Consider the following 115,343-nt stretch of genomic DNA (forward strand, 5'->3'; position numbering starts at 1 on the left):
GTGGCACCGGCGGCGACCGCCGAGACGGCGGCCGTCGTGACGGCGGGCGGCGCGGTGACGCCGCCGAGAAGAGCGCGTTCGTCGAGCGCGTCGTGACGATCAACCGTGTCGCGAAGGTCGTCAAGGGCGGCCGCCGCTTCAGCTTCACCGCGCTCGTCGTGGTGGGCGACGGTGACGGCACGGTCGGCGTCGGCTACGGCAAGGCCAAGGAGGTGCCCGCGGCGATCGCCAAGGGTGTCGAGGAGGCGAAGAAGAACTTCTTCCGCGTCCCCCGCATCCAGGGCACCATCCCGCACCCCGTCCAGGGCGAGAAGGCGGCCGGCGTCGTGTTCCTGCGCCCCGCGTCCCCGGGTACCGGCGTGATCGCCGGCGGCCCGGTGCGTGCGGTGCTCGAGTGCGCCGGCATCCACGACGTGCTCAGCAAGTCGCTCGGGTCGTCCAACGCGATCAACATCGTGCACGCGACGGTCGAGGCCCTGCGCTCCCTGGAGGAGCCCGAGGCCGTCGCCGCTCGTCGTGGGCTGCCCCTCGACCACGTCGCTCCTGCCTCGCTCCTGCGTGCGCAGGCGGCGGGCCGTGCGGCCACGGCTGCGAAGGTGGGTGCGTGATGGCCCGCCTGAAGGTGACCCAGACCCGGTCCGCCATCGGCGGCAAGCAGAACCAGCGCGACACGCTGCGCACCCTGGGCCTGAAGCGGATCGGCGACGTCGTCGTCAAGGAGGACCGCCCCGAGATCCGCGGCATGGTCAAGACGGTGACGCACCTGGTCGCGGTCGAGGAGGTCGAGTGACCATGGCCGACGACAAGAAGAAGGCCGACGACACGGCCGTGGAGTCGACGGAGGAGGCCCCCAAGGCCGCCGCCAAGAAGACCCCGGCGAAGAAGGCTCCCGCGAAGGCTGCGGCGACCGAGGCTGCGGCGACCGAGGCCGCTGCGGCCGAGGAGAAGCCGAAGGCGACCCGCAAGCCGGCCACCAAGAAGGCCGACGCGGAGGAGCCCAAGGCGGCCGCCAAGGGCAGTGCGACCACCGAGGGTGCCGGCGGCACGCTCAAGGTTCACCACCTGCGTCCGGCCCCCGGCGCCAAGACCGCCAAGACCCGCGTGGGTCGTGGTGAGGCGTCGAAGGGCAAGACGGCCGGCCGTGGCACCAAGGGCTCGAAGGCCCGCTACCAGGTGCCCGAGGCCTTCGAGGGTGGGCAGATGCCGATGCACATGCGGCTGCCCAAGCTCCGCGGCTTCAAGAACCCGTTCCGCGTCGAGTACCAGGTCGTGAACCTGGACAAGATCTCGGCGCTCTACCCGCAGGGCGGCGACGTCACCGTCGCCGACCTGGTCGCCAAGGGCGCGGTCCGCAAGGGCCAGCCCGTCAAGGTGCTCGGCACCGGCGAGCTGACCGTCAAGGTCTCCCTGGCGGTGGACGCGTACTCCGCGTCTGCCAAGGAGAAGATCGAGGCGGCCGGCGGCAGCGTCGCGCAGGGCTGACGCCCCGCGCAGCAGCACGACCCTGAAGCGGGCGGTCCCGGGAGTGATTCCGGGGCCGCCCGCTTCGTCGTGCCCGTGCCCTCCGCGGTGTCATGGCGCCCGGTCACAGGGTGCGCGGACCCGCCCGGCGAAACGGCTCCGGCGGCGGATCGCGGTGGCGTAGTGTCGGCCCCGCACGCTCGTGGCGACGTCCGCCCCCGTGTGGGCCGGCCGCGACGGAGCGCCCGGCGCCCGGCGGTCGACCGCGGCTCTCAGTTGGACGAGTGTTCATGTCCGGGAGTCGGTGCGAGTCACAGACGAGCGCGACGCGTGGGCTGCCAGGGTGAAGGCGGGCCCGGCGCCTAGGTCGTAGCACCCCCCGAAGCGTCCCGAACGCCCGGAACGGCCCGCCCTGTCCGGATCGGCGCTGTTGGACGGCCGTCCGGCGCCCGGCTTACTTGAGGGGCCGCAGGAGGGGCCCCCATGGGATCGCTCCCTCACCCCGCGGCGTCCGACGGCCAGGGAGCACGACATGCAGCAGGACACGACCGGTGCACGGCGCTCGACGCGCCGCGTCTCGGCGCTCGTGGCCGTCGGCATGCTCCTGGGCGTCGTGCTGGCCCCGGTCGCGCAGACCGCGACCGCTGCGCCCGCGTCCGCGGCGCCGGTCGCCCTCCCCGCCGTCAGCGCGCAGCTGCAGAACCACCGCGGCACGACGGCCGGGGGCGCCGCCGACGGGTCCACTGCGCAGAACTGCATCCGGTTCCAGCCCGCGAGCGGGCAGTGGAGCGCGACCGAGGCGCTCGCCGCCCACGGCGGCGAGTCGTCGTTCTTCGGGATGCTCTCCTGCCCCACGAACCTGAGCACCACGTCGCAGAGCGCGATCGGGCTGGCGCCGAACCAGGCGGCACCCGAGACCGGCACGACGTTCCTGCTGGGCTCCTTCCGGCACTACAACAACCCGATCAACGCGCAGGCGGAGTACTTCCGCGGCACGTTGAACCTGCGGCTGGGGACCTCGGCGGCCTTCGTCAGCTCGTCGTACGTGCTGCGCGAGACGCCCAACAGCGCGAACCCGGCGGGGAACGTCGCCAACAACGACACGGTCACGTTCACGGACCTGGTCAGGTCGAGCGAGGTCCAGGTCAACGGCATGACCTACCGGCTCACGGTGCGTGGCTTCACGACCGCCGGCACGGGGAACGCGCAGTGCACCCGGGTGCCGACGTCGGGCTTCTCCGACGTGGTCTCGACCGTCGAGCAGACCACGACGGTGGCGTGCCTCTGGGCGCGGCTCGACCAGGTGCGCCCCGTCACCGTCGTGAAGGAGGCCCTCGCGGCCGGCGACGCGCCGGCGACGGTCCCCGGCTTCACGTTCACTGCGAGCGAGGGCACCGCGACGCAGTCCGCGACGCTGACCCCGGCGGGCACGACGGCACCCACGAACACCGCGTCGGTGCAGGCCGGCAACCGCACGCCGACGGCCGCGCCCGTCACGATCACCGAGGGCGCCGCCCCCGCGGGGTGGGAGCTCACGGGCATCGTCTGCCGCGACGGCTCCGGCAGCACCCTGACGACGGGGGTCGCGACGTCCGGACGGACGGTGGTGCTCGGTTCCGTGCCCGACGCGACCACTGTGGCGGCGCTGCCCATCGTCTGCACGTTCACCAACACGTACGTGGCGCCGACGGTGCTGACACTCGTGAGCCAGACCGTGCCCGACGGGCGGACGGCACCGCAGGGCACGGCCGGCTGGACGTTCACCGTCGACGCCGTGGCGGGCCCGCTGACCACGGCGGGCGCGGCGGGCTCGGCCGCGACGACGGTCGCCGTCCCGGCCGCGACCCGCGTGGTCCGGGTCACCGAGACCGTGCAGGCCGGCTACGTCGTCGACCTGGTCACGTGCACCGGCACCGACGGCAGCTCCGTCACCGTGAGCGCCAACCCGGTGGACCTGACCGTGCGCCGCGGCCGCAGCTACACCTGCACCGTCGTCAACCTCCGCCCCGGGGTGCAGGTGGTGAAGGAGGCGTTCCTCGCCACCGACACCGCGTTCACGAGCCCCGTCCCGGCGGGCAGGCAGCTCGTCGCGGGCACCGCGGTCGTCTGGCGGTACACCGTGCGCAACACCGGCCAGACGCGTCTGACGGGCCTCGTGCTCCGCGACTCCTGGTCCGCCACGGGCCCCGGCGTCCCCACGACGTCCGGCGCCACCACGATCACGTGCCCCGGCCTCACGCCGGCGACGACCGTGACCATCCCGTCGCTCGCCAGCGGCGCCTCGATCGCCTGCACCGCCCCCGGCGTGCTGTGACCGCCCCCGCCTCCTCTCCCTGACACCCGCACCCACCCTCGGGACGCCCGCCCGGACGCCCGACGACTCGCCTCCGGGCGGACCTCTCCAGAAAGGCATCACCATGCAGAACAAGACCAAGGGCATCCTCGCCGGCGTCGCCGGTGTCGCGCTGCTGACCTCCGGCGCCACCTTCGCGCTCTGGACCGACTCGGGCACGGCCGCCGGTGGCACCATCACCAACGGCCGCCTCGACGTGAACGCGGCAGCCGTCGCCACGTGGGCCGACGTCTCGGCCGACCGGACCGACCGTGGGCACGCCATCACGGATCTCGCCACGTGGCGCATGGTGCCGGGCGACACGATCGAGGGCACGCAGGCCCTGGACGTGGCGCTCGAGGGCGACAACCTCGTCGCGAGCCTCGTGGTCGACTCCACGGCCGCGACGCTGCCCACCGGCGTCACTGTCACGTACCAGGTGCTCGCGGGCGCCACGGGGACCACGGTCCTGGCGGAGACCAGAGAGCTGGGCACGGACTCGACGGTCCGCCTCGCGGCGCCGCGTGCCGGCCAGGCCGCCGGTGCCCCGACGAACACCGGCACCACGCTCGTCGGTGCCACGCTCGACGGGGTCGCGGACCTGCGCGTCGTCTACCGCGTCGCGTTCGACGCGACCACCGCCGGTCAGGTCTCCGCCACCGCGCAGTCGGTCATCCAGGGCCTCACCGCGACGCTCACGCAGACGCGCCAGGGCGCGGACTTCGTCGCCGCTCCCTGACGTCCCGACCGGCCGGGGTGGGGCGCCCCGCTCCACCCCGGCCGCGAACGTCGGCCCAGGCCCGCGACGTCCGCACCGCGCCACGCACCACCCGCACACCTCACCCACCGCCAGCGCACGGCCACCCAGGAGGACCCATGACCACGACGCGCCCCCCGCGCGACAGCTGGGTCGCCGGCGTCCTCTCGGTGGTGACGACCGCTCTCCTCCTGGCCGCGCTCGCGCTGGCGGTCGCCCTCGCGGTGGTGCCGCGGGCGCTCGACGGCGCGGCCCTGACCGTCCTGACCGGCTCCATGGCCCCCACCTACGACCCCGGCGACATGGTCGTCGTCCGTGGCGTCCAGGACCCGGCCACGCAGGTGCAGGAGGGTGACGTCATCACGTTCCAGCCCGTCTCCGCCGACCCGACGCTCGTCACGCACCGCGTGGTGTCCAAGGTCCTCACCGTCGACGGGGTCCGCTTCATCACACGCGGCGACGCCAACGGCGCCGACGACGACCCGATCGTCCCCGCGCAGGTGACGGGGCAGGTGGTGTACCACGTGCCGTTCGTCGGCCACGGTGCGCTGCTCCTCGGGCAGCACCGCGGGACGGTCGTCCTGGCCGTCGCGGTCGCCCTGCTCTGCTACGGCGCGTTCATGGTGCTGCGGCCGGAGCGCCGCGGCGACGCGGTGCCGACCGACGGGGCGGCTGCCGCCGCGACGCCGACCGACCCGGTGACCGACCCGGTGACCGACCCGGTCGCCGTGCCGGTTGCCGTACCCGCCGGCGCGTCCGGAGCGGGCCGATGAGCCGGCCCCGCCACCGCCGGCGCACCGCGCTCGCCGCGAGCGCCCTGGTCCTGGTCGCCGCCCTGGCCGGCGGCCTCACCCACGCGCTGTGGTCGACCGACGCGGTGGCGTCCGTGGCCGTCATCCGGTCGGGCAACCTCGACCTCGAGCTCGTCGGCCCGCCGCGCTGGGTGGAGGGCAGCCCCGACCTCGCGTCGCCGCACGCGATCGCGCTGCGCGCCGACGGTCGCACCGCCGACCACCTGGCGACGCCGGGGGACACGTTCACCGTGACCCAGCAGTTCCGCACGACCCTGGAGGGGGACAACATCCGGGCCCGCGTGACCGTCGGGTGGCAGGGGCCGACGTCCTTCCCCGCCGGGGTCACCGGGACGTACCGGGTGACGCCGCCGACCGGTGCACCGAGTGCCGCCGTCCCGCTCGGCAGCCCGGTGACCGTGCCCGGCGGCACGGCGAGCATCGCCCAGGGCGTCGGCACGTGGACCGTGACGGTGACGGTCGCGTGGACGGCGGCGAGCGACGTGGTCGTCCGGCCGTCCGCGGTCAGCGCGTCGCCGACCGCCGGCGCCGAGGGGACGATGCTCATCGACCTGCGCCAGGTCCGCGACGGCGACGGGTTCCGGCCGTGAGCGCGGCGACGACGCAGGCGCCACGGCGCTCCCGCCTCCGCGGCGCGGCGGTGGTGCTCGTGGCGCTCGCGCTCGCGCTGCTCGTCGGCACGACCGCGGGGGGCACGCTCGCCCTGTGGCGCGACACCGCCACCGTCACCACGCGGATGCCCGCCGGGGTGGTGGTCGTGGGTGCGGGTGCACCGGCGCCGACCGGCACGCTGGCCGACTACGCGAGCGGCCCGGGCGACCCGGTCGAGGTGCCGTTCGGGCCGGCGCAGGCCGCGACCCTCTACACCACGGGCGCCGTGGCGGTGCCCTTCCAGGTCGACACGCTGTCCCAGGGGCACCGGGGCCTGCGCTACCAGCTCGCTCCCCAGGTCGCCGGCGGCGTGTTCGGCCAGTCGGTCGTCCGGCTGGTGCGGGTCGCCGACGCCGGCGCCTGCACGCCCGCCGTCGCCGGGGAGGCCGCGACGACGGCGACGCCGTGGTCCGGCGCGTACAGCACGTCGACGGCGCTGCGCAGCGAGCTGTGGTGCCTGGTGGCGACGTTCGACCGGATCCGGCACACCTACACCAACACCGCGACGGTGGACGCGAGCGTCACCACGTCGACCGGTGCCGTGGTCGGGTCCGTGAGCTCGAGCGCGAGCTGGTCGGCGCAGGTGCTGAAGGCGCTCGACCCCGCGACGGAGCCGACGCACCGCGTCGCGGTGACGTGGCAGACGTTCCGGGGGGCGACGCCGTGAGGCGCCGGTGGGTCGCCGCCGCGGTCCTCGCGGCCGGATTCGTCACCTCCGGTGCCGGGGCTGCGGACGCCGCTGGGGTCGACGACGCCCTCGGTCTGGCCTGGGAGGGCCCGACGGTCGCGCTGGCGTGGGACGGCACGGCGCACGACACGGTGACGACGAGCTTCGTCGGGAGCCGGGTCGCCGTGCCCGGCGACGTCGTGGGGAGGACGCTGACGGTCCGCAACGACGGTCCCACCGACGCGACGCTGCGGGGCTGGGTGACGGACGTCGCGCTGCTCGACCCCGCCGCCCCCGACGTCGACCACGCGACGGGGGAGGAGCGGGGCGACTTCTACGCGGACCTCCGCCTGCGCTGGCGCGCCGCGTCGGGCGACGGCACGGCGTCCTTCCGGGAGCTCGCCGTGCATGGGCGCACCGAGGTGGTGAGCGTCCCGCTGGCGCGCGGCGAGACGACGCGCATCACCCTCGTCTCCGAGCTGCCCGTCGGGGCCCGGTCCGGCAACGGGGCGAACGTCGCCCCGCGCGAGGCCCGCTTCGACGTGCTGCTGCGCCTCGACGGCTCGGCGTCGCCCGTCCCCGCCGCCGGAGTGACGTCCGTGCCCGCCGCGGCGGCGGTGACCGCGCCGGGAGGTGGTGCGGGTGCCCGGACGGGCGGGGTGGGCGGCCCCCTGGCGACGACGGGCGCCGACGCCCTGCGCGCCGCGCTCGCCGCCGTGGTGGCGGTGGGCGTCGGCGGTCTCCTGCTCGGCGCCGTGCGTCGACGCCGCGAGGAGCCGTGAGCCGGCGGTGACGACGCGCGGGGCGGTGACGCCACCGCGCTGACCCCGGGCAGCGTCCCGGGGCGGGGGTTCCGACGGCCGGCTCCCGGGGCAGGGACGGCGGCACGCCCGGGACCGGCTATCCTCGGACGGCTCGCAGCGTCGCGCGCTGCGGTCTGGCCGGGTACGGGGCCGTCATGGGTGCCGCCGCCGGACGTCCGTCCCGGGCACGTGCCGGGGGGTATGGACGTTCGGGGTAGTGTGGCGCGCGGTCTTCGCCGCGGCGCGGCGGCAACGGGTCGGTCTCGCCGGCCTCATCCCAGCAGGAGGACAGGTGCTCAGCGCATTCGCACGGGCGTTCCGGACGCCCGACCTGCGGCGCAAGCTGCTCTTCACCATCGGCATCATCGTGGTGTTCCGCATCGGTTCGTTCCTGCCGACGCCGGGCGTCAGCTACCCGAACGTCCAGGCGTGCATCGACCAGACGGCCGACGCGAACGACCTGCTGGGGCTGGTGAACCTCCTGAGCGGCGGCGCGCTGCTGCAGCTGTCGGTGTTCTCGCTCGGGATCATGCCGTACATCACCGCGAGCATCATCATCCAGCTGCTCCGCGTGGTGATCCCGAAGTTCGAGGAGCTGCACAAGGAGGGGCAGTCCGGCACCGCGAAGCTGACGCAGTACACGCGGTACCTGACCATCGGCCTGGCCGTCCTGCAGTCCACGACGATCATCACCTTCGCCCGCAGCGGGAACCTGTTCCCGGGCTGCAGCGTCGACGTCATCCCGGACGACTCCCCGCTCGTCCTGCTCATCATGGTGATCGCCATGACCGCCGGTACCGGCCTCGTCATGTGGCTGGGCGAGCTCATCACCGAGCGCGGCATCGGCAACGGCATGTCGCTGCTGATCTTCGTCTCGATCGCGGCGAGCTTCCCGTCGGCCATGTGGTCGATCGCGGGCGGCGCCGGCGGCATCGGCAAGTTCATCGTCGTGCTGGCGATCATCGTCCTGGTCATCGGGCTGGTCGTGTTCGTCGAGCAGTCGCAGCGCCGCATCCCGGTGCAGTACGCCAAGCGCATGGTCGGCCGCCGCATGTACGGCGGCTCCAGCACCTACATCCCGATCAAGATCAACATGGCCGGCATCATCCCGGTGATCTTCGCGTCGTCGCTGCTGGCCATCCCCGCGCTGCTCGCGCAGTTCGGCGACGCGACGGCGGGCTGGGTGCAGTGGATCAGCCGGTACGTCGCGGACCCCGAGGCGCCGCTGCACATCGGGCTCTACATCGTGCTCATCATCTTCTTCTGCTACTTCTACACGGCGATCACGTTCAACCCGGACGAGGTCGCGGACAACATGAAGAAGTACGGCGGCTTCATCCCCGGCATCCGCGCCGGGCGTCCGACGGCCGAGTACCTCGACTACGTCATCACGCGCATCACCGCGCCCGGCTCGATCTACCTGGCGCTCGTCGCGCTCATCCCGACGATCGCCTTCATCGTCCTGGACGTCGGCTCGAACATCCCGTTCGGCGGCGCCTCGATCCTCATCGTGGTCGGCGTCGGCCTCGAGACGGTGAAGCAGATCGAGTCGCAGCTGCAGCAGCGTCACTACGAAGGGTTTCTCCGTTGAGTGCACGTCTCGTCCTGCTGGGCCCGCCCGGAGCGGGCAAGGGAACGCAGGCCGTCCGGCTCGCCGAGCAGCTCGGGGTGCCGGCCATCTCGACCGGCGACATCTTCCGGTCGAACGTCAGGAACGGCACGGAGCTGGGCCGTCAGGTGCAGGACATCACCGCCTCCGGGGCCCTGGTGCCCGACGAGCTCACGAACGAGCTGGTCAGGGACCGCCTCGCGCAGGCCGACGCCGTCGGCGGCTTCCTGCTCGACGGGTACCCGCGGAACGTCGCGCAGGTCGCGGCGCTCGACGAGATCCTCGCCGCCGCGGGGGTCGCGATCGACGCGGCCGTGGAGCTCACGGTCGACCCCCAGGTCGTCGTCGACCGGCTGACGAAGCGGGCCGCCATCGAGGGGCGCGCGGACGACAGCGAGGACGTCATCCGCCACCGCCTCGACGTCTACGCCGAGCAGACCGCGCCGATCTCCCAGGTCTACGCCGCCCGGGGGCTGCTCGTGCAGGTCGACGGGCTCGGCGAGGTCGACGAGGTCACGCAGCGCCTCATCGACGCGCTGCAGGCCGCGCAGTCCGCCTGAGCGGGGCGCCATGTTCGGCCGGGAGCGGATCGAGTACAAGACGCCCGAGCAGGTCGCGGTCATGCGGCGGGCCGGGCTCGTCGTGGCGGACGCCCTCGACGCCGTGCGCGCCCGGGTGGCGCCCGGCACGACGACCGCCGAGCTGGACGCGGTCGCCGAGCAGGTGATCGCCCGCGCGGGTGCGACGCCGTCGTTCCTCGGGTACCACGGGTACCCGGCGTCGCTGTGCGCCTCCGTCAACGAGGAGGTCGTGCACGGCATCCCGGGAGGTCGCGTCCTGCAGCCGGGGGACGTCGTGTCCGTCGACTGCGGCGCGATCGTCGACGGGTGGCACGGCGACTCCGCCTTCTCCGTCGTCGTCGGCGAGGGGGATCCCCGCGACCACGAGCTCGTCGTGACGACCGAGGACGCGCTGTGGGCCGGCATCGCGGCGCTCGCGCGCGGCGACCGCCTCGGCGTCGTGGGGGAGGCCGTCGAGGAGGTCGTCGAGGCGGCCGCGGCCGCCGGCCGCAACGGCGGCGTGCCGTTCGGCATCGTCGAGGACTACGTCGGCCACGGCATCGGGACCGCCATGCACCAGCCGCCCGACGTACCGAACTACCGCACGCGCGACCGCGGGGCGAAGGTGCGCCCCGGGCTGTGCGTGGCCGTGGAGCCCATGCTCGTGCGGGGCGCCGAGGCCAACCACACGCTCGCGGACGACTGGACCGTCGTGACCGACGACGGGTCGCGCGCCGCCCACTGGGAGCACACCGTGGCCGTCCTCGAGGACGGGGTGGTCGTGCTCACGGCGCGTGACGGCGGCGCCGCCCGCCTCGCGGCCCTCGGCGTCCAGGTCGCGCCGCTGACCTGACGCCCGCACGGCGCCGAGCAGAACGGGCCGCCGTGTCCGGAGAGCGTCTCGGATGCCGTATAGTTGCCGGTTGGTTGTGTGTGCCGTCCGGACGGACGGGCTGCGCGCGCCGCTCCACGACTCTCGCCGAGAGGCCCGGCCAGGCCGGGCCTCTCGGCGGCGCGTGGGACAAGCACGAGAAGAAGAACGACAGTTAGCGGAGGACATGGCCAAGAAGGACGGCGTCATCGAGATCGAGGGCAGCGTGATCGAGGCGCTCCCCAACGCGATGTTCCGCGTGGAGCTCGCGAACGGCCACAGGGTGCTCGCCCACATCTCGGGCAAGATGCGTCAGCACTACATCCGGATCCTCCCCGAGGACCGGGTGGTCGTCGAGCTCAGCCCGTACGACCTGTCCCGCGGGCGCATCGTCTACCGCTACAAGTAACCCACCCCATCGACACGCCGTCGGCCGAGCCCCCGGGCACCGCACGGCGGCGGAGGAACACGCGATGAAGGTCAAGCCGAGCGTCAAGAAGATCTGCGACAAGTGCAAGGTGATCCGCCGGCACGGTCGCGTCCAGGTCATCTGCGAGAACCTGCGCCACAAGCAGCGCCAGGGCTGAGCAGGCACCTGAACCACCGGCCCGTCAGGGCCAGCAAGCGCACCGCCGCTCCGTGAGCAGGGCCACCGGCCCGGCGCACGGCGAACCCCCGGCTCGGAGGCCGGGGCCCGCGACCACCACGCGGGAGGACGGTGCGGAAGACCTCCGACGCAGTACAGGAGCCACCAGGCATGGCACGTCTCATCGGTGTCGACCTCCCCCGCGACAAGCGGGTCGAGATCGCCCTCACCTACATCTTCGGGGTCGGCCGCACGCGTGCGCAGCAGACCCTCGCCGCCACGGGCATCAGCCCCGACGCCCGGGTCAAGGACCTGGGCGACGCCGAGCTGGTCGCGCTGCGCGACTACCTCGAGGGCAGCTACAAGCTCGAGGGTGACCTCCGCCGCGAGGTCGCCGCCGACATCCGCCGCAAGGTCGAGATCGGTAGCTACGAGGGCCTGCGTCACCGCCGCGGCCTCCCGGTGCGTGGTCAGCGCACCAAGACGAACGCGCGTACCCGCAAGGGCCCGAAGCGCACGGTCGCCGGCAAGAAGAAGGCCGGGCGCAAGTAAGGCGCCGGGCTGGTCGCGCCCGTCGCTGACCGCCCCGCCGTCGGCCCACCGACCCGCAGACCCCGAGAGAAGAAGAGATGCCTCCCAAGTCCCGCACCGCCGTGCGCAAGCCGCGCCGCAAGGAGAAGAAGAACGTCTCCCACGGCCAGGCGCACATCAAGAGCACGTTCAACAACACCATCGTGTCCATCACGGACCCGTCCGGTGCCGTGATCGCCTGGGCCTCGTCCGGCCAGGTCGGCTTCAAGGGCTCGCGCAAGTCGACGCCGTTCGCCGCGCAGCTCGCTGCCGAGGCGGCCGCCCGCAAGGCGCAGGAGCACGGCATGCGCAAGGTCGACGTCTTCGTCAAGGGCCCCGGCTCTGGTCGTGAGACGGCGATCCGCTCGCTGCAGGCCACCGGCCTCGAGGTCGGCTCGATCCAGGACGTGACGCCGCAGGCCCACAACGGCTGCCGTCCGCCGAAGCGCCGCCGCGTCTGACCGTCGACGGCCGGGACGGCGCCCTCGAGGCCCGTCCCGGCCCTCGCGCGTCCGTCCCGCCGTCGTCCCGCGTCTCGCGTGACGACGGACCGGGGCGGCGCACGGCACGACCGGCCCACGACCGTCGCCCAGGACGTGCGGACCGAGCCACGTCCTGGCCAGCAGTACCTGCGGAGCGTCATATGGCGGACGCCCGCGGAGAGGAAACCCCACCGTGCTCATCGCACAGCGTCCCACCCTGACCGAAGAGGTCATCTCGGAGCACCGCTCGCGGTTCTCCATCGAGCCGCTCGAGCCCGGCTTCGGCTACACCCTCGGCAACTCCCTGCGCCGCACCCTCCTGTCGTCCATCCCGGGCGCCGCCGTCACGTCCATCCGGATCGACGGTGTGCTGCACGAGTTCTCGACGATCCCGGGTGTCAAGGAGGACGTCACCGAGATCATCCTCAACATCAAGAACCTCGTCGTCTCCTCGGAGAACGACGAGCCCGTCGTGATGTACCTGCGCAAGCAGGGTGCGGGTGTCGTCACCGCTGCGGACATCGTGCCGCCGGCGGGCGTCGAGGTGCACAACCACGACCTGCACCTCGCCACGCTCAACGACAAGGGCAAGCTCGAGATCGAGCTCACCGTCGAGCGGGGCCGTGGCTACGTGTCGGCGAACCAGAACAAGTCGCTGGACGCCGAGATCGGCCGGATCCCGGTCGACTCGATCTACTCGCCGGTGCTCAAGGTGACGTACAAGGTCGAGGCGACCCGTGTCGAGCAGCGCACCGACTTCGACAAGCTCATCGTCGACGTCGAGACGAAGCCGGCGATCAACCCGCGCGACGCCCTGGCGTCCGCCGGCAAGACGCTGGTCGAGCTGTTCGGCCTGGCCCGTGAGCTGAACGTCGAGGCCGAGGGCATCGAGATCGGCCCGTCGCCGACCGACGCCGCCCTGGCCGCCGACCTCGCGCTGCCCATCGAGGACCTGCAGCTGACGATCCGCTCGTACAACTGCCTCAAGCGCGAGGGCATCCACACCGTGGGTGAGCTCGTCGCGCGGTCCGAGGCGGACCTGCTCGACATCCGCAACTTCGGTGCGAAGTCCATCACCGAGGTCAAGGAGAAGCTCGCCGAGCTGGGCCTGACGCTGAAGGACAGCCCGCTGGACTTCGACCCGACCGCGTCGGGCGCGTACTACGGGGACGACGAGACCGACTTCGTCGAGGACGAGCAGTACTGACGACCGTTGGCCCGGGCCGCCGCCGGCGGCGGCCCGGAGTCGCCCCTTTCTGATCCCAAGGAGTAGAGACCATGCCCACGCCCACCAAGGGTGCCCGGCTCGGTGGCAGCCCGGCGCACGAGCGGCTGATCCTCGCGAACCTCGCGACGGCGCTGTTCGAGCACAAGCGCATCACGACGACCGAGGCGAAGGCCAAGCGCCTGCGCCCGCTCGCGGAGCGGCTCATCACGTTCGCGAAGCGCGGGGACCTGCACGCGCGCCGTCGCGTGCTGACCGTCGTCCGTGACAAGGGTGTCGTGCACACGCTGTTCACGGAGATCGCGCCCGTCGTGGCCGACCGCCAGGGCGGCTACACCCGCATCACGAAGATCGGCCCCCGCAAGGGCGACAACGCGCCGATGGCGGTCATCGAGCTCGTGCTCGAGCCGCTCTCGCCGAAGCAGGCCGTCGTCAAGGAGGCCACGCGGGCCGCCCAGAAGGCAGCCCCGGTCGAGGAGGCTCCCGCCGAGGAGCCGACCACGGACGAGACCGCCACGGACGAGACCGCCACGGACGAGGCCGCCACGGACGAGACCGCCACGGACGAGGCGTCCGCCGACGCCCCGGCCGACGAGACGCAGGCCGACAAGGCCTGACCTCGCCCCGCAGCACCCGAGGGCCCGGACACCGCACGGTGTCCGGGCCCTCGCGCGTGCGGGGACCCGGCCTGCGTCCGTGGGTACGGTCGGAGCATGAGTGAGCGGCAGACGCCCGTGGTGCTGGTCCACGGCCTGCGTGCCTCCCGCACGATGTGGCGGGCCCAGGTCGAGGCCCTCGAGGCCTCCGGACGCACCGCGCTCGCGATCGACCTGCCCGGGCACGGCCGGCGCCTCGGTGAGCGCTTCACGATGGCCGGCGCGGTGGAGGCCGTGCGCGACGGCGTGGCGACGGTCGGCGGCAGGGCCGCGGTGGTGGGCCTGTCCCTGGGCGGCTACACGGCGATCGCGCACGCCGCGCGGTTCCCTCAGCAGGTCGCCGGCCTCGTCGCCGCGGGCTGCTGCACGCGTCCCCACCGGGTCGTCCTGCGGGCGTGGGGAGCGGCTGCGGCGGGCTTCGCGCGCCTGCCCGACCGGGGCGCGGCCGTCAACCAGCTGCTCGTCGACCGCACGATGCCGCCCGAGGCGGCGGCCGACGTGGGTGCGGGCGGGTTCGCGCTGGACGTCGTCGAGGACACGCTGCGCGAGATGAGCGCCGCCGACCCGCTCGCGGACCTGGCCCGCGTGACCGCGCCGGTGTGGCTGGTCAACGGCCGGTGGGACCACTTCCGCGGCGAGGAGGCCCGGTTCCTCGCCGCGTGCCGGGACGGGCGGCTGGTGGTCGTGCCGCAGGCGACGCACCTCGTGAGCCTCGTCCAGCCGGTGCGGTTCACCCGGGTGCTGCTGGAGGCGCTCGACGCCGTGGACGCCGCCGAGGACGCACGGGCCGTGTCGCAGGACCCGGGTGGCGGACCGGCGGACACCTGAGGGGCGTCGCCGGGTCCCGGTGAGGGCAAGGGGCGGGCCCGCGGAGCCGGTGGGGCCCGGTCGGGGCACGCGAGGAGCGGGGTCAGCCGACGAGCGCCCAGGCGCGCACGCCGCCCACGATCCCCGCCTGGTTGGGCACCACGACGACGTCGTCCCCGAGCCGCTCGAGCGTCGGCGCCGTGACGGCCCGCGCGTTGCCGCCGCCGAGGTACAGCCGGTCCCAGTGGAAGACCGGCCGGAAGCCCTCGACGACGCGCCGCACGCGCCGCGACCACAGCGCGTCCCCGAGGCGCGCACGCTCGTGCTGCCCCACGTAGGCGTCGTAGGTCGTGCCCCACCGCACGGGCGCGTGCGACAGCTCGAGGTGCGGCGCGATCCTGCCGCCGTCGAACAGCGCGGAGCCGAGGCCGGTGCCGAGCGTGAGGACGAGCTCGACCCCGGTCCCGGACACGACGCCCGCGCCGTGCACCTCCGCGTCGTTGAGGACGAGCGTCGGCACGCCCAGCCGCGCCTCGAGCAGTGCCCGCACGTCGCAGCCCTGCCAGGCGCGGACCAGCTCGGGCAGGACGGCGGTGCGCGGGCCCGCGCGGGTCACGTAGTGCGGCGTCGCCACCACGACGCCGTGGCGGATCATGCCCGGCACGCCGACGGTCGCACGGCCGGCCGCGGGCAGGCCCTCGGCGATCCGGGCGATGGTCTCGGCGAGCCGGTCGGGGGGCAGGGGGTACGGCGTCGGCACCCGCACCGCCGGCGCGTGCAGCGTGCCGGCCCCGTCGAGCACCGACGCCTTGATGCCGCCGCCGCCGCAGTCGACGGCGAGCGTGTACGGCTGGGACGCGGGCGGCACGCGGTCCACGGTAGCGCCGCGGCTAGCGTGGGCCCGTGCGCAGCGAGGACGGGACCGGGCGCGACGCCGGTCCGCAGACACAGCCCGACGGCCGGCAGGCCGGCCCCGCGACGCCTCGGCCGGGGGTGCCGTGGGACGGCGCGGCCGACGAGAGCCCGGTGCGGCTGCGGCTCGACCTCGCGTACGACGGCTCCGGCTTCGCGGGCTGGGCGCGCCAGCCCGGGCTGCGCACGGTGCAGGGCGTCCTCGAGGACGGGCTCGCCACGGTGCTGCGCACGGGCCCGCGTGGCGACGCGCCGGCCCGCGTGACGGTCGCCGGGCGCACGGACGCGGGGGTGCACGCGCGCGGGCAGGTGGCGCACGTGGACGTCGTGCCCGGCGCGCTCGCCGCGGCGCGCGGGCGCTCGGACCGGGACGCGCTCGAGGTGCTGACGAGCCGGCTGGCGGGCGTCCTGCCCGCCGACCTCGTGGTGCACCGCGTGACGCGGGCGCCGGACGGGTTCGACGCGCGGTTCGGCGCGCTGCGCCGCAGGTACGCGTACCGGGTCGTCGACGACCCGGCCGCGCGCGACCCGCTGCGCCGCGCGTGGGTGCTGTGGCACCGCCGGGCGCTCGACGTGGCGGCCATGGACGCGGCCGCGCGCCGCCTCGTCGGGCGGCACGACTTCGCGGCGTACTGCAGGCCGCGCCCCGACGCGACGACCATCCGGACGCTCGAGGAGTTCACGTGGACGCGCCCGGCCGACGGGCCCGACGCGGGGCTCGTCGTCGCCCACGTGCAGGCCGACGCGTTCTGCCACTCGATGGTCCGGGCGCTGGTCGGCGCGTGCCTGGCCGTGGGGGAGGGCCGGCGCGGCGCGGACTGGCCGCACGCGCTGCTGCTGGGTCGCCGGCGCGAGGGCGGCGCGACGGTCGTGGCCCCGCACGGCCTCACGCTGGAGGAGGTCACCTACCCCGCGGACGCCGAGCTGGCGGACCGCGCGGGGCGCACGCGCGCCCGGCGCGGCGCCCACGAGGTCGAGGGCGCCGCGCCGGGCGGTTGCTGCGGGTGATCGGCGGGTCCGGCGGGCCGGACCGCGCCGGGCGGTCGGGACGTCAGAGGCGCTCGGCGGGCGGCGTGTCCTCGTCGCCCGTGACCTCGTCGTCGTCCGCCGTCCCGGGGGCGTCGGGGTAGGCCTCCTCGTACTGCTCCTCGATGACGTGCACGGCCGCCTCCTCGGCGGTCGCGGCACCGCCGGCGATGCCGGCGTCGACGGCGAACTCGCTCGTGCCGCCGGCCTCGACGGCGTCGCCGTCCTCGATCAGGCGGCCCGCGCGCAGCTCGTCGCGGTCCGGCGGCGGTGCCGACTCGGTCTCCCACACCTCGGGCTCCTCCTGGGCGACGCGCTGGTCGAGCGTCTCGCCGCGCGCCTCCTCCCAGGGGGTCTCGCCCCAGCGGGCGGAGGCCGGGCGGTCACGCTCCGGCGGGACGATCCACTCGTCGAGCAGGTCGCCGGTGCCGCGGTCGGACAAGATGTCCTCGCCGGGCAGCTGGTTGGTGTCCCCCTCGGACCCGAGGGCGGGGTCGGTGCGGGTGGCAGGGGTGTCCTCGCTCATGGCACGACCCAAGCACCGCCGGCGGCCGCCCGCCACAGCAGACGGCCCGCGACCCGTGCGGCGTCCGCCACGAATCCGGTGGGGGTACGTGCCCGGGGCGGGGACACTGTGCGCATGGGTCACCTCGAGGTCGCCGGTGTCGGCTGGACGCTCCCGGACGGGCGCCCGCTGCTCGACGACGTGTCGTTCCGGGTCGGGGAGGGGCACCGCACGGCGCTCGTCGGCCCCAACGGCGTGGGCAAGTCGACGCTGCTGCGCGTCGTCACGGGCGAGGTCGAGCCGCACGCCGGCAGCGTGGCGCGCAGCGGCGGCCTGGGCGTGATGCGCCAGGAGGTCGGGCGCATCGACGACGACCGCACGGTGCGCGACCTGCTGGCGTCCCTCGCGCCGCCCGCGGTGCGCGACGCCGCGGCCGAGCTGACGGCCGCCGAGCTCGCCATGATGGAGCGGGACGACGAGCCGACGCAGATGCGCTACGCGCAGGCGCTCGCGGACTGGGCCGACGTCGGCGGGTACGACGCGGAGGCCGGGTGGGACCTCGTCACGGACGCCGTCCTGTCGCTGCCCTTCGAGCGGGCGCAGCACCGCGACGTCCGGACCCTGTCGGGCGGGGAGCAGAAGCGGCTCGTGCTCGAGGCGCTGCTGCGAGGCCCGGACGAGGTGCTCGTCCTCGACGAGCCCGACAACGCGCTGGACGTGCCGACCAAGCGCTGGCTCGAGGACCGCCTCGTCGCGTCGCCGAAGACGGTCCTGCTCGTGAGCCACGACCGCGAGACCCTGGCCCGCGTCGCCACGCACGTCGCGACGCTCGAGCCGACGGCCGTGGGTGCCCGCGCCTGGGTGCACGGGGGCGGCTTCGCGACGTACGCGCAGGCCCGCCGGGACCGCCGCGAGCGGCTGGAGGAGCTCGCCCGGCGGTGGGACGAGGAGCACGCGAAGCTGCGCGACCTCGTCCTGACGCTCAAGACGAAGGCGGCCTTCAACGACGGGCTGGCCTCGCGCTACCAGGCCGCGCAGACGCGCCTGCGCAAGTTCGAGCAGGAGGGCCCGCCCGTGGTCGTCTCCCGCGACGAGCGGGTCCGCGTGCGGCTGACGGGCGGGCGCACCGCCAAGCGGGCGGTCGTCGCGCGCGGGCTCGAGCTCACGGGGCTCATGCGCCCGTTCGACCTGGAGGTCTGGTACGGCGAGCGGGTCGCGGTGCTGGGCTCGAACGGGTCGGGCAAGTCGCACTTCCTGCGCCTGCTCGCGGCCGGCGGCAGCGACCCGGCCCCCGAGCACGAGCCGGCGGGGGACCTGCACCCCGCCCCGGTCGCGCACGCAGGCACGGTCACGCTGGGGTCGCGCGTGCGGCCCGGCTGGTTCGCGCAGAACCACGTGCACCCCGAGCTCGCGGGGCGCACGCTGCTCGACGTGCTGCACCGGGGCGACGGCCACCGTGCCGGCCTGGGGCGCGAGGCGGCGAGCCGGGCGCTCGACCGGTACGGCCTCGTGGCGGCCGCCGAGCAGCGCTACGACACGCTGTCCGGCGGGCAGCAGGCGCGCCTGCAGATCCTGCTCCTGGAGCTGGCGGGCGCGACGCTGCTGCTGCTCGACGAGCCGACGGACAACCTCGACCTGCAGTCCGCCGAGGCGCTGGAGGCCGGTCTCGCGGCGTTCGACGGGACGGTCCTCGCCGTGACGCACGACCGGTGGTTCACGCGGACGTTCGACCGGTTCCTGGTGTTCGGTGCCGAAGGCGACGTGGTGGAGACGCCCGAGCCGGTGTGGGACGTCGGTCGGGTCGCCCGGGCCCGCTGACGGGCGCGCTGACGGGCCCGCTGACGGGCGCGGTGGGGCGCGTGCGCGGGCGTCCGACGACGGCTTTTGCTCTGCGCCCCGCGTGCCGGTACTCTGGTTAGTCGTTGTGCGTCCCCTGTCGCGCACCGGTGGCTTCTCACCACTGCGTGCCGATGGCCGTCCTGGTGCGATCCCACTCGCCGGGGCGGGATGCTCCGACAGCCATCCTCGGCCGGTCGCCCCTGTGCGCCCGGCCATGACACGCAACACGAGACAGAGGCCCACACCCGTGCGCACGTACACCCCGAAGCCCGGCGACGTCGAGCGGAACTGGTACGTCATCGACGCGTCCGACGTCGTCCTCGGCCGCCTGGCCACCCACGTGGCCACGCTGCTGCGTGGCAAGCACAAGCCGACGTTCGCGCCGCACGTCGACGGTGGCGACTTCGTCATCGTCGTCAACGCCGAGAAGATCGCCCTGACCGGCAACAAGCGCGAGACGAAGCTCGCCTTCCGGCACTCCGGCTACCCGGGCGGCCTCCGGGCCACCCGGTACGCCGACCTCCTCGAGAAGCACCCCGAGCGTGCCATCGAGAAGGCCGTCCGCGGCATGCTGCCCCGTACGACCCTCGGTCGTCAGCAGCTGAGCAAGCTCAAGGTCTACGCAGGCCCGGAGCACCCGCACGCAGCCCAGCAGCCGAAGCCGTTCGAGCTGACCCAGGTGGCGCAGTAGGCCCCGGGCTGCTGCGGCAGTGATGAACACAGAACGCGAGGACATCGTGGCTCAGACCACCGTCGAGAACGAGTACGAGGGCGACGAGACGCCCACCAGCTACACCTCCGAGAGCTCCGCTCCGGTCGGTCGCGGTCAGTCGCTGACCGCTCCCGGCCAGGCGCTCGGCCGCCGCAAGGAGGCCGTCGCGCGCGTCCGTCTGATCCCCGGCACCGGCCGGTGGACCGTCAACGGCCGTGAGCTCGAGGAGTACTTCCCCAACAAGGTGCACCAGCAGCTGGTCAACAGCCCGCTGAAGGCCGTGGACGTCGAGGGTCGCTTCGACGTCGTCGCCCGCATCACGGGCGGCGGCACGTCGGGTCAGGCCGGGGCACTGCGCCTCGGCATCGCCCGCGCGCTCAACGCGATCGACGCGGAGCACAACCGCCCGGCGCTCAAGAAGGCCGGCTTCCTCACGCGTGACGCCCGCGTGGTGGAGCGCAAGAAGGCCGGTCTGAAGAAGGCGCGCAAGGCGCCGCAGTACTCGAAGCGCTGACACAGCGCAGCACACCGATGGCCCCGCGGGTCTTGCGACCCGCGGGGCCATCGGCGTGTGCGGCGCCGGACGGACCGGGTCGCGTGCGCGCGCCGCACGGACCCACCGCGCCGCGCGGCAGGAGGACCGAACGAAGGTCCCGACGTACCGTTGACACGGCCGTCGGGCGGGACGAGGGAGTCGTGTGATGGGTCGACTGTTCGGCACGGACGGCGTACGCGGTCTGGCGAACCGGGACGTGACGGCGGAGCTGGCGCTGGACGTGTCCGTCGCCGCGGCGCACGTGCTCGCGAGCCGCGGGGCGTTCGAGGGGCACCGCCCGCGGGCCGTGGTCGGGCGTGACCCGCGCGCGTCCGGGGAGTTCCTCTCCGCGGCGGTGGCCGCCGGGCTGGCGTCGGCGGGCGTCGACGTCGACCTCGTGGGCGTGCTGCCCACGCCGGCCGTGGCGTACCTGACCGGCGCGCGCGGGGTGGACCTCGGCGTCGTGCTGTCGGCGTCGCACAACCCGATGCCCGACAACGGCATCAAGTTCCTCGCCCGGGGCGGGCACAAGCTCGAGGACGACGTCGAGGCGGCCATCGAGGCGCGGCTCGGCGACGACTGGGACCGCCCCGTCGGCGCGGACGTCGGCCGCATCCGGGTGGACGTGGGCCTCGCGGGGCAGCAGTACGTGGACCACCTCGTCAGCACGACGAGCACGCGCCTCGAGGGGCTGCGGATCGTCGTCGACTGCGCCAACGGCGCCGCGAGCGAGGTCGGGCCCGCCGCCCTGCGCGAGGCGGGCGCGGACGTCGTCGTGATCAACGCGTCGCCCGACGGCCGCAACATCAACGAGGGTGCCGGCTCGACGCACCCGGAGCCGCTCCAGGCGGCCGTCGTCGCGGCGCACGCCGACCTCGGCGTCGCGTTCGACGGCGACGCCGACCGCTGCCTCGCGGTCGACGCGCAGGGCCGCGTGGTCGACGGCGACCAGATCATGGGCCTGCTCGCGATCGCGCTGCACGAGCGGGGCGAGCTGGCGCACGACACGCTCGTCACCACGGTCATGAGCAACCTCGGCCTCAAGCTGGCCATGCAGGCCGCCGGCATCGCCACCGTCGAGACGGGGGTCGGCGACCGCTACGTGCTCGAGGCCATGCGCGCGGGCGGCTACAGCCTCGGCGGCGAGCAGTCCGGGCACATCATCCTCGCGGAGCACGCGACCACCGGCGACGGCGTGCTCACGGCGCTGCACCTGGCCGCGCGCGTCGCGTCGAGCGGGCGCCCGCTGCACGAGCTCGCCGCCGTCGTGCGACGCCTGCCGCAGACGCTCGTCAACGTGTCGGGGGTCGACCGCACGCGCACCGACGACGACGTCCTGCGGGAGGCGGTCGCGGGCGCGCAGAAGGAGCTCGACGGGTCGGGCCGCGTGCTGCTGCGCCCGTCCGGGACCGAGGCGCTCGTGCGCGTGATGGTCGAGGCCGGCACGCAGGAGCAGGCCGACCGGGTGGCGCAGGAGCTCGCCGGCGTCGTGCGCGAGCGCCTCGCGCTGTGAGCGACGCCGTCGCTGCGGACGCCGCCGGCAGCGTCCCGGACCCGCACGCCCCGGACCCGCACGCCCCCGACCCTGACGCCCTCCGCGCCGCGGTGCGCGGGCTGGCGACGCAGCTCCTCGACCGCGCCCGCGCGGCCGGGCCGGACGCCGTGGCGCCGATCGTGCAGGCGGGACACCCCGCGCTGCGCGCCCGCGCGCTCGCGTACGACGGGCACCTGTCCGACGCCGAGCTCGCCGAGCTGGTCGCGCTCATGCACCGCACGATGCGCGCGGCACCGGGCGTCGGCCTCGCCGCCCCGCAGATCGGCCTCCCGCTCGCGATCGCGGTCGTGGAGGACCCGGGCGTGGACGACGCCGACGTGGCCGCGGCGCGCGAGCGCGTCCCGCTGCCGTTCCGCGTGCTCGTGAACCCCTCCTACGCCCCGGTCGGCGACGAGCGCGTCGCGTTCTACGAGGGCTGCCTCTCGGTGGAGGGCTACGTGGCCGTCGTCACGCGCCCCCGACGGGTGCGGCTGACGTGCCTCGACGAGCGCGGGGCCGCCGTCGACGAGGTGCTCACCGGGTGGCCCGCGCGCATCGTGCAGCACGAGACGGACCACCTGCAGGGGACCCTCTACCTGGACCGCGCCGAGACGCGATCGTTGGCGGCGTCGGACGACCTCGGCGCACACTGGGCGTCGGAGCCGGTCCCGCACGAGGCGGCGCGCACCCTCGGGTTCGCGCTGCCCCCGTCGGCCGGCTGATCCCGGACGCCCGTCCGGGCTCGTTACTGCGGAGGTGCGTGGGTGCGACCGTTCCTGTTCCTCGGAGTCCGTCCGGAGGACGCTCCCGCCGACGACGAGTACGCCGCGATGCTGCGGTGCACCGGGCTGTCGGAGAGCACGTTGCGGCGCGTGCGGCTCGAGGCGGCGCCGCTGGGCGACGTCGACCTCGACGCCTGGTCGGGCATCGTGCTCGGCGGCGGGCCGTTCTGCGTCAGCGACCCCGAGGACGCCAAGTCGCCCGTGCAGCGTCGGGTCGAGGCGGACCTCGCACGCCTGCTCGACGCGGTCGTCCCCGCGGACGTCCCCTTCTTCGGTGCGTGCTACGGCATCGGCACGCTCGGCCGCCACCAGGGCGGGGTGGTCGACCGCACGTACCCCGAGCCGGTGGGCGCCGTGACGGTCGAGCTCACGCCGGCCGGCCGCGCCGACCCGGTGCTGGGCTCCGCGCCGGCGTCGTTCGGCGCGTTCGTGGGGCACAAGGAGTCGCTGGCCGTGCCGCCGCCGCACGCCGTGGTGCTCGCGACGTCCGCCGGGGCGCCGGTGCAGGCCTTCCGCGTGGGGCGCAACGTGTACGCGACGCAGTTCCACCCCGAGCTCGACGTCGCCGGCCTGACCACGCGCGTCGAGGCCTACCGGTACGACGGGTACTTCGACCCCGCGGAGGCGGCGGAGGTCGTCGCGGCGGCGCGGGAGAGCGGCGTGCAGGTCCCCGGCGTGCTGCGCGCGTTCGTGGACCGCTATGCGGACGCGGGGCTCCACCCAGGGGACCAGTCGGGCACGTCGGCGCCGCACCCGCGGGGGGAGATCGGGGCTGCTCAGGGCTGAATCGGGGGGAAACCCCATGTCGACGTCGTCGCGCGGGCCCTAGCGTGGGACGTGCCGACCTCACCGGGGGGTGGGGACGAGGGGAGCAGGACGTGGAGCAGTGGACGCTCGAGATGGCGGGCTCACCGTGGATCTTCCCGGTGCTGTACGCGTTCGCGACGATCGACGGGTTCTTCCCGCCGATCCCGAGCGAGTCGGTGGTCATCGCCCTGACGTCCCTGTCGGTCTCCACGGGTCGGCCGCTGCTCTGGCTCGTGGTGCTCGTCGCCGCGCTGGGCGCGTTCACGGGGGACCAGATCGCGTACCAGATCGGGCGCCACGTGCGGATCCGGGACCTGCGGTGGTTCCGGGGGCGGCGCGGCCAGAGCGTGCTCGACTGGGCCGAGCGGGCGCTCGCCACCCGGGGCGCCGCCTTCGTCATCGCCGCGCGGTACATCCCGATCGGGCGCGTGGCGGTCAACATGACCGCGGGCGCCCTGGGCTTCAGCCGCCGCCGCTTCGTGCTCCTGACGGGGATCGCCGCGGTCACGTGGGCGCTGTACTCGACGGCGATCGGCATCGGCTCCGGACACGTGCTCGGCCACGACAACCCGGTGCTGGGCGTGGTGGTCGGCGTGGTCGGCGGGCTCGTCATCGGCCTGCTCGTGGACTGGGTGCTGCGGCGCCTGACCGGCATGTCGGCGCACCGCGCCGCCCGCCGGGGGAGCCGGTCGGTGGCGCCCGTCGAGGGCGTCGCGGCCGGTGGCGACGACGAGGAGGGCGTCGCGGTGGTCCGCGTCGCCCGTGGCAGCACCGCCGCCTGACCCCTCGCGTGCCGAGGTCACGACGACCTCACGATCGGGTGCGCCGGGACAACGATCCGGTATCGGCCGACCGGGTGACGCGGGCGCCGTCCTAGGCTCGCCGTGGGACGACGGCGGAGTCGTCCCTCCCCGCTCGCGCGAGGCCCTCGGACCACGGGGGCCCCTCGTCGCGCGCCGTGGGACGGGCGGGCACGAGGTGGACGGATGCGCAGGGGGCGAACGGTGGCACGAGCCCTGCTCGCGGCTGCCCTCGTGCTGCCCGCGGCGGCGTGCTCCGACGGCGCCGCGACCGGAGCCCCGGCGGCCGCCCCGGTGACCACGGGGGTGCGCAGCGACGCGAGCTGCCTCGTCCCCGAGGTGCTCGAGGCGCTCGTGCTCCAGCCGGACCCGGCCGCGACGGCATCGGCGGGCGCCGTGGAGCGGGGCGCCCCGCCCGACGGCTTCGTCGCCGACACCGTCCTCGTCTGCCGGCGCGGGGAGCCGATGCGTGACAGCGCCGGCACGTGGCACTCCGTCACCGCGACGCGTCTGGAGGGCGACCTCACCGAGCTCCTGCGTCTGGTCGCCCCGGGGTCCACGCCCGGGGCGTGCACCGACGGGCCGCCGCCCCAGGTGTGGCTCGTCGACGCCCTGGACGACGCCGTCCTGCTGCCCGCCGAGGCGGCGTGCACCGGCACCGGCGACGCGGTCGTGGCCGCGCTCGACGCCCTCGACGTCGTCCGCCGCACCGAGGAGCCCGTCAGCCTCGCGGTGCGAGCCGACGCGGACGCGCTCGGCCCGGGCGCCCCCGGTGCCCGGGCGGCCCGACCCTGACTCGCGGCGCGGGGCCGCCCCGAGGGGCGTCCGCCCGCCGGCTCAGAGCTTGCGCAGGCGCACGCGCTGCACGGCGTGGTCGGGGCCCTTGGTGAGCACGAGCGTCGCGCGTGACCGCGTCGGCAGGATGTTCTGCTCCAGGTTGGGTGCGTTGATCGAGTCCCAGATGGCCTCGGCCCGGGCGACCGCCTCGGCGTCCGTGAGCGACGCGTACCGGTGGAAGTACGACTCCGGCCGTGCGAACGCGGTCCGGCGCAGGGACAGGAAGCGGTCGACGTACCACTGCTTGGCGTCGGCCGTGCGCGCGTCGACGTAGATCGAGAAGTCGAAGAAGTCGCTCAGTGCGAGGTTCGACGCCCCGGCGGCGGTGGGGCGCGCGGGCTGCAGGACGTTGAGGCCCTCGATGATCAGCACGTCCGGCTGGCGCACGACCACCTCCGCGCCGGGGACGATGTCGTACGTCAGGTGGTCGTACACCGGCACCGTGACCTCGGGGCGGCCGGCCTTGACCTTCGACACGAACCGCAGCAGCGCGCGGCGGTCGTACGACTCCGGGAAGCCCTTGCGCTGCAGCAGGCCGCGCCGCTCGAGCTCGGCGTTCGGGTACAGGAAGCCGTCGGTCGTCACGAGCTCCACGCGGGGCGTCGCCGGCCAGCGGGCGATGAGCTCGCGCAGCAGGCGCGCGGTGGTCGACTTGCCGACCGCGACCGACCCCGCCACACCGATGACGTACGGGGTGCGCCCGACGTCCTCGCGCAGGAACGTGCTCGTCGCGCGGTGCAGTCCGCGCGTGCCCTGGATGTACAGGTCGAGCAGCCGCGACAGCGGGCGGTAGATCGCGTCGACCTCCGCGAGGTCGATGGGGTCGCCCAGGCCGCGCAGGCGCGCCACGTCGGCGTCGGTGAGCGGCAGGGGCGTCGACGCGGACAGGCGGGCCCAGGCCTCGCGGTCCAGGTCGACGTACGGGGTGGCGGGCACCACGGTGGGGGGCGACGTCGGCACCCGACGATTGTGGCGCACCCGGGCGCCCGCGCCCGGCGGGGGCGCGAGCACGTCGACGTGGCCGGCGGCACGGCCGGCCGCGCGGCCGGTCGCACCCCCGCCTGTCGTTAGGATCGTCGCCATGTGCGGCATCGTGGGGTACGTCGGGAGCCAGCAGCCGAGCGGTCGACCCCTGGAGGTCGTCCTCGAAGGTCTGCGACGGCTGGAGTACCGGGGGTACGACTCCGCCGGTGTGGCGCTGGTGTCCCCCGGGGCACCGCTGGCGGTCGCCAAGAAGGCCGGCAAGCTGGCCAACCTCGTCGAGGAGATCGACATGCACCCCCTGCCGGCGGCCACCGCGGCCATCGGCCACACGCGGTGGGCGACCCATGGGGCGCCGAACGACATGAACGCGCACCCGCACGTGTCGGACGGCGTGGCGGTCATCCACAACGGCATCGTCGAGAACTTCGCGCTCCTCAAGGCCGAGCTGCACGCCGCCGGCGTCGTCTTCACCTCGGAGACCGACACGGAGGTCGTCGCGCACCTCGTGGCGCGCGCGTACGCGGACTCGTCGGACCTGACGGTCGCGCTGCGCACGGTCGCGCAGCGGCTGCAGGGCACGTTCACGCTGCTGGCGGTGCACCGGGACGACCCCACGACGGTCGTCGGCGCGCGCCACGACTCGCCGCTGGTCGTCGGCCTGGGCGACGGCGAGAACTTCCTCGGCTCCGACGTCAGCGCGTTCATCGCCTTCACCCGCGACGCCCTCGAGCTGGGCCAGGACCAGGTCGTGACGATCACGCCCACCACCGTCACGGTCACGGACCTCGCGGGCACGCCCGTCGAGGCGCGCCGGTTCACGGTCGACTGGGACGCCAAGGCCGCGGAGAAGGGCGGCTTCCGCTCGTTCATGGACAAGGAGATCCACGACCAGCCGCACGCGGTCGCGGACACCCTGCTGGGCCGCACGGACGCCACCGGGCGGCTCGTGCTCGACGAGATGCGCATCGACGAGTCGGTGCTGCGGGCCGTCGACAAGATCGTCGTGGTCGCGTGCGGCACCGCCGCCTACGCGGGCCACGTCGCCAAGTACGCCATCGAGCACTGGTGCCGCATCCCGGTCGAGGTCGAGCTCGCCCACGAGTTCCGCTACCGCGACCCGGTGGTGAACGAGCGCACCCTCGTCGTGGCGGTGTCGCAGTCCGGCGAGACGATGGACACGCTCATGGCGGTCCGCCACGCCAAGGAGCAGGGTGCGACGACGCTCGCGATCGTCAACACGCACGGCTCGACGATCCCCCGCGAGTCCGACGCCGCCCTGTACACCCACGCCGGCCCGGAGATCGCGGTCGCCTCCACCAAGGCCTTCCTCGCGCAGATCACGGCGGCGTACCTGCTCGGCCTCTACCTGGCGCAGCTGCGCGGCAACAAGTTCGCGGACGAGATCGCGCTGGTGCTCGACGAGCTGCGCGAGATCCCCGACAAGATCCAGCAGGTCCTCGACCGCGCCGGGCGGGTGCGGGAGATCGCGCGCTGGATGGTCGACACGCAGTCCGTGCTGTTCCTCGGCCGGCACGTCGGGTACCCGGTCGCGATGGAGGGCGCGCTCAAGCTCAAGGAGCTCGCGTACATCCACGCCGAGGGCTTCGCCGCGGGCGAGCTCAAGCACGGCCCGATCGCGCTCATCGAGCCGGGCCAGCCCGTCTTCGTGGTCGTGCCGTCGCCGCGCGGACGCGACTCGCTGCACTCGAAGATCGTGTCGAACATCCAGGAGATCCGGGCGCGCGGTGCACGGACCCTCGTGATCGCCGAGGAGGGCGACGAGGCGGTCCGCCCCTTCGCCGACGAGGTCTTCACGGTGCCGCAGACGTCGACGCTCCTCGCGCCGCTGCTCACGGTCGTGCCGCTGCAGATCTTCGCGTGCGAGCTCGCGACCGCCAAGGGCCTCGACGTGGACCAGCCGCGCAACCTGGCCAAGTCCGTCACCGTCGAGTGAGCGGGCGCCGGCGGGCGGGCGGCCGCGCGTGATCGTCGGCGTCGGCATCGACGTCGTCGACGTCGCGCGGTTCGTCGCGACGATCGAGCGTGTGCCCGGGCTCCGCACGCGCCTGTTCACGCCCGACGAGCGGGACCTGCCGCCCGCCTCGCTGGCCGCGCGGTTCGCGGCCAAGGAGGCGCTCGCGAAGGCGCTCGGCGCCCCGCCCGGCATGCGCTGGCAGGACGCGACCGTGCGGCGGGTCGCCGGCGCGCAGCCGGTGGTGGAGATCAGCGGCACGGTCCGCGCCCGCGCGGACGAGCTCGGCGTCGACCGCTTCCACCTGTCGATCTCCCACGACGCCGGCATCGCGTCGGCCGTCGTCGTCGCCGAGCGCGACGCCTGACGCCCCGCCGGCACCCGCGGCGGGACGCACGACGCCCGGGACGCACGACGCCCCGGCGCCGTCCGCGCGGGACGGGCACCGGGGCGTCGGGGCGGGCGCGTCAGCGCAGCTGCGGCACGACCTCGTCGACGAACAGCTCGATGCCGGAGCGGTCGTACGCCGCCTCGGCGAAGTACGTGATGGCGTACGTCATGCCGAGCTTCTCGAGCTCGCGCAGCTTCTCGACGATCTGCTCCGGCGTGCCGACGAGCGGCCCGTTGCGGAACTCCTCGGCGACGCCGTCCACCTTGGCCGGCACCGTCGCGGCGTAGTGCTCCGCGATCCACGCGAGGCGGTCGTCGACCTCGGCCTGCGTGCGGCCGATCACGACGTTGTAGTTGGCCGAGCGCGTGATCTCCTCGAACGGGCGGCCGATCGCCTCGCAGTGCCCGCGCAGCACCTGCGACTTGTGCGCGAAGCCCTCGGGCGAGCCGTCGAAGTTCGTGTACTGCGCGTGCTGGGCCGCGATGCGCAGCGTCTTCTTCTCGCCGCCGCCGGCGATCCACAGCGGCGGGCCGCCCGCCTGCAGGGGCAGCGGCGCGAGCTGGGCGCCGTCGACCTGGTAGTGCGTGCCGTCGAGCGTGGCGACACCGTCGGTCCACAGCTGGCGGAAGATCTGCACGCCCTCGTCGAGCATGCCGATGCGCTCGCCGGCGGTCGGGAAGCCGTACCCGTAGGCCCGCCACTCGTGCTCGTACCAGCCGGCCCCGATGCCCATCTCGACGCGGCCGCCGGACACGTGGTCCGCCGTCGCGGCCACCTTGGCCAGGTAGGCGGGGTTGCGGTAGCCCATGCACGTGCACATCTGGCCGAGCCGCACGCGGTCGGTCACGGCGCCGAACGCGGTGACGAGCGTCCACGCCTCGTGCGTCGCCTCGCCGTTCGGCTCGGGCACCGCGTGGAAGTGGTCGTAGACCCAGATCGACTCGTAGGCGTCGCCGGCGTCGGCCCACTGCGCGAGCCCACGCATGACGGGCCAGTGCTGCTGGGGGTCGATGCCGGTGAGGTCCTGCCGCCAGCCCTGGGGGATGAAGAGTCCGAAGCGCATGTGGCGCACGCTATCCCGGGCCGGTGCCGGGGTCGGGGTCAGACGCGCGAACCGGGGGGCGCGGTCGTCGGTCGCACCGCCCGTGCGGGCGCGCCAGGATGGTCGGGTGCTGCTCTCCTTCGACCCCGACGACGTCCGCGCCGCTGAGCGGCCGCTGCTCGCGGCCGGGGTGCCGCTCATGGACCGCGCGGCGTTCGCCCTGGCGGTGCACGCCGGCCACGTGCTGCGCGCCGTGCGCGGCCGGGTCGGCGGGGCGCACGTCGTGCTGCTCGTGGGTGCCGGCAACAACGGGGGCGACGCCCTGCACGCGGGCGCGCGCCTGGCGCGGCGCGGCGCGCGCGTGACGGCGCTGCTCGCCGCGCCGCAGGTGCACGCGGGCGGGCTCGCCGCGCTCACGGCCGCGCACGGGCGCACCCTCCGGGTCGGTGCGGACGGGCCGGACGGGGACGCACCGGCGGGCGACGGGCGGGCGGCGGACGCGTCGGGTGGTGGGCGCGGCGGCGCGGTGGCGGACCTGCTCGCCTCGGCCGACGTGGTCCTCGACGGGCTGCTCGGCATCGGGGCGCGCGGCGGGGGCGTGCGCGGGGCGGGCGGTGAGCTCGTCGACGCGCTGGCGCGGGTGCGCGCCGCGGGCGGGGGACCCGTGGTGGTCGCCGTGGACGTCCCGTCGGGGATCGGGGTCGCGGACGGGACCGCCGCCGGGGCCGTGGTGCGCGCCGACCTCACGGTGACCTTCGGTGCGGCCAAGCCGGGGCTCCTCCTGCCGCCCGCGGCGGAGGCGGCCGGTGCGGTCGAGACGGTGGACATCGGCCTCACGCTGCCCGCGCGCCCGGCGGTGGCCCGGCTGGAGACCGGCGACGCCGCGGACCTGTGGCCCGTGCCCGGCGGCAGCGCCCAGAAGTACTCCCGCGGCGTGCTCGGCGTCGTGGCCGGCTCCGGGGCGTACCCGGGCGCGGCCGTGCTGTCGGTCTCCGGCGCGCTGGGTGCCGGCGTCGGCATGGTGCGGTACGTCGGCGGCGCCGGACCGCAGGTGCTGGCCGCCCACCCGGAGGTCGTCGTCGGCGAGGGGCGCGTGCAGGCGTGGGTGCTCGGGTCGGGGGTCGCACCGGACGACGAGACGCAGCGGGACCGCGTGCGCGCCGCCCTGGCCCACGCCGTCGACCACGGCGAGCCGGCGGTCGCGGACGCCGGCGCACTCGACCTGCTGCCGGAGCGCGTGCCGGCGCACGTGGTGCTCACGCCGCACGCGGGCGAGCTCGCGACCCTGCTCCGCGCGCGCGGCGACGACGTCGCGCGGGCCGACGTCGAGGCGGCGCCGCTCGCGCACGCGCGCCGCGCGCACGACCTGACGGGCGCGACCGTGCTGCTCAAGGGCGCCGTGACGGTCGTCGTGGGCCCGCACGGCGCCGTCTACGCGCAGGGGGACGCCCCCGCGTGGCTCGCGACCGCCGGTGCCGGTGACGTGCTCGGCGGCGTCCTGGGCGCCGTGCTCGCCGGCCGTTCCGCCGACGCGGTGGCGGACCCGACGCTGCCCGCGGCGCTCGCCGCGCTGGCCGCGCTCGTGCACGGGCGGGCCGCGCACGCCGCCAACCCCGGCGGCCCCGTCGCCGCGTCTGCGGTCGCGGCCGCCGTGCCGGGCGTCGTGCGGGCGCTGGTGGGCGCGTGACCGCGGGGGACGCCGCGGGGACCGGCGCGGGGCAGGGCACGGGAGAGGCCGCGGGATCGGTCAGGGGCGGCGCGGGGGCGTCCGCCACGGGCCGTCCGGCCGCGCTGCACCCGGCGCTCGCCGCGCGCGTCGACGCGCTGCTGGCCCGCGGCGGCCGGCGCCTGCTCGGGCTCGCCGGCCCACCGGGAGCGGGCAAGTCGACGCTCGCGGCGCAGGTCGCGGCCGCGTACGCCGGCCGGTGCGTCGTCGTGCCGATGGACGGCTTCCACCTCGCGCAGAGCACGCTCGAACGACTCGGCCGCGCCGACCGCAAGGGGGCGCCCGACACGTTCGACGCGGACGGCTGGGTAGCGCTGCTGCGGCGCCTGCGCACGCCCGAGGCGGGGCGCACGGTCTGGGCGCCCGAGTACCGGCGCGAGCTGCGGCACGGCGTCACGGGCGCGATCGAGGTGCCGGCCGAGGTCCCGCTGGTCGTGGTCGAGGGCAACTACCTCCTGCTCGACGCGCACGGCTTCGGCCCCGTCGCCGCGCTGCTGGACGAGTCGTGGTTCCTCGCGCCGGACGACGCCGTGCGCCTCGCCCGCCTCGCCGCGCGGCACGAGCGGTTCGGCAAGTCGCCCGACGCCGCCCGGGCGTGGTCCACCGGCCCCGACGAGGCCAACGCGCGGCTCGTCGCCGCCGGTGCCGCGCGGGCCGACCTCGTGGTCGCGCCGGACCTGCTGGGGTGAGGCGGCGCCGCGCACCACGCGCGCGCCCGGGTCGCGCGGTCCCGCACCTCCGCACGACGCGGGTCGCGGCGCACCGGCACCGCCCCGGCACGGTGAGAGACTGGCGCCCGTGAACGACTTCCCGGCGCGCGCGGTCGTCGACCTCGGCGCGGTACGGCGCAACATCCGCTCCCTCGCAGCCCACGCACCGACGGCGCAGGTCATGGCCGTCGTCAAGGCCGACGCGTACGGGCACGGCCTCGTGCCCAGCGCGCTCGCGGCCGTGCAGGGCGGGGCCACGTGGCTCGGCACGGCACAGGTGGGCGAGGCCCTGCACCTGCGCCGCGCCGGCGTCACGGGCGTGCGCGTCCTCGCGTGGCTGTACGCCCCGGGGGCGCCGCTGCGCGAGGCCGTGGAGGCGGACGTCGACCTGTCGGTCGCGGCGCCGTGGGCGCTCGACGAGGTCGCCGCCGGCGCGCGGGCCGCGGGCCGCACCGCCCGCGTGCACCTGAAGGTCGACACGGGCCTGAGCCGCAACGGGCTGGTCCCGGGGCAGCTGTCCGGGGTGCTCGCCGCGGCGCGTGCGCTCGAGGCCGAGGGCGTCGTCGACGTCGTCGGCGTGTGGTCGCACCTGGCCTTCGCGGACGACCCGGGGCACCCGACGGTGCGCGCGCAGGCCGCCGCCTTCGCGCAGGCCGTCGCGGCCGTCGAGCGCGCCGGCGTGTGCCTCGAGGTGCGGCACCTCGCGAACGCGGCCGCGACGCTCACGGCGCCGGCGCTGCACTGGGACCTCGTGCGGCCCGGGATCAGCGTGTACGGGCTCTCGCCCGTGCCGCAGGTCGCCGGCCCCGAGTCCTTCGGGCTCGTGCCGGCCATGACGTTCGAGGCGGAGCTGGCGACGGTCAAGCCCGTGCCCGCGGGGTCGGGCGTGTCGTACGGGCACCAGTACGTCGTGCCGCACGACACCGTGCTCGGCGTCGTGCCCGTCGGCTACGCCGACGGGGTGCCCCGGCACGCGTCCGGCACGCAGGACCGGCCCGGCGGGCCGCTCCAGGTCGGGGGCCGCCGGCTCGGCGTCGCCGGGCGGGTGTGCATGGACCAGGTCGTCGTCGACCTCGGGCCCGGTGCCCGCGAGGTCCCGGGCGACCGTGTCGTGCTGTTCGGCCCGGGCACCCACGGCGAGCCGACGGCCCAGGACTGGGCCGACGCTGCCGGGACCATCTCGTACGAGATCGTCACGCGCGTCGGCGGGCGGGTGCCGCGCTCGTACGTCGACGGCGAGCGGGACGGGGAGCGGGACGGCGAGCCGCCGGCGACCGCGACGACGCACGCGCACACCACGGGGGCCGGCGCGTGAGCGCACCCGACCACGTCGTCCGCCTGCCCGACGCCGACGCCACCCGCGCCTGGGGGCGCGCGCTCGCGGGCCTGCTGCGCGCGGGCGACCTCGTCGTGCTGTCCGGCGACCTCGGCGCGGGCAAGACCACGCTGACCCAGGGCCTCGGTGCCGGGCTGCACGTGCGCGGCCAGGTCGCGTCGCCCACGTTCGTCATCGCGCGCGAGCACCCGCCGCTGGCGCGGCCCGACGGCACGCGCGGGCCCGCGCTGGTGCACGTGGACGCGTACCGGCTGGGGTCGTTCGACGAGGTCGAGGCGCTCGACCTGGACGCGAGCCTCGAGGAGGCCGTGACCGTGGTCGAGTGGGGCGAGGGCTGGGTCGAGCCGCTCGCCGAGGACCGGCTCGAGGTGCGCCTGGAGCGGCCGCACGGCGGGCTCGGCGCGGACGACGACGTGCAGGACGCGGCGGCGGGTGAGCGGGTGCTCACGGTGCACGCCGTGGGGGAGCGGTGGCGGGGCGTCGCGCTGCCCGGCGCACCGGCGACGACGGAGGAGGACGCGTGACCTGGTTGGGCATCGACACGTCGGACGACGTCGCCGTCGGCCTCGTCCGCGCGAACGGGGCGGGCGCCGAGCTCGCCGACGACACCCCGCGCCGGCACGTGGAGCAGCTCGCGCCGCTCGTGCACGAGCTGCTGACGCGCGAGGGCGTGGCCACGGGCGACCTCGAGGCCGTCGTCGTGGGGACCGGCCCGGCCCCCTTCACGGGCCTGCGCGTCGGGCTGGTGACGGCGCGCGTCCTCGGGCTGGCGCTGGGGGTGCCCGTGCTCGGCGTGCCGAGCCTCGACGCCCTCGCCGCCGCCGCGGCCGACCACGTCGAGGAGGGGGAGACGCTGCTCGTCGTCACCGACGCCCGCCGTCGCGAGGTGTACTGGGCGCGCTACGAGGTGCGCGACGGTGTCGCCGTGCCCGTCGCCGGTCCGGACGTGGCGGCCCCGGCCGACGTGCCGCGCGCGCCCGCCGACGTCGTGCTCGGCGCGGGCCGCGACCTGTACCCCGACGTGCTCGGCGCGGCCGACCCGCGGCTGGCGTCGGCGCCCGGCCTCCGCTCGCCGAGCCCGATCCACCTCGTGCGCCTGGCGCAGCAGCGGTCCGCCGCCGGGCAGGACCTGCCGAGCGAGCCCCTGTACCTGCGCCGTCCCGACGCGCAGCCGCCGACGGCGCGCAAGCGGGTGCTGGCGTGAGCGAGGCCGCACCGGGCACGACCGCGGGCACGCCCGCGGACGGCGGCGTCACGGTGCGGCCGCTCACGGCCGACGACCTCCCCGACCTCGCCCGCATGGAGGTCGAGCTGTTCGGCGCGGCCGCGTGGTCGCCGCAGTCGCTGCGGGAGGAGATCACGGGGCCCGGGCGCACCTACGTCGGCGCGGTGCTGCCCGACGGCCGGCTCGTGGGGTACGCGGGCACCTGGTTCGACGGGTACGACGTGCAGGTGATGACGGTCGGCACGGACGCCGCCCACCAGGGCCGCGGCATCGCCCGCCGGATGCTCGTCCACCTGCTCGACGCCGCGCGCACCGCGGGCGCCGCGGCGGCCCTGCTGGAGGTCCGCGTCGACAACGACCCGGCGATCCACCTGTACGAGAGCCTGGGCTTCACGCGGCTCGGCCGCCGGCGCGGCTACTACCAGCCGGAGAACGCCGACGCCTGGACCATGCGGCGGGACCTGCGCGCGCGCTGAGCGCTCGCGCTCCGGCCACCCCGGCCGCCCGCACCCGACGAGGAGGACGCGATGACCGAGGCCCCGACCCCCGCGCCCGGGCGTGTGCCCGCCGACCGCGCCGAGCTGCGCCGCGGCGTGCTCGTCGACGCCGACGAGCTCGCTGCCCTGCTCGCCGGCGACGCCCCACCCGCCCTGCTCGACGTCCGCTGGGCGCTGGGCCGCACCGACGGGCGCGAGCAGCACCACGCGGGACACGTGCCGGGCGCGGTCTACGTCGACCTCGACACCGAGCTGGCGGCGCCGGCGAGCGCGGCCGCGGGGCGGCACCCGCTGCCCGCGCTCGCGGACCTGGAGCGGGCCGCCCGGCGGTGGGGGCTGCGCCAGGGGCAGGCCGTGGTCGTGTACGACGCGGGCGGCGGGACGTCCGCGGCGCGCGCCTGGTGGCTGCTGCGCTGGGCCGGGGTGCGCGACGTGCGGCTGCTCGACGGCGGCCTCGCCGCGTGGGCGGGCGCCGGGCACGCCCTCGAGGCGGGGGAGGTCGTGCCGCAGCGCGGCGACGTCGTGCTCGTGGCGGACCGGCTGCCGACCGTCGACGCCGACGGTGCCGCCGCGCTCGCCGCCGACGGCGTGCTGCTCGACGCGCGCGCGGTCGAGCGGTACGCCGGGGAGAGCGAGCCCGTCGACCCGCGGGCCGGGCACGTGCCCGGCGCGGTGAGCGCGCCGACGACCGGCAACCTCGGTGCCGACGGGCGCTTCCTGCCGGCCGACGCCCTCGCGGCGCGGTTCGCGGCGCTCGGCGTCCCGCCCGCGGACGCGGGCCGGCGGGTCGGCGTCTACTGCGGCTCGGGCGTCACGGCCGCGCACGAGGTCGCCGCGCTCGCGACGCTGGGCGTCGACGCGGCGCTGTACCCCGGCTCCTGGTCGCAGTGGTCCCACGACGCGGACCGGCCGGTGGCCGTCGGGCGCTGAGCGCGGGACGGCCACCGGCCGGTCGGGGTGCCGCGGCGAGCGCAGCCGGTCGGGGTGCCGCGGCGCGCGCGTCAGACGGTGCGCGCGACCTCGTCCCACTCGAGCCGCGGGGCGCGGGCGTGGTGCGTGCCCGGGCCGTCGGGCCAGCCCACGTTGAGCACCAGGAGGCTGCGCCAGCCGGTCCCGGCGAGCAGGTCGTCGTCGATGCCGGCCGGGTCGAAGCCGCCCATCGGACCGACGCCGAGCCCGGCCGCCCGCAGGCCCACGACGAGGTAGCCGGCCTGCAGCCACGTGTTGTCGCGCGCTGCGCGCTCACGGCCCTGCGGGTCGGCCGCGAAGACGTCGGCCAGGTGGGCGGCGTGCGGCGTGAGCCGGCTCATGTGCTGGTGGAAGTCGGCGTCCGCGGCGACGACGACCGTCAGCGGGGCGGCGAGCACGCGCTCGCGGTTGCCCTCGGACATGTGCGTGGCCAGGCGGGCTCGCCCCTGCGGGCTGCGGACGAGCAGGAGGCGCAGCGGGACGGTGTTGAGGGCGGTCGGCCCCCAGCGGACGACGTCGTGGACCTCGCGCACGAGCGCGTCGGGGACGTCGCGGTCGAGGAACCGTCCCACGGTGCGGGCGTCGCGGAACAGGCGGTCGGCCACCTGCGCGTCGATTCCCCGGAGGTCGGGTGCGAGCGCGGCGAGGTCGTCGGCGAGGTCGGTGCTGGTCATGCCCGTCCCAACGGTCGATGCACACGCATCGATCTCGCGTGGCGGGGTGGCTGTCGTCACAGGCGGGCCCGCGTGCCCGGCCCTCCCGGGCGGCGGCGTCCGGGCCGCGGCCCGCGGGCGCCTATCCTGGTCACCGTGAGCGAGCCCCTCGTCCTCGGGATCGAGACGTCCTGCGACGAGACCGGCGTCGCCCTGGTCCGTGGCTACGACCTGCTGGTCGACGCCGTCGCCAGCTCGGTCGACGAGCACGCGCGGTTCGGCGGGATCATCCCCGAGATCGCCTCGCGCGCCCACCTCGAGGCCATGGTCCCGACCATCGAGCGCGCGCTGTCCACCGCGGGCGTGACGCTCGCCGACGTGGACGCGGTCGCCGTCACCGCCGGCCCCGGGCTGGTCGGCCCGCTGACCATCGGCGCGGCCGCGGCCAAGGCGCTCGCCGTGGGCCTCGGCACGCCCCTGTACGGCGTCAACCACGTCATCGGGCACGCGGTCGTCGACGAGCTCGTCGACGGGCCGTTCCCCGAGCGCGTCCTCGCCCTCGTCGTGTCCGGCGGCCACTCGTCGCTGCTGCGCATCGACGACACGGTGCAGGTCACCGAGCTCGGCTCGACGCTCGACGACGCGGCGGGGGAGGCGTTCGACAAGGTGGGCCGCTTGCTCGGGCTGCCGTACCCGGGTGGCCCGCACATCGACCGCCTCGCGCGCGAGGGGGACCCGGAGGCGATCCGCTTCCCGCGCGGCCTGACCGCGCCCAAGGACCAGGCGAAGCACGCGACCGACTTCTCGTTCTCCGGCCTCAAGACCGCCGTCGCACGCTGGGTCGAGGCCCGGCAGGACGCCGGCGAGCCCGTGCCGCTGCCCGACGTCGCCGCGTCGTTCGCCGCCGCCGTCGCCGACGTGCTGACCGCCAAGACGATCGCCGCCTGCCGGCGCGAGGGCGTCGACACGCTCGTGGTCGGGGGCGGGTTCTCCGCCAACTCCCAGCTGCGGGACATGGCCGCGCAGCGCTGCGCGGAGGCCGGCATCACGCTGCGCATCCCGCCGATCCGCTACTGCACCGACAACGGTGCGATGATCGCGGCGCTCGGGGCGGCCGTCGTCCGCCGCGGCCTGCCGCCGTCGCCGCTGGACCTGCCGGTCGACTCCACGATGCCCCTCACGCAGGTCCTCGTCTGACCCGCGCCCCCGCGCCACGCGACCGTCCGCCCAGCCCGCCGCCTCCGCACGCACCGCACCGGCGAGTGCCCATCCACCGCAGCGGTGGCGATCGGTCCGGCGGGGCAGCGGTGCGCGCGGGGTACTCGGGTCAGACCGGGCGGCCGGCGCGCATCTCCGCCAGCAGCGAGCGCACCACCGGCTCGAGCTCGCCCGCGTGCCGGCGGGCGACCGCGCGCTGGCGCTGGTAGGAGGCGCCGCGGCGCAGGATCACCCGGACCTGCTCGAGCTCCTCGGCGCAGCCGAGGCGCTCGGCGACGGGGGCGAGCGTCGTGAGCCAGGAGCCGACCGAGTCCGTGACCAGCTCCTCCTCGCCGGCGCCGTCGGTGATGACGATCGCGTCCATGCCGTAGCGCGCCGAGCGCCACTTGTTCTCCTGCACGAACCAGGGCGGCATCGCCGGCAGCTCGTGGCCCGCGTCGAGCAGGGACGAGAAGTGCTCGACGAAGCAGTGCGTCAGCGCCGAGATCGCCGTGACCTCGAGGAGGTTCGTGGCGCCGTCCGCGATGCGCATCTCGAGCGTCCCGAACCGCGGCGACGGCCGCACGTCCCAGCGCACCTCGTCGACCTGGTCGATCACGCCCACGTGCATCATGTCGCCGACGTACTGCTCGAGCTCGGACCACGCACCCAGCTGCGGCGGCAGGCCCGCCGTCGGCAGCTGCTGGAAGAGCAGGGCGCGGTTCGACGCGTACCCGGTGTCCTTGCCGGCCCAGAACGGCGACGACGCGGACAGCGACTGGATGTGCGGGAGGACCGTGAGCATCGCCCGCTGCAGCGGCAGGACCTTGGCGCGGTCCTCGATGCCCACGTGCACGTGCACGCCGTAGATGAGCATCTGCCGGCCCCACCACTGCGTGCGGTCGATGAGCGTCGCGTACCGCTCCTTGTCGGTGACGCGCTGCGTGGCCCAGTTGGCGAACGGGTGCGTCCCGCCGCCCATGACCTCGATGCGCAGCGGCTCGGCGGCCGCGCTCACCTCGTCGAGAGCGCGCCGCAGGTCCGCACCGGCCTCGCCGACGGTGCGGCACTTGCCGGACGAGACCTCCACCGTGTTCATCAGCAGCTCGGACGTGATGTGCGGGTGGTCGGTGCCGTCGGCCGGCCGCACGGCCTCGAAGATCGCCTGCGCGGCCTGCCGCAGGTCGCCCGAGTCGACGTCGACGAGCGCGACCTCCCACTCGATCCCGACGGTCGAGCGCTCGGAGCGGGCGAAGGGCAGGGGGACGGGGGCGGCCATCAGACCGGCTCCACGACCAGCACGCGCTGGTGCCCGGCGACGCGCGTGAGCACCACCGTGCCCTCGGCGGACCCGCGCAGGTCCAGCTGGCGCCGCAGCGTCTCGGGCACGACCGCGGTGCCGCGCTTCTTGATGGTCAGCCGCCCGACCCCGCGCTCGCGGAGGTAGGTGCGCAGGCGCTTGAGCCCGAACGGCATCTCGTCGAGGACCCGGTACGCGGTGGCCAGCGGGTCGGGGGTGAGGGCGTCGGCGGTCACGTAGGCGATCGTGGGGTCGACGAGCCGTCCGCGCACCCGCTGGGCGACGGTGCCGACGAGCCCCGCGCGGATCACGGCGCCGTCGGGCTCGTACAGGTAGGCGCCGACGGGGCCGACGGGGGGCGCGTGGTGCTCGCCGTCGGGGTCGCCGCGCAGCGTGTGCGGCACGCCGCCGCGCAGCACCAGCGCCGTGCGCCCCGGGCCGTCGGGGGCCAGCGGGCCGAACCACAGCCCGACCTCGACGACGTCGCCGTCGACCGACACCCACTGGGCCTCGGCGTCGACCGGCAGGTCGCGGTGCGCGATGCCGGGGCCGAGCTTGAGGCCCAGCGCCGGCACCGTGGCGCGCGCGGCGAGGACCTCGTCGAGCGGCGGTGCGTACGCGCGGGGGTCGAAGACGCGCCGGCCGGTGCCGGTGCGCCGGGCCGGGTCGGCCCACACGCCGTCGACACCCTCGGCGACCAGGTCGAGCGCCAGGCCGTCGCCGTGCCGGACCTCGACCTCGGGGAAGGCACGCAGGTTGACGGTCGCGAGGGCCGCCGTCGTCTCGTCCACGTCGGTCGCGACGACGCGCAGGCCGACCCCGGCCAGGGCCAGCGCGTCGGCGCCGAGCCCGCACGTCAGATCGGCGACGTACACGCACCCGGCGTCACGGAAGCGGCGGGCGTGGTGCGCGGCCACCTCGAGCCGCGTCGCCTGCTCGAGGCCGTCGGGGGTGAAGAGCATGCCGTCGGCGAAGTCGCCGAGCTTGCCGCGGGCCTTCGCGCGCAGGCGCGACTGCGTGAGCGCGGCGGCGACGAGGCCGGCGTCGAGGCCCTCGCGCTGCAGCCGCTCGGCCAGGGGGAGGGCCAGGCGCTCGTCGTAGGGGGGCAGGGCCTGCAGCAGGGCCCACCCCTCGGGGTGCAGGAGCTTGGCCAGCGCGGCGTCGTCCACGCGCCCAGCCTGCCACGCCGACGGCCCGCGGGCGTCCCCCGGGTGCGCCGCCACGCTGGCACTCCGGTTGACCGAGTGCTAACCGGTTCCTAGAGTGAGGAACTGGCACTCTCCTGGTGAGGGTGCCAACCGTGCCAGCGGTCCCGGCTCCCGCGACGACGGCGGCCGCGACGGCACGGGCCCAGACATTCCGCTGCAGAACAACTCATGCGAAGGGGAGGTCCGCCTGTGTCGGTCTCCATCAAGCCCCTCGAGGACCGCATCGTCGTCAAGACCCTCGAGGCCGAGACGACGACCGCGTCCGGCCTCGTGATCCCGGACAGCGCCAAGGAGAAGCCCCAGGAGGGCGAGGTCCTGGCGGTGGGCCCGGGTCGCATCGACGACAAGGGCAACCGCGTCCCGCTCGACGTGGCCGTGGGTGACAAGGTCATCTACTCCAAGTACGGCGGCACCGAGGTCAAGTACGCCGGCGAGGACTACCTGATCCTCTCCGCGCGCGACGTGCTCGCGATCGTCGGCTGACCCAGCGACGACCATGCCGGGCGACGCCCGGTGACCACGAGAGCCCCCTCCCGACGGGAGGGGGCTCTCGTGCGTCCGGCGGATGCGCCCGACCGCCTGCCGGCGCGCCGGGTCCGGACGCACGACCGCCCCGGAACCGCCGTCGCTCATCCTCGAGCGACGACCGTTCCGGGGCGGTCGGGTCGGACGGTCCTGGTCGGACGGTCAGGCCATGACGCGGCGCCCGGCGCGCTCGGCGAGGACGGCGGCGCGCTCGTCCTCCGACAGGCCGCCCCACACGCCGTACGGCTCGCGCACGGCGAGGGACTGCTCGCGGCACTCGTTGAGCACGGGGCAGGACGCGCAGATGGCCTTGGCCGCCTCGGCCCGGCGACGGCGGGCCGACCCGCGCTCACCCTCGGGGTGGAAGAAGAGGTCCTGGTCGGCGTCGCGGCACGCGCCGTCGAACTGCCACTCCCACAGGTCCATCACCGGTCCGGGCAGACGCGAGATCTCGGCCATGGTGCTCCTCCTCGAACGACGTCCCCGGTGGTGACCACCTGGACGGAAGCTGCTGCGTCGCGCGCCTGGTCGGGACCGGGTCCCTGTTCCGGTGGCGCGTTCCCGCGATGTGCCGTAACCGTACAACCGCGCCAGAAGTTGTTCAAGGCCCTTGTGATGAATCGATCTGCTGCAACGATCTGGACGGCGGACCCGCAATCGTGTGGTAGTTCGCCGTCGGTGTCGGCCCAGGTGGCGCCTATCCGTGCGGACGTCGTCGGGAGGTGACGCCTGGCGCGGTTCCGCGTCAACCGCTCCAGCTCCGCGGGCGTGCCGCAGCAACGCGTCCTACCGCGCCGCACCGAGCCCGCGGCTGGCAGAATCGCGCCATGACCGAGCCGTACGACGCGACGACGGGCGACCCGGCGTCGTCGGTCGCGCGGGGCACGGCGGTCGAGGACGCGGCAGCGGGGGACCAGGCCGAGGAGGCCCCCGACCGCGAGGCGGCCGCACCGGGAGCGGCGCCGCTCACCGTCGCCGCCGTGGCGCGCCGGCTCGGCGTCGCCCCCGCGACGCTCCGCACGTGGGACCGGCGCTACGGGCTGGGGCCGTCCGAGCACTCGGCCGGTGCGCACCGCCGGTACAGCCCGCGCGACCTCGACCGGCTGCTCGTCATGCGCCGCCTCACCATCGAGGGCGTCGCGCCCGGCGAGGCGGCGCGCCTGGCGCTCTCGTCCGACCCCGACGCCGCGGCTCCCGCGTTCCCCACGAGCACCGACGTCACTGGACGGCTCCCCGGCGGCGGGTCGGGCACAGCGGACCACGCCGACGGCGCCGGCCGGGGGACGGCGGGCGACGGCGCCTCCGACGGCGCCGGCTCCCGCGCCGCCGTCGAGGCGCGCACCGGCGTGACCCCGAGCACCGCGGCCGCCGTCGTCGCCGTGGTCGACGCCGCCCTGGCCGGCCGCGCGGACCGGTGCGCCGGGCTGCTCGCCGTGACGGCCCCGGACGGCGTCGCCGGCTGGTGGACCGGGCTCGTCGAGCCGGCGATGCGCGCGCTCGCCCGGCGCACGGTCGTCGAGCGGCCCGGCGTCGACGCCTACGCCACGCTGGCGGCCGCCGCCCTGGGTGCGCTCCGCGCGCACACCGCGCAGGAGCCCGCGCCGGGCGCACCCGTCGTCCTGGTCCTGCCGGTGCCCGGGGAGCCGCGGCCCCTGGTGGTCCACGCGCTCGCGGCGGCGCTCGTCGGCGGTGGCGTCGACGCCCGCCTCGTGGGCGGTCCCGTCTCGACGCGGCACGCGGGCGAGCTCGCCGTCATGACACGGGCGCGCGCCGTGGTGACGGTGGCCGAGGGGCCGGCGCCCGACCTGTCGGTGGTGGCACGCCTGGCGCAGGAGCGCCCGGACCTGCCGCAGTACGTGATGGTCGCCGACACGGCCGCCGAGCGGGTCCCGCTCGACCGCTCGGTGCACCGCGCCCGGACGTTCGTGGGCCTGCTGCACGAGGCGCTCGCGGCGGTCGGCGAGTCGTCGCCGGTGTGACCGAAGTGACCGTCCAGTAACGGCGACGCACCCGAACGCGTGATCGCATACCACGTGGGGATTCCCAAGCGGGAGGAAACGGTGCGGGCGCGGTTCACTGGTCCTTCTGCGGGGCTAACGTGACGCACCGTTGACGCCGATACGCCGTGAGGCTGACCGGCCCGCGCGAGGAGGATCACATGGCAGGAGTCGTGGTGTGCCACGGCTCGGCGACCGTCAGGGAACGGCTCGTCGTGACGTCGATCGGGGTGCCGTCACTCGCACCGGTGCGAGCCGCCGCCACGGCCGACGAGCTCGTCGCGCTCGCCCGGCGGATCGCCCCCACGGTGGTCCTGCTCGACGCGCACCTGCCCGGCGCCGGCCCGGCCGAGGCGATCCGCCGGCTGCGCGCCGTCGCGCCCGCCGCGGCGGTCGTGCTGCTCGCCGGGCCGGAGGACGGCGAGGCGCTCGACCGTGCGCTGGCGCTCGGGGCGCGCGGCTTCCTCGCGCCCGACGTGGGACGCGCCGAGCTGGCCGCGGTGGCCGCGCACGTGCAGGCGAGCCCGTCCCCGACCGGTGGGCCCGCGGCGCACGCCGGCGCGGGCGCCGTGCCGCACCCCGTGCCCCCGCTGCAGGAGTCGCACCCCGCACGCGTCGAGGCACCGGTCGGGTCGCGCCCGGTCGAGGGTGCACCGGCGCTGACCAAGCGCGAGATCGAGGTCCTCGTCGGCATGAGCAACGGGCGGTCCAACGCGCAGATCGGCCAGGAGCTGTTCCTGTCCGAGGACACCGTGAAGACGCACGCGCGGCGCCTGTTCCGCAAGCTGGGCGCGTCCGACCGTGCGCAGGCCGTCGCGATCGGCCTGCGGCGCGGCATCATCGACTGAGCACGGCGCGTCCCACGGACCGGTACGGACCTCGTCCGTGCCGGTCCGTCGTCGTCGCGGCCCGGCCCGGTACGCGCGCACGGGGCCCTATCCTGGACGGATGACGGAGCAGGTACACGGCGCCCCGGCCGACCCGTTCTCACGGATCGGGCTCACCTACGACGACGTCCTCCTCCTTCCCGGAGAGACGGACGTGATCCCCAGCGAGGTCGACACGACCTCGCGGCTCACGCGCGAGATCTCGGTCCGCGTGCCGCTGGTCTCCGCGGCGATGGACACCGTGACCGAGGCGCGCATGGCGATCGCCATGGCCCGCCAGGGCGGCGTCGGCATCGTGCACCGCAACCTGTCCATCGCGGATCAGGCCCACCACGTCGACCGCGTCAAGCGCAGCGAGTCCGGCATGGTCAGCGACCCGGTCACCGTGTCGCCGGACGCGACGCTCGCGGAGCTCGACCGGCTGTGCGGCATGTACCGCGTGTCGGGCCTGCCGGTCGTCGACGACGAGAACCGCCTGCTCGGCATCATCACCAACCGCGACCTGCGGTTCGTGCCGGCCGGCGAGTTCGAGACGCGGCGCGTGCGGGACGTGATGACGTCCATGCCGCTGGTCACGGCGCCCGTGGGCATCGCCCGGGACGACGCCGCGGCGCTGCTCGCCAAGCACAAGGTCGAGAAGCTGCCGCTGGTGGACCCCGCGGGCAAGCTCGTCGGCCTCATCACGGTCAAGGACTTCGTCAAGTCGGAGCAGTACCCGTACGCGACCAAGGACGCCGACGGGCGCCTCGTGGTGGGCGCCGCGATCGGCTTCTTCGGTGACGCCTGGGAGCGGGCCACCGCGCTCGTCGAGGCGGGCGTCGACGTGCTCGTCGTGGACACGGCGAACGGGCACGCGCGGCTCATGCTCGACATGGTGCGCCGGCTCAAGTCCGACCCGGGCACGGCGCACGTGCAGGTGATCGGCGGCAACGTGGCGACCCGCGAGGGCGCCCGCGCGCTCGTCGAGGCGGGCGCGGACGCGGTCAAGGTCGGCGTCGGCCCCGGGTCCATCTGCACGACGCGCGTCGTGGCGGGCGTCGGCGTCCCGCAGGTCACCGCGATCTACGACGCGGCGCAGGAGTGCCGGCCCGCGGGGGTGCCGGTCATCGGCGACGGGGGCCTGCAGTACTCGGGCGACATCGCCAAGGCGCTCGTGGCCGGCGCGGACACGGTCATGCTCGGCTCGCTGCTCGCGGGCTGCGACGAGTCGCCCGGCGACCTCGTCTTCGTCAACGGCAAGCAGTACAAGCACTACCGCGGCATGGGCTCGCTGGGCGCCATGGCCTCGCGCGGGCGCGTCTCGTACTCCAAGGACCGCTACTTCCAGGCCGACGTCACCACCGACGAGAAGATCGTGCCCGAGGGCATCGAGGGCCAGGTGCCGTACCGCGGCCCGCTGTCCGCGGTCGCGCACCAGCTCGTCGGCGGTCTGCACCAGTCGATGTTCTACGTCGGCGCGCACACGGTGCCGCAGCTGCAGGAGCGCGGGAAGTTCATCCGCATCACGCCGGCGGGGCTCAAGGAGTCCCACCCGCACGACATCCAGATGACCGTCGAGGCCCCGAACTACACGGGTCGCTGACCCGCTCGGCGCGTGCGCGGGCGGGTGCGCGCGCGCCGGTAGGCTCGTCCGGTGAGCAGCGACATCGAGATCGGGCGCGGAAAGCGCGGCCGGCGGGCGTACTCCTTCGACGACATCGCGGTGGTGCCCTCGCGCCGCACGCGTGACCCCGAGGAGGTCTCGCTCGGCTGGCAGATCGACGCCTACCACTTCGACCTGCCGGTCCTCGCGGCGCCGATGGACTCCGTCGTGAGCCCCGCCACGGCCGTCGCCCTGGGCAGGGCCGGGGGCGTCGGCGTCCTCGACCTCGAGGGGCTGTGGACGCGGTACGAGGACCCCACGCCGCTGCTCGAGGAGATCGCGTCCCTCGACGCGCCCCGCGCGACCGTGCGGATGCAGGAGATCTACGGCGAGCCGATCAAGCCCGAGCTCATCCGCGCGCGCATCCAGGAGGTGCGCGACGCCGGCGTGACCGTGGCGGGGGCGCTCAGCCCGCAGCGCACGCAGGAGCACTGGCGGACGGTCGTCGACGCCGGGGTCGACCTCTTCGTCATCCGCGGCACCACGGTGTCGGCCGAGCACGTGTCCGGCCGGGCCGAGCCGCTCAACCTCAAGCGCTTCATCTACGAGCTCGACGTGCCCGTCATCGTCGGCGGTGCCTCGACGTACACCGCGGCGCTGCACCTCATGCGCACGGGCGCCGCCGGCGTCCTGGTCGGGTTCGGCGGGGGAGCGGCGCACACCACGCGCCTGTCGCTCGGCATCCACGCGCCCATGGCGACGGCCGTCGCGGACGTCGCGGCCGCGCGCCGGGACTACCTGGACGAGTCCGGCGGCCGGTACGTGCACGTCATCGCCGACGGCGGCGTGGGGCGCTCGGGCGACCTCGTGAAGGCCATCGCGTGCGGCGCCGACGCGGTCATGCTGGGTGCCGCGCTGGCCCGCGCCGAGGAGGCCCCCGGGCGCGGCTACCACTGGGGCCCCGAGGCGCACCACCCGCAGCTGCCGCGGGGTGAGCGGGTGCACGTCGGCACCTCCGGGTCGCTCGAGCAGATCCTGTTCGGCCCGGGCCACACCGCCGACGGCACGCTCAACCTCATCGGCGCGCTGCGCCGCGCCATGGCGACGACCGGCTACTCGGACCTCAAGGAGCTGCAGCGCATCGAGGTCGTCGTCTCGCCGTACCAGCCGCGCTGACGCGGAGCACCGGCGGGGCCGCGCGGCCCCCGACGTGCACGAGGGCGGCCACCCGGCAGGGTGGCCGCCCTCGTCGCGTGCCCGGGCGGGTCAGGGCACGCCGTGGGCCACCGCCCCGCCGTCGGCGGGCAGCGCGACGGGCCGGTCGTCCCCGGGGCGGCGCGGGCCGCCGTGGTGGCGCCCGAGCGGGAGCACGAGCGGCGAGCCGGCCACCGGGTCCGGCACGACGCGCGACTCCATGCCGAACACGTCCCGCACCATCTGCTCGGTCACGACCTCGGCGGGGTCGCCCTGCGCGTACAGGCGGCCCGCGCGCACGGCGACGAGGTGGTCGGCGTAGCGGGCGGCGAGGTTGAGGTCGTGCAGCACCATGACGACGGTCGTGCCGCGCTGCCGGTTGAGGTCGGTGAGCAGGTCGAGGACCTCGACCTGGTGGGCGACGTCGAGGAACGTGGTCGGCTCGTCGAGCAGCAGCACGTCCGTGCGCTGCGCGAGCGCCATGGCGATCCACACGCGCTGGCGCTGCCCGCCGGACAGCTCGTCGACCGGGCGGTCCGCGAGCTCGAGCGTGTCGGTGGCGGCGAGCGCCTCCTCGACGATCGCGTCGTCCTCGGCCGTCCAGCGGCGCAGCCAGCCCTGGTGCGGGTAGCGGCCGCGGCCGACGAGGTCGGCGACGGCGATGCCCTCGGGGGCGACCGGCGCCTGCGGCAGCAGCCCGAGGACCGTGGCGACCTGGCGCGACGGCACGTCGGTGATCGGCACGCCGTCCAGCAGGACGCGTCCCGAGCGGGTGCGCAGCAGGCGGGCCATCGCGCGCAGCAGCGTGGACTTCCCGCAGGCGTTCGCGCCGACGACGATCGTCACCTTGCCCGGCGGGACGGCGAGGGACAGGTCGTGCACGACGACCCGGTCGTCGTACCCGATGGTCGCGCCCTCGACGGCGAGGGTGTGCCCGGGCCGCTCGTGCGGTCCGGAGGGGTGCGCGCTCACAGGGTGCCTCCCGAGCGGTTGGACCTGGCCAGGAGCCAGAGCAGGTAGGGCGCGCCGACGACGCCGGTGATGACGCCGACCGGGAAGCGCGTGCCGACGAGGTGCTGCCCCACCAGGTCGGCGAGCAGCACGAGGAGCACGCCGACGAGGCCGGCGGGCACGAGCAGGGAGCCCGTGCCGCGCACGAGCCGGTGCGCGAGCGGGCCGGCGAGGAACGCGACGAACGCGATCGGCCCCGTCGTGGCCGTGGCCACGGAGATGAGGCCCACGGCGACGACGACGAGGGCGAGCCGCGCGCGGTCGGGGCGCACGCCGAGGCCCGCGGCCAGCTCGTCGCCGAGCTGCAGCGCCGCCAGGCGCCGCGACAGGACGAGCGCCAGCGGGAGGAGGACGCCCACCGCGACGGCGAGGCGGGGCACGCCGTCCCAGAACGCGCTGTTCAGGCTGCCGCTGAGCCAGCGCAGCGCGTCGGCGACGTCGTAGACGTTGGCGCGCGTCAGGGCGTACGACACGACGGACTGCAGCATCGCGCCGACGCCGATGCCGACGAGCACGAAGCGGGCGCCGTGCACGCCCCGCCGCCACGCGAGCAGGTAGATGGCCGCGGCCACGGCGACGCCCGCGACCACCGCGATGCCGGAGACCGCGACGCCGGCGATGCCGAGCGACGTGATGGACAGGACCGCGGCGGCGCTCGCACCCGCGGTGATGCCGATGATGTCGGGGCTCGCGAGGGGGTTGCGCAGCATGGTCTGGAAGATGACGCCCCCCGTGCCGAACGCGACGCCGACCAGCGCTCCGGTGAGCACGCGGGGCAGGCGCAGCCGGCCGACGGTGAACGACGCGCCGGGCACGTCCTGACCGGCGAGCACGCGCAGCACGTCCCCGAGCGGGTAGACGCGATCGCCCACGACGAGCGAGACGACGGCCACGGCGAGGGCGGCCGCGGCGAGCACGCCGACGACGGTCCACCAGCGGCGCGCGCGGCGGCGGCGGCCCGGCGTGACGACGCCACGGGCGGCTGCGGGCGCGGACGGGGTGCCGGGGCGCAGGGCGGCCGCGGTCACAGCTCCCGCACCTTGCTGCGGCGCACGATGGCGATGAGGACGGGCGCACCGAGCAGGGCCGTCATGATCCCGACCTCCAGCTCCTGCGGGCGGGCGACGACGCGGCCGAGCACGTCGGCGCCCACGAGCAGCACGCCCCCGAACAGGGCCGCGTAGGGGAGCACCCAGCGGTGCGACGGGCCGGTGAACCCGCGCGCGAGGTGCGGCATCACCAGGCCGATGAAGGCGATGGGGCCGGCGACGGCGACGGCGGCGCCGCTGAGCAGGACGGCCGCGAGGGCGCCGAGCGCGCGCACCGTGCCGGTGTGCTGGCCGAGCCCCGTGGCGAGGTCGTCGCCGAGCGCGAGCGCGTCGAGGCCGCGCGCGACCGCGACGGCCAGCACGCCGCCGACCAGGAGGAACGGCAGGATCGTGAGGATGGCGCTCGTGTCGGCGCGGCCGAGCGACCCGACCTGCCAGAACCGGAAGGTGTTGAGCACGTCGGTGCGGGTCAGCAGCACCATGCTGATCATCGACGACACCGCGGCCGTCACGGCCGCGCCCGCCAGCGCGAGCTTGAGCGGGGTCGCACCGCCGCGCCCGGCGGAGCCGACGGCGTAGACGAGCGCCATGGTGGCGCCCGCGCCCGCGAACGCCACCCAGACGTAGCCCGTGAGCGTGGACAGGCCGAACCACGCGATGCCGACGACGACGAACAGCGAGGCCCCGAAGCTGACGCCGAGGATGCCGGGGTCGGCGAGCGGGTTGCGCGTGAGGCCCTGCATCACCGCGCCGGCCAGGCCGAGCGCGGCGCCGACGAGGAGCCCGAGGACCGTGCGCGGGACCCGGGACGCCACGGCGGCCTGCGCGATGTCGTCCGGGTCGGGGTGCAGGAGGCCCGCGACGACGTCGGACCAGCCGACGACGCGCGAGCCGAAGGACACCGACAGGAGGCACGCGACGACGAGCGCCACGACGCACACGACGAGCCCGAGCGCGCGTCGCCGCGCCGACGCCGGCCGCCGCCCGGTGGGCGGGGCCGGCGTCGGCGCGGGCGAGGTGCTGGTCACCGCCTGGGGTGTCCCGTCACTTCACGTTCTGCGCGGCGGCCTGGAACAGGTCGAGGTAGTCGTCCAGCGCCCACGGGATCGACAGGACCGTCGGGCCCGAGGTCGCGGACGCGAGCGGGGTGTTGTCGGGCAGGATCACGACGGAGCCGTTGGCGACCGCCGGGATCTTCGACAGCAGCGGGTCGGCCTGCAGCGTCGCGAGCAGGTTCTCGTCGCCGTAGCTGATGACGATGTCGGCGTCCGCGATCGTGTCGGCCTGCTCGGCCGAGATGTCGAGGTAGAACTGCCCGTCGTCCTCGAGGCTCGCGATGCTCTCGGGGACCGTCATGCCGAGGTCCGACAGGAGCTGCACGCGGGCGTCGACCGAGGTGTAGACGGCGAACGTTGACAGGTCCGTCGGGTCGAACCAGGTGTACGCGACCGACTTGCCGGCGATGTCGGGGCGCGACTCGACGGCCTCCGCGATGGCGGCCTCGACCTCGTCGACCTTCGCCTGCGCCTCGTCCTCGAGCCCGAGCGCGCGGCCGTTCGTCAGCGCCATGTCGCGCCAGTTGGTGCCCCAGGCGATCTCGGGGAAGGACACCGTCGGCGCGATCTCCGACAGGGTGGTCCAGTCGTCCTCCGAGAGGCCGGAGTACGCGGCGAGCACGACGTCCGGCGCGGTGTTCGCGACGGCCTCGAAGTCGATGCCGGCGGTCTCGTCGAAGAGATCGGGCAGCGCGTCGCCGGTGGCGTCGAGCTCCTCGAGCGCCGCGTACGTCCACGGGTGGATGCCGTCGGCGTCGTCGTCGCCGAAGGTCTGGGCCGCCATGCCGACGGGCACGATGCCGAGCGCGAGCGGCACGTCGTGGTTGCCCCACGCGACGCTGGCGACGGCCTCGGGCTGCTGCTCGATCGTCGTCTCGCCGAAGGTGTTCTCGAGCGTGACGGGGAAGGCGCCGTCGCCCGCGGCGGGTGCGGACGCGGTGTCCGAGCCGCCCTCGGGTGCGCCCGTGGCGCAGGCGGCGAGCAGGAGGGTCACGGCGGCGCCGGCGACGAGAGGTCGCAGGGCGCGGCGGCGGGGCGCAGTGCGCATGGTGTCCTTCGGGGGGGAGGTCGGTCGCGGGGCCGGCGGACGGCCTTGATAGGTAAGGCATACCTTAGAGCACACCGTCCGGCAGTGTGCACACCCGTCCGCGGATCGCCACCTGGATGCCCGATCGCGCCCGGATGGCCGGGTCCGGGCGCGATCGACGGGCCGTCGTGCTGCCGCTCCCGCAGGCGCCGCCCCGCTCGGGGCGGCCCGTCCAGCCCGGGCGGGCGCGCATGTCCGGCCGGAGCGAGTCGGACATCCGACCATGTCCGAACAGGCCCGGATGCGCTTGACACCGTCCGGGGCCGGGCGCATCCTGAAGGAGCAGCGGCGCCCGGGGGGGTGCCACGGACGACGGAGCCGATGTGTACGCACCCGAGCGGCACCAGCAGATCCTCAGCAGGGCACGCGCCGACGGCCGCGTGGACGTCACGCGCCTCGCCACGTATCTCGACGTCACGCCCGAGACCATCCGGCGCGACCTCACCGCGCTCGAGCGGCACGGGCTCGTGCGGCGCGTGCACGGCGGCGCGATCCCCGTCGAGCGGCTCGGCTTCGAGCCCGGCCTCGCCGACCGCGAGGGCCTGCTGGCCGGGGAGAAGGAGCGCATCGCGAAGGCCGCGCTCGACGAGCTGCCCGACGGCGGGTCCGTCCTCCTCGACGCCGGCACCACCACCGTCCGCCTCGCCGAGCTGCTGCCGACGGACCGCGAGCTCACCGTCGTGACGCACGCGCTGCCCGTCGCGACGGTCCTCGCCACCCGCCCCGGCACCACGCTGCACCTCGTCGGCGGCACGGTCCGGGGCCGCACGCTCGCCGCCGTGGGGTCGTGGGCGCTGCGCGACCTCGCCGAGATCCACGTCGACGTCGCCTTCCTCGGCGCCAACGGCATCACCGCCGAGCGCGGCGTCACGACGCCCGACCTCGCGGAGGCCGCGGTCAAGCGCGCGCTCGTCGCCGCCGCCCGGCGGACCGTGGTGCTCGCCGACCACACGAAGGTCGGCCGCGTCGACCTCGCCCGCGTCGTCGACCTCGACGCCGTCGACACGCTGGTCACCGACAGCTCGGTCGAGCCCGAGCTGGCCGAGGAGATCGAGCAGGCCGGGACACGGGTGGTGCGCGCATGATCGTCACCGTCACCCCGAACCCGAGCGTCGACCGGGCGCTCGACGTCGACCGCCTCGAGGTCGGCGAGGTCAACCGCGCCCGCGCCACGCACGTGCACCCCGGCGGCAAGGGCATCAACGTCGCGCGCGCGCTCGTGCGGCACGGGGTCGCGGCGCTCGCCGTGGTCCCCACCGGCGGGCCGGACGGCGCCCGCCTCACCGAGCTGCTCGCGGAGCACGGCGTCGCCGCCGTGCCGGTGCCCGTCGCCGGCGACACGCGCACCAACGTCACCCTCGTCGAGGCCGACGGCACGACGACGAAGGTCAACGCGCCCGGCCCCCGCCTCGCGGACGAGGAGGTCGGTGCCCTGCTCGCGGCCGTCGAGGCCCAGCTGGTCGCCGGCCCGCGCGCCGTCGTGGCCGCCGGGTCGCTGCCCGCCGGTGCCGGCGACGCCTTCTTCGTGCGGCTCGCCGCGCTCGCCGACCGGCACCGGGTGCCGCTCGTGCTCGACACGTCCGGCACCCCGTTCGCGCGGGCCGTCCGGGCCGGCGGCCTCACGCTGGTCAAGCCGAACGAGCAGGAGCTCGGCGAGCTCGTCGGGCGCGAGCTGGGGACCGTCGGCGACGTCGTCGACGCGGCCCGTGAGGTCCTCGACCAGGGGACGCGCGGCGTGCTCGTGAGCCTGGGCGCCCACGGTGCGCTGCTCGTCTGCCGCGACGCCCCGCACCCCTGGTGGGCGGGCGGACCGGCGCTCGTCCCGCTGTCCACCGTCGGCGCGGGCGACTCGACGCTCGCCGGCTTCCTCGCTGCGGACGGCCCCGCCCCCGAGCGGCTGCGCACCGCCGTCGCGTGGGGACGCGCCGCCGTCCTGCGGCCCGGCACCGAGGTGCCCGGACCCCACGACCTCGACCTCGACGCGGTCCGCGTCGTCGCCGACCCCGACCCCCACCTGGCGCTCAAGGAGCTGTGACATGACCACCTCGGCCACCACACCCCTCATCACCCCCGAGCTCGTCGCCGTGGACCTCGACGCGGCCGACCGCGTCGGCGTCACGCGCGCGCTCGTCGACCTGCTCGCCGCCGCCGGCCGCGTCACGGACGCCGACGGGTTCGCGGCCGACGTCGCCGCCCGCGAGGCGCAGATGGCCACCGGCATGCCGGGCGGCGTCGGCCTTCCGCACGCGCGCTCCGAGCACGTCACGGTGCCCAGCCTCGCCGTCGGCAAGCTCGCGCAGGGCGTCGAGTGGGGCGCCCCGGACGGGCCCGCACGGCTCGTCTTCCTCATCGCGGCGCCCGCCAGCGGCGACGCGGACCACCTGCAGATCCTGGCGGCGCTGGCCCGCCGGCTCGTCCACGAGTCGTTCCGCACCTCGCTGCTCGAGGCGCCGGACGCGCAGACCGTGGCCGACATCGTCACCCGGGAGGTCGTCCCGTCATGAAGCTCGTCGCCGTCACCTCGTGCCCCACGGGCATCGCCCACACCTACATGGCCGCGGAGGCCCTCGAGCAGGCCGGCAAGGCGGCCGGCGTCGAGGTCCACGTCGAGACGCAGGGGTCCGCGGGCTCCACGCCGCTCGACCCCGCGCTCGTCGCCTCCGCGGACGGCGTCATCTACGCCGCCGACCTCGAGGTCAAGGACAAGCAGCGCTTCGCCGGCAAGCCGTTCGTCGACGTGGGCGTGAAGAAGGCCGTGCACGACGCGCCGGGCGTCATCGCCGCGGCCGTCGCCGCGGTCGAGCAGGCACCCGCCCACGACGCGCCGGCACCCGCCGCGGCGCCGGTGAGCACGTCCGCCGGCGGGCAGGCCCCCGCCGGGGACCGCGGCGCGGGCGCCGGCACGAAGGTGCGCCAGTGGCTCATGACCGGCGTGTCCTACCTGATCCCGTTCGTCGCCGCGGGCGGCATCCTCATCGCGGTGAGCTTCATGCTCGCGCAGATCGCGTGGGGCGGTGCCGAGGGCGCCATCGAGGTCACGGGTGTCCCGGTGGAGGACGTCGTCGGCGCGTTCGACGTGGCGTCGCTGCAGGACTGGGCGGTCGTCCTGAACGCCACCGGCAGCGCGGCGTTCGGGTTCCTCGTCCCCGTCCTGTCGGGCTTCATCGCGTACGGCATCGCCGACCGTCCCGGTCTCGTGCCCGGGTTCGTCGGCGGCGCGACCGCCGTGCTGGTCGGTGCCGGGTTCCTCGGCGGGCTCGTGACCGGCTTCCTCGCCGGCTTCCTGGCCCTGTGGATCAGCCGCTGGAACGTCCCGCGGGGCGTGCGCGGCATCATGCCGGTCGTCGTCGTGCCGCTGCTGTCGTCGCTGGTCGTCGGCATCGTCATGCTCGTGCTCGTCGGACGGCCGATCGCCGCCGCGATGGACGGCCTGACGAGCTGGCTGAACGGGCTCTCGGGCGCCAACCTCGTGCTCATGGGCGCGCTGCTCGGCGCGATGATGGGCTTCGACCTCGGGGGACCGGTCAACAAGGTGGCGTACACGTTCGCCGTCACCGGGCTCGCGACCGAGGGGCTGACCACGGGCGCCGTGCAGTACCAGATCATGGCGGCCGTCATGGGCGCCGGCATGGTCGCGCCGCTCGCCCTCGCGCTCGCGACCACGGTCCGCAAGCGGCTCTTCACGCACGCGGAGCAGGAGAACGGCAAGGCGGCCTGGCTGCTCGGGCTGTCGTTCATCTCCGAGGGGGCCATCCCGTTCGCCGCCGCCGACCCGTGGCGGATCATCGTCTCCTCGCTCGTCGGGTCCAGCGTGACGGGGGCGCTCGTCATGGCCTTCGGCTCGTCCGTCGTCGCCCCGCACGGCGGCGTGTGGGTCCTGCCCCTCATCGGCAACCCGCTCGGCTTCCTCGTCGCCGTCGCCGCCGGGATGGTCGTCACGGCGCTGCTCGTCATCGTCCTCAAGACGGCCAAGCACGACCCGCTCGTCGAGGCCGACCGCGCCGCGGACGAGCGCGACCTCGTCGCCGCCTGACCGGCCCCGGCCGTCAGCACCCCGCCGTCGCCACCCCACCCGTCGCCACCCCACCCGGACCGAACCCACCAGGAGCACCCATGGCCGAGCGCACCGTCGCCGTCGCGTCCCGCGTCGGGCTGCACGCCCGCCCCGCGATGCTGTTCACGCAGGCCGTCGCCGCGAGCGGCGTACCGGTCACCATCGCCAAGCAGGGCGGCGCCCCCGTCGACGCCTCGAGCATCCTGTTCGTCATGTCGCTGGGCGTGCCGCACGGCGAGGAGGTCGTGCTCAGCGCCGAGGGTGAGGACGCCGACCGCGTCCTCGACGAGCTCGCCGCGCTGCTGGCGACGGACCTCGACGCGCCCGAGGCCGGCGCGGACGCGACCGCGGCGGGGGCGTCGTCGTGACGGCCGCGACGGTCGGTGCGCCGGCGGGCGGCGTGCTGCACGGCGTGGGCGTCGGCCGGCGCGCGGCGGTCGGCCCGGTGGCGCAGGTGCGGCCGGCGCCGGCCGTGCCCGGTGACGCGGCGCTGGTGGTCGAGGGCCGGCCGGCGACGGTCGAGGAGACGCACGCCGCCGTCGAGCGGGCGTTCGCCGAGGTCGCCGACGGCCTGCAGGCCCAGGCCGACGCCGCCACCGGCACCGTCGCCGACGTGCTCGCGGCGACCGCGCAGATGGCGGCGGACAACGCGCTGCGCGCGCAGACCCTCGCCCGGGTCGACGCCGGCGAGCCGCCGGTCGCCGCCCTCGACGGCGTGGTGCAGATGTTCGCGACCATGTTCGAGCAGGCCGGGGGGTACCTCGCCGAGCGGGTGACGGACCTGCGCTCGGTGCGCGACCGCGTGGTCGCGCGCGTCCTCGGGCTGCCGGACCCCGGCGTGCCGCGGCTCGAGCAGCCGTCGGTCGTCGTGGCGCGGGACCTCGCCCCGGCGGACACGGCGGCGCTCGACCTCACGAAGGTGCTCGCGATCGTCACGGAGCTCGGCGGCCCCACCGGGCACACGGCGATCATCGCCGGGCAGCTGGGGCTGCCGTGCGTGGTGCGCGTCGGCGGCGCCACGGACCTCGAGGACGGGGTCGAGGTGGCCGTCGACGGCGCCGCCGGCACGGTCACCCCGCACCCCGACGCCGAGCTGCGCGCCGCGCTGGAGCGGCGGCACGCCGCCGAGGACCTGCTCTCCGGCGACACCGCACCCGGTGCGACCGCGGACGGGCACGCCGTCGCGCTGCTCGCCAACATCGGCACCGCCGCGGACGCCGAGCGCGTCGCCGCGTCCGGTGCCGGCGCCGAGGGCGTGGGCCTGTTCCGCACCGAGGTGCTGTTCCTGGAGCGGACGCAGCCCCCGACCGTCGAGGAGCAGGCCGAGGCGTACGCGGCCGCGCTGCGCGCCATGGGCGGCCGCAAGGTCGTCGTGCGCACGCTCGACGCGGGCGCCGACAAGCCGATGGCCTTCGCGACGCAGCCCGACGAGGAGAACCCCGCCCTCGGCGTGCGCGGCTACCGGCTCGTGCGCCCGCTGCCCGAGCTGCTGGCCACACAGCTCGCGGCGCTCGCCCGCGCGCAGGAGGCGACCGGCACGACCCCGTGGGTCATGGCGCCCATGATCTCGACCCCCGACGAGGCACGGGACTTCGCCGCGGCCGCGCGCGCGGCGGGGGTGGCGACCGTGGGAGTCATGGTCGAGGTGCCCGCCGTGGCGCTGCGGGCACGCGACGTGCTCGCCGAGGTCGACTTCGTCTCGCTCGGCACCAACGACCTCGCGCAGTACACGATGGCGACCGACCGGCTGCGCGGCGAGCTGGCCGACCTGCTCGACGCGTGGCAGCCCGCCGTGCTCGACCTCGTGGCCGCCACGGCGTCCGCCGGGGTCGAGGCCGGCAAGCCCGTGGGCGTGTGCGGGGAGTCCGCGTCCGACCCGCTCATGGCGCTCGTGCTCGTCGGGATGGGGGTCACGAGCCTGTCGATGGCCGCCGGTGCGCTGCCGGCCGTGCGGTACTCCCTGCGGCGGCACACCCGGGAGCAGTGCGTCGCGATGGCCGCCGCGGCCCGGGCCGCGCGGTCGGCGACGGACGCGCGCGCCGCGGTGCTCGCGCTCGCGGAGCCGGAGGTGCGCGACACCCTGGCCCTCTGACGCCCGGACCGGCACCGCCGCGGGAGGTGCCGCGAGGTCAGGCGGCGGCGATGTCGGTCGTCACCGCGAGGGCGCGCGCGGCCTCGACGTCGGCGGCCAGGGCGCGGACGCGTCCCCCGGTGGTTGCTGCTGGAGGACGAGGCGCGGGCCCTCTTCGTCGACTGGGACGTCCAGGCCCGCGCCGCGGTCGAGAACCTGCGGCTCGAGGCCGGGAACGACCCCGCCGACCGGGCGACCGCCGAACTCGTCGCGGACCTGCGCGCGCAGAGCCAGGACGTCGCGCGGTGGTGGGACGAGCACCGCGTGTACCAGCGCACGCACGGCTCGAAGCGGCTGCGGCACCCCGTCGTCGGGGACCTCACCGTGGAGTACGAGACGCTCACGCTGCCCGGGGACCCGCACACCACGGTGTTCGTGTACTCCACGGAGGCGGGGTCGTCGTCGCAGCGCGCGCTGGACGTGCTGGCGAGCTGGTCGCTGACGGACGCGCGGGCGCGGGCCGCCGGCCCCGCCTGAACCGCGCACCGCGCACCGTCCCGCGGGCCGGTCGCCCGATGAGTGGCGGGCGCGCGCGGGGTCGGTACGGGTGGCGCACGCCGCCGTGCGCCCCGACACCCCCCGGAGGGCACCATGACCACCACGTCCGACGACCCCACGACCGTGCGGCCGGGCCGCCCGCCCGTCGTCGACCACGCCACGTGGCAGGCGGCGCGCGACGAGCTGCTGGTCCGCGAGAAGGCGCACACGCGCGCCGGTGACGCGCTCGCCGCGGCACGCCGTCGCCTGCCGATGGTCGAGATCGACGGCACGGTCGAGGTCGTCGGCCCGGCCGGCCCCGTCCCGTTCGCGGACCTGTTCGGCGGTCGGGACGAGCTGCTCGTCTACCAGCACATGTGGCACGACGGCGCGCCCCACCAGGGGCAGTGCGAGGGCTGCACCGTCTCCGCGTGGCACCTGCGGGACACGTCGTACCTGCACGCGCGCGGGGTCGCGTTCGCGGTCCTCACCGAGGGGCCGTGGGACGAGGTCGAGCCCTACGTCGCGTTCATGGGCTACACCCAGCCGTGGTACTCGGTGCGCGACGTCCCGCCGCCGGTCGGCGGCGCCATGGGCGCGTTCACCTGCTTCCTGCGCGACGGCGACCGCGTCTTCCTCACCTACTCCACGACGGGCCGCGGGGTGGAACCCGGGAGCCCGAGCTTCGCCCTGCTCGACCTGACGCCGTACGGCCGCGGCGAGGCGTGGGAGGACGTCCCGGACGGCTGGCCGCAGGGACGCGACGCGTGCTGGTACTGGCGCACCGACGCCGACGGCAACGCCACCTGGGGCGAGACCGGCCGTCCCGTGCCCCAGTGGACGCGGCCCGGTGCGACCCCGGTGACGAGCCTGGGGCGGCACGGCCATCACCACTGACGTCGGCGCCAGCGGCGGCGGACGTGCGCCGCCGCCGCGCGCCCGACCCCCACCGTGTCCCTTCCCGTCCCGCGCCGGCCTGCGCGTAGCCTGACGCGATGGCGCACGAGCATGCCGACCTGCACGACCCGGAGACCGACCCGCTCGCCACCTACGTCCTCGAACCTGACGACGTCCGGCCGCTCCTCGCGCGGGCCGTCGCCGGGCCGGGGCACGCGACCCACGCCGCACGGGCGCCGTTCACGGGCGCCCCGATCGCCGCCGTGCCGCTCGCGACGCCGGCCGACGTGCCCGCGGCGGCCCGGCGGGCGCGCGCCGCGCAGCGACTGTGGGCCGCCCGGCCGCTGCGCGAGCGCACCGCGCTGCTGCTGCGCGTGCACGACCTGCTGCTGGAGCGGCAGAGTGACGTCCTGGACCTGCTGCAGGTCGAGACCGGCAAGGCCCGCACGCACGCGTGGGAGGAGGTCGGCGACGTCGCGAACGCCGCCCGGTGGCACGCGCTGCGGGCGCCCCGTCTGCTCGCGCCGCGCCGTGTGCGCGGGCTCGTGCCGGGGTTCACGTCGGTGCGCGTGCACCGGCACCCGCACGGCGTCGTCGGCGTCGTCACGCCGTGGAACTACCCGCTGTCCCTCGGGCTCGGCGACGCGCTCACCGCGGTCGTCGCCGGCAACGCGGTGCTGCTGCGCGCCGACCCGCAGACCGCGCTCACGCTGCTGTGGGCGGCCGAGCTGCTCGCCGACGCGGGTGCGCCCGAGGACCTCGTGCAGGTGCTCGTCGGCGGTCCCGACGTCGGCATGGCCCTGCTCGAGCACGTCGACCACGCGGCGTTCACGGGGTCGACGGCCTCGGGGCGCGTGTTCGCCGCCCGTGCCGGCGAGCTGGGCGTGCCGGTGACCCTCGAGCTCGGCGGCAAGAACGCGATGTACGTCGCGGACGACGTCGACGTGGAGGCCGCCGCGGCGGCCGCCGTGCGCGCGTGCTTCGGGTCCGCCGGCCAGGTGTGCGCGGGCATCGAGCGGCTGTACGTGCACGAGGACGTCCGGGAGGCGTTCGTCGCCGCGTTCGTGCGGCGCACCGCCGCGCTGCGGCTCGGCGCCGGGCTGGACTACCGGTCCGACATGGGCTCGCTGGCGTCGGCCGAGCAGCTCGCGCGCGTCGTCGAGCACGTCGAGGACGCGGTCGGCCACGGCGCGCTCGTGCTGACGGGCGGCGCCCAGCGGCCCGACCTGGGCCCGTACTTCTACGAGCCCACCGTGCTCGTCGAGGTGCCGCGGGACGCGCGCGCCTTCGGCGAGGAGACGTTCGGGCCGGTCGTGGCGGTGCACCCGGTGGCGTCGGACGACGAGGCCGTGGCCGCCGTGAACGACTCCGCGTACGGCCTCGTCGCCGCCGTGTGGTCCGCCGACCTGCGCCGTGCGCGCTCGCTCGCGGCGCGTGTGCGGGCGGGTGCCGTCGTGGTCAACGAGACCCACCACACGCTGTGGGGGAGCGTCGGTGCGCCCATCGGCGGCGTCGGCGCGTCCGGGTACGGGCGCCGGCACGGGCGCGAGGGGCTGTGGGCGACGACGTGGGAGCAGGCGGTCGTGGTGCAGCGGGGCGTGCACGCCGGGCGCGGCCTGGGGATGGCGGAGCTGCACGGGCTCGGCACCGAGGTGTGGCCGCGCGTGCTCACCCGCGCGCTCGAGCTGCAGCGGGCGCTGCGCCTGCCGTGACGCGGGCCGCCGCCGTGTGCCCCGGAGGCGTCCGGCGGGCGAGCGTGCGGACCGGGCCCACGCTCGCCGGCGCCGGGTCGCCGGACGCGCCGCGCCCGACGCGGTCGACGTAGCCCCGCCGCACCGCTCGCTCCCCGCTCAGCCGCCGATGACCTCCATCGCCTGCCGTGCGATCGCCAGCTCCTCGTTCGTCGGCACGACGAGCACGGTGACCTTCGCGCCGTCGGGGGAGACGACCGTGGGCTCGCTCTTGCGGCCGGCGTTGCGCTCCGAGTCGACCTCGATGCCGAAGGCCTCCAGGCCCTCGACGACGCGCGCGCGCACGACGTCGTCGTTCTCGCCGACGCCCGCCGTGAACGTGAGCACGTCGAGGCGGCCGAGCACGGCGTGGTAGGCGCCGATGTACTTGCGCAGCCGGTGCAGGTACACGTCGAGCGCGAGCCGCGCCTGCGCGTCGCCGGACTCGACGAGGTCGTGCAGCGCGCGGAAGTCGTTCTCGCCGGACAGGCCCTTCACGCCCGAGCGCCGGTTCAGCAGCGTGTCGATCTCGTCGATGCTCATGCCCGCGTTGCGGTGCAGGTGGAACACCACGGCCGGGTCGATGTCGCCGGAGCGGGTGCCCATGACCAGGCCCTCGAGCGGTGTCATGCCCATCGACGTCTCGACGGCCACGCCGCCGCGCACGGCCGACGCCGAGGCGCCGTTGCCGAGGTGCAGCACGATCTGGTTGAGGTCCTCCAGGGGCCGCCCGAGGACGTCCGCCACCTGCCGCGACACGTACTGGTGCGATGTGCCGTGCGCGCCGTACCGGCGCACGCGGTAGCGCTGCGCCACCTCGGAGTCGATGGCGTACGTCGCGGCGGCCTCCGGCAGCGTCCGGAAGAACGCCGTGTCGAACACGGCGACGTGCGGGACGTCCGGCAGCAGCGCCTGCGCGACCCGGATGCCGGTGAGGTTCGGCGGGTTGTGCAGCGGCGCGAGCGGCGACAGCTCCTCGATCGTGCGCTGCACGTCCTCGGTGACCAGCACGGGCCCGTCGAACCGCGAGCCGCCCTGCACGACGCGGTGCCCCACCGCGACGACGTGCGCCGCCGCGAGGTCGGGGCCGACGCCGTCGAAGAGGTTGAGCACGAGGCGCAGCGCCTCGCCGTGGTCGTGCACCTGACGCTCGCGGCGGGTCGTCTCGCCGTGGGCCATGTGCTTGGCCGAGGCCTGCTCCTCACCGATCCGCTCGACGATGCCCGAGGCGATCGCCTCGCCGCCGACCGGGTCGACGAGCTGGTACTTCAGCGACGACGAGCCGCAGTTGAGGACGAGGACGGTGGCGCGGGGCGCGTCCCCGTGGGTGGCGGTCATCGTGCGGGAGCCTCCGGGGCGTGGGTCGTGCTGGGGTCGACGGACGGCGCGGCCGTCTCGGGCTCGGGTGTCTCGCGCGGCTCGGGCTGCGCGACCTCCCGCTCTCCCGCGCCGGCGGCGGGTGCCGACAGCGCCTGCGCCTGGATCGCCGTGATGGCGACGGTGTTGACGATGTCCTGCACGAGCGCGCCCCGTGAGAGGTCGTTGACCGGCTTGCGCAGGCCCTGCAGCACGGGGCCGATCGCGACGGCGCCCGCCGAGCGCTGCACGGCCTTGTACGTGTTGTTGCCCGTGTTGAGGTCGGGGAAGACGAACACGGTCGCGCGGCCCGCGACCGCGGAGTCCGGCATCTTCGTCTTCGCCACGGAGGCGTCGACCGCGGCGTCGTACTGGATCGGGCCCTCGACGGACAGGTCGGGCCGGCGCTCGCGGACGAGCGCCGTGGCGGTGCGGACCTTCTCGACGTCCGCACCCGTCCCGGACTCACCGGTCGAGTACGACAGCATCGCGATCCGCGGCTCGATGCCGAACTGCGCGGCCGTGCCGGCCGACGAGATCGCGATGTCCGCCAGCTGCTCGGCCGTCGGGTCCGGGATCACGGCGCAGTCGGCGTAGACCAGCACGCGGTCCTCGAGGCACATGAGGAAGGCGCTGGAGACGCTGTTCGTGCCGGGCGCGGTCTTGATGATCTCGAAGGACGGCTTGATGGTGTGCGCCGTCGTGTGGATCGCACCGGAGACCATCCCGTCGGCGTGCCCGAGCTGGACCATGAGGGTGCCGAAGTACGACACCGACGAGACGATCTCGCGCGCCCGCTCGATCGTCATGCCCTTGTGCTTGCGCAGCTCGGTGTAGGTCGCGGCGAACGACTCGAGCATCTCGCCGCTCTTGGGGTCGATCACCTGCGCCTCGTCGAGGTCCAGCCCGAGCTCCGTGGCGCGCGCCCGGATGGACGCCTCGTCCCCGAGGATCGTCAGGTCGGCGACCTGGCGCTGGAGCAGGGTGGACGCCGCGCGCAGGATGCGGTCGTCGCCGCCCTCCGGCAGGACGATGTGCTTGCGGTCGCCGCGCGCCCGGTCGAGCAGCTGGTACTCGAACATCAGGGGCGTCACGACCTCCGGCCGCGGCACGTCGAGGCCGGCCAGCAGCGCCCCGCCGTCCACGTGCCGCTCGAAGAGCGCCAGCGCGGTGTCGACCTTGCGCTGGGAGTCCCGCGTGACCCGGCCGCGGGCGCGCGAGGCGGCGCTCGCGGACCGGAAGGTGCCCAGCTGCGTGCGGATGAGGGGGAGCCGCGAGCCCAGCCCCTCGACGAGCCGCTGGATCGTCGGCGCCGGTGCGAGCCCGCCGTTGAGGATGATGCCGGCGAGCGACGGGAAGCCGTCGGCCTGGTGGGCCATGAGCAGCCCCAGCAGCACGTCGGCGCGGTCGCCGGGCGTGATCACCACGGCACCGTCCTGCAGCCGGTCGAGCAGGTGCTCGACCGACATGGCGCCGACGAGCACGTCCAGCACCTCGCGGCCCAGCAGCTCCTCGTCGCCGCCGGTGAGCTCGCCCTCGACCGCCTCCATGAGCTGGCGCAGCGTCGGCGCGTAGAGCACGGGCGACTCGGGCAGCGCCCACACCGGCGCGGTGCCGGCGAGGGCCTCCACCACGTCGTCCAGCGCACCGGGCGCGCAGCGGTTCGCCACGACCCCCACGACCTGCGCGTGGTTCGCGGCGATCTCCGTGCCGGCGACCTCGACGGCGTGCCGGACGTCCTCCGGCGTGCGGTTCGCGCTGTTCACCACGAGCACGACGGGCGCGCCCAGGTTCGCCGCGATGCGGGCGTTGTACGCGAGCTCGGTCGGGCCGGCCACGTCGGTGTAGTCGGTGCCGACGACGACGACCGCGTCGCAGCGGCGCTCCACGTCGTGGAAGCGCGCGACGATCCGCGACAGCGCGGCCTCCGGGTCGGCGATCACCTCGTCGTACGTGGCCCCCACGGCCTCGTCGTAGGCGATGTCGACCCCGTCGTGCGCGAGCAGGAGGTCGAGGACGTAGTCCCGCTCGTCCGTCGAGCGGGCGACGGGGCGGAACACCCCGACCCGCTGCACCGACCGCGTGAGCAGGTCGACGAGACCGAGTGCGACGACGGACTTGCCGGTGTCGCCCTCTGCGGACATGACGTACACGGTGCGGGCCACTGCGTGCTCTTCCTCCCCGAGGTCGCCCGTCGCTCCCCGGCGACGGGCGGGCGGTGGGTGCGGCGGCGGTCCGCCGCCGCACCGACCATCGACCGGCTGCTACTCGTTGTCCCCGCCGGTGTCCGTCGTCGACAGCCGGTCGGCCTGCGGACCGCCGACCTCCGTGCCGGTCTCGCCGGCGTCCGGCCACACCCAGTCGCGGACCTCCGGCACGTCCTCGCCGTGCTCACGCGTGTACTCACGGGCCGCGATGCGCGCGTCCACCATGCGCTGGCGCAGGCCGGCGTAGGAGGCGCGCAGCCAGTGCACGTGGTCGATCACGTCGATGACGAGGTGGTACCGGTCGAGGTCGTTGAGCATGACCATGTCGAACGGCGTGGTGGTGGTGCCCTCCTCCTTGTAGCCGCGCACGTGCAGGTTCTTGTGCCCGTTGCGGCGGTACGTCAGGCGGTGGATCAGCCACGGGTAGCCGTGGTACGCGAACACGATCGGGCGGTCGGCGGTGAAGATCGTGTCGAACTCGCGGTGCGCGAGCCCGTGCGGGTGCTCGGTCTCGTCCTGCAGCCGCATGAGGTCCACGACGTTGACCACGCGCACCTTGAGCTGCGGGAGCTCCCGCTTGAGGATGTCCGCCGCGGCGAGCACCTCGAGCGTCGGCACGTCACCGGCGGCGGCGAGCACGACGTCCGGCTCCTCGCCGGGCACCTCCGAGCCGGCCCACTCCCAGATGCCGAGCCCGCGCGTGCAGTGCGCGACGGCCTCGTCCATCGTCAGGAAGTTCGGCGCGGGCTGCTTGCCGGCGACGACGACGTTGACGTACTGCCGGCTGCGCAGGCAGTGGTCGTACGTCGACAGCAGCGTGTTCGCGTCCGGCGGCAGGTACACCCGCACGACCTCGGCCTTCTTGTTGACCACGTGGTCGATGAAGCCGGGGTCCTGGTGGCTGAAGCCGTTGTGGTCCTGGCGCCACACGTGGCTCGACAGCAGGTAGTTCAGGCTCGCCACCGGCCGGCGCCACGGGATGTCGTTGGTGACCTTCAGCCACTTCGCGTGCTGGTTCACCATCGAGTCGACGATGTGGATGAACGCCTCGTAGCTCGTGAACAGCCCGTGGCGCCCCGTGAGCAGGTAGCCCTCGAGCCAGCCCTGGCACTGGTGCTCCGAGAGCATCTCCATGACCCGGCCGACGCGCGCCAGGTGCTCGTCGACCTCGGGTCCCTCGAACCGCGCGTTCCACTGCTTGTCGGTGGCGTCGTACACGGCCTGCAGGCGGTTCGACGCCGTCTCGTCCGGGCCGAAGATCCGGAAGTTGTCGGGGTTGCGGCGGACGACCTCGGTGAGGAACTGGCCGAGCACGCGCGGCGCCTCGGCGAACGTCGCGCCCGGGCTCGGCACGTCCTGCGCGAAGTCGCGGAAGTCCGGCAGCCGCAGGTCGCGCAGCAGCAGACCGCCGTTGGTGTGCGGGTTCGCGCTCATGCGCAGGTCGCCCGACGGCGCGAGGGCGCGGATGTCGTCCTCGATCCGGCCGGTGGCGTCGAACAGCTCGGCCGGGCGGTAGGACTGCAGCCACTCCTCGAGCACCGCGAGGTGCTCCGGGGTGTCCCGCGCGCTCGCGAGCGGCACCTGGTGCGCGCGCCACGAGCCGGTCGTCTTCTTGCCGTCGATCCAGGCGGGTCCGGTCCACCCCTTCGGCGTCCGGAACACGATCATCGGCCACATCGGGCGCGACTCGTCGCCCTCGGCGGCCCGCTGCTTGATCGCCGCGATCCGGTCGAGCACCTCGTCGAGCAGCGCGGCGAAGCGCCCGTGGATGCTCAGGGCGTCCTCGTCGTCGAACCCCGCGACGAACACGAACGGCTCGTGGCCGTAGCCGACCATGAGGGCGTGCAGCTCCTCGTCGCCGATGCGCGCGAGGATCGTCGGGTTGGCGATCTTGTAGCCGTTCAGGTGCAGGATCGGCAGGACGACGCCGTCCTGGCGGGGGTTGACGAACTTGTTCGAGTGCCAGCTCGTGGCGAGCGGCCCGGTCTCCGCCTCACCGTCGCCGACGACCGCCGCGACCAGCAGGTGCGGGTTGTCGAACGCCGCGCCGTACGCGTGGCTGAGGGCGTAGCCGAGCTCGCCGCCCTCGTGGATCGACCCCGGGGTCTCCGGGGCGACGTGGCTGGGGATGCCGCCCGGGAACGAGAACTGCCGGAACAGCCGGCGCATGCCCTCCTCGTCCTCGGTGATGTCGGAGTAGACCTCCGAGTACGTGCCGTCGAGGTACGCGCTCGCCACGAGGCCGGGGCCGCCGTGGCCGGGGCCGGTGACGTAGATCGTCGACTGCTCGCGCTCCGCCACCGCGCGGTTGAGGTGCGCGTAGAGGAAGTTCAGGCCCGGGGTCGTGCCCCAGTGGCCGAGGAGCCGGGGCTTGACGTCGTCGCGGTCGAGCGGTCGCCGCAGCAGCGGGTTGTCGAGCAGGTAGATCTGACCCACCGACATGTAGTTGGCGGCGCGCCACCACTTGTCGATGCGCTGCAGGGTCGCGTCGTCGAGGCGGCCGGTGCCCGCGCGCCACGCGGTGCGCGCCTCGGCGGCGGCGAAGTCGCCGGCCGCTATGGGCGCGGGGCTCCCCGCGGTCTGCCGCGGGTCCCTGGCGATGCTCGTGGTCATGTCCCCTCCGATCTGGCGGATCGAGACGTCGACCCTGGTCACCCAGCCTTCCGTGAGCACCGGGTGAGGGGTGGGACGTCCGGCCCAGAGCTGCTGTGCTCCACGCCACATGCCATACAACCTCAGGTCAGGCGGGCCCGCAGCGCGGTCGGTCCCGGGCCGGTGGCGCCCGCGGCGGGGGCGGGCCTGGGGGCGGCTCGCGGGGGCGGACGGGGGCACGCGGCGGGTTACCGTGAGGTGTGCCCGATGCACCGACCTCCGTGTGGCGCGCCGCCGTGCGCCCGCGCATGCTCGGCCTGCTCGTGCTGCTGCTCGCGGCCGCCGCCGTGTGCGGCCGCCTCGGTGCGTGGCAGCTGGAGCGCGCCGAGGTCCGCGGCGGTGCGGCCGAGGAGCGGCGCGCCGTCGAGATCGCCGAGTCCCGGCCGGTGCCGCTCGAGGACGTGCTCGTCCCGGGTGCCTCCGTGACGGGCGAGATGGTGGCCCGCAAGGTCGTCGTCACGGGGACGTGGGAGGCCGCCGGCACGCTCCTCGTCGACGGCCGCGCCCACGACGGCGTCACGGAGGGCGCCCTGGTCCTCACGCCGCTGCGCGTGGACGGGGCGGGCGCAGCGGCGGAGGGCGCGGCGGACGCCGGCGCTCTCCTGCCGGTCGTGCGCGGCTGGACGCCCGGCACGACCACGACGGTGCCGGACCCGCCCACCGGGACCGTGACGGTCGTCGGGTGGCTGCAGGGCGGCGAGGAGGCCGGCGCCCCGGTCGTCGACGGGCGCACCGACGCCATCAGCCCCGCCCAGCTCGCGTCCGTCTGGGGCTCCCCGGTCTACACCGGGTACCTCGTCGTGCAGTCGGTGGAGCCCGGCGACCCCGCCGACCTCGAGCTGCTGGACCCGCCGACGCGCTCGGGGACCGGGCTCAACGTGCAGAACCTCGCCTACGCCGCGCAGTGGTGGATCTTCGGCCTGTTCGCCGTCGGGCTGTGGTGGCGCCTCGTCCGGGACGAGGCCGCGGGCCGGCCGCCGATCCCGGGGGAGGGCGACGGCGACGGCCCGCCGCCGTCGGACGAGGGCGGGCCGCACCCCGCCGGACCGGACCCCGGCACGGCCGCGCAGCGCGACGTGGCGGGCGACGCCGCCCCGGTCACGACTACCACGCGCTGAGCGGGCGCCCCGTCACGCCGGCGGGCGCCCGCCCGTCATGCCGGCTCGGCGGACTCGTGCTGCCACGAGTGCCACAGCGCGGCGTACTCGCCGCCCGCGGCCACGAGCTCGTCGTGCGGGCCGATCTCGCTGATGCGCCCGCTGTCGACGACGGCGACCCGGTCGGCGTCGTGCGCGGTGTGCAGCCGGTGGGCGATCGCGACGACCGTCCGGCCCGCGAGCACGGCGGACAGCGACCGCTCCAGGTGCCGTGCCGCACGCGGGTCCATCAGCGACGTCGCCTCGTCCAGCACCAGCGTGTGCGGGTCGAGCAGCACCAGCCGCGCGAGCGCGACCTGCTGCGCCTGCGCCGGCGTGAGCGGCGTGCCGCCGGAGCCGACCTCGGTCGCGAGCCCCGCGGGCAGCGCCTGCACCCAGCCCCACGCGTCGACGGCGCGCAGCGCGTGCTCGAGCTCGGCGTCGTCCGCGCCGACCCGCGCGAGCCGCAGGTTGTCCGCGAGCGTCCCGACGAAGACGTGGTGCTCCTGCGTGACGAGCGCGACGTGCCCGCGCAGGTCGTCGAGCGGCAGGTCGACCAGCGGCACGCCGCCGACCGTCGCGGTGCCGCCCGTGGGCGGGTGGATGCCGGCGATCATGCGGCCGAGCGTCGACTTGCCGGCGCCGGACGGCCCGACGATCGCGAGCCGCTCGCCGGGCGCGAGGTCGAGGTCGATGCCGTGCAGGACGTCGTGGCCCTCGCGGTAGGCGTAGCGCAGCCCACGCGTCGCGATCCGCTCGTCGGTCGGTGCGGCGCCGGTCGCCTCGCGGTCGGGTGCGACGAGCTGCACGCCGACGATGCGCGCGAGCGCGGTGGCGGCCACCTGGATCTCGTCGACCCAGAAGATGAGCTCCCACACCGGCCCCGACATCTGGTACGCGTACAGCACGATCGTGGTGACCACCCCGAGGGTGACGCGCCCGTCCGCGGCGAGCCAGCCGCCCCACAGCAGCACCGCGACGGGGGCGAGCACGAACGCCAGGTCGATCGACGGGAACAGGACGGTGCGCAGCCGGAGCGTCACCTTCTCGGCCGCGAACGCGTCGGCCAGGTCGGCGTCGATGCGCCCCATCCGCCGGCCGGCCAGGCCCAGGGCGTCGACCGTGCGGGCGCCCTCGACCGTCTCCGTGATCGTGCCGTTGAGTACCGCGTACGTCGCGGCCTCGCGCACGTACGCGGGTGTCGCCCGCCGCAGGTACCACCGCACGGTCACCACCATCGTCGGCACGCCGACGAACAGCGCGACCGAGACCAGCGGCGACAGGAGCACGGACGCCGTCACGGTCAGCGCGATCGTGACGACCGCGACGATCACCCGCGGCACGCCGAACCGCACGGCGTGCTGCAGCTTGTTGACGTCGTTGGTCGTGCGCGCGACGAGGTCGCCCGTGCCCGCGCGCTCGACGGTGGACAGCGGCAGGGCCGTCACGGTCTCGACGAACTCCTCGCGCAGCTGCGCGAAGACCTCCTCGCCGAACAGCATCGACGCGCGCTGCGCGTACCGGATGAGCCCGGTCTGCAGCAGCACCGCGACGACGCCGATCGCGACGAGCGTGTCCACGTACCGCGCGGTCGTGCCGGTGGTGACGGCGTCGACCAGGCGGCCGAGGAGCAACGGGCCGGCGAGGCCGGCGATCGCCGCGAGCGTGTGCAGCACCGCGATGCGTCCCAGCGGGCGGCGGTTGCGGCGCAGGAGGGCGCCCGCGTACCGCCGCACCCTGCCGGAGTCGGCGACGGGCAGCGTCGTGGCCGTGGTCATGCCTCACCCCTACCGTTCTGGTCGCCGTGGGCGCCGGGCGTCGCGAGCACGGGCGCCGGCAACGTGCCCGCACCCGGGTCAGCCTCGTCGAACGCCTGCTCGACGCTCGTGTCCTCGTCCATCCGCCGTCCCACGACGCGGCGGTACTCCGCCGCGACGCCCGGGCCGGCGGCGCCGTCGAGCAGCCCGGCGTGCGTGCCGCGCGCGACGAGGACGCCGTCGCGCACGAGCTGCACCTCGTCGACGTGGTCGAGCACGAGCGGGCTCGCGGTGACGACGAGGGTCGTGCGGCCGCGCCGCGCGTCGGCGAGCCGGGCCGCGATCCGCGCCTCGGTGTGCGCGTCCACCGCGCTGGTCGGCTCCACGAGCACGAGCACCTCGGCCTCGGTGAGCAGGGCGCGCGCGAGCGCGACCCGCTGGCGCTGGCCGCCGGACAGCGACCGCCCCTTCTCGGGCAGCTCGCCGTCGATCCCGTCGGGCACCGAGTCGAGCACGTCCTGCGCGTCGGCGAGCGCGACCGCGTGCAGCAGGTCGTCCCGGGTGGCGGCGCCGCGCACGTCGAGCTCGTGCGCGAGCGGGCCGGAGAACAGGTGCGGCATGGCCTCAGCGACCACGACCCGGTCCCGCACGGCCTCCTTCGGCAGGTCGGCGAGGAGGACGCCCCCGAGGCGCACCGGCGTGGCCGCCTCCGCCTCGTCGTCGAACCGGCCCAGGCGCGTGGCGATGGCCGCCGACTCGTCGGGCTCCGCGCTGACGAGCGCCACGACGCGCCCCGTCTCGAGCGTCACGCCGCTGACCTCGTCGACGAGGGTCGAGCCCGGCGGCGGCGGCGTCGCCGTCCCCGCGCGTGCACCCGTCGCCGGCACGACCTGCAATACCGCGAGCACCTTGCGGGACGCGACGACCGCGCGCGTGGTCGCCTGGAGCATCATCGTGGCGTTCTGGACGGGCCACGCCAGGAACGCGGCGTAGCCGTACGTCGTGACGAGCTGACCGGGCGTGATCGTGCCCTCGAGCGCCATGTGGGCGCCGACCCAGAGCAGCGCCACGACGAAGAGCCCCGGCAGCAGCACCTGCAGGGCGTCCAGCCACGACTGCGTGACCGCGACCTCCTCACCGCGGCGGCGCACCCGCTGCGACTGCTCGCGGTAGCGCCCGGTGAACACCTGCTCGCCGCCGATCCCGCGCAGGATCCGCAGTCCGGAGACCGTGTCCGCGCCCAGCGTCGTCAGCCGCCCCGACGCCTCGCGCTGCGCCGCCTGGCGCCGCTGCAGGGGCTTGACGAGCAGGCCCAGCACGGCGGCGACGGTCGGGAGCCCGACGAGCACGATGACGCCGAGCGGCACGGACACCCGCAGCATCAGCACGGCGACCGCCCCGTAGGCCACGAGCGAGCCGACGAACCGCGCGAGCGTGGCGTACACCTCGCCGACGCGCAGCGCGTCGTTCGCGACGGCGGAGACGACCTCACCGGTCGGCAGCTCGGCCGTGATGGCGGCACCCGAGCGCGCGGCCGTGCGGCCGACGAGCTGCGACGTCGTGAACGCGGCCCGCAGCCAGTTCTGCACGTCGTACCGGTGCCCGAGGGCGCCCGCCGCCGCGCTGACCAGGCCGAGGACGAGCACCAGGCCGGTCGCGCGCAGCAGCCCGGGGCCGAAGCCGTTGGCCAGGCCGTCGTCGATCGCCTGGCCCGTCAGGTAGGGCAGGAACGCCTGGCAGGCGAACAGCACGACGCCGCACAGCACGGCGGCGAGCAGGATGCCGCCCTGTCGGCGGGCCACCCACCACAGGTACGTGACGGGGCCGCGCAGGGGCGGGGTGCCGGGGTCGGCGAGGGGCAGGGAGCGCACCGGCCTCACGTTACGTGTGCGGACCGACACACGCGGAAGCCCTTTTCCGTGGCGCACGCCACGTCGGCAAGGTGGGCCGGGTGCGGGTCACCCGTCCGGGCCGGTGCGGGAACGGTCGCGCACCGCAACTAGGCTGTCCTGCGTGTCGCAGCCACCCGAGCCCGCCACCGCCCACCGCCCCGTCCTGGTCGTCGACTTCGGCGCGCAGTACGCGCAGCTGATCGCCCGGCGGGTCCGCGAGGCCAACGTGTACTCCGAGATCGTGCCGCACACGGCGTCCGTCGAGGACCTCCTCGCCAAGGACCCGGCGGCGATCATCCTGTCCGGCGGCCCGTCGTCCGTGTACGCCACCGGTGCGCCCTTCGTGGGTCCCGAGCTGTTCGAGGCCGGCGTGCCGGTGCTCGGCATCTGCTACGGCTTCCAGGCGATGGCCCAGGCGCTCGGCGGGACGGTCGCGCAGACCGGTCAGCGGGAGTACGGCGGCACCGCCGTCGAGGTGACCGAGGCGGGCACGGTGCTGGACGGCAGCCCGGAGCAGCAGACGGTCTGGATGAGCCACGGCGACGCGGTCCACGCGGCCCCGCCCGGGTTCGAGGTCCTCGCGACCTCCGCAGGCAGCCCCGTCGCGGCGTTCGAGGACCCGGAGCGGCGCCTGTACGGCGTGCAGTGGCACCCGGAGGTCAAGCACTCGCCGCTCGGCCAGAAGGCGCTCGAGAACTTCCTGTACCGCGGCGCGGGCCTGACGCCCGACTGGAACGCGGGCAACGTCGTCGCCGAGCAGGTCGAGCGCATCCGCGCGCAGGTCGGCGACGCGCGCGTCATCTGCGGCCTGTCGGGCGGCGTGGACTCGTCCGTCGCGGCGGCGCTCGTGCAGCGCGCGGTGGGGGACCAGCTCACGTGCGTCTTCGTGGACCACGGGCTGCTGCGCGCCGGCGAGGCCGAGCAGGTCGAGCAGGACTTCGTCGCCGCCACCGGCGTGCAGCTCAAGGTCGTCGACGCGCGCGAGCGCTTCCTGCACGCGCTGCACGGCGTGAGCGACCCGGAGACGAAGCGCAAGATCATCGGCCGCGAGTTCATCCGCGTGTTCGAGGACGCCGCCCGCGAGGTCGTCGAGGACGCCGGCGCGCACGGCGAGACCGTGCGGTTCCTCGTCCAGGGCACCCTCTACCCGGACGTCGTCGAGTCCGGCGGCGGCGAGGGCGCGGCGAACATCAAGTCGCACCACAACGTCGGCGGCCTGCCCGACGACCTGCAGTTCGAGCTCGTCGAGCCGCTGCGCACCCTGTTCAAGGACGAGGTACGGGCGGTCGGCCTCGAGCTCGGTGTGCCCGAGGGCATCGTGTGGCGCCAGCCGTTCCCGGGCCCCGGCCTCGGCATCCGCATCGTCGGCGCGGTGACCGCCGAGCGCCTCGAGACGCTGCGCGCCGCGGACGCGATCGCCCGCGAGGAGCTCACGCGCGCCGGCCTCGACCGGGAGATCTGGCAGTGCCCGGTCGTGCTGCTCGCGGACGTGCGCTCGGTCGGCGTGCAGGGCGACGGCCGCACGTACGGGCACCCGATCGTGCTGCGGCCGGTGTCGTCGGAGGACGCGATGACCGCCGACTGGACCCGCCTGCCGTACGACGTCCTGCAGGTCATCTCGACCCGCATCACCAACGAGGTGCCCGAGGTCAACCGGGTCGTCCTCGACGTCACGAGCAAGCCGCCGGGCACCATCGAGTGGGAGTGAGCCCCCACGACGAGCAGACGCACCGACGAGAGGACGACGTGACCACGCAGCCCGACCCCGCACCCGCCACCACCGACCCCCGTGCGGGCACCACCGCCGCCTGGGTCCGTAAGGCCGGCGGGTCGTTGACGCGCTACCGGGTGATGGCGTGGGTGACCGGCGTGATGCTCCTCGTGCTGTGCGTGGAGATGGTCCTCAAGTACGTCGTCCACGCCCCCGAGTCCGTCATGGGTGCGATCGGGTGGGTCCCCTTCGCGCACGGGTGGATCTACGTCGTGTACCTCGTGACGGTGTTCGACCTGTGGTCGACGCTGCGCTGGCGGCTCGGGCGCCTGGTGACGATGGCGCTCGCGGGCGTCGTCCCCCTGATGTCGTTCGTGCTCGAGCGCCGCGTGCACGCGCAGGCGCAGGCACGGATCGACGCGGCCGCGGCGACGCGTCCGTCCGCCGCGTGACCCGGGCGGCCTGACGCGTGCGGGTCGTCCACGTCTCCGACTGCTTCGCGCCGCGCACCGGCGGGATCGAGACGCAGGTCGGCGACCTGGCGCGGCACCAGGTGGCCGCCGGGCACAAGGTGCACGTCCTGACCGCGACCCTCGGCGCGGGCGGGGAGCGCGGCGGCGTCGTGGACGTCGAGGACGGCGTGCACGTGCACCGGCTGGGTGCGCGCCTGCCGTTCGACCTGCCGGTGAACCCCGTCGCCGGCCCCCGGCTGATCCGTGCGGCGCTCGCGGCGGTCCGGCCCGACGCCGTGCACGTGCACGCGGGCGTGCTCTCACCCTTCGCGTTCGACGGCGCCCGGGTCGCGACCGCGGCGGGCCTGCCGACGGCGATCACGTGGCACTGCATGCTCGACGGCGTCACGGGCCCCGGCGCCGCGGTGGTCCGCCGCACGCGCTGGGCGCAGCCGCGTGCCGCCCTGAGCGCCGTGAGCACCGCCGCGGCCGAGCGCGTGCGGACGCTGTTCGACGGTGCCGAGGTGGCGGTCGTGCCCAACGGCATCGACGTCGACCTGTGGGCGCCCGGTGCGACGAACCCCGTCCGCGACGACGCGCTGCGCGGTCCGGTGCGCCTCGTCGCCACCATGCGGCTGGCGCCGCGCAAGCGCGCCGTCCCCCTCGTCGAGGTCGTCGCCGCCGCCGCGCGCAGGCTCCCGGCCGGCGCCCTGCACCTGACGCTGATCGGCGACGGTCCCGCGCGTGAGGCCGTCCGCGCCCGCGTGGCCGCGCTGGGCCTCGACGACGTCGTCGAGCTGCGCGGCCGGCTGCCGCGCGAGGAGGTCCGCGCCGCCTACGCCGACGCCGACGTGTTCCTCGCACCGGCCCGGCTCGAGGCCTTCGGGATCGCGGCCCTCGAGGCCCGCACCGCCGGACTCGTCGTCCTCGCGCACCGTGGGACGGGCGTGGCCGAGTTCGTCGCCGACGGCCGGGACGGGTTCCTCGTCGCCGACGACGCCGAGATGGCGCGGGCGGTGGCGCTCCTGGCCGAGGACCGACCGCTCCTCGCGAGCCTGCGCCGGCACACCCGCAGCGTGCGGCCGGCGTTCGCCTGGGACCACGTCCTGGCGGCCGCGGAGGCCGAGTACGTGCGTGCCGCGACCCGTGCCCGCGGCGCGGTCGGGCCGTAGGTCCTGCGCGCGTCGTCGCAGGTCAGGCCAAAGGTCCCATGTTTCCGCGGTACCGTGGACAGCGCCGTCCGGAGTGCACCCGGACAGGGGACCAGGGTCCTACGGGGACGGCCGCGCGCAGGCGCACTCTAGTCATGTGAGCACGACAGCTCACCGGGACCGCGCAGGGGGCGCGGCACCGAATTCGGGGAGAAACAGAAGGATCGGGGAGTCCGATGTCCGCAGCAGTCCGCAAGCCCGCCCACCTCAAGGCCCTCGCCATCGTGGTGATGGCGTTCGGCATGATCTTCGCCGTCGCCGGCACGGCCACGTGGGCGCTCGTGTCCGGCAACCTGCGCAGCGAGCAGATCACGGTGTCCGAGGACGCCGCCATGTTCGGCGGCGAGCTCGTCGACACGCCGTGGGAGGCGTGGGCGCAGGCCGACATCATCAACCACCACGCGCTCGACGCGTCCGGCGGCAAGACCTACTCGCAGCTGGACAAGGAGGACCCGGTCCGCGAGACGATGATGAACGGCTCGTTCCTGCGGGCCTCGCTGTTCACGTCGGTCGTCGCGTTCGGTGTCGCGCTCCTGGTCTTCGGCCTCGGTGTCGTCTTCATCGTCACCGGTGAGGCGCTGCGCCGGATCGCCGCCCGCGTCGACGTCCCGACGGCCGTCACCGCGGAGCCCGTCACCGTCTGACGCACCACCACCCGCCCGGCCTCGTGCCGGTGCACCACGAGGGCCGGTACCCGATGCGGGTACCGGCCCTCGGTGCGTGCGCCGCGGCGTCCTCCCGCGCCGGGTGCCCCGTGGGGACCCGGCGCGCGCCGCGGCGCGGGGCGGTCAGCCCCGGACGCCGCCCGGCTCGTCGCCCCGGCCACGCCGGGCGTTCGCGACGAGCGGGCCGATGATGAGCCCGAGCCCGGCCAGGATCAGCAGGGCGATCGCCGCGAGCTCGAGGTCGATCGTGTAGCCGGCGGCGATCGCCAGGACGCCCGCGCCCAGCAGGGCGATCACGACGCCCCAGACGATGGTGCCGACCCGGGCACGGTCGCGCGCCGGCCGGCCCGTGGTGCCGGTCGCCGTCGCGCCGTCGGCCGTGCCGTCGTGCGCCCGGTCGGCCGCGGGCGCGCGCTGCGGGTCGTCCGCCGTGCCGCTCACCGGCTCGTCCACCGGCAGGGGCCGGGTCTCGTCCACGGGCAGGGGCCGGGTCTCGTCCGCCGGCAGGGGTCGGGTGTCGTCGGTGCTCATGGTGTGCTCTCCTCGATGATCCGGACCTCGCCGACGCCCGCGCTGACGTCCAGCACCAGGTCGGCCTCGCCTGCCTCGACGGTCGCGTCGTCCCGGAACGTCATGCCGCTGGCACCGATGGCGTCCTGCATCCGGGTCTCGCCGTCCAGCTCCCACCGCACGGTGCCGACGCCCGCGGAGAAGCGGGCCTCGACGGCCGCGTCGACCGGCACGACCACGGTCAGCTCGCCGACGCTGAGCGTGAGGGGCACCACGAGCTGCTCGCCCGCCAGCGGGACCGACGTCAGGTCGACTCTCGCGTGGCCGACGCCGCCGTCGAAGCCGCGGGCGGCCTCGTCCCGAGCCATCATGACCACCTCGACCCGGTTCTCCTCCCACTCCTCCGGGCCGGCCCACCAGTCCTCGCGCTCGCCCTGCGTGTACACCGCCCACGGCAGCAGCCCGAGGGCCGCGACGACCGCGAGGAAGCCGAGCAGGCCGCTCGAGCGGCCCCGGGCGCCGAGCGTGACGATGCCGATGCCGGCGAGCACCAGCGCGATGCCGCCGGCCGTCAGGCCGACCGGCCCGTCGAACGTCCCCGTGCGCTCACCGATCAGCAGCACCGCGAGCCCCAGGACCGCGAGGCCGATGACGGCGCCGAGGGTCGCGGGGTCCGCGCCGCGGCGCGGCGGGCGCGGGGGCCTGGCGGGACGCGGCGGGCCGGACGGCGGCGGAGGCGTCCAGCCGCCCGTGGGTGGCGCCGGCGGGGGCGTCCACCCCCCGGCGGGCGGCGCCGGGGGAAGGGGGGTCGTGGACCGCGCGTCGGCGCCGGCACCCCACGCGGCCGCGGCGGGCGGGTACGGCGCCGCCGACGTGGCCGCAGGCGGGGCACCCGCCGGGCCGGCTCCGCCGGGCATGCCGGTGGGCGCCGTCGGGTAGGCCGGGCCGCCGCCGGGCGGCACGTACGCGCCCGGTCCCGGCCAGGGCGTCCCGGGCGGCGGCGTGCCGGTCCCCGGCCGGCGGCGCACGGCCAGCACGACGAGCGCGACGAGCCCGGCGACGAACGCCAGCCACAGCAGCGCCGAGAACCAGCCGGTGCCGTCCCAGAACCACCACCAGCCGTCGCCGCGGCCCAGGCCGACGAGGACGAAGGCGAGCGCACCGAGCAGGGCGATGTCGCCGTCCCCGTCCACGAGGCGCTCGAGGTGGATGCGCCCGTCGCGCTGCTCGGGCAGCAGCGCCCACGCCACGCCGTACAGGACGAGCCCCAGGCCGCCGAGCAGGACGGACACGGCCAGCAGGCCGCGCACGAGGAGCGGGTCGACGTTCATCCGGGCGGCGAGCCCGCCGGCGACGCCGCCGATCCAGCGGTCGTCCGAGCGGTAGAGGCCGGTGCGGCGCACGCCGGACCAGAAGCCCTGCGCGCCGGAGGGCCGGGGGCCGGGTGCGGCCGGGTAGGGGGCGCCGGCCGGGCCGGTGCCGTCGCCGGGGGCGTAGCCGGGCCGGGGGCCGGGGCCGTGCCCGGGCCCGGTGCCGTCGCCGGGACCCTGCCCGGGAGTGCCGGCGCCGGGGCCGGCAGGGGTCTGCGTGTCCATGGCTCGATCCTGTCGCCGCGGCCCGCCCCGGGGCATCGGGGACGACCCCTGACCCGACCCTGGCCCGACCCGGGTCGCGGGCGCCGCCGTCCCTGATCCGTGCCCCGACCTGCCCGGACGGGGGTCGGCACCGGGCTGCGGACGTGTGACGATCGGTGCGTGACCACCGGACCCCCGCCCGTCCCGGCGTCCGCCGCCGGCGTGCCGCCGCGCCCGCGGCTGCCGCTGCGTCGCCCCGACGCGGGGCGGTGGTTCGCCGGGGTCGCGGTGGGGATCGCGGCGCACCTCGACGTGCCGGTGGCCGCGGTGCGGCTCGCGCTCGTCGCGCTCGTGCCGGTCGCCGGCGCGGGGATCGTGCTCTACGTCTTCTGGTGGCTGACCGTCCCCGTCGGCGACCCGGCGGCGGTCGCGGCGGTCTCACGCCCCAGCGCGCTGCAGCGGCTCGCGCGGCGGCAGACCCTGCGTGCCGACGGCCGGCGCGTCGCGCTCGCGGACCTCGCGCTCGGCGCGCTGCTCGTGCTCGCCGCGGGCGTGCTCGTCGCGGTGCGGCTCGGCGCCCAGGTCGACTCCACCTGGGTGCTGCCCGCGCTGCTCGTCCTGGTCGGCCTCGGGCTCGCGTGGAGCCAGCTGGACGCGGTGCAGCGGCGACAGGGCGACGGCCGGCGCATCAGCGTCCTGCGCCTCATCGGCGGCGTGCTGCTCGCGGCGGCGGGCGTGCTGCTGCTCGTGGGCGAGAGCGTGGGTCGCGGCATCGAGCCCGCGCTCATGGTGCAGGCGGCGATCGGGGCGCTCGCGGTCCTGCTCGGTGTCGGGCTCGTGCTGGCGCCGTGGTGGGTGCGGCTCGTCCGCGAGCTCGGCGACGAGCGGGCCGCCCGTGCGCGCGAGGCCGAGCGGGCCGACATCGCCGCGCACCTGCACGACTCGGTGCTGCAGACGCTCGCGCTCATCCGCACGCGCGCCGACGAGCCCGTGGAGGTCGCCCGCATGGCCCGCGCCCAGGAGCGCGAGCTGCGCGAGTGGCTGTACGACGACCGCAGCGAGCCGGGCACGTCGCTCGCGGCGGCGCTGCGGGCCGTCGTCGCCGAGGTCGAGGACTCGCGCACCGGGCCGACCGGCGAGCCGGTGGCGGTCGACGTCGTCGTCGTGGGCGACCGCGTGCCCGACGCCGACGGCCAGGCGCTGCTGCAGGCCACGCGGGAGGCGCTGGTCAACGCGGTCGTGCACGGCCGCCCGCCCGTCTCGCTCTACCTCGAGGCGGGCCCGGCGGTGACGGAGGTGTTCGTGCGCGACCGCGGTGACGGCTTCGACCTCGACGCCGTGGGTCCCGACCGCTTCGGCGTGCGGGAGTCGATCATGGGCCGGGTGCGCCGACGCGGCGGCACGGCCCGCGTGACCAGCAGCCCGGCGCGCGGCACCGAGGTGCACCTGTGCATGCCGGTCGGCGGCGCGCCCCCGCCGGGCGACGTCCCCGCCGGCGACCCGGACGACCCCGCGGCCGCGCGCCGCACCGACCTGCAGGAGGACGCGTGAGCGCCGTCGACGTCGTGCTGGTGGACGACCACCACATGTTCCGTGCCGGGGTGAAGGCGTCCCTCGACGACCGCGTGCGGGTGGTGGGGGAGGCGTCCACGGTCGACGAGGCCGTGCGCGTCGTGCACGACCTCGCCCCGCCGGTCGTGCTGCTCGACGTGCACCTGCCCGGCGGCGACGGCGGCGGCGGGGCCGAGGTCGTGCGGCGGTGCGCCGACGTGCCCGGCACCCGGTTCCTCGCGCTGTCGGTGTCCGACGCGGCGGAGGACGTCGTGGCCGTGATCCGGGTGGGTGCGCGCGGCTACGTGACGAAGGCGATCGACCCGGCGGCCCTGTCCGACGCGGTGCTGCGCGTCGCGGGCGGTGACGCGGTGTTCTCCCCGCGGCTCGCCGGGTTCGTGCTCGACGCGTTCGGCGCGGCCGCGGGGGACGTCGCCACGGGGGACGACGAGCTCGACCGGCTCTCGGCGCGCGAGCGCGAGGTCATGCGGCTGATCGCGCGCGGCTACACGTACCGCGAGGTCGCCGCCGAGCTGTTCATCTCGATCAAGACCGTGGAGACGCACGTGTCCGCCGTCCTGCGCAAGCTGCAGCTGTCGAACCGGAACGAGCTCACGCGGTGGGCGGCGGCGCGCCGGCTGCTCTGAGAGCTGTGGCGCAGACGAACTGACGGGATGTCAGATCAGGCGCCGGCGCTCGGTAGGATGACCCCATGGACGTCGTCTACGGGATCCTCGTCGTGCTCCACCTCCTCGGCTGGGCCATGGTCTTCGGCGGTGCGCTCGCCGGCCTGCGCTCGGCGACCCTCAACCCGGGGGTGTTCCACGGCATCGTCACCGCGCTGCTCACGGGCATCGTGCTCACCGGCCTCGCGTCGGCCGGCGTGGCCGGCGACGGGCCCGACAACGTGAAGATCGGCGTCAAGCTCGTCGTCGCCCTCGCCGTGACCGCCCTCGTCGTCGTCGGGCGCCGCCGCGGCGAGAAGGTGACGACGGGCTGGCTCGGCGCGATCGTCGGGCTGACGGCCCTCAACGTCGCGATCGCCGTCCTCTGGCGCTGACCCGTACGCCTGCCCGGCCGGGCCGGTCGGGCACGCGTCGGCGCGCACCGCTACGGTCGGCGCCGTGATGATCGACTGGGGTACCGAGCTCGACCTGCTCACCGGACTGCTCGTGCTCGTCGGCCTCGTCGGCGTGGTGGTGCAGGTCCTGCCCGGCGCGCTGCTCGTCGGCGGTGCGGTGGTGCTGTGGGGCGCGCTGCAGGGCACGGGCGTCGGCTGGGGCGTCGTGGCCGCGGCCGTGCTGATCACGGTCGTCACCCAGGTCGCGAAGTACCTGCTCGCGGGGCGCCACCTGCAGCGCGGTGGCGTGCCGAACCGCACGCTCGTGTGGGGCGGGGTCGCGGGCGTCATCGGGTTCTTCGTCGTGCCCGTGGTCGGGCTGCCGCTGTTCTTCGTGGCCGCGATCTACCTCGCCGAGCGCCTGCGCCTCGGCGAGCACGACGCCGCGTGGCGCTCGACCGTGCGCGCGCTCCAGGCCACCGGTCTCACCATCCTCGTCGAGCTCGCCGGGGCGCTGCTCGTGGTCGGTGCGTGGGTCGTCGGGCTCCTGCTGCGGTGACCGGCGGGCCCGGGGCGGTGCGCGGTCCCGCGACGGCGGTCGCGTGGTCCCTCGTGTCGGTGGGGCGACCTACGCTGGTGGGGTCATGACGTCCTTGTTCGAGAGCCTCTCCCTGCCCGTCCCCGCCGGCGCCACGCCGCGGTCCCGTCCGGACGCGCGGGCCGCCGTCGCGCGCTCCCGCGCGGGCGAGTCGTCGGGCCTGCCGCTCGTCGTGCCGCCGCGTGGCGACACCCCCGACGCCGACGACCCGCCGCCCGCCGACGGGCGTGCCGCACGCGACGCCGCCCGCGCGGAGGCGCTGCTCGAGGGGCTGAACCCGCAGCAGCGCGAGGCCGTGCTGCATGCCGGGGGTCCGCTCCTGATCGTCGCGGGCGCCGGGTCGGGCAAGACGCGCGTGCTCACGCACCGCATCGCGTACCTGCTGGCCACGCACCGGGCGCGGCCCGGCGAGGTGCTGGCGATCACGTTCACCAACAAGGCCGCGGCCGAGATGCGCGAGCGCGTCGAGGCGCTCGTCGGGCCGTCGGCGCAGCGCATGTGGGTGTCGACGTTCCACTCCGCGTGCGTCCGGATCCTGCGCCGCGAGGCCGCGACGCTGGGCCTGCGGTCGAGCTTCTCCATCTACGACTCGGCGGACTCCCAGCGGCTGCTCACGCTGGTCGCGCGCGAGCTCGACCTCGACCCCAAGCGCTACCCGCCGAAGGCGCTGGCGGCGAAGATCTCGAACCTCAAGGACGAGCTCGTCACGCCCGAGGCGTTCGCCGCGACGTCCGGCGGCGGCAGCGCCAACGACTTCGACACCGCGCTGGCGCAGGTCTACACGCGCTACCAGGAGCGGCTGCGCCAGGCGCACGCGCTCGACTTCGACGACATCATCGTGCGCACGGTCGAGCTGCTGCAGGGGTTCCCCCAGGTCGCCGAGCACTACCGCCGACGCTTCCGCCACGTGCTCGTCGACGAGTACCAGGACACCAACCACGCCCAGTACGTGCTGGTGCGCGAGCTCGTCGGCGTCGACGGCGGTGCCGACGGCCACGGCGTGGGGCGCGGCGAGCTCACGGTCGTCGGCGACGCCGACCAGTCGGTGTACGCCTTCCGCGGCGCGAACATCCGCAACATCCTCGAGTTCGAGGCCGACTACCCCGACGCGCGCACGATCCTCCTCGAGCAGAACTACCGCTCGACGCAGACGATCCTCTCGGCGGCGAACGCCGTCATCGCGAAGAACCCGGACCGGCGCCCGAAGCGGCTGTGGACCGACTCCGGGTCCGGCCCGCAGATCGTGGCGTACGTCGCGGACTCCGAGCACGAGGAGGCGCGGTTCGTCGCGGAGGAGATCGACCGCCTCGGCGACACGCACGGCGTGCGGCCCGGCGACGTGGCGATCTTCTACCGGGCGAACGCGCAGTCCCGTGCGCTCGAGGAGGTGCTGGTCCGCGTCGGCCTGCCCTACAAGGTCGTCGGCGGCACCCGCTTCTACGAGCGCCGCGAGATCCGCGACGCCGTCGCCTACCTGCGCGCCATCGCGAACCCCGACGACGACGTGAGCACCCGACGCATCCTCAACGTGCCCAAGCGCGGGCTGGGGGAGCGGTCGGAGGCGATGGTCGCGGCCTTCGCCGAGCGCGAGCGGATCTCGTTCGGCGCGGCACTCACGCGGCTCGACGAGGTGCCCGGCCTCGGCACGCGCGCGCTCACCGGTCTGACGGCGTTCGCGACGATGGTCGAGGAGCTGCGCGACCTCGCGTCCACCGCCGGCCCCGCCCAGGTGCTCGGCGCGGCGCTCGACCGCAGCGGCTACCTCGCGGAGCTGCGCGCGAGCGAGGACCCGCAGGACGCGGGCCGCGTCGAGAACCTCGCCGAGCTGCACGCGGTCGCCTCCGAGTTCGAGCAGAGCGAGCCGGACGGGGACCTCACCGACTTCCTCGAGCGCGTGTCGCTCGTGGCGGACTCCGACCAGATCCCCGTCCCGGACGGCGCGGACGACGGCGACGGGGCCGGCGACGCGCGCGCCGACCAGGGCGTCGTCACGCTCATGACGCTGCACACCGCCAAGGGCCTGGAGTTCCCGGTCGTGTTCCTCACGGGCATGGAGGACGGCACCTTCCCCCACATGCGCTCGCTCGCGGACCCGGACCAGCTCGCCGAGGAGCGGCGCCTGGCCTACGTCGGGCTGACCCGTGCGCGCGAGCGCCTGTACGTCTCACGCGCGGCGGTCCGCACCGCGTGGGGCGTGCCGAACGAGTTCCCGCCCAGCCGGTTCCTCGACGACATCCCCGAGGAGCTCGTGGACTGGCGGCGGCGCGAGTCCTCGACGTCGCGCCTGCGCGGCGGGTGGGGGTCGGGCTTCGGCACGGGCGGCGGCCGGGGGTCCGGCTGGGGCGAGCAGCGCTCGGGGTCGGGCAACGGCCCGGTGCGCACGGAGCAGCGCCCGACGCTGCCGCGCACGGGGGCGTCCTTCGGGTCGGCGACGCCGCGCACGACCGGCGACGTGCCGGACCTGGGCGTCGGCGACAAGGTGACGCACGACGCCTACGGGCTCGGCACGGTCGTCGCCGTCGAGGGCGCCGGGCCGAACGCGGTCGCGAAGATCGACTTCGGCTCGCACGGCACGAAGCGGCTGCTGCTGCGGTACTCGCCGGTCACGAAGCTCTGACCGCCCGCAGGACCGGGCGGGCGACGTCCGCGTTGTCCACGACCACGTCGGCACGCCCCACGGGGTCGCACGCGGCGAGGTAGAGGCGCTGCCCGCCGAGGTAGCGCGCGTTCGCGGGGTCGCCCGGGTCCGCGGGGCAGCCGTCGCGGACCGCCATCCGGGCGTACGTCTCGGTGACCGGGGCGTCCAGCCAGATGCGCAGGTCCCACGCGTCCGCGAGCTCGTCCCGCTGCAGGAAGACGCCGTCGACCACGAGCACGGCCTCGGCCGGGGCCGTCCGCCACGGCGCGTCGACCGGCCGGTCCGTCACCACGTCGTGCACGGCGGTGCGGTACCGGCGCGACCCGCCCGGCGCGAACGCGTCGAGAAGCACGCGGCGGAACGCGTCGAGGTCGTAGGAGTCGAGGAAGAACCCCTCGGGGCTGGCCCGCCCCCGGCGGTAGCGCGCGGCGGCGGGGTGGTGGAAGCCGTCGACGGACGCCCGGACCACCGGGCGACCGGCGGCGCGCAGCGCGTCGGCGAGCTCGTCGGCGAACCACGTCTTGCCCGCGCCGTCCGTCCCGTCGACCGCGACCCGCACGGGCGCACCGGCCGCGACCGGGTCCGGTACCAGCGCGGCCACGCGCCCGACGACGTCTGCCCGCGCGGTGGTCACGGGGCGACGCTACCCACCGGACGTGCCACGGTGACAGCGCCCACATCTCTCGATGTCGAGCGATCTCGGTCCCGACGATACGATCGACCGGGCGACGCGGCCGCACAGGGCCGCCCGCGCGGTCGACGAGAGGAAACCGGACCAGGTGGACCTGTTCGAGTACCAGGCACGTGACATCTTCGAGAAGCACGGCGTGCCCGTGCTCGGCGGCATCGTCGCCACGACCCCGCAGGAGGCGCGCGCAGCGGCGGAGCGGCTGCTGCCGCCCGACGGCGGCGTCGTGGTCGTCAAGGCCCAGGTGAAGACCGGTGGCCGCGGCAAGGCGGGCGGCGTCAAGCTGGCCCGCTCCGCCGACGAGGCGGCCGAGATGGCCGGCGAGATCCTCGGCATGGACATCAAGGGCCACACCGTGCACCGCGTGATGATCGCGGAGGGCGCGAAGATCGCCACCGAGTACTACTTCTCGCTCCTGCTGGACCGTGCCGAGCGCCGGTACCTGGCGATGGCGTCCGTCGAGGGCGGCATGGAGATCGAGCAGCTCGCGGTCGAGCGGCCCGAGGCGCTCGCGCGCGTCGCCGTCGACCCCCGCACGGGCATCGACGCCGCCAAGGCGCAGGAGATCGTCGCCGCGGCCGGGTTCGACGCCGACGTCGCGCCGAAGGTCGCGGCCGTGCTGCAGACGCTGTGGACGGTGTACCGCGAGGAGGACGCCACCCTCGTCGAGGTCAACCCGCTGGTCCTCACGGAGGCCGGCGAGGTCGTCGCGCTCGATGGCAAGGTGACGCTCGACGCGAACGCGGACTTCCGTCACGAGGACCACGCGGCGCTCGAGGACAAGGCCGCGGCCGACCCGCTCGAGGCGCGCGCCAAGGAGAAGGACCTCAACTACGTCAAGCTCGACGGCGAGGTCGGCATCATCGGCAACGGCGCGGGCCTCGTGATGAGCACGCTCGACGTCGTCGCGTACGCCGGCGAGGCGCACGGCGGCGTCAAGCCCGCGAACTTCCTCGACATCGGCGGCGGCGCGTCCGCGTCGGTGATGGCGGCGGGCCTCGACATCATCCTCACGGACCCGCAGGTCAAGTCGGTGTTCGTCAACGTCTTCGGCGGCATCACGGCGTGCGACGAGGTCGCCCGCGGCATCGTCGAGGCGCTGGAGATCCTCGGTGACGAGGCGTCCAAGCCGCTGGTCGTCCGCCTGGACGGCAACAACGTGGCCGAGGGCCGCGCGATCCTCGCGGAGGCCGCGCACCCGCTCGTCACCCTGGCCGAGACGATGGACGGCGGCGCCGACAAGGCGGCCGAGCTCGCCCACGCCGCCGCCTGACGCCCGCCGACCCACGAACCGAGAGAAGCAGACACCACCATGGCGATCTTCCTGACCGAGGAGTCCAAGGTCATCGTCCAGGGCATGACCGGGTCCGAGGGGCAGAAGCACACGACCCGCATGCTCGCGTCCGGCACGAACGTGGTCGGCGGCGTGAACCCCCGCAAGGCCGGCACGTCCGTGACGTTCCCCGCCGGTGACGGCACCGTCGACGTGCCGGTGTTCGGCACCGTGGCGGAGGCGCTGGAGAAGACGGGCGCGGACGTGTCCGTCATCTTCGTCCCGCCGGCCTTCACCAAGGCCGCCGTCATCGAGGCCGTCGACGCGGGCGTCCCGCTCGTCGTCATCATCACCGAGGGCGTCCCGGTGGCCGACACCGCCGAGTTCTTCGCGTACGCGCAGGACAAGGGCGTGCGCCTCGTCGGCCCCAACTGCCCCGGCCTGATCAGCCCCGGGAAGTCCAACGTCGGCATCATCCCCGCCGACATCACGGGCCCCGGCAGGATCGGCCTGGTCTCGAAGTCCGGCACGCTGACCTACCAGATGATGTACGAGCTGCGGGACTTCGGGTTCTCGACGGCCATCGGCATCGGCGGCGACCCGATCATCGGCACGACGCACATCGACGCGCTGGCCGCGTTCGAGGCGGACCCCGAGACCGAGCTCATCGTCATGATCGGTGAGATCGGCGGCGACGCCGAGGAGCGTGCCGCCGCGTTCATCCAGGCCAACGTGACCAAGCCGGTCGTCGGCTACGTCGCGGGCTTCACCGCCCCCGAGGGCAAGACGATGGGCCACGCCGGCGCCATCGTCTCCGGCTCGTCCGGCACCGCGCAGGCCAAGAAGGAGGCCCTCGAGGCCGCCGGCGTCAGGGTCGGCAAGACGCCGTCCGAGACCGCCGCGCTCGCCCGCGCGCTGCTCTCCTGAGCACCCTCGCCCGGGGCGCGCACGCGTCCTGAGCGCCGCCGCCCCCGGGCGGCACCACGGCCCCGGCCCGCGGACCTCGCGGACCGGGGCCGTGCGCGTCCCGGCGGCCGAGCCGCGCGTGCGGTGCGTCGCCGTCCGGTGGGTCGTCGCGCCCGGTTCCGCCTGTGACGTCCGGTACGGCGACGCGCCGCCCGGGCTGCGCGGGCCCGCGCGCCGGAGCGGCGACCATGGTCCCGTGCCCCCCTCCACCGGTCCGGTCCCCGTCACGGGACGCGTCCGCCGCGTGCTGCAGGACGACGCACGGCCGTCGTTCTTCACCAGCGCGATCGACGGGGCGCCGCGCTGGGCCGTCGGGGCGCTCGCCGCGTTGCAGGGGGCGGCCCTGTCGCTGCTCGTGCTCGCGGTGCCGGCCGTCGCGGTGTTCGTCACCACGTCCGCGGACCCGTCGAACGTGGACGTGGCGTGGACCCGCGCCGTGGTCGTGGCGGCGAACCTGTGGCTGCTGGCGCACGGCGTGCCCGTGAGCGCCGGCGGGGCGGCCGTCTCCCTGCTCCCGCTCGGGCTGACCCTGCTCGCCGGGTTCACCTGCTACGCCTCCGCCCGCCGCTCGGGCGTGGCCACACGCTCCGGGGCGCTGGCGTCCGTCGCCACGTACGCCGCGCTGACCGTGCTGGTCGCGCTCGTGTGCGGCGTCGGCGCGGGCGGGGTGGTGCGCGCCCTGCTGGGCGGGGTGGTCGTCGGTGGGCTGGGCCTCGGCGCAGGCCTGCTGCGCCGTCCCGAGGCACCGTCGTGGCCGGTGCTCGTCGCGCCGCTCGCCGACCGGCTCCCGGGTCCGGTGGTCGTCGGCCTGCGGGCCGGCACGCTCGCGGCGGCGGCCCTGGTCGCCGTGGCAGCCGTGGTGACCGCCGTCTGGGCGCTGGCCGGCCGGGCGACCGTCGCCGACGTCGTGCGGATGCTCGAGCTCGACGCCGTCGGCGGTGTCGTGCTCGCGCTCGCGCAGCTCGCCTACGCGCCGAACCTGGTGGTGTGGGCGCTCGCGTGGGTCGCCGGGCCGGGGTTCGCCGTCGGCGCCGGCACGCGGTTCGCGCCGGCCGAGGTCGTCGACGGGCCGCTGCCGGCGCTGCCGCTGCTCGGCGCGCTCCCCGCCCCGGACCTCGCGGGCGGGGCGCTGCTCGCCGCGCCGGCGCTGCTCGTCGCCGTCGGACTGCTCACGGGCCTGGCGGTCCACCGGCGGCTCGTGCCGACCCGGGGGCGGGACGTCCTCGTCGCGGTGGGCACGGCCGCCGCCACCGCGGGGCTGCTGGTGGCGGCCCTGCAGCTCGCGGCGGCCGGCGCGGCCGGACCCGGGCGCATGACGCAGGTCGGTGCCGCGGCCTGGCTCGTCGGGCTCGCTGTCGCGGGCGGGGTGGCGCTCGGCGCCCTGCTCGTCGCCGTGCCGTCGGACGCGGCCGTGCGCGCGTCCCTGCGCGCGCGGCGGGAGGCGCGCCGCACGGGGGCCGGCACGGGCCCCGGCCGGACCGGCGCGGCCGGCGACGGCGCCGGCGGCACGGACGCGCTCGCGACCTAGCGCGTCCCTCGTCGCGTCAGTGCGGCGTCGGCCCCGCGCCGCGGCGGCCTAGCCGTCCGTCGGTGCCGCGGGCAGGAAGGACCGGGTGGTGCGCTCGACGTCCTCGACGAGCTGCGTGTCGCACGCGCGCTCGGCCTGCACGGTCAGCGCGTGGGCGCGGCACTGCTGGTGCGCCTCGCGCGCCGACGCGTAGACGAAGACCTGGATGCTCATCAGCGTCCAGAGCACCGACGCGACCACCAGGACGGACGTGAGCGTCACCACGGCACCGCGCGCGTGGGCGCGCACGCCCCGCACGACGGCCAGGACGCCGAGCACGAGCGCGGCGAGCGACGCCACGGGCGTCGCGTAGGCCCACGGGTACGGCGCCGAGACGAGCAGCACGGCGACGAGGAGCGCGACCGCGCCCCACGCGGCGGTGCGGGTGCTGCGCGCCACGCCGGCGGGGTCCGGCTCCTGCTGCACGGGGTGCGGGTGCGGTCCGCCGCGGTGTGCACCGGGTGCCGGCGCGCCGTGCGGGGGACGTGCGGACGCGCCCGAGCGCGGGTCGCCCGACGGCGGGACGCCCTGCTGCGGGACGCGCGGCGGCGCGCCCTGCGGCTGTCCCTGCGGGTGGCCCTGCGGGTGGCCCTGCGGGGGAGGGCCCGCCGGTCGGGCGGGGCCCTGCGGCTGCTGCACCTGCGGCGGTGCGGCCGGGCCCTGCGGGGGTCCCCCCTGCGGTCGGGGGTGCTCCGGCGGTGCCCAGGGGTTGCCCATGGCGCCCATCATCCCGCACGGGTGGGACGCGCCGTCCCGCACGCCCGGTGCCCGGTAGCGTGCGGGGCCGTGACCACCGCGCGCCCCGCACCGCCGCCGCCGACCCCGCCCGTGCGCGGTGCGGACGGCACCTGCCGCGTCGTCGTGCTCGTCTCCGGTGCGGGGTCGAACCTCGCGGCGCTGCTGGCGGCGCACGGCGACCCGGCGTACGGCGCGCGCGTCGTCGGCGTCGTGAGCGACAAGCCGGCGGCCGGCGGCCTGACGCTCGCGCGGACGGCGGGCGTCCCGACGGCGGTCGTCGCACCCCAGGACTTCGCGGACCGGCCGGCGTGGGACGTCGCGCTCGCGGAGTCGATCGGCGTCTTCCACCCGGACCTGGTCGTGTGCGCCGGGTTCATGCGCATCATCGGGTCGCCGACGCTCGAGCGGTTCGCACCCCGCATCCTCAACACCCACCCGGCGCTGCTGCCGTCGTTCCCCGGCGCGCACGGCGTCCGGGACGCCCTCGCGTACGGCGTGCGGGTCACGGGGTGCACCGTGCACCTGCTGGACGCGGGCGTCGACACGGGTCCGATCGTGGCGCAGGGCGTCGTCGGGGTGGAGCCGGACGACGACGAGGCGTCGCTGCACGAGCGGATCAAGGCCGTCGAGCGCGAGCTGCTCGTGCGCACGGTGGGCGAGGTCGCCCGCGGTGGCCTGCGCGTCGAGGGCCGTCGGGTCGTCGTCGGCTGACGTCCGCCCGCGAGGCAGGCCGTGCGCCCCGTCAGCGCCAGAGCACGGCGCGCTCACCGTCGTCGGTGAGCACGCAGCCCGCCGCCAGCCCGCCGCCGTTGACGGCCGTGAGGATCGTGGTCCCCGCGCCGGTGGGGACGAGCCGCATCGTCGCGCCCCGGTCCTGCACGAACGCCTGCTGGCCGGCGCCCGGCATGCTGATCGACCCGATCGCGCGCCCCCGGTCGTTCAGGTCGGCGACGAGCCCGAGCGCGCCGCCCCCGGGGCCGACGTCGGTGACGGCGCCGGACCGCGACCAGCGCACGGGGCGCATGTCGGCCGTGCCCGCCGCGACGTAGCTGTAGCCGGCGGCACGCCCGTCGCTGTCGACCGCCGTGGCGAGGCTCGAGCCGCTCCCGTCGCCGAGACCCGGCAGCCGCACCAGCCGGCCGTCCGCCTCCCACCGCACGGCGTGCTGCGTGCCGTCGAGCCAGGCGGCGCCGACGACCTGGCCGCGGTCGTTGACGTCGTTCGCGTCGGTGCGTCCGCCGAGGCCCACGAGCGGCGTCATGACCCCGCGCCGCCACCGGAACGCGGCGGGCTCACCGCCCGGTGCGCTCGACGTGCCGACCAGCTCGCCGCGCTCGCTCAGCCCGGTGACGTACGACAGGACGTGGTCCGGGCTCAGCGTCCCGACCAGCCACAGCCGACGCCCGTCCCAGAACGCGGCGCGCCCGTCCACCTCGCCCGCCACCTGGCCGCGGTCGTTGACGAACCGCGCGCTCGTCAACCCGCCCGGCAGGCCGAGCACGTGCCCGTCCCGCACGACGTGCGTCGTGGTGACGACGACGCCGCGGTCGTTGACGTCCCACGCGCACTCCTCGACGCCGAGGTCGACCACCGCGGCGGCACCGTCGGCCGGCCGGTGCGCCTCCTCCCCGAGCGGGACGGCGACGGCGAGCGCGGTCGCGAGCACGGCCGAGACGAGTGCGGACATGGCGACCCCCGGTTGTCCGGCCGCCCGCGCCCGGGTGGCCGCTACCGATCCTGCGCGCCCCGCGAACCGGGGCACAACGGGCGGTGCCGGAGTTCACCTGGGTGACGTCGGGACGTCGGTCGACCGCCGTGCCCCCGGCGCCGGGGGTGGGTGCAGCGGCCCGGTAGAGTGGCGCGCGGTCGTGACTGGCGCAGGTGGAGACAACCACCGGGGAGCGGCCGCAGCCGCCTCGACCGTGCACCGCCCGCCTGGGTGCCGGGGTCCACGCTCGACGCTGCCCCCGGGAGACGCCATGTCCGACGCGCCCACGCCCCTCACCGCCGACGCCACGCGCCGCCCCGTGCGCCGCGCCCTGCTGTCGGTCTACGACAAGACCGGGCTCGTCGAGCTCGCGACCGCGCTGCACCGCGCCGGCGTGGAGCTCGTCAGCACGGGTTCGACCGCCGCGACGGTCGCCGCGGCCGGCGTCCCGGTCACGCGCGTCGAGGACCTGACGGGGTTCCCGGAGTGCCTCGACGGGCGCGTGAAGACGCTGCACCCCCGCGTGCACGCGGGCATCCTCGCCGACACGCGCCGCCCCGAGCACCTGGCCCAGCTCCAGGAGCTGGGCGTCGCGCCGTTCGAGCTGGTCGTGGTCAACCTGTACCCGTTCACCCGGACGGTCGCGTCGGGCGCCGACGTCGACGCGTGCGTCGAGCAGATCGACATCGGCGGGCCGTCCATGGTCCGCGCGGCCGCGAAGAACCACCCGAGCGTGGCGGTCGTCGTCGACCCGGCGCGGTACGACGAGGTCGTCGCCGCCGTGGCGGCCGGCGGGTTCACGCTCGCCGAGCGCACGCGGCTCGCCGCGCAGGCGTTCGTGCACACGGCCACCTACGACGTCGCGGTCGCGTCCTGGATGGGCAGCGTCGCCACGACGACCGACGAGGTCGACGGCGTCAGCACGGGCTTCCCCGCGTGGGTCGGTGCGACGTGGGACCGGTCGGACGTCCTGCGCTACGGGGAGAACCCCCACCAGCGCGCCGCCCTGTACACGGCCGGGCACGGACCGGCCGGGCTCGCGCAGGCGACGCAGCTGCACGGCAAGGCGATGAGCTACAACAACTACGTCGACGCCGACGCGGCGTGGCGGGCGGCGCACGACCACGACGCCCCGACGGTCGCGATCGTCAAGCACGCCAACCCGTGCGGCATCGCGGTCGGGGCCGACGTCGCCGACGCGCACGCCAAGGCGCACGCGTGCGACCCCGTCTCGGCGTTCGGCGGCGTGATCGCGACGAACCGGGTCGTGACGCGCGCGGCGGCGGAGCAGATCGCGCCCGTGTTCACCGAGGTCGTCGTGGCACCGGGGTTCGACGCCGACGCGCTCGAGGTGCTGCGGCAGAAGAAGAACGTGCGCTTGCTGGTGGTCGACGCCCCGCCCGCGGGTGGGGTGGAGATGCGCGCCGTGTCCGGCGGGCTGCTGCTGCAGTCGGTCGACCGTCTCGACGCACCCGGCGACGACCCCGCCGGCTGGACGCTCGCCGCGGGGGAGCCCGCCGACGAGGCGACGCTCGCCGACCTGCGCTTCGCGTGGCGCGCGGTGCGCGCCGTGAAGTCGAACGCGATCCTGCTCGCGCACGACGGCGCCTCCGTCGGCGTGGGCATGGGTCAGGTCAACCGCGTCGACTCGTGCCGGCTCGCCGTCGAGCGCGCCAACACGGGTGACGTCGAGCGGGCGCGCGGCGCCGTCGCGGCGTCCGACGCGTTCTTCCCCTTCGCCGACGGTCTGCAGGTGCTGCTCGACGCCGGCGTCCGCGCGGTCGTCCAGCCCGGCGGCTCCGTCCGCGACGAGGAGGTCGTCGCGGCCGCGGCGGCCGCCGGCGTGACGCTGTACCTGACGGGCACGCGGCACTTCGCGCACTGAGGCTCCCGGCACCGCCGCGCACCGGCCGCCGCCGGACGACGCGCCGAGGGGGCCCGCCGCGCACGGCGGGCCCCCTCGGCGTGGCACGGGGGCGGCCCCGCGGCCCTCAGCGCCGGGGCAGCGCGGCGAGCGTCGTCTCCCCGTCGAGGCGCACGTGCGGCAGGTCCGGGCCGGCGAGCAGGCGCCGTGCGGCGCCGACGTCGCGCGGACGGTCGACCGTGAGCGCCGCGGTGACCGGACCGTCCGTGCCGCGGCTCCACAGCACGGACCAGCCGCCGTCGGCCGGGTCGCCGAGCACGACCGGGGCGTCGTCGGCGGCGGGCAGCCCGAACAGCGTGAGGTCGTGCCCGAGCTGGGTGGAGAACACGTACGGCGTCAGCTCGCTGCCGTCGTCGTCCGTCGCCAGGAGGCGCCGCACCAGCAGGTCGGGCCCGCGCAGCGCCTCGTCCCAGTGCCCACCCGGCACCCAGCCGTACCGCGCGGACCGGCGCAGCGCGACGTCGCCGACGGCCAGCAGGCCGTCCAGCGGCCCGGCGGGCGCGAGCACGCGGTAGGACTCGTCGACCGGCACCGCGCCGCCGTGGAGCGGGAGCGCGTCGGCCAGCCACGCCGTGGCCGGACGCGCCCCCACCGCCACGAGGACGACGTCGGCCGGCAGCACCGTCCCGTCGAGCAGGCGCACACCGGCGTCGCCCACGTCCGTGACCTGCGCACGCGTGCGCAGGTCGACACCCGCGGCCGCGTACCAGGGCACGGTGAGGGCGCCGATGCGGCCGCCGAGCCCGGTGGCGAGGGGTGCGTCGCGGGCCTCGACGACCGTCACGTGGTGGCCCGCCGCCGCAGCGACGCCGGCCACCTCCGCGCCGATCCAGCCCGCACCGACCACGACCAGCCGGCGCGGTCCGCCGTCCAGCGCGGTCCGCAGCCGGTCCGCGTCCGCCGCGGTGTGCAGCGTCAGCGCGGAGGGCCACGCCGGCACGCCCACCGCGTGCGACCCCGTGGCGAGGACGACGCAGGACGCCCGGTGCTCGCCCTCGTCGGTGAGCACCGCGGCCCCGGGGCGCCCGGGCTCGACGCGCAGGCCGCGCGCCGCGACGCCCAGCCGCACGTCGTCCGCGAGCCCGTGCAGGTCGAGGCCGAGCTCGTCGGTGAGCCACGCCGGCTCGGTGCGGTCGAGCAGGTGCTTCGAGAGCGGCGGGCGGTCGTACGGCGGCACGTCCTCGGCGCCGAGCACGCGCACGTCACCGGCGAACCCGTGGCTGCGCAGGGCGGCGACGGTCTGCGCCGCGGCGAGGCCGGCGCCCACGACGAGGACGTCGACCGGCGGTGCGTGCGGAGAGGTCGCGGAGGGCGTGGGCGTGCTCACCCGCCCACGCTAGCCTTGGCGGGCAGTCAGTCGGCCGTTCGGAAGGAGCGCCGCCATGGCCACGTCGCGGCATGCGGGCCCGTCCGTCGCCGCACCCCCGCACGGCCCCGTCTGGCCGGCGCGCGGCGCAACCCCCGAGCCGCCGCCACGCGACGGCACGGCGCCCGCCGGACCCGGTGGCACGCCCGCCGGACCCGGGGCCCCGGGACCGCAGCCGCCCCAGCGGCTGACGGCGGAGCCGCCCGGCGGTGCGGAGGTGCCCCCCGAGGAGCGCCCGCTCGACCCGCGGGCCATCGCCCGCGCGTCCCTGGCCGCCGGTCGCAACGCCTCCCTGTTCTGGACGGTGGGCGGCGTCGCCGCGTCCGTCGTCGCCGCGTTCGTGGGGAACGCGGCGATCGGCGCGTCCGTGCTGGCGCTCCTGCTCGTGGTCCTCGGCGTGGCGCGGGCCGTCCTGCCCTCGCCGGGGCCGGCGGCGTTCGGCGTGCGCGCCAAGAGCCTCGACGTCACGATGCTGCTGGTCGCGGCCGCCGCGCTCGCCACGCTGGCCTGGGTGGCGCCGACGGCCTGAGGCCGCCCGGAGAGCCGGTGCGGCCGCCCGGAGAGCACAGAGCGTGCGGCCCGGCACGGTGGCCGGGCCGCACGCTCGTGGGGTGCGGTGGTGCGGTGGTGCGGGCGCGTCAGGCGCGGCGCTCGTCGACGACGACCACGTCGTCCTCGACGACGTACGTCTCGTCCTCGCCGAACAGCGAGTCCTCGGTCGGCTCGGTCGCGAACGCCCGGTAGATCAGCGCCGCGACGGCCGCGCCCAGCAGCGGGGCGACCCAGAAGAGCCAGACCTGCTCCAGCGCCCAGCTCTCGGAGAAGATCGCGGCGGCCAGCGAGCGGGCCGGGTTGAGCGAGCCGTTCGTCACGGGGAACGCGACGAGCAGGAGCGCGGCGTAGGACAGGCCGACGGCGAACGGCACGTGCGCCTTGTGCGCGCGGCGGTCGGTCGCGCCGAGGATGACGCCCACGAGGACGGCCGTCGCGACGACCTCCACGAGCAGCGCCGTGACGAGCGTGAACTCGGCCTGGTCGCCGGACAGGCGGGCGAGCGGGGAGTGCTCGTCGAAGCCGTTCGCGGCACCGCTGAACAGGCCGCGCCGGGACGTGTCGCCGCTCTGGCTGACGAGCGCCGGCAGGCCGGGGGGAATGGTCAGGTAGAGCACCGCGGCGGCGAGCGCCGCGCCGACGACCTGGGCGAGCCAGTAGGGGAGCAGGTCGCGGAACGGGGTGCGACCGGCGAGGCACGCGCCGAGCGTGACGGCCGGGTTGAAGTGGCCGCCGGAGACGGCACCGAACGCGACGATGCTGGCGAGCAGCGCGATGCCGAAGCCGAGCGCGACGGCGAGGCCGCCGCCCACGTTGCTGAACGTCGCGTACAGGGCGATGCCCACGCCGGCCAGCACGATGAAGAACGAGCCGACCGCCTCGGCGCCGAGCCGCGCGAGCAGCCCGGGCGCGGCCGTGACGACCGTGCCCGCCGGGACGACGTACACGTCCTCCTCGACGACCTCCGTCGCCGCGGGGGTCGCGCGCGGGGCGTCGGCCGCCGTGGCGCCGGCGTCCGCCGCCGTCGTGCCCTCGGTCGATGCCGGGGTACCCGCGCCGGGGGCGGCGGGGACGGGCGTACCGGCGGCCGCGGCCGGCACCGTGGTCTCGGCGGCGGGGGTGGTCCCCTCGTGCTTCGGGGTGCCCTCGGGCACGTCGGGATTCTGCTGGGACATGTCGGTCCTGTCGGCTCGGGGTGGCGGTGCTGCCGGGCCGCTGGGACGTCCGCACCGGGACGGGCGGGCGCGCGGGCACGGTGGCACGCGGATCGTGTGCGCGCGCCAGCATGCCAGTCCCGGCGGTGCCCGGCACCTGCCCGCGCTCGTCCTGGTCCGCCGGGGTACGTCCGGGTTCGCCCCGAGTGTCCCGTCGTCGGACCCAGGTCTCTCGACGTCGAGTAACCTGGGCCCGACATCCCCGGCTCTGAAGAGGCAGGACTCGCATGGCGAAGATCAAGGTCGTCGGCCCGGTCGTCGAGCTCGACGGCGACGAGATGACGCGCATCATCTGGCAGTTCATCAAGGACCGCCTGATCCACCCGTACCTCGACATCGACCTGCGCTACTACGACCTGTCGATCCAGAACCGCGACGCGACCGACGACCAGGTCACGATCGACGCGGCGCACGCCATCAAGGAGCACGGCGTCGGCGTGAAGTGCGCGACGATCACGCCCGACGAGGCGCGCGTCGAGGAGTTCGGCCTGAAGAAGATGTGGGTCTCGCCCAACGGGACGATCCGCAACATCCTCGGCGGCGTCGTCTTCCGCGAGCCGATCATCATCAGCAACATCCCGCGGCTGGTGCCCGGGTGGAACAAGCCGATCATCATCGGCCGCCACGCCCACGGCGACCAGTACAAGTCGACGAACTTCAAGGTGCCCGGCGCCGGGAAGATCACGATGACGTTCGAGCCGGCCGACGGCTCCGAGCCGCAGCGGTTCGAGGTCGTGACGATGCCCGAGGCGGGCGGCGTCGCGATGGGCATGTACAACTTCAACGAGTCGATCCGCGACTTCGCGCGGGCCTCGTTCGCGTACGGCCTGCAGCGCGGGTACCCGGTGTACCTGTCGACGAAGAACACGATCCTCAAGGCGTACGACGGTGCCTTCAAGGACATCTTCGCCGAGGTCTTCGAGGCCGAGTTCAAGGAGCAGTTCGACGCCGCGGGGCTCACGTACGAGCACCGCCTCATCGACGACATGGTCGCCGCCGCGATGAAGTGGGAGGGCGGCTACGTCTGGGCGTGCAAGAACTACGACGGCGACGTCCAGTCCGACACCGTCGCGCAGGGCTTCGGCTCGCTCGGCCTCATGACGAGCGTCCTCATGACCCCCGACGGCACGACCGTCGAGGCCGAGGCGGCGCACGGCACGGTGACGCGCCACTACCGCCAGCACCAGCAGGGCAAGCCGACGTCGACGAACCCGATCGCGTCGATCTTCGCCTGGACCGGTGGCCTCAAGCACCGCGGCAAGCTGGACGGCACGCCGGAGGTCACGCAGTTCGCGCAGACCCTCGAGCAGGTCGTCATCGAGACCGTCGAGAGCGGCAAGATGACCAAGGACCTCGCCTCGCTGGTCGGGCCGGACCAGCCCTGGATGACGACCGAGGAGTTCCTCGGCGCGCTCGACGAGAACCTCGCCGCGCGCCTGGCCTGACCTCGCCCCACGCACCGCACCGACGGCGCCGTCCCCACCCGGGGAGGGCGCCGTCGGCGTACCGGGACCCGGCGCGGCCGGCGGGGTAGGTTCATGCCGGTGGCCTCCCGCGCGGCGGCCTCCGAGCACCCGCGCGTCCGCCCGCCGACGAGCGAGCGCGCCGAACCGAAGGAGACCACCGTGCCCGTCAGCCCCGCCGTCGTCACCGTGACCGGCGCCGCCGGCCAGATCGGCTACGCGCTGCTCTTCCGCATCGCCTCCGGCCAGCTGCTCGGCCCGGACACGCCCGTGCGCCTGCGCATGCTCGAGATCCCGCCCGCGGTGAAGGCGGCCGAGGGCGTCGCGATGGAGCTGGACGACTGCGCGTTCCCGCTGCTCGACGGCATCGACATCACCGACGACGCCACGGCGGCGTTCGACGGCGTCAACGTCGCGCTGCTCGTCGGGGCGCGCCCGCGCACGGCCGGCATGGAGCGCGGGGACCTCCTCAGCGCCAACGGCGGCATCTTCGGGCCGCAGGGCGCGGCGATCAATGCGGGCGCCGCGGACGACGTGCGGGTGCTCGTCGTCGGCAACCCCGCCAACACGAACGCGTTCATCGCTGCGGCGCACGCCCCCGACGTGCCGGCGGACCGGTTCACCGCGATGACGCGCCTGGACCACAACCGCGCGCTGGCCCAGCTGCGGCAGCGCACCGGTGCGGCGATCGACGACATCCGCCGCGTCACCATCTGGGGCAACCACTCGGCCACGCAGTACCCGGACCTCACGCAGGCGACGATCGGCGGACGGTCGGCGCTCGGGGTCGTGGACGACCAGGCGTGGGTCCGGGACACGTTCATCCCGACGGTCGCCAAGCGCGGCGCGGCGATCATCGAGGCGCGCGGCGCGTCCTCGGCGGCGTCCGCGGCGAACGCGGCGGTGGACCACGTGCACACGTGGGTGCACGGCACGCCCGAGGGGGACTGGACGTCCGCCGGCGTGGTGTCGCGCGGCGAGTACGGCGTGCCGGAGGGCCTCGTGTCGTCGTTCCCGGTGACGGCCTCCGGTGGTGCGTTCACGGTCGTGCCCGACCTCGAGCTCGACGAGTTCTCCCGCGCGCGGATCGACGCGTCGGTCGCCGAGCTCGTCGAGGAGCGCGAGGCGGTGCGCGCGCTCGGCCTCGTCTGACCCGCGCCGCCGCTCGTCCCGGCGACGGGCGGCGTGCCGCGGTTGACACGCGGGTGTGTCGCGTGGCTACGTTGTCGGACGAGGCAAGCGCTATCAAGGGAGATGGCGATGGTCGTCGGCGCGCCGGGCAGACCCGTGGCAGCGGACGTGGCCCGGGTGGCCGGCGTCGCGCAGGTCCGAGGGGTGGTCCGATGATGCACCGACCCGTGACCCGAGCCGCGAGGCGACCGACCGTGCGTCTGGCGGTGGCCGCGTCCGGCGCCGCGCTGCTGCTGGCGGCGTGCGCCGGCGGCCCGGCGCCCGGCGCGACCCCGCGCAGCGAGCCGGTCTCGCAGACGGAGCGCGAGGAGGCGCTGTCGACGCCCACCGAGCTGCTGTTCTGGACGTGGGTCCCCGACATCCAGAACCAGGTGGACCTCTTCATGGCCGAGTACCCCGCCATCGACGTGGAGCTGGTCAACGTCGGGCAGGGGTCGCCGCACTACCAGAAGCTGCGCACGGCGCTGCGGTCGGGCCGCGGCGTCCCCGACGTCGCCCAGGTGGAGTTCCAGTACCTGTCGTCGTTCACGCTCGGCGAGCACCTCATGGACCTGGCGCCCTACGGCGCGGCCGAGCTCGAGGACGACTACGCCGACTGGATCTGGGACCAGGTCTCCGAGGGGGACGCGGTGTACGGCATCCCGCAGGACGTGGGCCCCATGGGCAACCTGTACCGCGAGGACCTGCTCGCGCAGGCCGGGGTCACGCCGCCGGCCACGTGGGAGGAGTTCGCCGCCGCCGCGCGCACCTACCGCGCGGCGATGCCGGACTCGTACCTGACGAACCTGCCGGGCAACGACGCGGGCCAGCTCGTGGGGCTGCTGTGGCAGTCCGGCGCCCGCCCGTTCGGCTACGACGGCGAGGAGACCGTGACGATCGACCTCGACACGCCGCAGGTGCAGCGCGTCGTCGAGCTGTGGGACACGCTGATCCGGGAGGACCTCGTCGCCGTCGACCCGGACTTCACCGACCAGTGGTACCAGGGCCTGAGCAACGGCAGGTACGCCTCGTGGCAGGCCGCGGCGTGGGGCCCGGTGTACCTGCAGGGCACCGCCGGCACGACGTCCGGCCTGTGGCGCGCGGCGCCCATCCCGCAGTGGGCGCCGGGGGAGAACGTGTCGAGCAACTGGGGCGGCTCGACCGACGCCGTCCTGACGACGACGCAGAACCCGGTCGCGGCGGCCGAGCTGGCCCGGTGGATCAACACCGAGGAGGAGCCCGCCGTGCGGCTCGCGACCGAGCAGTTCCTGTTCCCCGCCTACGACCCGGTCCTCACCCACCCGGACTTCGTCGGGCAGGAGGCCGAGTTCTACGGCGGGCAGCGGGTCAACCAGGTGTTCGCCGAGATCACCGGGACGGTGAGCAGCGACTTCGGCTGGCTGCCGTTCACGGACTACGTGTACGCGTCCTACAACGAGACCGTCGGCGCGGCCATCGCCGACCGCGACCCGCTGGCGCCGGCCGTCGAGGCGTGGGCCGCTGACCTCGTCGCCTACGCGCAGGAGCAGGGCTTCACCGTGGAGTGAGCGCGGCGGCCGGTGACCGCGCCCGCGCGGACGCACCGCCCCGACCCGACAGGAGGCGGACGACGATGTCCACGAGCACCACAGCGGCGCCCCCGGGCGTCCACCGGCCGGACCCGGTCCGGCCGCGGCGGCGCACGCTGCGCCGGCCCGAGATGATCGCGGCGTACCTGTTCGTCGCACCCTTCTTCGTCGTCTTCCTCGCGATGGTCGTCGCGCCCCTGGTGTACTCCGGCTACCTCTCCCTGTTCCGCGAGCAGCTGGTCGGCCGGACCGTCTGGGTGGGGCTCGGCAACTACGCCGACGCGCTCGCCGATCCCGAGTTCCTCGGCGGCGTGCTGCGGGTGCTGCGGTTCTTCGCGATCCAGGTGCCCGTGATGCTCGGCCTGGCCGTGCTCTTCGCGCTGGTGCTCGACAGCGGGCGGCTGCGCCTGCAGCGCTTCGTCCGGCTGTCGATCTTCGTGCCCTACGCGGTGCCCAGCGTCATCGCCGCGCTCATGTGGGGGTACCTCTACGGGCCCGACTTCGGCCCGTTCGCCCAGCTCGCGGAGGCGGTGGGGGCGTCGGCGCCGCAGTTCCTGTCCGACCGGTGGGCGCTCGCGTCGATCGCCAACATCGTCACCTGGGGCTTCGTCGGCTACAACATGATCATCCTGTACGCGGCGCTGCGGTCGGTGCCGACCGAGCTCTACGAGGCCGCGCGCATCGACGGCGCGAACGAGGCCCGCATCGCGTGGTCGGTCAAGCTGCCGACGATCCGCCCGGCGCTGCTGCTCACCCTGATCTTCTCGGTGATCGGGTCGCTGCAGCTGTTCAACGAGCCGAACCTGCTGCGCAACCTCGCACCGAACGTCATCGGGGCGGCCTACACGCCGAACCTCTACGCGTACAACCTCGCGTTCGTGAACCAGGAGATCAACTACTCCGCGGCGATCGCGTTCCTGCTCGGCCTCGTCATCATGATCGTGTCGTACGTGGTGCAGCTGGGCTCGCAGCGACGGGAGCGCCGCTCATGACCACCCAGCCCCTGGCCGCGCGCCCCGCGGCGGGCACCGACGTCACGGACCCGCCCGTCGACGCACCCCGTCCCGGCCGCCGGCGCCGCGGCGCGTCCGGCGGACCCAGCACGGTGCTGACCGTCGGGATGCTCGTGTGCGTCGCGTACTTCCTGCTGCCGCTCGTGTGGGTCGTCGTCGCGTCGACCAAGTCGAACGCGGACCTGTTCTCCACGTTCGGGCTGTGGTTCGCCGACGACCTCCAGCTCGTGGCGAACCTGCGCGACGTGTTCACCGCACAGGACGGTGTGTTCGTCCTGTGGCTGCGCAACAGCGTCGTCTACGCCGTCGTGAGCGCCGCGGGCGCCGCGGTGCTCGCGACGCTCGCGGGGTACGCGTTCGCCAAGCTGCGCTTCCCCGGCGGGAACGTGCTGTTCTCGGTCGTCCTCGGCGCCGTGATGATCCCGACGACCGCCCTGGCGATCCCGACCTACCTGCTGTTCGCCGAGGCCGGCATGACGAACACCGCGTGGGCGGTGATCGTCCCGTCGCTGGTCAGCCCGTTCGGGGTGTACCTCATGCGGGTCTACGCCGAGGGGGCGGTGCCGGACTCGCTGCTCGAGGCGGCCCGCGTCGACGGCGCCGGGGAGACGCGCATCCTCGTGCGCGTCGTGCTGCGCCTGCTCGCACCCGGCGTCGTCACGGTCCTGCTGTTCCAGCTCGTCGCGACCTGGAACAACTACTTCCTGCCGCTGATCATGCTCAACAGCGCCGACCTGTACCCCCTCACGGTGGGCCTCGCGCAGTGGCAGGCCACGTCGGCGGCGGGGTCGGGTTCGCAGGCGCTCTTCTCGACCGTGATCACCGGGTCGCTCGTGTCGATCATCCCGCTCGTGGTCGCGTTCCTGTTCCTCCAGCGGTACTGGCAGTCGGGCCTCGCGACCGGCGGGGTGAAGCAGTGACGCACGGACGACCCGCAGCACCGACGAGAGGACCCGCGACGTGCCCACCCTTCCCCGGCCCGTGCTCTTCGGGGCGGCGTACTACCACGAGTACCAGCCGTCCCCCCGGCTCGAGCAGGACCTCGACCTGATGGCCGAGGCGGGCTTCTCCGTCATCCGCGTCGGGGAGTCCGTGTGGTCGACGTGGGAGCCCGAGGACGGGGTCCTCGACCTCGACTGGCTGCAGCCGGTCGTGGACGGCGCCCACGCGCGCGGGATCGCGACGGTCCTCGGCACGCCGACGTACGCCGTGCCGCCGTGGCTCGCGCGCAAGCACCCGGAGATCGCGGGGGAGAGCGCCACGGGGCGCCGCATCCCGTGGGGCGCGCGGCAGGAGGTCGACCTCACGCACCCGGCGTTCCGCTTCCACGCCGAGCGCGTGATCCGGGCCGTCGTCGGGCGGTACGCCGACCACCCCGGGGTCGTCGGGTTCCAGGTCGACAACGAGCCCGGCCTGCACCTGCTGCACAACCGGGGGGTGTTCCAGTCGTTCGTCGACCACCTGCGCCACACGTACGGCGACGTCGCCACGCTGAACCGCGAGTGGGGGCTCACCTACTGGTCGCACCGCCTGTCGACGTGGGGCGACCTGTGGACGCCCGACGGCAACAGCGCCCCGCAGTACGACCTCGCGTGGCGCCGGTTCCAGGCCCGGCTCGTGAGCGAGTTCATCGCGTGGCAGGCGCAGGTCGTGCGCGAGTACGCGCGGGACGACCAGTTCGTCACCACGTGCCTGGCGTACTCCCGTCCCGCCGTCGACGACCCCGACCTCACGGCGTCGCTCGACGTCACCGCGGGCAACCCGTACTACGCGATGCAGGACGCGCTCGCGCTGCCGTGGACGCCCGGGTCGCCGCAGGGGTGGACGACGTCCGGCACGTGGAGCGTCGTGCACAGCGCGGACCGCATGTACTCCTCCAAGCAGGCGCCGTTCCTCGTCACGGAGACCAACGCCGGGGCGATCGGCGGCCCGGCGGCGAACTTCCCCGCCTACGACGGGCAGTGGCGGCAGGTCGCGTGGGCCATGGTGGCGCGCGGTGCCCGGATGATCGAGTACTGGCACTGGCACACGCTGCACCACGGGGCGGAGACGTACTGGGTCGGGGTCCTCCCGCACGACCAGCAGCCGGGCCGCGTCTACGACCAGCTCGCGGCGCTCGGCGCCGAGCTGCGCGCGGCCGGCGACGCGGTCGCGGGGCTCGTGCCCGACGCCGGCGTCGGCCTGCTGTGGTCCAACGCGTCGAAGTGGGCGCTGACCTTCCAGCCGTCGCTCGCCGACGGTGCGGAGCCCGACCCGCGCACGTACGAGCACGTGGTCGAGGCGTTCGCGCGCGGTGCCTTCGACGCGGGCGTGGGGGTGCGGATCCTGCACGACGTGCAGGTGACCGGCGAGGTGCCGCCCGGCGGCGACGGCCGGGTGCGCGGTGCGTCGGACGCGGCCGGGGGCCTGGACCCCGCGCAGGTCGCGCGTGAGCTGCCCGTGCTGCTCGTGCCGGCGCTCTACGTGGCGACCGACGCGCTGCTGGACTGGCTCGGGGCGTACGCCGCGGCGGGCGGGCACCTCGTGCTCGGGCCCCGCACCGCGTACGCCGACCACGAGGCCCGGGCCCGGCTCGAGCGCAAGCCCGCGCGCCTGGCCGACGCCGCGGGCGTCGGCTACCAGGAGCTCACGAACCTGTCGGCACCGGTGCCCGTGCGGGCGACGGGGGACACCGGCCGGGACGGCCGGGGGGACCGTCCGGCGGACGGCCTGGTGCTCCCGCCCGGCGCGTGCGCGACCGGCTGGGTCGACGGGCTGCAGGCCGGTGGGCGGGCGCGCGTGCTCGTCGAGTACGAGCACCCCCACCTGGCCCGCTGGCCCGCGGTGACCACCGCCGGGCACGGTCGCGGCCGGGTCACCACGGTGGGTACCGTGCCGGACGCCGTGCTCGCCCGCGCGCTGCTGACGTGGCTGGCCCCGGCGGACGACGACTGGCGGCGCGCCGTGCGCCAGCCGGTGACCGTCCTGTCGGGGAAGTCGGCCGCGGGCCGGCGCGTGCGGTTCGTGCACAACTGGTCGTGGGAGCCGACGGCTCTCGCGGCCCCCGTCGCGGTGACCGACGCGTTGTCGGGGGCTGCCGTCGGCGCGGGCGAGCCGGTCGAGCTCGGGGCGTGGGACGTGCGGGTGCTCGTGGAGGTCTGACGGGCGGGAGGGAGGCGGACGTGCGGGTGGCGGTGCGGGTGCGGCCCGGTGCGTCGCGCACGCGCGTCGGCGGCACGTACGGCGACCGGCTCGTCGTCGCGGTGACTGCGCGCGCCGTCGACGGTGCGGCGACCGCGGCGACGCTGCGGGCCGTCGCGGACGCGCTCGGCGTCCGGGCGCGGCACGTCGCGCTCGTGGCGGGCGCGACCAGCCGGGACAAGGTGCTCGAGGTCGAGGACACCGCGGTGACGCCCGACGTGCTGGCGCGGCTCGAGGCGGTGCGCGCGGGCTGAGGCGGGAACGGGCGCGGCCTCAGCGGCGCCCCCGCATCGCGTCGCGCAGGACCCCGAACACGTCGGTGTTGTCCTGCGACCGGGCCAGCCGGTCCGCACCCGGTCCCTCGGCGGTGAGCGGTGTCGACGCGCCCGTGTGCCCGCCGGTGGTCCAGTCCACCGTGAACTGCAGGTCGCTGCCGGCGACCGGGAACGGCCCGTCCTCGAGGCTGCGCGCCACCGCGGGGTCGGTGCTCGCGGGGTCGCCGGACTCGTCCTCCGGGTCGACGTTCTCGACCGCGAGGCCCCCGGTCTCGTGGTCGCCCACGACGACGACCAGCGTGCCGCGGTGGCGGGCCGCGAAGTCGCGCACGACGGCGACGGTCTCGTCGAACGCCTGCCCCGCCTGGAGCGTGCGCGGGGCGTTGTTGTTGTGCGCGAACTCGTCGATCGCCTCCTCCTCGACGAGGAGGAAGAAGCCGTGGCGGTCGTCGGAGAGCACGTCGAGCGCCTTGCGCGTCATGGTCGCGAGCGGGACGACGGGCGCGTACTCGTCGCCCTGCCCCTCGGGCGCCTGCTCGAACATCTCCTCGTTCGCGAACAGCCCGAGGATCCGGTCCGACCGCGTGGCGGCGAGCTCGTCGGCCGTCGTGACGTAGTCGTACCCGATGGCCTCCGCGCGCTCGACGAGGTTCCCGTGCCTGCCCTGGCTGACCTCCGGCCGGGGGTCGTCCGGGTCGTCCGGGTACGCGCCCTCGTCGCCCGCCGGGTACCACCAGTCCTCGCCGCCGCCGAGGACGACGTCCGGTCGGGTGTCGTCCAGGTACTGGCGGGCGATCTCGCTCTGGTCGGCGCGGTCCGGCACGTGCGCCCCGAAGGCTGCCGGCGTGGCGTCGGTGACCTGCGCGGTCGTGACGAGCCCCGTCGCCTTGCGCTGCCGCTGCGCGAGCTCGAGGAGCGTCGGCACGGGCCTGCCGTCGACGTCGACGGACACCGCGCCGTTGTACGTGCGCACGCCGGTGGCGAACGCGGTGGCGCCGGCAGCGGAGTCCGTGACGGCCTCGTCGGGGTCCGCCGAGTCGGTCCGGGTCCAGCCCGCGTACCGCAGGCCGTCCATCGCCAGCTCGCCGTCCTGCCCCACGGTCGCGAGCCGGATCGCGTCGCGCGCCGCGATGCTGAGCCCGTCCCCGACCAGCAGGACGACGTTGCGCGCGGCCGGCCCGGCGCCGCCGCGCCCGTGCTCCGGCTCGCTCCCGCCGGGCCGCCCGGTGTCGGTCAGCCCCGCCGCCCCGAGGCCGAGCGTGAGCGCGAGCGCCCCGCCGGCCGCGATCCTTCCTCGTCGTACGTCGCGCACGTGCATCTGCCGCCCCCGTCGTCGAACTCCGTCGTTCACCGTGACGTCGGCCGGGCCCCGCGGGGTCCGCTGCCCCCCATGCTCGGCCGGACCCGGGCCGGCCCGCAAGGCCCCGGGCGGGCCCGTCCGGCCGCTCGCGTCGTCCGGATCGGCCGAGTTGCCGGGTGTGCTTGCTGAAAGTTGATGCAAGCGGTTACCGTCGCGGGACTGCCCACCTTCCGGCACGACGTCGTGCCGTGACGAAGGAGTCCCCGATGGTCGGCGTCCCCGCGCGTCCTGGCTCGTCCCTGCCCTCCCGCCGGTCCCGACCGGCGTCCTGGCCTCCTCCCCGCCCCGGCCGCCGGCTGTCGGCTGCCGTGACGGCACTCGCGGTCGGCACGGTCGGCGCCGTCGCGGCGCTCGCGCCGACCGCCGCGACGGCGGCCCCCGGCGGCGCCGCGCTCGTCGGCAGCCTGCAGAGCGAGCTCGGCTGCGCCGCGGACTGGGACCCGGCCTGCGCCGCGACCGAGCTCGCGGCCACGGACGTGCCGGGCCGGTACGCCGCCACCTTCACGGTCCCGGCGGGCAGCTGGGAGTGGAAGGTCGCGCTCGACGACGCCTGGGACGCCGCCTACGGCGCGGACGGCGGCGCGGCGAACACCCCGCTCGTCGTCGCCGGCCCGGCCGAGCTGACGTTCACCTACGACGACGCGAGCCACCGCACGGCCGTGACCGTGGCCGGCCTGCGCGCCGGCTACACCGACGCGGACGCCGACCTGGTGGCCGAGCCCGCACGCGACGCGGGCGCGGGCGAGCAGTTCTACTTCGTCATGACCGACCGGTTCGCGAACGCGGACCCGTCGAACGACACCGGCGGCCTGACGGGCGACCGGCTCACGACCGGGCTCGACCCGACCGACAAGGGCTTCTTCCACGGCGGCGACCTGGCCGGCCTGCGCGAGCGGCTCGACTACGTCGAGGGTCTGGGCACGACCGCGATCTGGCTGACCCCGTCGTTCCTCAACCGCCCGGTGCAGGGCGAGGGCGCGAACGCGTCGGCCGGCTACCACGGCTACTGGGTCACCGACTTCACGCAGATCGACCCGCACCTGGGCACGAACGCGGAGCTGAAGGCGCTGATCGACGACGCGCACGCGCGCGGCATCGACGTCTACTTCGACATCATCACCAACCACACCGCCGACGTCATCGACTACGCGGAGCAGGAGTACTCCTACGTCGAGCAGTCCGCGGAGCCGTACCGCGACGCGGCGGGCGAGGCGTTCGACCCCGCGGAATTCGCGGGCACCGGCGACTTCCCGGCGCTCGACCCGGCGACGTCGTTCCCGTACACGCCGGTGGTCGACCCGGCCGACGCGGACCTCAAGGTCCCCGGCTGGCTCAACGACCCGACGCTCTACCACAACCGGGGGAACTCGACGTGGACGGGTGAGTCCGTCACGTACGGCGACTTCGACGGCCTCGACGACCTCATGACCGAGCACCCCGACGTCGTCGAGGGCTTCGTCGACGTCTACGAGGCGTGGGTCGACCTCGGCATCGACGGGTTCCGCATCGACACGGTCAAGCACGTGGACGGGGAGTTCTGGGAGACCTTCACCGCCGGGATCGCGGAGCACGCGGCGTCGGTCGGCAACCCCGAGTTCTTCATGTTCGGCGAGGTCTACGACGCGGACTCCGCCAAGACGGCGCCGTACGTGCGCGACACGGACATGAACGCCGTCCTCGACTTCTCGTTCCAGGCCGCCGCCGCCAACTACGCCAAGGGCCTGTCCGCCGCCGGGCTGCAGGCGCTGTACGCGAGCGACGACCGCTACACGACGCCCACGAGCAACGCGCAGGCGCTGCCGACGTTCCTCGGCAACCACGACATGGGCCGCATCGGGTACGCCGTCAAGGACGCGGGCAGCGCGCAGGACCGCTCGGGCCTGGCGCACAGCCTCATGTACCTGACCCGCGGGCAGCCGGTCGTCTACTACGGCGACGAGCAGGGCTTCGTCGGCGCGGGCACGCTCGGCGGCAAGGACAAGGACGCCCGCCAGTCGCTGTTCGCCACGCAGGTCGGCGAGTACGCGGACCAGGCGCTGCTCGACGGGACGACCGCCGGGTCGGTCGACCGGTTCGGCACGGACACCGCGCTCTACGGGCACATCGCACGCCTCGCGCGGCTGCGCGCCGAGACGCCCGCGCTCACCGAGGGCGCGCAGCTGGAGCGGTACGCCGAGGGTGCGGTGTACGCGTTCTCCCGCGTGGGTGACGACGACGTCGAGCACCTCGTGGCGACCAACAACGCCACCGCCCCGGCGACGGTCACGGTCGACACGCTGACGCCGGGCGCGACGTTCACGCCGCTGCTCGCCACGACCGGCACCGCCACGGCCGACGCACCGCCGGTGACGGCGGGCGGCGACGGCACGGTGCAGCTCACCGTCCCGGCACTCGGCGCGGTGGTCCTGCGCGCCGACGGCCCGGTCGCCGCCGGTGACGGCGCGATCACCGTGACCGCGCCCGGCGCCGGCGCCGCGGTCGCCGGCTCCGCCCCGGTCTCCGCGGACGTCGCGGACGACGTGCTGGCGACGACGTCCTTCGCCTACCGCGTCGTCGGCTCCGACGACTGGACGCCCCTCGGCACCGCCGAGACCACCACGCCGCGCGTGTTCCACGACGTCGACGACCTGGCGCCCGGCACCCTCGTCGAGTACCGCGCCGTGCGCGAGGACGCCGCGGGCGACCGCAGCGCCGCGTCCACGTACGCGAGCGTCGGCGTGGCCGTCGACGGCGTCGTGCCGCCGACGGGGCCGACCGACCTCGTCGTCACGGTCCCCGGCAGCCACAACGCCGCGATGGGCTGCGCGGGCGACTGGCAGCCGGACTGCGAGGCGGCGCGCCTCGAGCAGGTGGCCGGCACGGTCTACGCCGGCACGTTCACGCTGCCGCCGGGCTCCTACGAGTACAAGGTCGCGATCGGCGGCACGTGGGACGAGAGCTACGGCACCCCCGACGGCGGCAACATCACGTACACCGTGGCGGGCGACGCGCCGCAGCAGGTCACGTTCGTCTACGACCACGCCACGCACCAGGTGACGTCGTCGGCGCAGGGCCCGCTGCTCACGCTGCCGGGCAGCGCGCAGAGCGAGCTCGGCTGCGCCGCCGACTGGGACCCCGCGTGCCTGGCCGCCGTGCTCATCGACGGCGACGGCGACGGCACGGCGACGTTCACGGCGCAGGACCTGCCGGCCGGCACCTACGAGGTGAAGGTCGCGCACGGGCTGTCGTGGGCCGAGAACTACGGAGCGGGCGGCGCCCCCGGCGGCGCGAACATCGCCTTCTCCGCGCCCGGCGGCGAGCCCGTGACGTTCACGTACGACCTGGCGACGCACGTGCTCGAGATCGGCACGCAGGACCCGGCGCTGCCGGGGACCGGCCAGTCCGCCGCCCACTGGGTGGAGCAGGACCTGCTCGCGTGGCCCGCGTCGTTCGTCGCGGCGGGCACGGACCCCGCCGACCTCGCGTTCACGCTGCACGGCTCCGCCGACGGCTCGCTCGAGGTGGTCGACGGCGAGGTGACCGGCGGCGAGGCGCACGCGCTCGCGGTCGACCCCGACGGGCTGGGCGCGGACGTGCTCGCACGCTTCCCGGCCCTCGAGGGCCACCTGGCCCTGCGGCTCGAGGACGCGGACCGCGCGACGGTCGAGCGGCTGCTCACGGGCGAGCTGCTCGTGCGCCAGGCGGCGGCAGACGGCACCGCGCAGGCGGTCACCGGGGTGCAGGTGCCCGGTGTCCTCGACGACCTCTACGCCGACGCGGCGGCCGACCGCGCGTACGGCACGACGTGGCGAAAGGGCGCCCCGGCGCTGGCGCTGTGGGCACCCACCGCCCAGGACGTCGACCTGCTCGTGTGGCCGGCGGACCGCCGGGGCGCGATCGACACGAGCGCCGAGCCGACGCGCGTCGCGGCCGAGCGGCAGGGCGACGGCGCCTGGACGGCGTCCGGCCCGAAGGCGTGGGCCGGTGCGGCCTACCTGTGGGAGGTCACGGTGTACGCGCCCACCACGGGCGCCGTCGAGGTCAACCGGGTCACCGACCCGTACGCGGTCGCGCTCACGCTCAACAGCACGCACGGCGTCCTCGTCGACCTCGACGACCCGCGCTACCGGCCGAAGGAGTGGGAGAAGGCGGAGCAACCCGTCGTCCGGCCGGTCGACCAGACCATCTACGAGCTGCACGTGCGCGACTTCTCGATCTCCGACGCCACCGTGCCCGAGCGGCTGCGCGGCACGTACGGCGCGTTCGCGGTGCGCAGCAGCGACGGGCGCGACCACCTGCGCCGGCTCGCCGACGCGGGGCTGACGACCGTGCACCTGCTGCCGACGTTCGACATCGCGTCGATCGAGGAGGACCGGTCCGCGCAGGCCACCCCGCAGTGCGACCTGGCGGCGCTGCCGCCGGACTCGCCCGAGCAGCAGGCGTGCGTCACCGCGGTCGCGGGGCAGGACGCGTTCAACTGGGGCTACGACCCGTGGCACTGGACCGTGCCGGAGGGCTCGTACGCGGTCGACGCCACGGGCGGGGCGCGCGTCGCGGAGTTCCGCTCCATGGTCGGGGCGCTGCACGCCGACGGCCTGCAGGTCGTGCTCGACCAGGTGTTCAACCACACGGCGGCGAGCGGGCAGGACGCGAAGAGCGTCCTCGACCGCGTCGTCCCGGGGTACTACCACCGGCTGAACGCGACCGGCCAGGTCGAGACGTCCACGTGCTGCCAGAACGTCGCCACCGAGCACGCGATGGCGGAGAAGATGATGGTCGACTCGGTCGTCACGTGGGCCCGGGACCACAAGGTCGACGGCTTCCGGTTCGACCTCATGGGCCACCACTCGCGCCAGACCATGGAGCGGGTCCGGGCGGCGCTCGACGAGCTGACCCCGCGCCGCGACGGCGTCGACGGCCGGGACGTCTACCTGTACGGCGAGGGCTGGAACTTCGGGGAGGTCGCCGACAACCGGCTGTTCGAGCAGGCCACGCAGGGTCAGCTGGGCGGCACGGGGATCGGCACGTTCTCCGACCGGCTGCGCGACGCCGTGCGCGGCGGGGGCCCGTTCGACGAGGACCCCCGCCTGCAGGGCTTCGGCTCGGGCGCGTACACCGACCCGAACGGCGCCCCGGTCAACGGCACGCAGGACGAGGAGCTGGCCCGCGTGCGCCACCAGGCCGACCTGGTCCGGCTCGGCATGGCGGGCAACCTGCGCGACTACGAGCTGCTCGCGAGCGACGGCACGGTGCGGCGCGGCGACCAGCTCGACTACAACGGCCAGCCGGCCGGCTACGCCGACTCCCCGGAGGAGGTCGTCACCTACGTCGACGCGCACGACAACGAGACGCTGTTCGACAACCTGTACCTGAAGCTGCCGCGGGACACCCCGATGGCGGACCGGGTGCGGATGAACACGGTGTCGCTCGCGACGACCGCGCTCGCGCAGACGCCGTCGTTCTGGCACGCGGGGGCGGACCTGCTGCGGAGCAAGTCGCTGGACCGCAACAGCTACGACTCGGGCGACTGGTTCAACGTCCTCGACTGGTCCGGGCAGACCAACGGCTTCGCCCGCGGCCTGCCGCCGGCCGCGGACAACGAGGCGAAGTGGCCGTACCAGCAGCCGCTGCTGGCCGACCCGGCGCTCGTGCCGACCCCGCAGGACATCGCGACGGCGAGCGACGCGGCCGCGGACCTGCTGGAGCTGCGCTCCTCGACCCGCTTGTTCCGCCTGGGCTCGGCGGACCTGATCGAGCAGAAGGTCACGTTCCCGGGCTCGGGGCCGGACGCCGACCCGGGCGTGGTCGTCATGCACGTCGACGACCGCACGGGCTACGACCGCGACGCCCGCCGCTGGCGCACGGACGTGGACCGCCGGCTGGACGGGGTGCTCGTGGTCGTGAACGCCTCCGACGAGCCGACGACGCAGACGTTCGGCGCGCTCGCGGGCCGGCGGTACGCGCTGTCGCCCGTGCAGCAGCACGGGTCCGACGCGGTGGTCCGGACGACCACCTGGCAGCGGGGGAGCGGGACGGTGACGGTGCCGCCGCGCACGGTCGCGGTGCTCGTCGAGGCGGCGCCGCAGCTGCCGCCGGGTCTCGGCGGGTCGTTCCCGGGCAGCCTGGTCGACCATGTCCTGGACTGGTGGCGCGGCCTGTTCGGCTGACCTCTCCCGACGGTGCGCCGGGTTCATGCCTTCGCGGCGTGAACCCGGCGCACCTGTCTGTCCCGGTGTGTGCGTGCTCGCAGGACCCGGTGCGCGCCGCGGCGGGGAGGACACGATGTGGTAACGGGTGTTGCACCGACATAGGCTTCAGGTCTTGAATCCAACCGACGCCGCGTCGCGTCGGCGGCACCGCAGCCGCCACGACGACCGGACCGGGCAACGGGTGCCCGGGCCGACTGCGGCACGAGAAGGAGCGGACAACGATGTCACTGGGTTGGAAGAAGACTGCGACCGGTCTGGTCACCGCGGGTCTGCTCGTCGGGTCGCTCGCCGCGTGCAGCCAGGAGCGGGACTCCGGCGGCGGCGACGCGGGCGGCGGCGAGACGGCGGCCGCCGAGGACACGCTGGTCGGGATCGCCATGCCCACCAAGAGCCTCGAGCGGTGGAACCGCGACGGCACGCACCTGGAGGAGCTCCTCCAGGGCGCCGAGTACGAGACGACGCTGCAGTACGCCGACAACAAGGTCGACCAGCAGCTCACGCAGATCGAGAACATGATCAACCAGGGCGCCGACGTCCTCGTCATCGCCCCGATCGACGGCACCACCCTCGGCCCGGTCCTCGACCAGGCCGCGGAGCAGGACATCACCGTCATCGCGTACGACCGCCTCATCAACGACAGCGAGCACGTCGACTACTACGCGACGTTCGACAACTACGAGGTCGGCAAGATGCAGGGCGAGTTCATCGCCGAGCAGCTCGACCTCGAGGGCGGCGCCGGCCCGTTCAACCTCGAGCCGTTCGCCGGGTCCCCGGACGACAACAACGCCAAGTTCTTCTTCTCCGGCGCGTGGGACGTCCTCAAGCCCTACGTCGACGGCGGCCAGCTCGTCGTGCCCTCGAACAAGGCGCCGGCGTCCAACGACGACTGGCAGAGCATCGGCATCCAGGGCTGGGGCTCCGACGCCGCGCAGTCCGAGATGGAGAACCGCCTCAACTCGTTCTACGGCGGGGGCCAGCAGGTCGACGTCATCCTGTCGCCGAACGACTCGCTCGCGCTCGGCATCGCGCAGGCGCTCGCGGGCAACGGCTACGCGCCCGGCGACGAGTACCCGGTCCTGACCGGGCAGGACGCGGACCTCGCGAACGTGCAGAACATGATGGCCGGCAAGCAGTCCATGACGGTCTGGAAGGACACCCGCACGCTGGGCGACCAGGTCGCGACGATGGTGCAGCAGATCGTCGCGGGCGAGGAGGTCGAGGTCAACGACGAGGAGACCTACGACAACGGCGTGAAGGTCGTCCCGACGTACCTCCTGCCGCCGGAGGTCGTCACGCCCGACACGGTGGAGTCCGCGCTCGTGGAGTCGGAGTTCTACACCGCGGACGACCTCGGCCTCTGACGGGTCCGCACCACCCGCACCCATCGGAACCGGCACGGCCGGCCGGTCCCGGCCCCGCCCTCGGGCGAGGGCCGGGACCCGCCGGCCCGCCCGGACCCCAGCGAGGACACATGGACACCGAGCACATCCTCGAGATGCGCGGCATCACCAAGAAGTTCCCGGGCGTCGTGGCGCTCGCCGACGTCACCCTGGCCGTGCGCCGCGGCGAGATCCACGCGATCTGCGGCGAGAACGGCGCCGGCAAGTCGACGCTCATGAAGGTGCTCTCGGGCATCTACCCGCACGGCAGCTACGAGGGCGACATCGTCCTCGACGGCGACGTGCAGGAGTTCCGCGGCGTGCGCGACTCGGAGCGGCGCGGCGTCGTGATCATCCACCAGGAGCTGGCGCTCTCGCCGTTCCTGTCGATCGCCGAGAACATCTTCCTCGGCAACGAGCGCACCCACCGCGGCGTGATCGACTGGAACCGCACCAACGCCGAGGCGGCCCGGCTGCTCGCACGCGTCGGCCTCGACGAGCGCCCCGACACCAAGGTCATCGACATCGGCGTCGGCAAGCAGCAGCTCGTCGAGATCGCCAAGGCCCTGTCGAAGGACGTGAGCCTGCTGATCCTCGACGAGCCGACGGCCGCGCTGAACGACGAGGACAGCGCGCACCTGCTGACCCTCATCCGCGACCTCAAGGCCGAGGGCATCACCTCGATCATCATCAGCCACAAGCTGAACGAGATCGAGGCGATCGCCGACACCACGACGATCATCCGCGACGGCCGCACGATCGAGTCCATGGCGATGAACGGGGACGAGCCGGTCACCGAGGAGCGGATCATCCGCGGCATGGTCGGGCGCCCGCTCGACAACCGGTTCCCCGACCACGTGGGGACCATCGGCGACGAGGTCCTGCGCATCGAGGACTGGACCGTGCACCACCCCGTCGACCACGCGCGCAAGGTCGTCGACGGCGCGAGCCTCACGGTCCACCGCGGCGAGATCGTCGGCCTCGCGGGCCTCATGGGCGCCGGCCGCACGGAGCTCGCGATGAGCGTGTTCGGCCGCTCGTACGGCGCGAACATCTCCGGCCGCCTGTACAAGGACGGCAAGGAGATCCACGCCTCGAACGTGCAGCAGGCGATCGCCCACGGCATCGCCTACGCCACCGAGGACCGCAAGCGCTACGGCCTCAACCTCATCGACACCATCGAGCGGAACGTCTCCGCCTCCGCGCTCGGCAAGCTCTCCCGGCTCGGCGTCGTCGACCGCCGCGGCGAGGGCCGGGTGGCCGAGCAGTACCGGCGCGAGATGAACATCAAGGCGCCCAGCGTGGCGTCGCTGGTCGGCAAGCTGTCGGGCGGCAACCAGCAGAAGGTCGTGCTGAGCAAGTGGATCTACGCGGATCCCGACGTGCTCATCCTCGACGAGCCGACGCGCGGCATCGACGTCGGCGCGAAGTACGAGATCTACACGATCATCAACCGGCTGGCGGACGCCGGGAAGGGCGTGCTCGTCATCTCCTCGGAGCTGCCCGAGCTGCTCGGCATCTGCGACCGCATCTACGCGCTCAGCCAGGGCCGCGTGACCGGCGAGGTCCCGCGCGCCGAGGCCACCCAGGAGCGACTCATGCAGTACATGACGATGGACAAGGACGGGATCGCCCGATGAGCACCAGGACCGAGGTCAACATCTCCTCTCCGACGCCGCCGGACCTGCCGCGGCTGTCGATCGGGCAGCGCCTGCAGGGACTGGGCGGGAACGCGCGCCAGTACGGGATCTTCGGCGCGCTCATCGTCATCGTCCTGCTGTTCCAGGTGCTGACCGACGGCAAGCTCCTGCTCGCCAACAACGTCGCGGCGCTGTTCCAGCAGAACGCGTACGTCATGATCCTCGCGATCGGCATGGTCATGGTCATCGTGGCCGGCCACATCGACCTGTCGGTCGGGTCGGTCGTCGCGTTCGTCGGCGGCGTCGTCGCGGTGAGCATGCGCGACCACGACGTGCCGTGGGGCCTCGCGGTGCTGCTCGGCCTCGCCATCGGCTGCGTCGTCGGCGCGTGGCAGGGCTTCTGGGTCGCCTACGTCGGCATCCCGGCGTTCATCGTGACGCTGGCCGGCATGCTGGTCTTCCGCGGCCTCGCGCTCGCGGTCGTCGGCGAGACGGTCGCCGGCCTGCCGTCGTCCTTCATCAGCATCTCGAAGGGCTCGCTGCCCAACGTGCTCGGGTTCGCCGGCAACATGGACGTCGTCACCCTCGTCATCGGCGCGCTCGCGGTCGCGGCGATCGTCGTGTCGCAGCTGCGTGCCCGCCAGTCCCTGCGCAAGCACGACCTGCACGTCGAGGCCACGGGCCTGTTCGTGGCGAAGGTCGTGGCGATCGCGGCCGGCATCGGCGTCCTCACCGTCATCCTGTCGTTCTCGGCGGGCGGCACGCCCGTCGTCCTCGTGCTGGTCGGCGTCCTGGTCGTCGCGTACTCGTTCCTCATGGGGCGCACGGTCTTCGGGCGGCACATCTACGCGATCGGCGGCAACCGGCTCGCGGCGGGCCTGTCGGGCGTGAACACGCGGCGGGTCGACTTCTGGATCTTCGTCAACATGGGCCTGCTCGCCGGTGCGGCCGCGATCGTGACGACGGCCCGCTCGGGGGCGGCCACCGCGCAGGCGGGCGCGAACTTCGAGCTCGACGCCATCGCCGCCTGCTTCATCGGCGGGGCCGCCGTCACCGGCGGCATCGGCCGCATCTCCGGTGCCATCGTGGGTGCGCTCATCATGGGCGTGCTCAACAT

Annotated in this window: 103 protein-coding genes, 1 pseudogene and 1 riboswitch (2 of these 105 cut by a window edge); of the genes and pseudogenes, 79 read left to right on the forward strand and 25 right to left on the reverse strand. The window is 75.2% G+C overall.

Features of this window, described 5'->3' with window-relative positions:
• The 19 genes from rpsE to E5225_RS04555 form a co-directional block, all read left to right on the forward strand.
• Positions 1-608 carry the 3' portion of a 30S ribosomal protein S5 gene (gene rpsE, locus E5225_RS04465; RefSeq protein WP_135973030.1) on the forward strand. 34 nt of this gene lie to the left of the window's left edge, so 608 of the gene's 642 nt are visible here — the last part of the coding sequence; its start codon lies beyond the left edge, outside the window; the stop codon is at positions 606-608.
• Positions 608-790: a 50S ribosomal protein L30 gene (rpmD, locus tag E5225_RS04470; RefSeq protein WP_013117860.1), complete on the forward strand. Its 183-nt coding sequence runs from the start codon at positions 608-610 to the stop codon at positions 788-790. The genes rpsE and rpmD overlap by 1 nt, the downstream gene beginning before the upstream one ends.
• A gap of 2 nt (positions 791-792) precedes the next feature.
• Positions 793-1,482 carry a 50S ribosomal protein L15 gene (gene rplO / locus E5225_RS04475; protein ID WP_135973061.1) on the forward strand — a complete coding sequence of 230 codons (690 nt, stop codon included), beginning with the start codon at positions 793-795 and terminating at the stop codon, positions 1,480-1,482.
• 511 nt (positions 1,483-1,993) lie between these two features.
• The gene (locus E5225_RS04480) at positions 1,994-3,775 is read left to right on the forward strand and encodes a prealbumin-like fold domain-containing protein (protein ID WP_135973029.1); all 1,782 of its coding nucleotides are present in this window, start codon (positions 1,994-1,996) and stop codon (positions 3,773-3,775) included.
• A gap of 103 nt (positions 3,776-3,878) precedes the next feature.
• The gene (locus E5225_RS04485; RefSeq protein WP_135973028.1) at positions 3,879-4,532 is read left to right on the forward strand and encodes an alternate-type signal peptide domain-containing protein; all 654 of its coding nucleotides are present in this window, start codon (positions 3,879-3,881) and stop codon (positions 4,530-4,532) included.
• 137 nt (positions 4,533-4,669) lie between these two features.
• Entirely contained in the window at positions 4,670-5,323 is a 654-nt protein-coding gene (locus E5225_RS04490) for a signal peptidase I (protein ID WP_135973027.1), read from the forward strand.
• The gene (locus E5225_RS04495; protein ID WP_135973026.1) at positions 5,320-5,952 is read left to right on the forward strand and encodes a hypothetical protein; all 633 of its coding nucleotides are present in this window, start codon (positions 5,320-5,322) and stop codon (positions 5,950-5,952) included. Before E5225_RS04490 ends, E5225_RS04495 begins: the two co-directional genes overlap by 4 nt.
• Entirely contained in the window at positions 5,949-6,680 is a 732-nt protein-coding gene (locus tag E5225_RS04500) for a hypothetical protein (RefSeq protein WP_135973025.1), read from the forward strand. Before E5225_RS04495 ends, E5225_RS04500 begins: the two co-directional genes overlap by 4 nt.
• On the forward strand, positions 6,677-7,462 hold the full coding sequence (locus E5225_RS04505) for a hypothetical protein (protein WP_135973024.1): 786 nt from the start codon (positions 6,677-6,679) through the stop codon (positions 7,460-7,462). Before E5225_RS04500 ends, E5225_RS04505 begins: the two co-directional genes overlap by 4 nt.
• Positions 7,463-7,775: 313 nt before the next feature.
• A complete protein-coding gene (gene secY / locus E5225_RS04510; RefSeq protein WP_135973023.1) occupies positions 7,776-9,074 on the forward strand; it encodes a preprotein translocase subunit SecY in 1,299 nt (432 codons plus the stop codon).
• Positions 9,071-9,652 (forward strand): adenylate kinase, encoded by a 582-nt coding sequence (locus E5225_RS04515; protein WP_135973022.1) that lies wholly within the window; start codon positions 9,071-9,073, stop codon positions 9,650-9,652. Before secY ends, E5225_RS04515 begins: the two co-directional genes overlap by 4 nt.
• 10 nt (positions 9,653-9,662) lie before the next feature.
• A complete protein-coding gene (gene map / locus E5225_RS04520; RefSeq protein ID WP_135973021.1) occupies positions 9,663-10,505 on the forward strand; it encodes a type I methionyl aminopeptidase in 843 nt (280 codons plus the stop codon).
• A gap of 205 nt (positions 10,506-10,710) precedes the next feature.
• On the forward strand, positions 10,711-10,932 hold the full coding sequence (gene infA, locus E5225_RS04525; RefSeq protein WP_135973020.1) for a translation initiation factor IF-1: 222 nt from the start codon (positions 10,711-10,713) through the stop codon (positions 10,930-10,932).
• 64 nt (positions 10,933-10,996) lie between these two features.
• The gene (rpmJ, locus tag E5225_RS04530; protein ID WP_013117849.1) at positions 10,997-11,110 is read left to right on the forward strand and encodes a 50S ribosomal protein L36; all 114 of its coding nucleotides are present in this window, start codon (positions 10,997-10,999) and stop codon (positions 11,108-11,110) included.
• Positions 11,111-11,280: 170 nt separating this feature from the next.
• Complete coding sequence (gene rpsM / locus E5225_RS04535) at positions 11,281-11,661, forward strand: 30S ribosomal protein S13 (protein ID WP_135973019.1); 381 nt, start codon at positions 11,281-11,283, stop codon at positions 11,659-11,661.
• A 77-nt stretch (positions 11,662-11,738) separates the two neighbouring features.
• Positions 11,739-12,140, forward strand: a complete 402-nt coding sequence (rpsK, locus tag E5225_RS04540; protein ID WP_135973018.1) for a 30S ribosomal protein S11 — start codon at positions 11,739-11,741, stop codon at positions 12,138-12,140.
• 214 nt (positions 12,141-12,354) lie between these two features.
• Positions 12,355-13,368 carry a DNA-directed RNA polymerase subunit alpha gene (locus E5225_RS04545; protein WP_135973017.1) on the forward strand — a complete coding sequence of 338 codons (1,014 nt, stop codon included), beginning with the start codon at positions 12,355-12,357 and terminating at the stop codon, positions 13,366-13,368.
• A 71-nt stretch (positions 13,369-13,439) separates the two neighbouring features.
• Positions 13,440-14,003: a 50S ribosomal protein L17 gene (gene rplQ, locus E5225_RS04550; RefSeq protein ID WP_135973016.1), complete on the forward strand. Its 564-nt coding sequence runs from the start codon at positions 13,440-13,442 to the stop codon at positions 14,001-14,003.
• A 96-nt stretch (positions 14,004-14,099) separates the two neighbouring features.
• Positions 14,100-14,870, forward strand: a complete 771-nt coding sequence (locus E5225_RS04555; RefSeq protein ID WP_135973015.1) for an alpha/beta fold hydrolase — start codon at positions 14,100-14,102, stop codon at positions 14,868-14,870.
• Between the two features lie 82 nt (positions 14,871-14,952).
• On the opposite strand, the gene E5225_RS04560 is transcribed toward E5225_RS04555, so the two are convergent.
• Complete coding sequence (locus E5225_RS04560) at positions 14,953-15,717, reverse strand: ROK family protein (protein ID WP_135973014.1); 765 nt, start codon at positions 15,715-15,717, stop codon at positions 14,953-14,955.
• Positions 15,718-15,842: 125 nt separating this feature from the next.
• Between E5225_RS04560 and E5225_RS04565 the strand changes: the two genes are divergently transcribed.
• On the forward strand, positions 15,843-16,769 hold the full coding sequence (locus tag E5225_RS04565) for a tRNA pseudouridine synthase A (RefSeq protein ID WP_135973060.1): 927 nt from the start codon (positions 15,843-15,845) through the stop codon (positions 16,767-16,769).
• 43 nt (positions 16,770-16,812) lie between these two features.
• Here E5225_RS04565 and E5225_RS04570 read toward each other — a convergent pair whose 3' ends face one another.
• Entirely contained in the window at positions 16,813-17,313 is a 501-nt protein-coding gene (locus E5225_RS04570; RefSeq protein ID WP_135973013.1) for a DUF5709 domain-containing protein, read from the reverse strand.
• A gap of 114 nt (positions 17,314-17,427) precedes the next feature.
• Between E5225_RS04570 and E5225_RS04575 the strand changes: the two genes are divergently transcribed.
• The 8 genes from E5225_RS04575 (at position 17,428) to E5225_RS04610 (ending at position 25,096) form a co-directional block, all read left to right on the forward strand.
• A complete protein-coding gene (locus E5225_RS04575) occupies positions 17,428-19,110 on the forward strand; it encodes an ABC-F family ATP-binding cassette domain-containing protein (protein ID WP_135973012.1) in 1,683 nt (560 codons plus the stop codon).
• Positions 19,111-19,378: 268 nt separating this feature from the next.
• The gene (gene rplM / locus E5225_RS04580) at positions 19,379-19,822 is read left to right on the forward strand and encodes a 50S ribosomal protein L13 (RefSeq protein WP_135973011.1); all 444 of its coding nucleotides are present in this window, start codon (positions 19,379-19,381) and stop codon (positions 19,820-19,822) included.
• A gap of 46 nt (positions 19,823-19,868) precedes the next feature.
• Entirely contained in the window at positions 19,869-20,357 is a 489-nt protein-coding gene (gene rpsI / locus E5225_RS04585) for a 30S ribosomal protein S9 (RefSeq protein WP_135973010.1), read from the forward strand.
• A 187-nt stretch (positions 20,358-20,544) separates the two neighbouring features.
• Positions 20,545-21,891, forward strand: a complete 1,347-nt coding sequence (gene glmM / locus E5225_RS04590) for a phosphoglucosamine mutase (protein ID WP_135973009.1) — start codon at positions 20,545-20,547, stop codon at positions 21,889-21,891.
• A 92-nt stretch (positions 21,892-21,983) separates the two neighbouring features.
• Positions 21,984-22,634: a peptide deformylase gene (locus E5225_RS04595; RefSeq protein WP_135973059.1), complete on the forward strand. Its 651-nt coding sequence runs from the start codon at positions 21,984-21,986 to the stop codon at positions 22,632-22,634.
• Positions 22,635-22,676: 42 nt separating this feature from the next.
• On the forward strand, positions 22,677-23,480 hold the full coding sequence (locus E5225_RS04600; protein ID WP_135973008.1) for a glutamine amidotransferase: 804 nt from the start codon (positions 22,677-22,679) through the stop codon (positions 23,478-23,480).
• 92 nt (positions 23,481-23,572) lie between these two features.
• A complete protein-coding gene (locus tag E5225_RS04605; protein ID WP_243738166.1) occupies positions 23,573-24,283 on the forward strand; it encodes a DedA family protein in 711 nt (236 codons plus the stop codon).
• A 222-nt stretch (positions 24,284-24,505) separates the two neighbouring features.
• Positions 24,506-25,096 carry a hypothetical protein gene (locus tag E5225_RS04610; protein WP_135973007.1) on the forward strand — a complete coding sequence of 197 codons (591 nt, stop codon included), beginning with the start codon at positions 24,506-24,508 and terminating at the stop codon, positions 25,094-25,096.
• A gap of 42 nt (positions 25,097-25,138) precedes the next feature.
• Here E5225_RS04610 and coaA read toward each other — a convergent pair whose 3' ends face one another.
• On the reverse strand, positions 25,139-26,116 hold the full coding sequence (coaA, locus tag E5225_RS04615) for a type I pantothenate kinase (protein WP_135973057.1): 978 nt from the start codon (positions 26,114-26,116) through the stop codon (positions 25,139-25,141).
• A gap of 103 nt (positions 26,117-26,219) precedes the next feature.
• Between coaA and glmS the strand changes: the two genes are divergently transcribed.
• Both glmS and E5225_RS04625 read left to right on the forward strand, forming a co-directional pair.
• Complete coding sequence (gene glmS / locus E5225_RS04620) at positions 26,220-28,076, forward strand: glutamine--fructose-6-phosphate transaminase (isomerizing) (RefSeq protein WP_135973006.1); 1,857 nt, start codon at positions 26,220-26,222, stop codon at positions 28,074-28,076.
• Positions 28,077-28,104: 28 nt separating this feature from the next.
• A complete protein-coding gene (locus E5225_RS04625) occupies positions 28,105-28,461 on the forward strand; it encodes a holo-ACP synthase (protein WP_135973005.1) in 357 nt (118 codons plus the stop codon).
• Positions 28,462-28,561: 100 nt separating this feature from the next.
• On the opposite strand, the gene E5225_RS04630 is transcribed toward E5225_RS04625, so the two are convergent.
• Positions 28,562-29,548, reverse strand: a complete 987-nt coding sequence (locus tag E5225_RS04630) for an LLM class F420-dependent oxidoreductase (RefSeq protein ID WP_135973004.1) — start codon at positions 29,546-29,548, stop codon at positions 28,562-28,564.
• Between the two features lie 106 nt (positions 29,549-29,654).
• Here E5225_RS04630 and E5225_RS04635 point away from each other — a divergent pair, with 106 nt between their 5' ends.
• The 7 genes from E5225_RS04635 to E5225_RS04665 all read left to right on the forward strand — a co-directional run bounded on the left by E5225_RS04635 (position 29,655) and on the right by E5225_RS04665 (position 35,951).
• Positions 29,655-31,214 carry a bifunctional ADP-dependent NAD(P)H-hydrate dehydratase/NAD(P)H-hydrate epimerase gene (locus E5225_RS04635; RefSeq protein WP_136225320.1) on the forward strand — a complete coding sequence of 520 codons (1,560 nt, stop codon included), beginning with the start codon at positions 29,655-29,657 and terminating at the stop codon, positions 31,212-31,214.
• 104 nt (positions 31,215-31,318) lie between these two features.
• Positions 31,319-31,942 carry a nucleoside/nucleotide kinase family protein gene (locus E5225_RS04640; RefSeq protein WP_135974821.1) on the forward strand — a complete coding sequence of 208 codons (624 nt, stop codon included), beginning with the start codon at positions 31,319-31,321 and terminating at the stop codon, positions 31,940-31,942.
• A 109-nt stretch (positions 31,943-32,051) separates the two neighbouring features.
• Positions 32,052-33,278: an alanine racemase gene (gene alr, locus E5225_RS04645; protein ID WP_135974818.1), complete on the forward strand. Its 1,227-nt coding sequence runs from the start codon at positions 32,052-32,054 to the stop codon at positions 33,276-33,278.
• Entirely contained in the window at positions 33,275-33,823 is a 549-nt protein-coding gene (gene tsaE, locus E5225_RS04650; RefSeq protein ID WP_135974816.1) for a tRNA (adenosine(37)-N6)-threonylcarbamoyltransferase complex ATPase subunit type 1 TsaE, read from the forward strand. Before alr ends, tsaE begins: the two co-directional genes overlap by 4 nt.
• Positions 33,820-34,503: a tRNA (adenosine(37)-N6)-threonylcarbamoyltransferase complex dimerization subunit type 1 TsaB gene (gene tsaB / locus E5225_RS04655; RefSeq protein ID WP_135974814.1), complete on the forward strand. Its 684-nt coding sequence runs from the start codon at positions 33,820-33,822 to the stop codon at positions 34,501-34,503. The genes tsaE and tsaB overlap by 4 nt, the downstream gene beginning before the upstream one ends.
• Complete coding sequence (rimI, locus tag E5225_RS04660) at positions 34,500-35,000, forward strand: ribosomal protein S18-alanine N-acetyltransferase (RefSeq protein WP_243738370.1); 501 nt, start codon at positions 34,500-34,502, stop codon at positions 34,998-35,000. Before tsaB ends, rimI begins: the two co-directional genes overlap by 4 nt.
• Before the next feature lie 51 nt (positions 35,001-35,051).
• Entirely contained in the window at positions 35,052-35,951 is a 900-nt protein-coding gene (locus tag E5225_RS04665) for a sulfurtransferase (protein WP_135974812.1), read from the forward strand.
• A gap of 71 nt (positions 35,952-36,022) precedes the next feature.
• On the opposite strand, the gene E5225_RS04670 is transcribed toward E5225_RS04665, so the two are convergent.
• Positions 36,023-36,664, reverse strand: coding sequence for a malonic semialdehyde reductase (locus tag E5225_RS04670; protein WP_135974810.1), 642 nt, complete (start codon positions 36,662-36,664; stop codon positions 36,023-36,025).
• Positions 36,665-36,799: 135 nt separating this feature from the next.
• Here E5225_RS04670 and tsaD point away from each other — a divergent pair, with 135 nt between their 5' ends.
• The gene (gene tsaD / locus E5225_RS04675) at positions 36,800-37,840 is read left to right on the forward strand and encodes a tRNA (adenosine(37)-N6)-threonylcarbamoyltransferase complex transferase subunit TsaD (RefSeq protein ID WP_135974808.1); all 1,041 of its coding nucleotides are present in this window, start codon (positions 36,800-36,802) and stop codon (positions 37,838-37,840) included.
• Positions 37,841-37,970: 130 nt separating this feature from the next.
• Here tsaD and E5225_RS04680 read toward each other — a convergent pair whose 3' ends face one another.
• On the reverse strand, positions 37,971-39,119 hold the full coding sequence (locus E5225_RS04680) for a glutamate--cysteine ligase (protein WP_135974806.1): 1,149 nt from the start codon (positions 39,117-39,119) through the stop codon (positions 37,971-37,973).
• Positions 39,119-40,309, reverse strand: a complete 1,191-nt coding sequence (locus tag E5225_RS04685; RefSeq protein ID WP_135974805.1) for a class I SAM-dependent methyltransferase — start codon at positions 40,307-40,309, stop codon at positions 39,119-39,121. The genes E5225_RS04680 and E5225_RS04685 overlap by 1 nt, the downstream gene beginning before the upstream one ends.
• 228 nt (positions 40,310-40,537) lie before the next feature.
• On the opposite strand from E5225_RS04685, the gene groES reads away from it, so the two are divergent.
• Positions 40,538-40,831 carry a co-chaperone GroES gene (gene groES, locus E5225_RS04690; RefSeq protein WP_135974803.1) on the forward strand — a complete coding sequence of 98 codons (294 nt, stop codon included), beginning with the start codon at positions 40,538-40,540 and terminating at the stop codon, positions 40,829-40,831.
• A gap of 204 nt (positions 40,832-41,035) precedes the next feature.
• Here the strand turns inward: groES and E5225_RS04695 are convergent, their stop codons facing one another.
• Positions 41,036-41,332 carry a WhiB family transcriptional regulator gene (locus E5225_RS04695; RefSeq protein ID WP_135974801.1) on the reverse strand — a complete coding sequence of 99 codons (297 nt, stop codon included), beginning with the start codon at positions 41,330-41,332 and terminating at the stop codon, positions 41,036-41,038.
• Between the two features lie 368 nt (positions 41,333-41,700).
• Here E5225_RS04695 and E5225_RS04700 point away from each other — a divergent pair, with 368 nt between their 5' ends.
• The 4 genes from E5225_RS04700 to E5225_RS04715 all read left to right on the forward strand — a co-directional run bounded on the left by E5225_RS04700 (position 41,701) and on the right by E5225_RS04715 (position 46,515).
• Positions 41,701-42,852 (forward strand): MerR family transcriptional regulator, encoded by a 1,152-nt coding sequence (locus E5225_RS04700; protein ID WP_135974799.1) that lies wholly within the window; start codon positions 41,701-41,703, stop codon positions 42,850-42,852.
• A gap of 179 nt (positions 42,853-43,031) precedes the next feature.
• The gene (locus E5225_RS04705) at positions 43,032-43,718 is read left to right on the forward strand and encodes a helix-turn-helix transcriptional regulator (protein ID WP_135974797.1); all 687 of its coding nucleotides are present in this window, start codon (positions 43,032-43,034) and stop codon (positions 43,716-43,718) included.
• Between the two features lie 100 nt (positions 43,719-43,818).
• A complete protein-coding gene (guaB, locus tag E5225_RS04710; RefSeq protein ID WP_135974795.1) occupies positions 43,819-45,339 on the forward strand; it encodes an IMP dehydrogenase in 1,521 nt (506 codons plus the stop codon).
• A gap of 51 nt (positions 45,340-45,390) precedes the next feature.
• Complete coding sequence (locus E5225_RS04715; RefSeq protein ID WP_135974793.1) at positions 45,391-46,515, forward strand: GuaB3 family IMP dehydrogenase-related protein; 1,125 nt, start codon at positions 45,391-45,393, stop codon at positions 46,513-46,515.
• 90 nt (positions 46,516-46,605) lie between these two features.
• Here the strand turns inward: E5225_RS04715 and E5225_RS04720 are convergent, their stop codons facing one another.
• The 4 genes from E5225_RS04720 to E5225_RS04735 are packed head-to-tail and all read right to left on the reverse strand — an operon-like array spanning position 46,606 to position 50,696.
• The gene (locus E5225_RS04720) at positions 46,606-47,505 is read right to left on the reverse strand and encodes an ABC transporter ATP-binding protein (protein WP_136225322.1); all 900 of its coding nucleotides are present in this window, start codon (positions 47,503-47,505) and stop codon (positions 46,606-46,608) included.
• Positions 47,502-48,572: a FecCD family ABC transporter permease gene (locus E5225_RS04725; protein WP_243738281.1), complete on the reverse strand. Its 1,071-nt coding sequence runs from the start codon at positions 48,570-48,572 to the stop codon at positions 47,502-47,504. Before E5225_RS04725 ends, E5225_RS04720 begins: the two co-directional genes overlap by 4 nt.
• Complete coding sequence (locus tag E5225_RS04730) at positions 48,569-49,621, reverse strand: FecCD family ABC transporter permease (protein ID WP_135973917.1); 1,053 nt, start codon at positions 49,619-49,621, stop codon at positions 48,569-48,571. Before E5225_RS04730 ends, E5225_RS04725 begins: the two co-directional genes overlap by 4 nt.
• A 16-nt stretch (positions 49,622-49,637) precedes the next feature.
• Complete coding sequence (locus E5225_RS04735) at positions 49,638-50,696, reverse strand: iron-siderophore ABC transporter substrate-binding protein (protein ID WP_135973918.1); 1,059 nt, start codon at positions 50,694-50,696, stop codon at positions 49,638-49,640.
• 362 nt (positions 50,697-51,058) lie between these two features.
• Here E5225_RS04735 and E5225_RS04740 point away from each other — a divergent pair, with 362 nt between their 5' ends.
• The 9 genes and pseudogenes from E5225_RS04740 (at position 51,059) to E5225_RS04780 (ending at position 60,006) form a co-directional block, all read left to right on the forward strand.
• Positions 51,059-51,820, forward strand: coding sequence for a DeoR/GlpR family DNA-binding transcription regulator (locus tag E5225_RS04740; RefSeq protein ID WP_135973919.1), 762 nt, complete (start codon positions 51,059-51,061; stop codon positions 51,818-51,820).
• Complete coding sequence (gene pfkB, locus E5225_RS04745) at positions 51,817-52,770, forward strand: 1-phosphofructokinase (RefSeq protein ID WP_135973920.1); 954 nt, start codon at positions 51,817-51,819, stop codon at positions 52,768-52,770. The genes E5225_RS04740 and pfkB overlap by 4 nt, the downstream gene beginning before the upstream one ends.
• 1 nt (position 52,771) lies before the next feature.
• Positions 52,772-53,239, forward strand: a complete 468-nt coding sequence (locus E5225_RS04750; protein ID WP_135973921.1) for a PTS sugar transporter subunit IIA — start codon at positions 52,772-52,774, stop codon at positions 53,237-53,239.
• Positions 53,236-54,768, forward strand: coding sequence for a PTS fructose transporter subunit IIC (locus E5225_RS04755; RefSeq protein ID WP_135973922.1), 1,533 nt, complete (start codon positions 53,236-53,238; stop codon positions 54,766-54,768). Before E5225_RS04750 ends, E5225_RS04755 begins: the two co-directional genes overlap by 4 nt.
• An 80-nt stretch (positions 54,769-54,848) precedes the next feature.
• Positions 54,849-55,157 carry an HPr family phosphocarrier protein gene (locus E5225_RS04760; RefSeq protein ID WP_135973923.1) on the forward strand — a complete coding sequence of 103 codons (309 nt, stop codon included), beginning with the start codon at positions 54,849-54,851 and terminating at the stop codon, positions 55,155-55,157.
• Positions 55,154-56,881: a phosphoenolpyruvate--protein phosphotransferase gene (gene ptsP, locus E5225_RS04765; RefSeq protein ID WP_243738282.1), complete on the forward strand. Its 1,728-nt coding sequence runs from the start codon at positions 55,154-55,156 to the stop codon at positions 56,879-56,881. Before E5225_RS04760 ends, ptsP begins: the two co-directional genes overlap by 4 nt.
• Positions 56,882-56,983: 102 nt before the next feature.
• A pseudogene (locus E5225_RS04770) lies at positions 56,984-57,397 on the forward strand (MmyB family transcriptional regulator); the annotation flags it as partial.
• A 114-nt stretch (positions 57,398-57,511) separates the two neighbouring features.
• Positions 57,512-58,294 carry a DUF899 family protein gene (locus E5225_RS04775; protein ID WP_135973925.1) on the forward strand — a complete coding sequence of 261 codons (783 nt, stop codon included), beginning with the start codon at positions 57,512-57,514 and terminating at the stop codon, positions 58,292-58,294.
• 98 nt (positions 58,295-58,392) lie between these two features.
• Entirely contained in the window at positions 58,393-60,006 is a 1,614-nt protein-coding gene (locus E5225_RS04780; protein ID WP_135973926.1) for a succinic semialdehyde dehydrogenase, read from the forward strand.
• A 138-nt stretch (positions 60,007-60,144) separates the two neighbouring features.
• Here the strand turns inward: E5225_RS04780 and E5225_RS04785 are convergent, their stop codons facing one another.
• From E5225_RS04785 to E5225_RS04795, 3 genes are all read right to left on the reverse strand, one after another.
• Positions 60,145-61,362, reverse strand: a complete 1,218-nt coding sequence (locus E5225_RS04785; RefSeq protein WP_135973927.1) for an acetate kinase — start codon at positions 61,360-61,362, stop codon at positions 60,145-60,147.
• On the reverse strand, positions 61,359-63,545 hold the full coding sequence (gene pta, locus E5225_RS04790; protein WP_135973928.1) for a phosphate acetyltransferase: 2,187 nt from the start codon (positions 63,543-63,545) through the stop codon (positions 61,359-61,361). Before pta ends, E5225_RS04785 begins: the two co-directional genes overlap by 4 nt.
• Positions 63,546-63,644: 99 nt before the next feature.
• Positions 63,645-66,200, reverse strand: coding sequence for a phosphoketolase family protein (locus tag E5225_RS04795; RefSeq protein ID WP_135973929.1), 2,556 nt, complete (start codon positions 66,198-66,200; stop codon positions 63,645-63,647).
• Positions 66,201-66,439: 239 nt separating this feature from the next.
• Here E5225_RS04795 and E5225_RS04800 point away from each other — a divergent pair, with 239 nt between their 5' ends.
• On the forward strand, positions 66,440-67,357 hold the full coding sequence (locus E5225_RS04800) for an SURF1 family protein (protein ID WP_243738284.1): 918 nt from the start codon (positions 66,440-66,442) through the stop codon (positions 67,355-67,357).
• Between the two features lie 35 nt (positions 67,358-67,392).
• Here the strand turns inward: E5225_RS04800 and E5225_RS04805 are convergent, their stop codons facing one another.
• Together E5225_RS04805 and E5225_RS04810 are read right to left on the reverse strand one after the other, a co-directional pair.
• On the reverse strand, positions 67,393-69,153 hold the full coding sequence (locus E5225_RS04805; protein WP_135973930.1) for an ABC transporter ATP-binding protein: 1,761 nt from the start codon (positions 69,151-69,153) through the stop codon (positions 67,393-67,395).
• Positions 69,150-71,003, reverse strand: a complete 1,854-nt coding sequence (locus tag E5225_RS04810; RefSeq protein WP_135973931.1) for an ABC transporter ATP-binding protein — start codon at positions 71,001-71,003, stop codon at positions 69,150-69,152. Before E5225_RS04810 ends, E5225_RS04805 begins: the two co-directional genes overlap by 4 nt.
• Before the next feature lie 142 nt (positions 71,004-71,145).
• Between E5225_RS04810 and guaA the strand changes: the two genes are divergently transcribed.
• The 4 genes from guaA to E5225_RS04830 all read left to right on the forward strand — a co-directional run bounded on the left by guaA (position 71,146) and on the right by E5225_RS04830 (position 75,042).
• Entirely contained in the window at positions 71,146-72,732 is a 1,587-nt protein-coding gene (gene guaA, locus E5225_RS04815; protein ID WP_135973932.1) for a glutamine-hydrolyzing GMP synthase, read from the forward strand.
• Between the two features lie 38 nt (positions 72,733-72,770).
• A complete protein-coding gene (locus tag E5225_RS04820) occupies positions 72,771-73,187 on the forward strand; it encodes a DUF3817 domain-containing protein (RefSeq protein ID WP_243738285.1) in 417 nt (138 codons plus the stop codon).
• 17 nt (positions 73,188-73,204) lie between these two features.
• Complete coding sequence (locus E5225_RS04825; RefSeq protein ID WP_135973933.1) at positions 73,205-74,359, forward strand: glycosyltransferase family 4 protein; 1,155 nt, start codon at positions 73,205-73,207, stop codon at positions 74,357-74,359.
• A gap of 215 nt (positions 74,360-74,574) precedes the next feature.
• The gene (locus E5225_RS04830; protein WP_135973934.1) at positions 74,575-75,042 is read left to right on the forward strand and encodes an aromatic ring-opening dioxygenase LigA; all 468 of its coding nucleotides are present in this window, start codon (positions 74,575-74,577) and stop codon (positions 75,040-75,042) included.
• A 144-nt stretch (positions 75,043-75,186) separates the two neighbouring features.
• Here E5225_RS04830 and E5225_RS04835 read toward each other — a convergent pair whose 3' ends face one another.
• Complete coding sequence (locus E5225_RS04835; RefSeq protein ID WP_135973935.1) at positions 75,187-75,594, reverse strand: hypothetical protein; 408 nt, start codon at positions 75,592-75,594, stop codon at positions 75,187-75,189.
• Positions 75,591-77,168, reverse strand: coding sequence for a PspC domain-containing protein (locus tag E5225_RS17425; RefSeq protein ID WP_167306013.1), 1,578 nt, complete (start codon positions 77,166-77,168; stop codon positions 75,591-75,593). The genes E5225_RS04835 and E5225_RS17425 overlap by 4 nt, the downstream gene beginning before the upstream one ends.
• 159 nt (positions 77,169-77,327) lie before the next feature.
• Between E5225_RS17425 and E5225_RS04850 the strand changes: the two genes are divergently transcribed.
• The 5 genes from E5225_RS04850 to pcrA all read left to right on the forward strand — a co-directional run bounded on the left by E5225_RS04850 (position 77,328) and on the right by pcrA (position 82,973).
• Positions 77,328-78,698 (forward strand): ATP-binding protein, encoded by a 1,371-nt coding sequence (locus tag E5225_RS04850; RefSeq protein WP_243738390.1) that lies wholly within the window; start codon positions 77,328-77,330, stop codon positions 78,696-78,698.
• Between the two features lie 35 nt (positions 78,699-78,733).
• On the forward strand, positions 78,734-79,345 hold the full coding sequence (locus E5225_RS04855) for a LuxR C-terminal-related transcriptional regulator (RefSeq protein WP_243738391.1): 612 nt from the start codon (positions 78,734-78,736) through the stop codon (positions 79,343-79,345).
• 65 nt (positions 79,346-79,410) lie between these two features.
• Entirely contained in the window at positions 79,411-79,758 is a 348-nt protein-coding gene (locus tag E5225_RS04860) for a hypothetical protein (RefSeq protein WP_135975112.1), read from the forward strand.
• 67 nt (positions 79,759-79,825) lie between these two features.
• Complete coding sequence (locus tag E5225_RS04865; protein WP_135975115.1) at positions 79,826-80,317, forward strand: DUF456 domain-containing protein; 492 nt, start codon at positions 79,826-79,828, stop codon at positions 80,315-80,317.
• An 85-nt stretch (positions 80,318-80,402) separates the two neighbouring features.
• A complete protein-coding gene (gene pcrA, locus E5225_RS04870; protein WP_135975110.1) occupies positions 80,403-82,973 on the forward strand; it encodes a DNA helicase PcrA in 2,571 nt (856 codons plus the stop codon).
• Here the strand turns inward: pcrA and E5225_RS04875 are convergent.
• Complete coding sequence (locus E5225_RS04875) at positions 82,960-83,628, reverse strand: nucleoside/nucleotide kinase family protein (protein ID WP_135975108.1); 669 nt, start codon at positions 83,626-83,628, stop codon at positions 82,960-82,962. The two genes, pcrA and E5225_RS04875, sit on opposite strands and share 14 nt — an antisense overlap.
• 145 nt (positions 83,629-83,773) lie before the next feature.
• On the opposite strand from E5225_RS04875, the gene sucC reads away from it, so the two are divergent.
• The 3 genes from sucC (at position 83,774) to E5225_RS04890 (ending at position 87,449) form a co-directional block, all read left to right on the forward strand.
• A complete protein-coding gene (sucC, locus tag E5225_RS04880; protein WP_135975106.1) occupies positions 83,774-84,955 on the forward strand; it encodes an ADP-forming succinate--CoA ligase subunit beta in 1,182 nt (393 codons plus the stop codon).
• A gap of 39 nt (positions 84,956-84,994) precedes the next feature.
• Entirely contained in the window at positions 84,995-85,882 is an 888-nt protein-coding gene (gene sucD, locus E5225_RS04885; RefSeq protein WP_135975104.1) for a succinate--CoA ligase subunit alpha, read from the forward strand.
• A gap of 235 nt (positions 85,883-86,117) precedes the next feature.
• A complete protein-coding gene (locus E5225_RS04890) occupies positions 86,118-87,449 on the forward strand; it encodes a cell division protein PerM (protein ID WP_208543840.1) in 1,332 nt (443 codons plus the stop codon).
• 48 nt (positions 87,450-87,497) lie between these two features.
• On the opposite strand, the gene E5225_RS04895 is transcribed toward E5225_RS04890, so the two are convergent.
• A complete protein-coding gene (locus E5225_RS04895; RefSeq protein ID WP_136225324.1) occupies positions 87,498-87,914 on the reverse strand; it encodes a hypothetical protein in 417 nt (138 codons plus the stop codon).
• A gap of 360 nt (positions 87,915-88,274) precedes the next feature.
• Here E5225_RS04895 and purN point away from each other — a divergent pair, with 360 nt between their 5' ends.
• A complete protein-coding gene (purN, locus tag E5225_RS04900) occupies positions 88,275-88,937 on the forward strand; it encodes a phosphoribosylglycinamide formyltransferase (RefSeq protein WP_424945125.1) in 663 nt (220 codons plus the stop codon).
• Between the two features lie 31 nt (positions 88,938-88,968).
• Here purN and E5225_RS04905 read toward each other — a convergent pair whose 3' ends face one another.
• The gene (locus tag E5225_RS04905; RefSeq protein WP_135972891.1) at positions 88,969-89,913 is read right to left on the reverse strand and encodes a hypothetical protein; all 945 of its coding nucleotides are present in this window, start codon (positions 89,911-89,913) and stop codon (positions 88,969-88,971) included.
• Between the two features lie 171 nt (positions 89,914-90,084).
• A riboswitch (ZMP/ZTP riboswitch) is annotated at positions 90,085-90,174 on the forward strand.
• 31 nt (positions 90,175-90,205) lie between these two features.
• Here E5225_RS04905 and purH point away from each other — a divergent pair.
• On the forward strand, positions 90,206-91,819 hold the full coding sequence (gene purH / locus E5225_RS04910) for a bifunctional phosphoribosylaminoimidazolecarboxamide formyltransferase/IMP cyclohydrolase (RefSeq protein WP_135972890.1): 1,614 nt from the start codon (positions 90,206-90,208) through the stop codon (positions 91,817-91,819).
• Positions 91,820-91,925: 106 nt separating this feature from the next.
• Here purH and E5225_RS04915 read toward each other — a convergent pair whose 3' ends face one another.
• Positions 91,926-93,185, reverse strand: a complete 1,260-nt coding sequence (locus E5225_RS04915) for an NAD(P)/FAD-dependent oxidoreductase (protein ID WP_135972889.1) — start codon at positions 93,183-93,185, stop codon at positions 91,926-91,928.
• A gap of 256 nt (positions 93,186-93,441) precedes the next feature.
• On the opposite strand from E5225_RS04915, the gene E5225_RS17860 reads away from it, so the two are divergent.
• A complete protein-coding gene (locus E5225_RS17860) occupies positions 93,442-93,753 on the forward strand; it encodes a DUF3017 domain-containing protein (protein WP_243738153.1) in 312 nt (103 codons plus the stop codon).
• A gap of 109 nt (positions 93,754-93,862) precedes the next feature.
• Here E5225_RS17860 and E5225_RS04925 read toward each other — a convergent pair whose 3' ends face one another.
• A complete protein-coding gene (locus E5225_RS04925; protein ID WP_135972887.1) occupies positions 93,863-94,951 on the reverse strand; it encodes an aquaporin in 1,089 nt (362 codons plus the stop codon).
• A gap of 266 nt (positions 94,952-95,217) precedes the next feature.
• Between E5225_RS04925 and E5225_RS04930 the strand changes: the two genes are divergently transcribed.
• From E5225_RS04930 to E5225_RS04960, 7 genes are all read left to right on the forward strand, one after another.
• Positions 95,218-96,435, forward strand: a complete 1,218-nt coding sequence (locus E5225_RS04930; RefSeq protein WP_135972886.1) for an NADP-dependent isocitrate dehydrogenase — start codon at positions 95,218-95,220, stop codon at positions 96,433-96,435.
• Positions 96,436-96,615: 180 nt separating this feature from the next.
• Complete coding sequence (locus E5225_RS04935; protein ID WP_135972885.1) at positions 96,616-97,605, forward strand: malate dehydrogenase; 990 nt, start codon at positions 96,616-96,618, stop codon at positions 97,603-97,605.
• 233 nt (positions 97,606-97,838) lie between these two features.
• The gene (locus E5225_RS04940; RefSeq protein WP_243738152.1) at positions 97,839-99,170 is read left to right on the forward strand and encodes an ABC transporter substrate-binding protein; all 1,332 of its coding nucleotides are present in this window, start codon (positions 97,839-97,841) and stop codon (positions 99,168-99,170) included.
• A 65-nt stretch (positions 99,171-99,235) separates the two neighbouring features.
• Positions 99,236-100,183, forward strand: coding sequence for a carbohydrate ABC transporter permease (locus E5225_RS04945; protein ID WP_135972884.1), 948 nt, complete (start codon positions 99,236-99,238; stop codon positions 100,181-100,183).
• On the forward strand, positions 100,180-101,124 hold the full coding sequence (locus tag E5225_RS04950; RefSeq protein WP_135972883.1) for a carbohydrate ABC transporter permease: 945 nt from the start codon (positions 100,180-100,182) through the stop codon (positions 101,122-101,124). The genes E5225_RS04945 and E5225_RS04950 overlap by 4 nt, the downstream gene beginning before the upstream one ends.
• Positions 101,125-101,164: 40 nt before the next feature.
• Positions 101,165-103,345 (forward strand): beta-galactosidase, encoded by a 2,181-nt coding sequence (locus E5225_RS04955; protein WP_135972882.1) that lies wholly within the window; start codon positions 101,165-101,167, stop codon positions 103,343-103,345.
• A gap of 20 nt (positions 103,346-103,365) precedes the next feature.
• Positions 103,366-103,638, forward strand: coding sequence for a DUF167 domain-containing protein (locus E5225_RS04960; protein ID WP_135972881.1), 273 nt, complete (start codon positions 103,366-103,368; stop codon positions 103,636-103,638).
• A 19-nt stretch (positions 103,639-103,657) separates the two neighbouring features.
• On the opposite strand, the gene E5225_RS04965 is transcribed toward E5225_RS04960, so the two are convergent.
• On the reverse strand, positions 103,658-104,977 hold the full coding sequence (locus tag E5225_RS04965; protein WP_135972880.1) for an alkaline phosphatase: 1,320 nt from the start codon (positions 104,975-104,977) through the stop codon (positions 103,658-103,660).
• 248 nt (positions 104,978-105,225) lie between these two features.
• Between E5225_RS04965 and pulA the strand changes: the two genes are divergently transcribed.
• The 4 genes from pulA to mmsB all read left to right on the forward strand — a co-directional run.
• The gene (pulA, locus tag E5225_RS04970) at positions 105,226-111,165 is read left to right on the forward strand and encodes a pullulanase-type alpha-1,6-glucosidase (RefSeq protein ID WP_135972879.1); all 5,940 of its coding nucleotides are present in this window, start codon (positions 105,226-105,228) and stop codon (positions 111,163-111,165) included.
• Between the two features lie 263 nt (positions 111,166-111,428).
• The gene (gene chvE / locus E5225_RS04975; RefSeq protein ID WP_136225326.1) at positions 111,429-112,568 is read left to right on the forward strand and encodes a multiple monosaccharide ABC transporter substrate-binding protein; all 1,140 of its coding nucleotides are present in this window, start codon (positions 111,429-111,431) and stop codon (positions 112,566-112,568) included.
• A 110-nt stretch (positions 112,569-112,678) separates the two neighbouring features.
• On the forward strand, positions 112,679-114,226 hold the full coding sequence (gene mmsA / locus E5225_RS04985) for a multiple monosaccharide ABC transporter ATP-binding protein (RefSeq protein ID WP_135972876.1): 1,548 nt from the start codon (positions 112,679-112,681) through the stop codon (positions 114,224-114,226).
• Positions 114,223-115,343 carry the 5' portion of a multiple monosaccharide ABC transporter permease gene (mmsB, locus tag E5225_RS04990; RefSeq protein ID WP_135972875.1) on the forward strand. It continues 115 nt past the right edge of the window, so 1,121 of the gene's 1,236 nt are visible here — the first part of the coding sequence; it begins with the start codon at positions 114,223-114,225; the stop codon falls past the right edge of the window. The genes mmsA and mmsB overlap by 4 nt, the downstream gene beginning before the upstream one ends.

This window comes from Cellulomonas shaoxiangyii (genome assembly GCF_004798685.1).
Classification (GTDB): Bacteria; Actinomycetota; Actinomycetes; order Actinomycetales; family Cellulomonadaceae; genus Cellulomonas; species Cellulomonas shaoxiangyii.

What these genes read in the sequence shown, in the direction of transcription:
- E5225_RS04865 (WP_135975115.1), top strand. Translation starts at nt 79,826, where the DNA reads ATGATCGACTGGGGTACCGAGCTCGACCTGCTCACCGGACTGCTCGTG.
- pcrA (WP_135975110.1), top strand. Translation starts at nt 80,403, where the DNA reads ATGACGTCCTTGTTCGAGAGCCTCTCCCTGCCCGTCCCCGCCGGCGCC.
- E5225_RS04750 (WP_135973921.1), top strand. Translation starts at nt 52,772, where the DNA reads ATGACCACCTCGGCCACCACACCCCTCATCACCCCCGAGCTCGTCGCC.
- E5225_RS04680 (WP_135974806.1), bottom strand. Translation starts at nt 39,119, where the DNA reads ATGGCCGCCCCCGTCCCCCTGCCCTTCGCCCGCTCCGAGCGCTCGACC.
- map (WP_135973021.1), top strand. Translation starts at nt 9,663, where the DNA reads ATGTTCGGCCGGGAGCGGATCGAGTACAAGACGCCCGAGCAGGTCGCG.
- sucD (WP_135975104.1), top strand. Translation starts at nt 84,995, where the DNA reads ATGGCGATCTTCCTGACCGAGGAGTCCAAGGTCATCGTCCAGGGCATG.
- rpsM (WP_135973019.1), top strand. Translation starts at nt 11,281, where the DNA reads ATGGCACGTCTCATCGGTGTCGACCTCCCCCGCGACAAGCGGGTCGAG.
- E5225_RS04860 (WP_135975112.1), top strand. Translation starts at nt 79,411, where the DNA reads ATGGACGTCGTCTACGGGATCCTCGTCGTGCTCCACCTCCTCGGCTGG.
- E5225_RS17425 (WP_167306013.1), bottom strand. Translation starts at nt 77,168, where the DNA reads ATGGACACGCAGACCCCTGCCGGCCCCGGCGCCGGCACTCCCGGGCAG.
- rpmJ (WP_013117849.1), top strand. Translation starts at nt 10,997, where the DNA reads ATGAAGGTCAAGCCGAGCGTCAAGAAGATCTGCGACAAGTGCAAGGTG.
- pulA (WP_135972879.1), top strand. Translation starts at nt 105,226, where the DNA reads ATGGTCGGCGTCCCCGCGCGTCCTGGCTCGTCCCTGCCCTCCCGCCGG.
- glmM (WP_135973009.1), top strand. Translation starts at nt 20,545, where the DNA reads ATGGGTCGACTGTTCGGCACGGACGGCGTACGCGGTCTGGCGAACCGG.
- E5225_RS04930 (WP_135972886.1), top strand. Translation starts at nt 95,218, where the DNA reads ATGGCGAAGATCAAGGTCGTCGGCCCGGTCGTCGAGCTCGACGGCGAC.
- E5225_RS04630 (WP_135973004.1), bottom strand. Translation starts at nt 29,548, where the DNA reads ATGCGCTTCGGACTCTTCATCCCCCAGGGCTGGCGGCAGGACCTCACC.
- E5225_RS04830 (WP_135973934.1), top strand. Translation starts at nt 74,575, where the DNA reads ATGTCCGCAGCAGTCCGCAAGCCCGCCCACCTCAAGGCCCTCGCCATC.
- E5225_RS04780 (WP_135973926.1), top strand. Translation starts at nt 58,393, where the DNA reads ATGGCGCACGAGCATGCCGACCTGCACGACCCGGAGACCGACCCGCTC.
- E5225_RS04835 (WP_135973935.1), bottom strand. Translation starts at nt 75,594, where the DNA reads ATGAGCACCGACGACACCCGACCCCTGCCGGCGGACGAGACCCGGCCC.
- E5225_RS04925 (WP_135972887.1), bottom strand. Translation starts at nt 94,951, where the DNA reads ATGTCCCAGCAGAATCCCGACGTGCCCGAGGGCACCCCGAAGCACGAG.
- rplQ (WP_135973016.1), top strand. Translation starts at nt 13,440, where the DNA reads ATGCCCACGCCCACCAAGGGTGCCCGGCTCGGTGGCAGCCCGGCGCAC.
- E5225_RS04795 (WP_135973929.1), bottom strand. Translation starts at nt 66,200, where the DNA reads ATGACCACGAGCATCGCCAGGGACCCGCGGCAGACCGCGGGGAGCCCC.
- E5225_RS04755 (WP_135973922.1), top strand. Translation starts at nt 53,236, where the DNA reads ATGAAGCTCGTCGCCGTCACCTCGTGCCCCACGGGCATCGCCCACACC.
- E5225_RS04670 (WP_135974810.1), bottom strand. Translation starts at nt 36,664, where the DNA reads ATGACCAGCACCGACCTCGCCGACGACCTCGCCGCGCTCGCACCCGAC.
- E5225_RS04490 (WP_135973027.1), top strand. Translation starts at nt 4,670, where the DNA reads ATGACCACGACGCGCCCCCCGCGCGACAGCTGGGTCGCCGGCGTCCTC.
- E5225_RS04965 (WP_135972880.1), bottom strand. Translation starts at nt 104,977, where the DNA reads ATGCACGTGCGCGACGTACGACGAGGAAGGATCGCGGCCGGCGGGGCG.
- rpsK (WP_135973018.1), top strand. Translation starts at nt 11,739, where the DNA reads ATGCCTCCCAAGTCCCGCACCGCCGTGCGCAAGCCGCGCCGCAAGGAG.
- E5225_RS04945 (WP_135972884.1), top strand. Translation starts at nt 99,236, where the DNA reads ATGTCCACGAGCACCACAGCGGCGCCCCCGGGCGTCCACCGGCCGGAC.
- E5225_RS04480 (WP_135973029.1), top strand. Translation starts at nt 1,994, where the DNA reads ATGCAGCAGGACACGACCGGTGCACGGCGCTCGACGCGCCGCGTCTCG.
- E5225_RS04760 (WP_135973923.1), top strand. Translation starts at nt 54,849, where the DNA reads ATGGCCGAGCGCACCGTCGCCGTCGCGTCCCGCGTCGGGCTGCACGCC.
- E5225_RS04700 (WP_135974799.1), top strand. Translation starts at nt 41,701, where the DNA reads ATGACCGAGCCGTACGACGCGACGACGGGCGACCCGGCGTCGTCGGTC.
- E5225_RS04705 (WP_135974797.1), top strand. Translation starts at nt 43,032, where the DNA reads ATGGCAGGAGTCGTGGTGTGCCACGGCTCGGCGACCGTCAGGGAACGG.
- E5225_RS04735 (WP_135973918.1), bottom strand. Translation starts at nt 50,696, where the DNA reads ATGCGCACTGCGCCCCGCCGCCGCGCCCTGCGACCTCTCGTCGCCGGC.
- E5225_RS04495 (WP_135973026.1), top strand. Translation starts at nt 5,320, where the DNA reads ATGAGCCGGCCCCGCCACCGCCGGCGCACCGCGCTCGCCGCGAGCGCC.
- guaB (WP_135974795.1), top strand. Translation starts at nt 43,819, where the DNA reads ATGACGGAGCAGGTACACGGCGCCCCGGCCGACCCGTTCTCACGGATC.
- purH (WP_135972890.1), top strand. Translation starts at nt 90,206, where the DNA reads ATGTCCGACGCGCCCACGCCCCTCACCGCCGACGCCACGCGCCGCCCC.
- E5225_RS04485 (WP_135973028.1), top strand. Translation starts at nt 3,879, where the DNA reads ATGCAGAACAAGACCAAGGGCATCCTCGCCGGCGTCGCCGGTGTCGCG.
- E5225_RS04575 (WP_135973012.1), top strand. Translation starts at nt 17,428, where the DNA reads ATGGGTCACCTCGAGGTCGCCGGTGTCGGCTGGACGCTCCCGGACGGG.
- E5225_RS04665 (WP_135974812.1), top strand. Translation starts at nt 35,052, where the DNA reads ATGACCGAGGCCCCGACCCCCGCGCCCGGGCGTGTGCCCGCCGACCGC.
- E5225_RS04570 (WP_135973013.1), bottom strand. Translation starts at nt 17,313, where the DNA reads ATGAGCGAGGACACCCCTGCCACCCGCACCGACCCCGCCCTCGGGTCC.
- E5225_RS04855 (WP_243738391.1), top strand. Translation starts at nt 78,734, where the DNA reads ATGTTCCGTGCCGGGGTGAAGGCGTCCCTCGACGACCGCGTGCGGGTG.
- rplO (WP_135973061.1), top strand. Translation starts at nt 793, where the DNA reads ATGGCCGACGACAAGAAGAAGGCCGACGACACGGCCGTGGAGTCGACG.
- chvE (WP_136225326.1), top strand. Translation starts at nt 111,429, where the DNA reads ATGTCACTGGGTTGGAAGAAGACTGCGACCGGTCTGGTCACCGCGGGT.
- E5225_RS04950 (WP_135972883.1), top strand. Translation starts at nt 100,180, where the DNA reads ATGACCACCCAGCCCCTGGCCGCGCGCCCCGCGGCGGGCACCGACGTC.
- pfkB (WP_135973920.1), top strand. Translation starts at nt 51,817, where the DNA reads ATGATCGTCACCGTCACCCCGAACCCGAGCGTCGACCGGGCGCTCGAC.
- E5225_RS04905 (WP_135972891.1), bottom strand. Translation starts at nt 89,913, where the DNA reads ATGTCCGCACTCGTCTCGGCCGTGCTCGCGACCGCGCTCGCCGTCGCC.
- E5225_RS04555 (WP_135973015.1), top strand. Translation starts at nt 14,100, where the DNA reads ATGAGTGAGCGGCAGACGCCCGTGGTGCTGGTCCACGGCCTGCGTGCC.
- glmS (WP_135973006.1), top strand. Translation starts at nt 26,220, where the DNA reads ATGTGCGGCATCGTGGGGTACGTCGGGAGCCAGCAGCCGAGCGGTCGA.
- rpmD (WP_013117860.1), top strand. Translation starts at nt 608, where the DNA reads ATGGCCCGCCTGAAGGTGACCCAGACCCGGTCCGCCATCGGCGGCAAG.
- E5225_RS04805 (WP_135973930.1), bottom strand. Translation starts at nt 69,153, where the DNA reads ATGACCACGGCCACGACGCTGCCCGTCGCCGACTCCGGCAGGGTGCGG.
- infA (WP_135973020.1), top strand. Translation starts at nt 10,711, where the DNA reads ATGGCCAAGAAGGACGGCGTCATCGAGATCGAGGGCAGCGTGATCGAG.
- E5225_RS04785 (WP_135973927.1), bottom strand. Translation starts at nt 61,362, where the DNA reads ATGACCGCCACCCACGGGGACGCGCCCCGCGCCACCGTCCTCGTCCTC.
- E5225_RS04775 (WP_135973925.1), top strand. Translation starts at nt 57,512, where the DNA reads ATGACCACCACGTCCGACGACCCCACGACCGTGCGGCCGGGCCGCCCG.
- mmsA (WP_135972876.1), top strand. Translation starts at nt 112,679, where the DNA reads ATGGACACCGAGCACATCCTCGAGATGCGCGGCATCACCAAGAAGTTC.
- E5225_RS04695 (WP_135974801.1), bottom strand. Translation starts at nt 41,332, where the DNA reads ATGGCCGAGATCTCGCGTCTGCCCGGACCGGTGATGGACCTGTGGGAG.